We start from the raw sequence: 113,467 nt of genomic DNA on the forward strand, positions 1-113,467 counted from the left end.
CGGCCGCAAGTAAACCCGCACAACATCAGTTACACCGCTCAGTTGACAGTCCCCCTGGTTCCTCTTGCGTCGCAGGCGGTCTCAGGTCGAACTCGGTGAGGGGTCGGTCAAGGCTGGGCGGCGGGGGCGTCGGGGGCGTCGACGAGGTTCAGGGTGGTGTCGACGTGGGTGAGCGTCAGCGGGCGCATGACGACGTGGCCGGAGCGGTCGACCACCACCCGCATCCGGCGCTCGCTGGCCTCGGCGTGGTGGTGCACGCGCAGCAGGGCGCTGATGGCGCGGGAGCCGAGGAAGGTGACCGGGCGCAGGTCTACGACCAGGTCGGCGCCGCCGTCGAGCACGTCGGTGCCGGCGTCGACGAAGGCGGTGGCCTCGGGGCCGTCGACGTCGCCGCACAGCCGCAGCAGCTGCTCGGAGGCCGACAAGGGAGCCCGGGCCAGTGCGCCGGGACGGGAGGCGACGCCGGACACGTCGGTGAACCGCAGGCCGTCGCCGTCGTGGGGCGAGGGATCGGGGGTCGCGGGCGGCACGAAGGTCCTTTCGGGGGTCCGGGACGCCGCTGAGGATCGGGACACCGGACGTGGGGAGAGGTCACGAGGAGGAGCCGGAAGCACGCTGCTCGACCGCCGGACGCCCGGCGATCGTACCGGCGGACGACCCCGTGCGCGCGAGGTGACGGCCGGTCCGCCGGTCGGCGGGTCAGGCCGGCAGCGGGACGGTGAGGCCGCCGTGAGGAGCAGGGTGTCGTCGCGGATCGGCCGGGGCGGGTCGAGGACCTTGTCATAGCGGCCGGCGGCGTCGACCTCGAAACCCCACGTGTAGGAGGTCTGCCGGCGGGGGTCGTACCAGTCCCTCGTGCGGAGCCGGTCGACCGAGGCGCTGAGCCAGCCGTAACGGCAGGCGTCGTCGCGAAGCAGGCAGCCCCGGTCCTCGGTGCCGGGTTCCTCGCAGACGGCGGCGAGGAGCGCCGCCCGGCCGCGGAGCGGTCGACGAGTACGCACGGTCAGTCCCGCAGTGAGCCGAGAATGCGCAGGAGCTCGGTGCGGTCGTGGGCGTCGAGGCCGCGGAAGAACTCCTCGGCCTCTGCGGACCGGGCGGCGCGGATGCCGTCGGCGATCTGGCGGCCTCGGGCGGTGACGCGCACGAGGGTGGCGCGCCGGTCGGCGGGGTCGGGGGCGCGTTCGACGAGGCCGCGGTCCTCGAGGTCGTCGACGACCTCGGTGGCGGAGCGGGGGGCGATCCGCAGGTGCTCGGACAGGGTGCCGGGGCGCATCTCGCCGTTGCGGACGAGGACGCCGAGGGCACGGGACTGGCCGGGGGTGACCTCCCAGGGGGCGAGTGCGTCCTTGGACAGCCTGCGCAGCCGGCGGGCGACGGCCCAGAAGGTCTCGGCGAGGGAGTCGTCGGATGCGGGCTCACCGGTCACAGGAACAAAACTAGCAGCAGGTCGTGTTGTAGCCTCATGTTGAGGTAACCTCAGCAAATTGACGTGCCCGTTGCGTTCCCCGACACGAGAAGGGTCCGGCTTGGAACCCACACTCAGCGGCGCCACCGCCGCCACCGAATCCTCCGACCGCCCGCGACGTGGCGGCCGCACCGTGACCGCCGCCGAGAAGGCACAGGCCCGCGAGGTCTCCCTGCGCCGCATCGGCCGGCTGTTCGCCCCCTACCGCGGCCGTCTCTCGGTCGTCACCGCGATCATCGTCGCGTCGTCGATCGTCGGTCTGGCCTCGCCGTTCCTGCTGCGCGCGGTCATCGACACCGCGCTCCCGCAGCGCGACGTCGCGCTCCTGGTCGCCCTCGCCGCCGGCATGGTGGGCGTCGCGGCCGTGACGTCGGCGTTCGGCGTCGTGCAGACCTGGATCAGCACGCGTATCGGCCAACAGGTGATGCACCGGCTGCGCACCGACGTCTTCAGCCACCTGCAGCGCCAGTCCATCGCCTTCTTCACCCGCACCCGCACCGGTGAGGTGCAGTCGCGGATCACCAACGACATCGGCGGCATGCAGTCCGTCGTCACCTCCACGGCGACCTCGATCGCCGCCAACCTCACCACCGCCGTCGCGACGATCGTCGCCATGGCGGCCCTGTCCTGGCAGCTCCTGCTGGTCTCGCTCGTCGTGATGCCGCCCGCCGTGTTCCTGACCCGTCGCGTCGCCCGGATGCGCCGCGCCATCACCGCGGCCCAGCAGCGTGAGCTCGCCGACCTCAATGTCACCGTCGAGGAGGGCCTTTCCATCAGCGGCGTGCAGCTCACCAAGACCATGGGCTCCGGCCCGGCCGTCGTCGCCCGCTTCACCGCGTCCTCGGAGCGGCTGATCGGCCTGGAGCTGCGCTCACAGCTTGCCGGGCGCTGGCGGATGGCCTCGATGAGCGTCATCTTCGCCGCGGTCCCCGCGGTCATCTACGTCGTCGCGGGCCTGCCCATCGGGGCCGGGGCGATGACCATCGGCACTCTGGTCGCGTTCACCACGCTGCAGGCCACGCTGTTCCGGCCGATCACCGGCCTGCTCAACGTCGGCGTCTCGATCGTCAGCTCGCTCGCGCTGTTCGCGCGCATCTTCGAGTACCTCGACCTGCCCGTCGACGTCGACGACCCGGCCGACCCGGTCGACGTCGACCCGGCCCGCGCCCGCGGTCACCTGCAGTTCTCCGACGTCACCTACGCCTACCCCGGGAGCGGGACCGCGGCGGTCGCCGGCGTGAGCCTGGACGTGCCTGCCGGCTCCACGCTGGCACTGGTCGGCGAGACCGGCTCCGGCAAGAGCACCCTCGCGGGGCTCGTCGCGCGGCTGCAGGACCCCACCGGCGGCCGGATCACGATCGACGGCATCGACCTGCGCGACATGCGCCTGGCCGACCTCACCGCGATCGTCGGCACCGTCAGCCAGGAGACCTACCTGCTGCACACCACGGTCCGCGAGAACCTGCGGCACGCCAAGCCCGGCGCCACCGACGCCGAGATCGAGACGGCCGCGCGCGCCGCGCAGGTCCACGACCTGATCGCGTCGCTGCCCGACGGGTACGACACCGTCGTCGGCTCGCGGGGGCACCGGTTCTCCGGCGGGGAGAAGCAGCGGCTCGCCATCGCGCGGACGCTGCTGCGCGACCCGCGGGTGCTGGTCCTCGACGAGGCCACCAGCGCGCTGGACACCGAGACCGAGCGGGCGGTGCAGCAGGCGTTCGACACCCTCACCGACGGCCGTACGACGATCACCATCGCCCACCGGCTCTCGACGGTCCGCGACGCCGACCGGATCGCGGTCCTCGACCACGGCCGCGTCGTCGAGTCGGGCACCCACGACGAGCTGCTCGCCCGCCACGGCCGCTACGCCGCACTGGCGGCGTGAGCCGCGCAGGCGGTCAGCGGGCCGGGCCGGGGCCTCGGCCCCGGGCCGAGGTGTACTCGGCGAACCGGTCGAGCGCGGCGGCGACGTGGTCGCGGCGGGTGCCCCGTTCGACGCAGATCGTCTGGAAGCGTTCGCGCCGGTCAGCGGGGTCGCCCGCGTCCTGGCGCGTCCACCCCAGGTAGCCCTCGACGATCGCGAGGTGCCGGCGACGGACGTGTTCGTCGGGCTCACGACCGGCCAGCCACACGATGAACGGTGCCAGCGTCGGGGCGAGATCCACGTCCACGTCCTCCACCGGTCACGACCGCCACACCGCGGTACTGGGCCGATTCTCACCCAGCGGCGCCGAGTCCGCCCCCTTCCCCCGGATCGACCCGCGCCACCGGGGGTACGGCTCGCCCGTGCCGACGACGGCGTGACGTCGGAGGGCGGCTCGGTCGACGGCCGCTCCCGGGACATCCTCGACCGGGCGGTCGTGCGGCTGATCAGGAAGGGCTGACCCGGGGAGGTCGCCACTCGCAGGGGTCAGGCGCGGGCAGCGGCGAACTCCTGCACGATGCGCGCGCAGAAGGCGGGCAGGTCGTCGGGGTTGCGACTGGTCGTCAGGGTGCCGTCGGTGACGACCTCCTCGTCGACCGGCTTGCCACCGGCGTTGCGGATGTCGGTGCGCAGGCTGGGGAACGACGTCAGCGTCCGCCCGTCGACGACGCCCGCCTCCACGAGCGTCCACGGGGCGTGGCAGATCGCGGCGACCGGCGTGCCGGCCTCGAACGCGTCCCGCACGAAGCGCAGCACGTCGTCGTCCATCCGCAGGCGGTCGGCGTTCACGGTGCCGCCGGGCATGATCACCGCGTCGTAGTCCGAGGCCGAGACCTCCGACGCGACGCGGTCCACCGGGTGTGTCCCGGCCGGTTCGATGTCGCCGTTCATCGCCTGGATCTCGCCGTCGGCGAGCGACACGAGCTCGGTGCTCGCGCCGGCGTTCTCGACCGCCGACCGGGGCTCGGTGAGCTCGACCTCCTCGACCCCGTCGGTGGCGAGGATGGCGATTCGCAGTCCGTCAAGGGTTCCGCTCATGGCGGGGCGTGCCCGCCGCGGCGACGGGCAAACCCGGGTCAGCCGACCAGTTCGACGATGGTCGCGTTGGCCGTGCCACCGCCCTCGCACATGGTCTGCAGGCCGTAGCGGATGTCGTTGGCGCGCATGTGGTGCACGAGCCGGGTCATGAGGATCGTGCCGGACGCGCCGAGGGGGTGGCCGACGGCGATGGCCCCGCCGAGCGGGTTGAGGTACGTGCCGTCCGGGTCGTCGACGCCCAGGTCGGCCTGCCAGGCGAGGGGGACGGGGGCGAACGCCTCGTTGACCTCGAAGGCGCCGATGTCGGAGATCGACAGGCCGGTGCGCGACAGCACCTTTCGGGTCGCCGGGATCGGCCCGGTGAGCATCATGAGCGGGTCGGCGCCGCTGACCGCGCCTCCGTGGTAGCGCGCGATCGGCGTGAGGCCCAGCTCCCTGGCGCGCTCGGGTGTCGTGATCATGACGGCGGAGGCGCCGTCGGAGATCTGGGAGGCGTTGCCGGCGTGGATCACGCCGTCGGGCCGGAACGACGGCGTCAGCTTCGCGAGGGTGTCGGGGGTGGTGCCGCGGCGCAGGCCCTCGTCGGCGGTGAACTCCGGCTTGCCCGGGATGTCGACGAGCTGGCCCGCGAAGGCGCCGGAGTCGACGGCGGCCGCGGCGAGCGCGTGCGAGCGGGCGGCGTACTCGTCGAGGCGGGCGCGCGACAGGTTCCAGACGGCGGCGATCCGCTCGGCACCCACACCCTGGTTGAAGTCCTCACCGGGGAACTCGCCCGAGGTCAGGTCGTCGGCGTAGCGCTCGCGCACGAGCGGCCCGAACGGTCGGCCGAGGTCGCGTCCCGACCCCAGCGGCACCCGTGACATCGACTCCACCCCACCGGCGACGACGAGGTCGTACTGGCCGGCCATCACCATGCCGGCGGCGAAGTCGAGCGACGACTGGCTCGACCCGCACGCCCGGTTGACCGTCACCCCCGGGACGGTCTCGGGCCAGCCCGCGGCCAGCACGGCGTAGCGGCCGACCTGCGCGGCCTGGTCGCCGACCTGGTTCACGCAGCCCCAGACGACGTCGTCGACGACGGCGGGGTCGATGCCGGTGCGGCCGGCCAGCGCGCGAAGCACAGCGGCGGACAGGTCGACGGGGTGGACGTCGGCGAGCGACCCGTTGCGCTTGCCGATGGGCGTGCGGACGGCGTCGACGATGACGGCTTCCGGCATGGGTGCTCCCGGCGGGTCTCGGAGGGGATCCTCCCTGGACCGTACGTCGTCACACGTCTGCTCCGCCGCGCCGTCCGCCACACGAGGCGGTCCACTGCGGCGCGGTCGACGACGCGCTACGTCTCGTCGACGATGGTGCGCGACTGGCGGGCACGCCTGGCCGCCCGCAGCCGCGAGATGCTCCGCGGCGCCGCTGCCCTCGACGTCTACCTCGGCTCCGGTCCCGGCGCCGACGACCGCTGACACGAGCTACTTCGTGGCGCTGACGTTCCAGGTCTGGGTGCCCGCGGTGCAGCCCGTCGCGGGGATGGTGTGCTCCATGCGTCCGTTCACGCCGGTCGCGGCCCACTCCGTGTTCTGCACCGACGCGCCGGTCGCCGACAGCGTCAGGGTGAAGGTCGCCGCGATGGGGCCGCCGTTGCAGTTGTAGCCGTACTGCTCGGCGATCGTGCCGCCCACGGTCCAGACGCCGCCGCCGCCGACGGTCATGGTGAGGTTTCCGGCCCACTGGCCGTTGGGGGCGCGCACCGTGCAGGTCCTGCGGTTGCAGTCGGAGACGATCACCGAGATCTCGAGGTTCGTCGACTTCGCGCAGTCGGACAGGTTGCAGTTGGCCTGCTGGCCCTTGAGGACGTAGGCGCCCTCGAGCGAGGCGTTGGCGGGCACGGCCTCGAAGTCGTCGCCACCGGTGGAGCCGGCGGGCCGGCGAAGGTTCGCGTTGGCCAGGTCGACCAGCCCGAGCTCGCGGACGGCCTCCCCGGCCCCGACGACGGCGACCGTCGCGTTCCGGTCGAAGCCCGGCCACGGGGCGCCGTCGGCGGTGACGGTGACGTCCGTCGGGCCCGGGGCGGTCAGGGGGTTTCCGCCGGCGCAGCGCACCCGCGGAATGCCGTAGGCGTCGACGAGTACCGCGGTGCCCGCCTGCAGCACGGCGGAGGACTGCTCGACGGCGCCGTCGGTCCAGCCGTGGACGGTGGCGCGGGTGTCGGCGCTGAGCAGCACAGGGGTGAGCTCGCGAAAATAGGGCGTGATGTCGCCGCTGGACAGGACGACGGGGGTGCGGCTCCAGCGCAGGCCGGGGTCGGTGCGCAGCGCGGTCACCCACGCGGTGGCGATGTCGGCGTGGCCGGTGAGGAACGACGACAGGCCGTCGCGGTCGCAGGGCGAGCTGCCCTTCACCCCGCGGTAGAGGCCGTCGGTGCTGCCGGGCACGGCGTCGCGGTTGGTGGCGTCCTTGGGGACCGCGGAGGCGTACACCGACCCGGTCAGCCCGTTGGTGCGGGAGAAGTCCGTGGTGAACGCCCCGAGCACGGATGCGCCCGTGGCGGACTGAAGGACGAGGTCGTTGGTGTCGCGGGCGAGGAACCACCAGGTCCCGCCGCCGGCCAGCAGCGCCACGACCACGACGATCGCGGCGACGACCGGCCACTTCCTCCGCGGCCGCGTGCCCCCTGCGGTGTCGGGTGGGGTGGTGCCCCACGGTGGGACGGTCCCGGGCGCGCCCGGTCCGGTCGCGGCGGCGGCGAAGGCGGGCTGCGGCGTCCAGCTGTCGGGGCCGGGCGGCGGCGAGACCGCGGGTGGGGTGGTGGCGTAGGCGGGCGGCGCCGTGCCGGGGGACGCCGCGTACGCCGGGGGAGTGGTCCCGTACGCCGGGGGGACCGTGCCGCCGAAGCCGTCGGGGGAGCCGATCAGCGTCGGCGCGGGCGGCAGGCCCGGGGTGGCGACGGGACGGCCCGACTGCAGCGCCCGGGCCTCGGCGACGGCGTCGGCCATCGACTGCGGCCGCAGCGCCGGATCGACCGACGCCATCCGCGCCAGCAGCGCCGCGAACTCCGGCGGCACCCCGGCGACGATCGGTTGCGGGAGCGGGCCCCGCAGGATGCGGGCGACCATCGGGCCGGGGCCCGCGTCGCCGTCGTCACGGAACGGGCCACGCCCGCACAGCAGCTCCCACACCGTCGTCGCGAGGGAGTAGACGTCGGACAGGACCGTCGGGCGGGTGTTGTCGAGGACCTCGGGCGCGACGTGGTCGAGGCTGTAGCCGCCCGCGACCGTCTGGGACTGGGCGCTCACGGTGCCGCGGGCGACGCCGAAGTCGGTCAGCGCGGGCGTCCCGTAGTCGGTGATCATGATGTTGGCGGGCTTGACGTCGCAGTGCAGCACACCCTGGGCGTGGGCGGCGACGAGCGCCTCGCCGACGCGGATCAGCACGTCGAGGGCGTCGGCCGGGGGCATCGGGCCGTGCTGGCGCAGCGCGGCGGCGTAGGAGCCGCGCCCGCACAGCTGCAACGCGAGCCACGGGTGGTGGTCGACGACACCGGCGTCGTAGAGCGCGACGATGTGCGGGTGCTGCGACAGCGCGGCCATCGCCTGGCGCTCGCGTTCGAAGCGGCCACGGGCGTCGGCGTCACGCAGGTCGACGTCGAGGAGCTTGAGCGCCACCGACCGGCCCGCCGACACCTGCGTCGCCTCCCACACGACGGCGGAGGCCCCCCGGCCCACGACCCGGATCAGGACGTACCCCGCCGGCACGGAACCGCCTGCCGCCCCGGGACCGAACCCGGCTCCCGTGCTGTTCACGCTCTGCTCCCCCTCGACAGCCCCGATCCACCGTGCGCGCGGACGTGCCGTCGGGGACCGGCACCGGATGCGGCTCCCACGAGTGGGAGCCGCCGCCGTTGGCGTCGCCCGGCCGCGTTCATCCGTCACGGGCAGTATTCCCAGGTGCGTCCGGCCGGGCATCTGCGGCCCTCCCGGACCGCGGCCCGCGGATCTCCCGTGCGGGCCGTCACCGATGACAGACTGCTCCGATGGCGAAGGACGAGGCGTCGGCGGCGAAGGTCAAGGCGGGCGGCAACGACGGGGACAAGCCATCCCGGGTGCCGAAGAAGGCCTACGAGCGGGAGCTGCTGCGGCTGCAGGCCGATCTCGTGCAGATGCAGGAGTGGGTGCGCGACACCGGCGCGCGGATCGTCATCGCCTTCGAGGGTCGTGACGCCGCGGGCAAGGGCGGCGCGATCAAACGCGTCACCGAGCACCTCAACCCCCGCGTCGCGAGGGTCGTGGCGCTGCCCGCGCCGACCGAGCGCCAGCGCACCCAGTGGTACTTCCAGCGCTACATCGAGCACCTGCCCGCCGCCGGTGAGATCGTGCTGCTCGACCGCTCCTGGTACAACCGCGCCGGGGTGGAACGCGTCATGGGCTTCTGCACCCCCGAGGAGTACCAGCGCTTCCTGCGCCAGTGCCCGATCTTCGAGAACCTGCTGGTCGAGGACGGGATCCTGCTGTGCAAGTACTGGTTCTCGGTCAGCGACACCGAGCAGGCTCGGCGGTTCTCCGAGCGGGCCGGTGACCCGCTCAAGCAGTGGAAGCTCTCCCCGATGGACCTCGAGTCGATCACTCGGTGGGACGCCTACTCCCAGGCCAAGGACGACATGCTGATCCACACCGACACCGCGGTCGCGCCGTGGTGGGTCGTCGAGGCCGAGGACAAGCGCGCCGCCCGCATCAACATGATCCACCACTTGCTGACGTCGGTGCCGTGGCAGCCGGTGCAGCGTGCGCCGCTGGCCCTGCCCGACCGTCCCGCCGGCAGCGGCTACGTCCGGCCGCCGCGGGAGATCCAGCGCAGCGTGCCCGACCACGCGGCGACGCTGTCGTGAGCCGCACGCCCGGCTCTCAGCTCCAGATCGTCACGTAGACGGGTGGGCGGAACCGGGCGGGGGTGAGGCCCTCACCCGGGGCGCGCAGCAGCTTCATCGCCTCCGGGGTCGACAGGAAGTGCCGCAGCGACGACGCGGCCGCCGACCGCCGGTCCACCGGCAACGTCGACACGTGCCAGACCACGTCGATCGGGGTTCCTGGCAGCTCCACGACGGCGAGCTCGCGGCGCCGCACGTGGTGCACGGCGAGGTGCGCGATCCCGGGGGCGACGCCCGCGCCCCGCGCGGCGGCGTCCCAGGCCGCGGTCTGCGTCGGGAACACCGACAGGCTCGACTCGGGGATGCGCGCGGCCCGCAGCAGCCGGCCGATGTCGCTGTCCGGGTCGGTCGCCGACGTCTCCACCAGCCACGGCCAGCGTGCGGGTGGCCCGGTGAACCGGGCGTCGGGGGCGGCGAGCACGACGAGCCGCGCCCGGAAGATCGGCTCGCTGACCAGCCCCATCGACCGCTCGCCGCCCAGGTGGGGGCCGAGCGCGACGTCGGCGAGGCGCTGCGAGACGAGCGCGCCCATCTCGGCGGTCGTCGCGACGCCGGAGCTGATCTCGACCGTCCCCGACGACCGCGCCCCGAAGGTCTCGCCCAGCGGGCCGGCCACGAACTCGACCACGGGGCTCGGCGCGACCAGGCGCAGCTGCTCGGGCGCGCCCTTCGCCGACCGCACCGCCGACTCGGCCTCTGCGCCGAGCGCCACCATCTGCGCCGCGATCGCCAGCAGCCGGGTGCCGCCCGCGGTCATCGTCATGCCGTTGCCGCTGCGCACCAGCAGCGGGTCGCCGAGGTACTTGCGCAGAGCCGCCAGCGCCTGGGAGACGGCGGGCTCGCTGACCGACAGCGCGTTGGCGGCCGCCTTGACCGACCCCAGGCGCGCGACGAGCACGAACGCGCTCAGCTGCGTCAGCGTCATGCCGGGCATTCTCGACCATCGGCGCCCATGATCGGAGCCCCGTTAAGCGATCACTTAGGACGGACCCGCACGGGTTCCGTCCTGGACGAGGGTCGGCAGCTCCGCGGCGACGACCGTCCCGCCGCCCGGCCCCGGCCCGACGCGCAGCCGCCCGCCCGCGGCCTCGACGCGGTCGGCGAGGCCGCGCAGCCCGGTGCCCGCCGCCGGGTCCGCGCCGCCCGCGCACGTGGAGCCGGCCGGTGGTGCGCGCCCGCGCCGGGAACCCGCCGCTCGCCCGCACCACCGAGTGCACGCCGTCGAACCCGACGGCCAGGTCCGCGGCGAACCGCCGGCCGTCGGCGGGTCACGACCGTGCCGTCCGCCTCGGTGCCGGTGACGGCCGTGCCCGGGCGCAGCTCGATGCCCGGCTGCGCGAGCACGGCGTCGAGCAGGACCGTGTGCAGGTCGGCGCGGCGGAGGGCCGGCATGTGGTCGAGCCCGGCCCGACGTCGGGTGCGGCGAGCGGCGCGATCACCACACCGCCGACGTCACACAGTGCCGGGCGGTCGGGCCGGCTGCCGCGCCGCCGCAGGTCGTCGGGGACCCCCAGCCCGTCGAGCACTGAGATCCCGTCGAGCACCGAGTTCCCGTTGGGCACTGAGATCCCGTTGGGCTGCACCAGGATCCCGGCGCCGACAGCGCGCACCCGGGGCTGCGCTCGACGAGGGTGGCCGTGGCGCCCGCACGGGCGAACAGCAGCGCGGCGGCCATCCCGCCGATCCCCGCGACGACGAGGTTCGTGCTGGTCAGGTCCATGCCCACGACGGTGCCGCAGCGGCACCGTCGCGGACCACGGTGCTGACCCTGCGAACGTTCCCGACCGTCGCGACTTAAGTGAACGGTTAGCTGCGGCTGTCGTCGCGGTGGTCGCGCGGCGACACTCGGGCGCAGCGGCGGACGGTGCTGCGCGGGCCCGGCGTCCGGGCCACCATGGACCCCACCCGCCGTGGAGGGAGGACGAGGATGTCCGAACGCGAGAGCCGGCTCGACGCCGGAGACGCTGTCGCCGGGACCGACGAGGCGCTCACCGTGCTGCGCGGCATCTGGTCGGCGAGTGGGCAGACCAGCGCCGAGCTGGAGGAACGCTTCGGCGCCGCGCCCGCGAAGGTCTGCAAGAACATGAAGAACATCGGGTTCGGCGGCATGCCGGGCGACCCGGTCGACGGCGACACCAACACCCCTGTCGACGACGACGTCCGCGCCGCCTGGCGCCGACGCCTCGAACGCGACGGGAAGCTGCACCCGCGCGGGCGGAGCGTGGGCGAGTCGTTGGAGCAGCGCCGCCAGTGACCTCGTGAGTGGCAACAGTCGCTACAGCGACTGTTGCCACTCACGGGTCCCCTTCCAGTCGAGGAGACCGTGCATGACCCGCCCCGGCTCGGTCCCCGAGCTCACCGACGCCCTGCGCGCCACCGGCTATCTCGCCGACCGCGGCCTGGCCACCGCCGTCCACGTCGCACTCGCGCTCGACCGGCCCGTGCTCCTGGAGGGTGAGGTCGGCGTCGGCAAGACCGAGCTGGCCAAGGCGCTCGCCCAGGTGCTGGGCCGGCGGCTGATCCGGCTGCAGTGCCACGAGGGCATCGACGCCGCCCAGGCGCTCTACGAGTGGGACCACGCCCGCCAGCTGATGCACATCCGAGCGCTGCAGGAGACGGCCTCGTCCACGGATGCCTCCGTCGACGCCCTGTTCGGGCCGAGGTTCCTGCAGGAGCGGCCGTTGCTCGCCGCGGTGCGGGCAGGCAGCGGCGCGGTGCTGCTCGTCGACGAGATCGACCGCGCCGACGACGAGTTCGAGGCGTTCCTGCTGGAGCTGCTGTCGGACTTCCAGGTGACGATCCCCGAGATCGGGACGGTCGTCGCCGAGGAGCCGCCGCTGGTGTTGTTGACCTCCAACCGCACCCGTGAGCTGCACGACGCCCTCAAGCGGCGCTGCCTCTACCACTGGATCGGCTACCCGTCGGCGGCCCGCGAGGTCGCGATCGTGCGGTCGCGTCGTCCCGAGGTGTCCGAGGCGCTGGCCGAGTCGGTCGTCGCGGCCGTGCACCGGCTGCGCGCCATGGACCTGGCCAAGCCGCCGGGCGTCGCCGAGACGATCGACTGGGCCCGCACCCTGGACTTCCTCGGCGACGACCTCGGCCCCGCGACCGCCGACCTGACGTTGGGGTCCGTGGTCAAGGACCACGACGACGAGGAGCTGGTCCGCACCCGCCTCGACGAGCTGACCCGCGGCTGACGTGACCGATCTCGTCGGGCTGCTCGTCCGATTCGCCCGCACGCTGCGCACCGAGGGCGTCGCGGTCGGACCCGGCGACGTCCTCACCTACTGCGCGTCGGTCGCCGCGCTCGACCCGACCGACCTCACCGACCTCTACTGGGGCGGGCGGATCGCGCTCGTGACCCGGCACTCCGACGTCGAGACCTACGACCGGGTCTTCGAGGAGTTCTTCCTCGCCGTGGGCGTCGACGCCGGTGACCTGCTCGAACTGCTGCTGCGCGCCGAACCCGAGGCCGAGACGACGCTGGAGACCGTCGCGCCCGACCCCGGCGACGACGAGCGCCCCGACGAGGAGACCACGCTCGGACTGATGGCCTCCGACGTCGAGACGCTGTCGGCGCGCGCTTTCGCCGAGTGCACCGACGACGAGCTGCAGGCGTTGCGGCGCATCATGTCCCGCATCCGGCTCCGGCCCCCGCTGCGGCGCACCCGGCGCACCCGCGCGGCACGGCGCGGTCGCCGCCCCGACCTGCGCGCCACGGTCCGCCGTTCACTGCGCACCCACGGCGAGCTCGTCGAGCTGCGCTACCGGCGACGCAAGGTCCGGCCCCGCCCGCTGGTCCTGATCCTCGACGTCTCCGGGTCGATGTCGGACTACTCCCGGGCACTGCTGCAGTTCGCCCACTCCGCGCAGCGCGGCGCCCGGTTCCGCGTCGAGGTGTTCTGCTTCGGCACCCGGCTGACCCACCTGACGCCCTCGCTGCGGACCCGCAGCCCCGACGAGGCGCTGGCCCGCGCCGCGGGTCTGGTCGTCGACTGGGAGGGCGGGACCAGGATCGGGCACGCGGTCGACGAGTTCGTGCGCCGCTGGGGACGCCGGGGGATGGCCCGGGGCGGGATCGTCGTGATCTGTTCCGACGGCCTGGACCGCGGCGACCCCGAGCTGCTGGAGTCCGCCATGCAGAAGCTGTCGCGGCTGTGCCACCGCGTGGTGTGGACGAACCCACACGTCGTCACGGGCGGGCGTGGGATGCCGCGGACCGTCGGCATGCTCGTCGCCGAGCCTTACGTCGACGTGCTGCTGTCGGGGCGCGACCTCGCCAGCCTCGACGAGCTGGCGGCGCTGCTGCCGGAGCTGGGATAGGAACGGAGCTGCGATGGGAGAGACGATGCGCTGGAGCGTCGGCCTGGAGGCCCAGGGGGACCGGCTGGTCACCCACGACGAGATCGTCGGGCTCGCCGACGCGGTCGCCCCACACGGCGGCATCGCGTCGGGCATCGGCACCGACCGCTACGGCGCGCAGATCATCGTCGTCGCCTCGACCCACCACGAGGCCGTCGAACGCGGGACCGCGACGTTCCGCGCCGCCGCCGCGACAGCGGGACTACCGGAGTTCCCGATCGTCCGCGCGGAGGCGGTGAGCGAGGCGGAGGACGACCTGGCCTGGGAGGCGTGATCCGGCTCGGCTCGCTCGCGGGGTTCGCCTTCTCCGGACCGCGGCTGCTCGCGGGCTGGTCCCCGCCGGCCGGGCCGGGCGTGTACGCGATCCTCTACAAGCCCGAGCCGGAACGCGAGCGCTACGCGGTGCTCTATGTCGGGCACAGCGACGACCTCGCCGCGGAGGGCCTGCCACTGCGGCACCCGCGCACGCACTGCTGGACGGAGCGCGCGGGCGGGAAGTGGCGGCTGCACGTCGCGACCCTGTCGATCCCCGGCGGCACCCGCGGGCACCGCGAGATGGTCACCGAGGAGCTGATCTCCCTCTACACCCCGCACTGCAACGCCGAGCGCTTCGACAGCGCCTGGCGGCCCGAATGGACGCTGTGACCACTCATGACCTCGTGTCCACATGCCGGTCCGGTGATCCACAGATCGCCCGGCGGGCCGCTCCGGAGCCGCGGCACAGCTGATCGTCGTCGCACGACGATCATCGACACCCACTCGTGGTCGGCGCTGCTCGACCGGCGGCACGGCACGGCGTGGCTCTCCCAGCTCCGGGAGCTCGGCATCAGCTGGAGCACCGTGGTCGTCCACCGCTCGCGGGCCTTCTGTCACATCGTGGTCGCGTCCGACCCGCCGCGGACGGACCCGGGCGGCACGGTGACCGACCTCGCGGCGGGTGGCGACGGTCCTGCGCCGTCGCGGCCTGCCCGGGAGACCGACGCGCTGCCCCCGCTGCTCGTGGGCGGCAACAGTCGCCATGGCGACTGTTGCCACCCACAGGGTCACCTCGGTGCGTAGCCGACGCCGTCGAACAGGCGGGAGCGGCGGCGGCCGGAGGCCGGGACCGCCACCTCGGGACGGGTCGGGTTGGGCGAGACCTTGCCGACGATCTTCTCCGCGAACCCGTAGAGCAGCGGCAGGGCGCCGGCGACCGTGCCGCCCGACCGGTTGACGTGCTCCACACCCGGCCCGATGAGCGCGGCGTCGCGGTTGACCTGCGCGACGGCCTCGTCGGCCACCTCCAGGTTCGTGGCGATGCCGGTGAGCAGGGTGCCGACCCAGTAAAGGTAGAACGCCAGCCCCGCGATCAGCAGGACGATCACGACGACGGTGAGCACGATCATCGGGATGCCCCGTTCGTGACGGCGGGCGCGGGCGTCGGGATCGACGGCAGCACCCGGCCCAGGAAGAGGTGGTGCTGCAGGCCCTCGGCGAGCACCCGGTCGACGGCGTCGCCGGTCGGGTCGATCAGCGCGGTCGACGCGGTGTTGGCCGTGACCTTCCCCAGGGTGGCGCCGATCTCGGAGACGCGGCGGTCGATCGTCTTCACGAGCTGCACGAGCACCTGAAGCAGCGCCGCGACGACGAGCACGACGACGAACCCGGCGATGATCGCGATCCACCAGGCGGTGGTGTCGGACATGGCTAACCTCCCAGCCTGGCGCGGCCACGGGCGAGGCCCGCGGTGATGGTGTCGGCGTACTCGATCGTCGTCGACAGGGCGGCGAGCGGGCGGGTGTTGACCTCCGCCTGCTGCAGACCCGCGTTGATCGAGGCTGCCTGGCGGCCGATCCGCGCGGCGAGCACCAGGATCGGTACCACCAGCGCGACGACGACCAGCACGACGACGATCCCGATCACGAACCCCACGATCCATCCGGTGCTCATCGCACTCCCTCGCTTCGCGAGCTCGGCGCTTCGCGCAGGCGCTGTGTCGATGATTCGCTCGCAGGCTCGCTCATCGTCTACACCCCCGCACAGAAGTCGCGGACCGGCTTCAGGTTCGCGTTCACCGAGGTGAGACGCGACGGGACGGGCGCGGTCGAGGCGACGATCGCGGCGACCCCGCCGTCGAGGGCCGCCAGGCTCTGCGAGACGTGCCGCAGGTGCAGGATCACCCGCAGCAGGCCGAGTCCGGCGACGGCGATGACGAGTGCGGCGATGATGATGGTCGCCCAGGCAGCAGCGGGCACGTCAGCTCTCCTTCGGGGGCAACAGCACGGCGACGCTGCCGGCGTACCGTACGGCGCCCGCGGACACCTGGGCCACGGTCGCGTCGGTCGTCGCGAGCATCGAGGGCACCGGCTCCAGCGCGCCGGCGAGCTGCACGCCGCCGGCGAGGATGTCGTCGGTGGCCCAGCGGATGCGCTCGACGGCGGCGAGCACCCGGTTGAGCAGGGCGATCACCACCGGGAGCACCACGAACAGCAGGACGGCGTTGCCGATCCACCACAGCACCATGTCTTCTCGCCTCCTATGTCGGTCGTGAGTGGCGACGGTCGCCGTGGCGACCCTCGCCACTCACAGGGGTCGGGTGCTCGGGCCGAAGAACCTGCGGGCCACCCGTTTCAGGGCCATCAGCGCCGCCGACAGCCCGATGCGGAACCCGCTCGCCGGTGCGGCGCGGGTCAGGACGGCAGTGCCGCCGCGGCTGCGGGCCTCGGCGTTGGCGGCGATGCAGTCGGTGAAGGCACCCAGCAGGACGCTGGTGACGTCGGAGATCATGCCGCGGCCGTACTGCGCGGCGGCGCCGGAGATCTGCAGGTCCTGCACCACGTGCATCGCGGTGTTCCCCGACCCTGCCGGCGTGAGGCGCGCCGTCACCGACATCTCCGCGGTGCCCCGGCCGCGGGCTTCGGAGCCCGCGGCGTGCAGCACCATCGTGTGCGTCGCCGGGTCCGACGACTCGATGCGGGCGGTGCCGTTGAACCGCAGCGACACCGGGCCCATGCTCACCTTGACCCCGCCGGTGAACGAGCCGTCGGGCTGCTCGCCGGTGAGCTCCGCGCCGGGCAGGCACGGGGCGAGCGCGGGGACGTCCTGCAGGAACTCCCAGATGTCGTCGAGCGATGCGGCGAGCCGGAAGTCGTTCTCGATCAGCATCGGGTCACTCCGTCCGGAAGGGAGGGGCGCCGGAGACGTCGTCGCCGGTGTGGGCGGCGTGCCAGACGCGGTCGGGCAGCAGCGGCATGTCGATGTTGCGGACCCCGGTGGGGCGCAACGCGTTCAGGACCGCGTTGACGTAGGCCGCAGGCCCGCCGACGGCCGCGCACTCGCCGACGCCCTTGGCGCCGATCGGATGGTGCGGCGAGGGCGTGACGACCTCGTGCAGCTCGAAGCCCGGTGTCTCCCAGGCCGTCGGCAGCAGGTAGTCCATGTAGTTGGCGCCCACCAGGTTGCCGTCGACGTCGTAGGTCTGGAACTGCATGTTCGACATCGCGTAGGCCTCGGTGAGCCCGCCCATGATCTGGCCCTCGACGATCATCGGGTTGATCCGGACCCCGCAGTCGTCGACGGCGACGAACCGCAGCACGTCCCACACCCCGGTCTCGGGGTCGACCTCGACCGTCGCGATGTAGCAGGCGAACGGCCAGGTCAGGTTGGGTGGGTCGTAGTAGGCGTTGTTCTCCAGGCCGGGCTCCATGCCGTCGGGCATGTTGGAGTACGCCGCCATCGCGCACTCCTGGATCGTGACGCCCCGGCTCTCCGCACCGCGCACGTAGAAGCGGCCGAGCTCCCACTCGACGTCCTCCTCCGAGACCTCCAGCAGGTGCGCGGCGAGCTTGCGCGCCTTGGCCCGGATCTTGCGCGCCACCATCGCCGTCGCGGCTCCCGCGACCGGGGTGGAGCGCGAGGCGTAGGTGCCCATCCCGAACGGCGTGTGGTCGGTGTCGCCGTGCTCGACGACGATGTCGAGCGCCGGGATGCCCAGCTCGTGGGTGACGATCTGGGCGAACGTCGTCTCGTGGCCCTGGCCCTGGGTCTGCGCGCCGATCTTGAGGACGGCCTTGCCGGTCGGGTGCACCCGCAGCTCGGCGGAGTCGAACATCTTGATGCCGAGGATGTCGTACTCGCGGCTGTTGCCGGCCCCGAGCGGCTCGGTCATCGTCGAGATCCCGATGCCGAGCAGCCGGCCCTTCTTGCGCGCCTCCGCCTGTTCGACGAGGAAGTCGTCGTAGCCGATTGCGTCGAGGCCGATCTGCAGGCACTTGTGGTACTGCCCGGAGTCGGTGAGGAACCCGAACGGCGTCCGGTACGGGAACTGGTCGTCGTCCACCAGGTTGCGGCGCCGGAACTCCGCCTGGTCCAATCCGAGGTCGTCGGCGGCGGCCTGCATCATCCGTTCCTGGAAGAACATCGCCTCGGTGACCCGGAACGAGCACCGGTAGGCGACGCCGCCGGGCGCCTTGTTCGTGTACATGCCCTGCGCCGTGATGTGCCCGACGGGCACGTCGTAGCAGGCGAACGACGAGTGCACGAGGCCGATCTTGAACTTGGTCGGCTGCGCGTCGGCGTAGAAGGCGCCCTGGTCGGTGGTGGCGTGGTAGCGGACGGCGAGGATCTGCCCGTCGCTGGTCAGCGCCATCTCCGAGTCGAGGTACATGTCGCGGCCGAAGCCGGTCGAGGACAGGTTCCCGGTGTTGTCCTCGATCCACTTCACCGGTTTCGCGGTGAGGATCGAGCACAGGATCGCGCACACGTAGCCCGGGTAGACGGGCACCTTGTTGCCGAACCCGCCGCCGACGTCGGGGGAGATGATCCGGATCAGGTGCTCGGGCAGCTCGGCGATCAGGGCCACCGCGGCCCGCACGATGTGCGGGGCCTGGCTCGTCAGGTAGACGGTGAGCTTGCCGGTGGCACTGTTGAAGTCCGCGACCGCGCCGCAGTTCTCGATCGGCGACGGGTGGCTGCGCGGGTAGTGCAGCCGGAGCTTCGAGACGACGTCGGCACGGGCGAACGCGGCGTCGGTGCCGTCCTTGTCGCCGACCTCCCACTGGTAGGCGATGTTGTCGGCCTGGCCGGCCTTGTCGTCGCGGATCAGCGGCGCGCCGGGAGCGACGGCCTGCTCCGGGCTGACGACCGGGGGCAGCGGCTCGTAGTCGACGACGATCGCGTCGCACGCGTCCTTGGCGATGTAGGGGTCGTCCGCGACGACGCAGGCGACCTCCTGGCCCTGGAAGCGCACCTTGTCGGTGGCGAGTACGGCCTGGGTGTCGTAGGACAGCGTCGGCATCCACGCGAGGTTGCGCTGCGCGGCCATCTCCCCGGTGAGCACCAGCTTCACACCCGGGATGGCCCAGGCGGCGCTGGTGTCGATGCTGCGGATCCGGGCATGGGCGAGCGGGCTGCGCAGGATCTCCATGTGCAGCATGCCCGGCAGTGTCACGTCCTCGACGTAGTTGCCGCGGCCCCGGATGAACCGGGCGTCCTCCACCCGGGTACGGCTCGACCCGAGCCCGCCGATCTTGACCTCGTCGAGAGCCTGCGACGTCGGGGCCGGTGACGCGGCGTGCGGCTCAGCTGTCTGGGTCACCGGTGCGCTCCTTGTCCGCCGCCCACAGGACGGCCTTCACGATGTTCTGGTAGCCGGTGCAGCGGCACAGGTTCCCCGACAGCCCCCACCGGATGTCGTCCTCGGTGGGATCGGGGTTGCGGTCGAGCAGGGCGCGGGCGGCCAGCATCATCCCGGGGGTGCAGAACCCGCACTGCAGGCCGTGTTCGGCGACGAACCCCTCCTGCACGGGGTCGAGCTCGCTCGGCGTGCCCAGCCCCTCGACGGTCGTCACCTCGTGCCCGTCGGCCTGGACGGCCAGCATCGTGCAGGACTTCACCGGCGCCCCGTCGTAGAGCACGGTGCAGGCGCCGCAGTTGGTGGTGTCGCACCCGACGTGGGTGCCGGTCAGGCCGAGTCCCTGGCGCAGCAGGTGCGCGAGCAGCAGCCGTGGCTCCACGTCGGCGGCGCGCTTCTCGCCGTTGACGGTCACGGTGACGCGCCGGGTCGGGATAGCGGTGTCCTTGGTCTCGATCTCGGTCGATGTCACGGGATCCTCCTCAGGCCGCCGCGCCCGCGGGCGCGCGTTCGGCGGTCAGCATGCGGCGCACGAACGTCGCGACGACGTGGCGCTTGTAGTCGGCCGAGCCGCGGTGGTCGGTGCGGGGCCGGGCCGCGGCGGCCGCGAGCTCGGCGGCCCGGTCGATCACGTCAGGGTCCAGCGACGCCCCGACCAGCGCCTCCGCGGCCTCGGTCGCGGCGATCGTCGCCGGGCCGACACCGGTGAGCGCGATCCCGGCGCGCAGGATCTGCCCACCCACCGACTCCAGCGCCATCGCGACACCCGCCGTCGCGAAGTCGCCGACGCGGCGTTCCAGCTTCAGATAGGAACCCGCGCGGGCGCCCTGAGCCGCGGGAACGACCGCCTCGACGACGATCTCGTCGTGTTCGAGCGCGTTCTGGAAGGTGCCGACGACGAACTCGCCGACGGGGATCGTGCGCCGCCCGCGCGGGCTCACCGCGACCACCGAACCGCCGAGGGCCAGCATCACCGACGCCCAGTCACCCTGCGGGTCAGCGTGGCACAGCGAGCCGACGAGCGTCCCGCGGGTGCGGACGATGGGGTCCGCGACCAGCGGCGCCGCCGCGGCCATCGTCGGCTGGGCGCCGGGCAGGACCGTCGAGTGCTCGAGGTCGACGTGGCGGCACAGTGCGCCGACGCGCAGGCCGCCGCCGGCGGTCTCCTCGTGGAAGCCGAGGCCGGCGATGCCGTTGATGTCGACGAGCACGCCCGGCGCCGCGAACCGCAGCTTCATCATCGGGACCAGGCTCTGGCCGCCGGCGAGGATCTTCGCCTCGTCGCCGTGCTCGGCGAGCAGCGCGAGCGCCTCGTCCAACGAGCGCGGTGCCTCGTAGCGGAAACGGGACGGGTACATCAGGGCTCCTCTCCGGGGCGTGGCGGATCCACGATCGCGACCGGCAGCGGCTCGTCGTCGGGATCGGGGCGTGGCTGCTGGTGGGGAGGCCACGGCCCGGCCACGGGCTTCCCGGCGACCTGCAGCCACCCGACCATCCCGGGGAACGACCAGATGGTCGGGCTCGGGCTCTCCTTGGGCGCGTTCTCGAAGAGCTCGAACATCCGCCCGGTACGGCCGCCGGGGGCGTTCGGCGGAGGATCGTTGGTCATCGTCGACTCATTCCTCGGCATGTGTGGTGGCTGCCCTGCCGGCGCGTACACGTGTGGGACGGCACGAGCCGTGTGGTGGCCGGAATGCTCCACCTGCACCAACACCGTCGCACCCCTGCCCTAAGCGAAGCCTTAAGTGGGGTTTGGACTCCGGTCCCCGGGAGCGCCACCATGGTCACGGCGACCACGGCGGTCGCCGAGGGAAGGGGCGGCGGTGCAGGTTCCCGCGTTCTTCGAGTACCAGCGCGCGACGAGCGTCGAGCACGTCGTCGCGCTGCTCGAACGGTTCGGCCCCGAGGCGCGGATCGTGGCGGGTGGGCACAGCCTCATCCCGATGATGAAGCTCCGGCTCGCCCAGCCCGAGCTGCTCGTCGACGTCAACGACCTGCACGAACTGTCAGGCGTGTCCGTCGTGGACGGACAGCTGCGCATCGGCGCGCTCACCCGGCACGCCGAGCTGCTGGCCAGCGCCGTCGCTGGCGAGCACTTCCCGATCCTGCACGACGCCGAGCGCGTCATCGCCGATCCCGTGGTGCGCAACCGGGGGACCGTCGGCGGCTCGGTGTGCCAGGCCGACCCGTCGGAGGACCTGTCGGGGGTGTTCACCGCGCTGCGCACCGTCGCCGTGGTCCGCGGGCCCGACGGGGAGCGGACCGTGCCGATGCGCGAGTTCTTCCGCGGGCCGTACGAGACCGCGGTCGCGCCCGCGGAGATCCTCGTCGAGCTGCGCGTGCCGCTGCGTCCGGGCGCGGGCAGTGCCTACGTGAAGGTCGACCGGCGGGCGGGGGACTGGGCGGTCGCGGCGGCCGGCGCCGTCGTCTCGCTGGGCCCGGGGCGGGTCGTCACCGAGGTCGGGATCGGGCTCACCGCCGTCGGCGACGCCGACTTCACCGCGGTCGAGGCCGAAGACCTGTTGCGCGGCGAGGTCGCCGACGAGGACGCCTTCGCCGCCGCGGGTGCTGCCGCGAGCGCGCACTGCCGGCCGGTGGCCGACCAGCGCGGGCCCGTCGACTACAAGCGCCACCTGGCGGGGGAGCTGACCGTGCGGGCACTGCGCGCCGCAGCGGCCCGGGCCCACGACGGGACGACCTGAGGTGCGGGTGGGGGTGACGGTGAACGGGGTGGAGCACGTGCGGGAGGTCGAGCCGCGGCTGCTGCTCGTGCACCTGCTGCGCGACGAGCTGCGGCTCACGGGCACGCACTGGGGCTGCGACACGTCCAACTGCGGGGCGTGCACGGTGTGGATGGACGGCCTCCCGGTGAAGTCCTGCACGGTGCTCGCGGTGATGGCCGACGGCCGCAGCGTCCGCACCGTCGAGGACCTGGAGGGCCCGTTCGGGCTCGACCAGATCCAGACGTCGTTCATGGACTGTCACGGCCTGCAGTGCGGTTTCTGCACTCCCGGGATGCTCATGACCGCGCGCAAGCTCCTCGACGACAACCCCGATCCCACCGACACCGAGATCCGCGAGGCCATCTCAGGCCAGATCTGCCGGTGCACGGGCTACCGCAACATCGTCGCGGCCGTCCGGCACGCCGCCGTCGCCGAGGCCCTCGGCCGGGGAGACACGTGACCGGCACCGTCGGGGGCTGCGCGGGACCAGGGTTCGGGTCGGTCCCGCGCAAGGAGGACGGGCGCTTCGTCCGCGGCCGTGGACGGTTCGTCGACGACATCGCCCTGCCCGGGATGCTGCACGGCGCCGTGCTGCGCAGCCCGTACGCGCACGCCCGGATCGTCTCCGTCGACACCACGGCGGCCGAGTCCCACCCCAAGGTCCGCGCCGTGATCACGGGCGAGACCCTCGCCGCGCGCGACATGGCGTGGATGCCGACGTTCTCCCACGACGTGGCCGCCGTCCTCGCCACGGACAAGGTCCGCTACCAGGGCCAGGAGGTCGCGTTCGTCGTCGCCGAGGACCGCTACGCCGCCCGCGACGCCCTTGCGCTGATCGAGGTCGAGTACGAGCCGCTGGCGCCCGTCGTCGACGCTCGCCGGTCCCTGGATGCCGACGCGCCGGTGATCCGCGACGACCTCGACGGCCGCACCGGTCCCGACGGGCGCGGCAACCACGTGTTCGACTGGGAGACCGGCGACGAGGCCGCGACCGGGGTCCAGTTCGCCCGGGCCGCACACGTGTCGGCCTGCGACCTCGTGTACCCGCGGGTGCACCCGGCTCCGCTGGAGACGTGCGGGACCGTCGCCGACTACGACCGGATCTCGGGCAAGCTCACCGTGCACGCCACCGCGCAGGCCCCGCACGCGCACCGGATGCTCTACTCCCGGATCGCCGGCATCCCCGAGCACCACATCAGGATCATCGCCCCCGACATCGGCGGCGGTTTCGGCAACAAGGTCGGCATGTACCCCGGCTACCTGTGCGCCGTCGTCGGCTCGATCATGACCGGGGCGCCGGTGAAGTGGGTCGAGGACCGCTCCGAGAACCTGATGAGCACGTCGTTCGCCCGCGACTTCCACATGCACGGCGAGATCGCCGCCGACGCCGACGGGCGCATCCTCGCCATCCGCGTCTCGGTGCTCGCCGACCACGGCGCCTTCAACGCCACCGCCCAGCCGTCGAAGTTCCCGGCCGGCTTCTTCGGGGTGTTCACCGGGTCCTACGACATCGCCGCCGCACACTGCCGGGTCACCGGCGTCTACACCAACAAGGCGCCCGGCGGCGTCGCCTACGCCTGCTCGTTCCGCGTCACCGAAGCCGTCTACCTGGTCGAACGCCTCGTCGACGTGCTCGCCCGCGACACCGGCCGTGATCCCGCCGAGCTGCGGATGGCGAACCTGCTCACCCCGGACCGGTTCCCGTTCCGCAGCGCGACGGGCTGGGAGTACGACTCGGGCGACTACCCCCGCGCGTTGCGCACGGCCCTGGAGATGGCGGACTACCCGGCGCTGCGGGCCGAGCAGAAGGAACGGCGGGCGGCGTACGAACGCACGGGCGCGGGAACGCTCACCGGTATCGGGATGAGCGTGTTCACCGAGGCCGTCGGCGCCGGGCCACGCCGGCTCATGGACATCATGGGTCTCGGGATGGCCGACGGCGCCGAGCTGCGCGTGCATCCCACCGGCACCGCTGTGCTGCGGCTGTCGTGCATGAGCCAGGGCCAGGGTCACGAGACGACGTTCGCCCAGATCGTGTCCCACGAGCTGGGCCTGCCGATCGACGCCGTGCAGGTCGTGCAGGGCGACACCGACAACACCCCGTTCGGGCTGGGCACCTACGGCTCCCGGTCCACCCCGGTGTCCGGGGCGGCCGCGTCGGTCGCGGCGAGCAAGGTCCGCGAGCAGGCCCGCCAGGTCGCCGCCGTGCTCCTGGAGGTCGCGGCCGACGACCTGCGCTGGGACGTCGGCACCGGGACCGCGGACGGCGGGAACTTCGCCGTCGCCGGTGTCCCCGGGATCTCGGTGACGCTGCGCGAGATCGCCTTGGCCGCCCACGGCGGGCTCGACCTGCCCGACGGCGTCGACGGCCAGCTCACCGCCTCCACCGTCTACAACCCGCCCAACCTGACCTTCCCGTTCGGTGCCTACGTCTGTGTCGTCGACGTCGACCCCGGCACCGGGGAGGTCGACGTGCGCCGCTTCGTCGCCGTCGACGACTGCGGCGTCCGGATCAACCCGATGATCGTCGAGGGCCAGATCCACGGCGGCCTCGCCGACGGGGTCGGCATGGCGCTGATGGAGCTCGTGGCGTTCGACGACGACGGCAACCACCTCTCCGCATCCTTCATGGACTACCTGCTGCCCACCGCCATGGAGTGCCCGGCGTGGGAGCTGGCGGCCACGGTCACGCCGTCGCCGCACCATCCCCTGGGTGCCAAGGGCGTCGGCGAGTCCGCGACCGTCGGGTCACCGCCCGCCGTCGTCAACGCCGTGCTCGACGCCATCAACGTGCGGCACGCCGACATGCCGCTGACCCCCGCCCACGTCTGGCGCGCCCTGCAGGGCCGCCCGATCCGGCCCGACATCGCGATCAGGTGAGGCGACCATGACGACCACCGAGCTCCGCGCCCATGCCGAGCGGCTGCACCGCGACCGCGTGCCCTACGTCCTCGCCACCGTGGTCCGCGCCGAGCGGCCCACCAGCGCGAAGCCCGGCGACAGCGCCCTCGTGCTGCCCGACGGGTCGATCGACGGGTTCGTCGGCGGCATGTGCGCCGAGTCGACGGTGCGGCTGGAGGGCCTGCGGCTGCTGGCGTCGGGGGAGTCGGAGCTGCTGCGGGTCACCCCCGCCGCGGCGGAGGCCGCGGCCCAGGAGGGGGTGCGGGTCGTCGAGAACCCGTGCCTGTCCGGCGGCACCCTGGAGATCTTCCTGGAGGCCGTCATCCCGCCCGTGCTGGTCCGGGTGTTCGGCGACTCGCCGATCGCCCGCGCCATCGCCCAGGTCGGGACCGCGCTGGACCTCGACGTGCAGAACGACGTCGAGGCCGCACTCCCGGTCGCCCCCGACACGACCGCCGTCGTCGTCGCCGCCCACGGCCGCGACGAGGTTCCCGTCCTGCGGGCGGCCCTCGACGCGCACGTGCCCTACGTCGCGCTGGTGGCGAGCCCGAAGCGGTCCGCCGCCGTGCTCGCCGAGCTCGCCGCCACCGACGACGAGCGCGCCAGCATCCACGCCCCTGCGGGCCTCGACATCGGGGCGCGCACCCCGCACGAGATCGCCTTGTCGATCTACGCCGAGATCGTCGCCCGCCGCCCGCGTCCGGAGCGGGCGGCCGCGGCCGGGCACGTCGTCGCGGCCGAGGCGCTCGATCCGGTCTGCGGCATGACCGTCGCGGTCAGCCCGGCGAGCCTGTCGTTGTCGCACAACGGGGTCGGCTGGTACTTCTGCGGCTCCGGCTGCCGCGAGGCGTTCCGTGACGCTCCCCAGCGCTACCTGGCGACGGCCCGCACCTGACCGTGTACGACCGGGCGCACCCTCACGGTCGCTGCGCCCGGTCCCACGTCGACGGCCCCACGGCCCTGCACACGGACGAACGAACGGCGCAGTCACGCAACTCGATCGCGTGACCGTGCCGTTCGTTCAGGTAACCGGGGAACTCGGCGCGGAGTCATCCGGCGGGCCGGCCGCAGGCGTGTTCCAGGGACACGAGGTCGAGCGCCGGATGGCCCAGCGGGGTCGGTCCGTCGCGGCGGGTGCACAGGCCGTCGAGCACGATCCGCAGGTAGCGCCGCCAGACCTGGGGGTCGGCGGTCTCGGTGAATGCCGCGACCTGGGTCAGCATCACCTGCAGCGGCGCGAAGTCGCTGAGCGTGATGTCGGGGCGCAGGACACCCGCCTCGACGGCGCGGCGGATGCCCCGCTCGACGAGCGGCACGATCTCGGCCCGCCGCTCGCGGAACGACTCCTGGTCGCCGACCGCACTGAAGATCACGTCCTTGAGGCCGCGGTCCTCGATCTGCATCGCGATCAGCGACTCCAGCGCCGAACACAGTCCCTGCCACGGATCGGGATGGGCCACGGCGTGCTCGACGGCGGCCACGACCTGGTCGAGCCGCTCGTCGAACAGCGCGGTGACGAGCGCGGCCTTGTCGGGGAACCGGCGGTACACGGTGCCGGTGCCGACGCCCGCGTGGCGGGCGATCTCGTCGAGACCTGCCTCAAGGCCGCGACGCGCGAACACCTCTCGTGCCGCGGCCATGATCCGCCGGCGGTTGCGTTCGGCATCGGCCCGCAGGGGCCGCGCGGTGCCGGTGGCCTCGTCGGCCGCCGCACCGGGTCCGTACTCGGTGGTCGTCATCCTCGACTCCCGTTCCGCCCGGTGCCGGGCCCGTCCTGCGTGGACGGGCCCGGCACCTGCCTGCGGTTCTCAGTGCATCGCTCTCAGTGCATCATGACCGGTGCGGCCGTGTCTGCCTCGTCGTCCTCGAGAGGGGCGGGCTTGCGCTTGGGCAGCAGCGCCAGCGCGACGACGAACGACACCCCGACGAACGCGAGCGCCCACCAGAACGTCTGGCCGAAGGCGGTGGCCTGGATGCCCAGGACCTGGGCCTTCACCTCGGGCGGCAGCGCGGCCAGTGCGTTCGGGTCGGCCGTGGCGCCCGCGGCCGGGCCGAACGCGGCGGTGAACTTGTTCGTCATGATGATGTAGAGGATCACCGTCATCAGGGCGGTGCCGATGGAGGCGCCGACCTGCTGGGTGATGTTCAGCGTCGTGCTCCCGTTGGCGATCGAGCGCCGCCGCAGCGTCTGCAGCGCGCCGGTGAACGTCGGCATCATCGTGAAGCCCATGCCGACACCCATGACGAACAGCGCGATGCCCAGGTGCCAGTACGACGTGTCGGCCTGCAGGCCGGTCAGCCACCAGAACGAGGCGGCGATGATCGCGAGACCCACCGGGACGATCCGGCCGACGCCCGTGCGGTCGGCGAGCTGACCGGCGATCGGCATGGCGAGCATCGCGCCGATGCCCTGCGGTGCGAGCAGCAGACCCGTGTCGAGCGCGGTCTCGCCACGGACGACCTGCAGGTAGATCGGCAGCAGGAGCATGCCGCCGAACACCGCGAGGATCATCAGGATCATCGTGACCATCGACGCCGAGAACACCTTGTTGGCGAACAGCCGCAGGTCGACCAGCGGCTCCGGTGTGCGCAGCGCGTGCCACACGAACCCGACGAGCAGCAGCGCGCCGACGGCCATCGGGGCGATGACCTGGGCGTGGCCGAAGCCGTGCTGAGCGCCGTACTCGGCGAAGCCGTAGATCAGCAGGGCGAGGCCGGGGGAGAGCAGGGCCAGGCCGAGGACGTCGAGCTTGCTGGCGACGGCCTTGCCGTCGCGCGGCAGGATCCGGGCGGCGAGGATCAGGCCGAGGATGCCGATCGGCAGGTTGATGAAGAAGATCCAGCGCCACGAGAAGCTGTCGACGAGCCAGCCGCCGAGGATCGGGCCGCAGATCGGGCCGAGCAGCATCGGGACGCCGATGATCGACATGACGCGGCCGACGCGGTGCGGGCCCGCGGCGCGGGTCAGGATCGTCATGCCGACGGGCATCAGCATGCCGCCGCCGAGACCCTGCAGGACGCGGAAGACGAGCAGCGACGTGATGTCCCAGGCGAGCCCGGCGAGCACGGAGCCCGCGACGAACAGGGCGATGGACACCATGTAGAGGCGTTTGGTGCCGAAGCGGTCGCCCGCCCAGGCGGTCAGCGGGATGACCGTGGCGAGAGCGAGGGTGTAGCCGGTGGCGATCCACTGGATCGTGGTGAGCTCGACGTTGAAGTCGCGCTGCAGCGTCGGGATCGCGACGCTCACGACGGTCACGTCGAGGATCGACATGATCGCGCCGATGACGACGACCGAGGCGATGGTCAGGACGCCGCGGTCGAGCTTGTCGGTGCTCTTGCCGGTGCCCGCCTCCGGGGCGGCGGGAGCCGCGGGGGTCGGCTCCTCGGGCAGCGTGCTCTGCCCGGAGTCAGGGGTGGACGACATGATCTCCTCTTAAGCGGAAGGACTCTCTCCGGATAGACCGTAGCGGGATCGGGTGAACAGGAGCCAACCGGTTTTCCGTGGCCTCCGTCACGATCCGGTGGAACAGGCGTCCGAAGTGGGTACGCCTCCGGGCTCGTCACTGCCCTCGGTTGCGGCACCGTCGCGCTGCGTTGCCGGAGCACTGTCGTGCCGCGTCTCCTGAGCACCGTCGCGGAGGGCGACCGCGGCGACGACCGCGATCACGGCGGCGACGACGCGGCAGCCCCGGACGTGAGCTGCAGCCCGGTCACGAACGACTCGCGGGCGGTGGCCAGCAGGGCGTCCGCGGTGGCGCCCGGCAGGCCCGCCGCGACGGAGACGGCGCCGCCCAGCGTGTCGCGTGCCGCGGTCGCGGCGTCGGGCGGCAACCCGGCCGGCAGGCCCGTCGCCACCCCCGCACGGTAGATCGCGGCACCGACGGTTCCGAGCATCGCGATGCCCAGCGCACCGCCCAGCTCGGCGGCGGTCTCGGAGACGCCCGAGGCGGCGCCCGCCTTCTCCTCCGGCGCCGAGCCGACGACCATCTCCGTGGTCAGCCCGAACACCGGGCCCATGCCGACCGACACGACGACCGACGCCACGACCAGCACGGTCAGCCCGTCGTGCACCCCGACGAGGGTGAGGATGCCCAGGCCCAGCGCGGCGCAGCCGAGGCCCGCGGCCACGACCGTCGACGCGCGGAACCGGGCGACGATGCGCGGGCCCAGCTGTGAGCCGAGGACGAACCCCGCCGCCGACGGAACCGACCACAGTCCGGCCTGCAGCGGCGAGAGCCCGAGGACGAGCTGCAGGTACTGGCCGATGAACAGGAAGTAGCCGACCATCACGAAGATCGCGAGGAAGTTGACCAGCAGCGCGCTGCGGAAGGCGCGGATGCGGAAGAGGCCGACGTCGAGCATCGGGTCGGTGAGCCGGCGCTGGCGTCGCCACCACCCGACGCCGACGACCCCACCGCCGAGGACGAGCAGCACCGACAGCACGCTCATGCCGTCCTGGACGAGCTCCTTGAGCCCGCCGACGACGGCCAGCAGGTCCACGATCGACATGACGACGCTGAGCAGGTCGAGCCGTCCGGCGCCCGGGTCGCGGTACTCGGGCAGGATGCGCGGCCCGACGACCAGCAGCACGCCCATCACCGGCAGGGCCAGCAGGAACACCGCGCCCCACCAGAACGCCTCGAGCACGATCCCGCCGAGGACCGGGCCGATCGCGCTCCCGGCGGAGAACGCGCTGATCCACACCCCGACGGCCAGCGACCGCTGCTTCGGGTCGGTGAACATCGCGAAGATCAGCGACAGCGTCGACGGTGCGACGGTCGCGCCGGCGATCCCGAGCAGCGCCCGGCTGACGACGAGCATCTCCGGCGTCGTCGAGAAGGCGGCCAGCACCGACACCGCGCCGAACGCCGCGGCACCGATCAGCAGCAGCCGGCGACGGCCGATGCGGTCGCCGAGCGTGCCCATCGTGACCAGCGCAGCCGCGACCATGAAGCCGTAGACGTCGATGATCCACAGCAGCTGGGTGCTGCTCGGGCGCAGGTCCTCGGTCAGCTGCGGGACCGCGAGGTGCAGCACCGTGAGGTCCATGACGTAGAGCAGGCACGCCAGCGAGAGCACGGCGAGGCCGACCCACTCGCGACGGCCCGCACGGCGCGGCGCGGTCGTCGTGGGCTGTGCGGTCGTGTCCATGGTCGCGTCCCTCCGGGGCCGTCCGAGCCGGTCGAGAACTCTGACGACGGCCACCTCCGGAACTCATCGCCGGCGGCGCCGCGGATGTCACGCGGCGTGCGGTGACGCCCGCCTCAGCCCCGGCGCAGGTCGAGCAGCTGCTCGTGGAACCCGCCGATCTCGCGCTCCCGGTCGACGAGATGGACCTCGAGGATCCAGTGGCAGACCTTGCCCGACCTGTCGGTGCGGCGCATGGGATGCGGGTTCTCCGGCGCGATGTAGCTCTCGATGCGCTCGCCGTCGACCAGGTCGTGCGGGAACTCGCCGACGAGGTGCCCGCTGTGGCTGCCGCCGAACTCCCAGCCCGCGTCCGCGGAGAGCGACACGACGTGGGCGTACAGCTCGGCGCCGGTCACGTCGGGGTGGGCGTCGAAGTACTCGGCGCCCGCCTGCCACACCGTGGCCAGGTCGTCGCGCAGCCGCGCCTTCACCGGGTCGTCGCCCAGGACGTAGGTACGCCCGAAGTCGGCCTCCCACTCGGCGAAGATCGGCCCGAAGTCGAGGAAGACGATGTCGTCGTCACCGATGGCGCGGTCGGGCGGGTTGGCGCGGAAGGGGTGCAGGGTGTTGGGGCCGGAGCGGACGATCCGCTTGTGCCAGTGCCGGTCGACGCCGAACAGGTCGGCGGCGAGGTCGCGGACCCGGTCGCTCACCACCGACTCGGCCACGCCGGGCTCGATCAGGCCGCGGGTGGCCACCTCGTCGAACAGGGCGACGGCCTTCTCCTCGGCCGCCACCAGCTCGGCGGCGCGGCGGTCCTCCGCGATCGGGCCGTCGGTGGTGTCAGTGCGCACGTGCGTCTCCTCGTCGTGGGGTGCCCCACCGGCCTGGCCCCGGCCGGGGGAGCGCTCGACCTCGGAGTGTAGGTCGGCTCCCCGGATGATCAGATCGCCCCGGCGGCCCGCAGCTGCGCGATGCGCTCGTCGGACATCCCGCCGAAGGAGCGCAGCAGCATGTCGGTGTGCTCGCCGACCCGCGGGGCGATCCCGCGGGGGTCGGCGGGGGTGCGGCCGAGCTTGATCGGCGTGCCGAGCATCCGCAGCTCGCCGAGGTCGGGGTACTCGACGTCGACGATCATGTCGCGGGCGGCCGTGTGCGGGTCGGCGACGATCTCGTCGACGGTCTTGATCGCCGACAGCGGCACGTGGTCGGCCGCCATCTCCTCCAGCTCCGCCTTCGTGCGGCCGGCGAACCAGCCCTCCAGCAGCGGGTGTACCCGCTTCGCGTAGACGTCGGCGTCGAAACGCTTGGCCATCGTGTCGATCTCGGGATCGCGGGCCAGCTCCGGCTGCCCGAACATCTCGCAGGTCAGGCGCCAGAACTTGTCGGTGTACCCACCGAAGAACACGAAGCCGTCGGCGCACGGGTAGAGCTCGTAGGGCCGGACGAACGGGTGCGCGTTGCCCAGCGGCGACGCCACCTTCTTCTCGACGGTGTACGACACGACGGTGGACTCGGTCAGCGTCATCACCGAGTCCTGCTGGGAGACGTCGACCATCTGGCCCTCGCCGGTGTGCTCGGCGTGCCGCAGCGCCGCGAGGGTGCCGATGACGGCGTACATCGTCGCCGCCATGTCGCCGATGATCGTGCCGACACGCACCGGCGGCCGGTCCGGGTAGCCGTTCTGCGCCCACAGCCCGCCGGTGGCCTGGGCGCTGTTGTCGTAGGCGGGCCGGCGCCGGTAGGGACCGGTCTGGCCGTAGCCCGAGATCGCGGTGTAGATCAGCCTCGGGTTGACCGCGCGCAGGTTGGCCTCGCCGACGCCGAGCTTGTCCATCACTCCGGCGCGGAAGTTCTCCACCAGGACGTCCGAGCGGGCGACGAGCTCGCGCAGGACCTCCTTGCCCTCCTCGGTCGACAGGTCCAGCGTCAGGCCGAGCTTGTGCCGGTTGTACTGCGCGAAGTAGGCGCTGAACCGGCCGTCGGTGTCCTCGGCGTCACCGAGGAAGGGCGGGAAGTCGCGGGCGTAGTCGGGCTCCCTCGGGTTCTCGATCTTGATGACCGTCGCCCCGAGGTCCGCGAGGATCATCGAGCAGAAGGGTCCGGCGACGACGCGTGTGATGTCCAGGACGACCACTCCGGACAACGGCCTGCGGTTCGCGGCCGGGTCCGGATCGCCTGCGCTCCTGTCCATTCAGCCTCCGCCCAGCTCGGGAGTCCCACTCGACGACCGGGCAACCGTAAGGGCGGGCGGCGGGCCGGGTGTATGGGTGATCCGCCCATAGCTCCACGCTCCTGCGTGGGTCCTCTGTGTCGCGGAGCACAGATGTGTGCCAGATTGAGGGCGGAAATCCCCGACCGCGCGGAGGCGACGTTGCCACTCACCGGGACCGTCCGGACGACCGACCCGCAGCAGCCCCGGCTGCCCGAGCCGATCACCGGTCGTGACACCGCGTCCCGGCAGCGGATGTCGGTCGACGGGGTGCTCGCGCTGCTCCGCTCGATCCGCGCCGACTCCGGCCACGGCCGCGGAGTGGCCGGGCTGCTCGCCCACGAGGACCTGCGTTCGGACGTCCTGGCGCTGCTGGAGGACGAGGTCCTGCGGGTGCAGGGGACCGTCACCCGGCTGGCCCGCCGCGAACACGAGCTGTCGGCGCTGTTCTCCTCGGCCCGCGAGCTCGCCGAGGAACGCGAGCCCGCGCTGCTGCTGCGCCGGCTCGTGCAGCGCGCCTTCGACCTGCTGGGCACCGACGTCGCGTACGTGGCGTCGTTCGATCAGCCCGGCGGCGTGCTCGTCATCCACGAGGCCGTCGGCTCCGTGACCCCGGAGCTGATGGGGGTGCGGGTGCCACCGGGCAAGGGCCTCGCGATGAAGGTCGCGCAGAGCCGGGCGGCGTGCCGCAGCACCCGCTACATGCAGGACGTCGGCATCGAGCACGACGACGTCGTCGACTCGGTCATCGCCGGCGAGGGCATCGTGTCGATGGTCGGGGTGCCCATGCTCGCGGGCGACGACGTCGTGGGCGTGCTCGTCGCGGCCAACCGCTCGCTGCGCACGTTCTCCACCGAGGAGATCGCGCTGCTCTCCGCGTTCGCCGACCATGCCTCGGTGGTGCTGCAGACGGCGCGGCTGCTCGACGAGGCGGTCGCCTCCGCGGCCGCCGCCGAGCAGGCGTGCGCCGAGCTGACCCGCCAGACCTCCGCGATGGAACGCACCGCCGCCGTCCACTCCGAGCTCACCGCGGCGGTGCTGCGCGGTGGGTCCGCCCAGGAGGTCGCCGACATCCTCTGCGGTGTGCTGCGCAGACGGATCTCGATCCTCGACCGTCGCGGTACCCCGCTCGCCGACTCCGGAGGCCGGGCCGCCGCGGCGGCGGAGCCTCCCGAGGACGGCGACCAGCAGGGCTTCCCGACGGCGATCCGGGCGGCGCTGCGCGAGAGCAGGCGCACCGGGCAGTGCGTGCCGTTGCGCGAGGGTGCGTCGGGACTCGCCGTCGCGGTCGTGGCGGGCGAGTCGCTGATGGGCGCGATCCTGGTCGACGACGGCGAGATCGCGCTGACCCCGGCCGACCGGCGGACCGTCGAGAGGGCGAGCCAGATCGTCGCCCTGCTGACACTGCGGCAGGAGGCCGTGGCGGACGCCGAGGAACGTGTCCGCGGCGAGCTGGTGTCCGACCTGCTCGGGGCGCGTTCGGTGTACCGCCACGAGCTGCTGCTGCGGGCCCGCTCCCGGGGCATCCGCATCGACGACCTGCGCACACCCGTCGTCGTCATCGTCGAACCGGAGTACCGCCGCGCCGCGCTGCGCGCCGCCCACGACATCGCCCCCGGCGGGCTGGCCGGTGAGCACGAGGGCACCGTCGTGGTGCTGCTGTCGGAACCGCCGGGGGAGGCCGCCGAGCTGGTGCGTACCCGGCTGTCGGCGACGCTGGGCTGCCCGGTGCTCGTCGTCGCCGGTCCCGCGGGGACGCCCGAGTCGCTGGCCGACCGCTTCGACCTCGCCCGCCGCTGCGCCCGGCTGCTCGGAGCGCTCGGGCGCGCCGACACCGCCGCCACCACCGACGGGTACGCGCCGTACCTGGCCCTGTTCGGCTCCGGCCGCGAGGACCTCGGGGCGTTCATCGAGCAGACCCTCGGGCCGGTCATCGAGTGGGACGCCGAGCGCGGCACCGACCTGATCGTGACGCTGCTCGGGTTCGTCGAGGCCAATGCGAGCCCCACCAGGACCGCCCGCAATCTGGGCCTGCACACCAACACCGTCCTGCAGCGCCTCGAGCGCATCACGACGCTGCTCGGGGACTCCTGGCGCGAGGCCGAACCCCTCTTCAGAATTTCCATCGCGGCCCGCCTGCACCAGCTCGCGGGCGTCGTCTGATCGACGATTCCCCTGGTCGGACACCACCATGGCGAATCTGCCCACCCCTCCCCTCACATCTGTGGTGGATCGGCCCATGGTCGGTTCGGTGAGCGTCGCCATATGGTCCGGCTCACACAGCGTTCTGCCTGGCACGAGACGTTTCCCGCCGGGCGGGGCATTCGACGGTACGAGAGAACGACGACTCACCCGCCGGAAGTCGACCAGGTCGAAACGACAACAGGAGGACGACGTGACAGACGGACCCACCGTGGCGCCCGGGCTCAGCGTCGAACGCGAGGACGTCACGGAGGACGAGCTCCGGGAGCTGGGGATCGACACCTCCGGGGCATCGGCCTCGGACTTCAAGCGCTACCCGGTGCTGTCCGAGGGCGGCTGGTACATCGTGATCAAGAACCAGAAGACGATGGAGACCGTCCACCGGACGAAGTGGACCCTGCTGGGGCCCATCAAGCTGGTGACCGACGGTCTCCACATCGCCTGACGGCCACGACGAGAGGGAGAGACATCTCATGACGATGATCGGAGTGGACGTCGGCGGCACCTTCACCGACGTGGTCGCGATCGAGGACGGGAACATCAGGACGGTCAAGGTCTCGACCGACGTCCGCAACACCCACCTCGCGGTGCTCGAAGGAGCGCGCGAGGCCGGCGTCGAGAACGCCACCGTCTTCAACCATGCAAGTACTCACGGACTCAACGCCGTCATCACCCGACGGCTGCCCAAGATCGCCTTCCTGACGACCATGGGTCACCGCGACATCCTCGACATCGGGTCGAGCTACCGGCCGCTGGACGCCCTGACCGACGCCAGCTGGCGTCGTGGCTTCGGCGACGCGATGCGCCCCCTGGTGGCCCGCTACCTGCGTCGCGGCATCCGCGAGCGGCTCAAGACCGACGGCAGCACGCTCATCCCGCTCGACGAGGCCCAGGCCCGCGAGGAGCTCGCTGTCCTGCGCAAGTGCGGCGTGCAGGGTGTGTCCATCTGCCTGATCAACGCCTACGTCAACGCGAGCCACGAGGAGCGGCTGCGCGAGCTGGTCAAGGAGGAGCTGGGCGACATCCCCGTCTCCATCTCCAGCGAGACCTCGCCGCTGGCCAAGGAGTGGGCGCGCGCGTCGACGACGACGATCGACGTGTTCATGAAGCTCATCTACGGCGACTACACGAAGAAGCTCGGTGACGGCCTGCGCGAGCAGGGCTTCAACGGCGAGTTCAACTACGCGAACTGCGCGGCGCAGCTGGTCAACGCCGACATCGCGATGGAGCAGCCGTTCGAGATCGTGTTCGCCGGCCCCGCGGCCGGCACCATGGCGAGCGCGCACTTCGGCAAGCTGATCGACCGTGGCAACCTGCTGTGCGTCGACCTCGGCGGCACGTCGTGCGACATCTCGATGGTGTCCGACGGTGACCCGTACGTGAACACGACGTTCCTGCTCGAGCACGACCTGATCGTCAACGCCCTCTCCAATGAGGTCGAGTCGATCGGTGCCGGTGGCGGATCGCTGGTCAAGATCGCCGCCAGCGGCGAGGTGCTGGTCGGCCCCGGCTCTGCCGGTGCGGACCCCGGTCCGGCCTGTTACGGCAAGGGCGGCACCGAGCCCGCGACGACCGACACCCTGATCATGATGGGGGTCATCGACCCGAAGACCTTCGCCGGTGGCCGGATGTCGCTCGACCCCTCGTTGTCGGAGCGGGCGTTCAACGACCTCGACACCACGTTGTCCCTGCACCAGAGGGTCAACTACGCCTTCAACATCGGCATCAACAACATCGCCGAGGGCGTCACCAACATCGCGATCAAGCACGGCATCGACCCGCGCGACTACAGCCTCGTCGCGTTCGGTGCCGCCGGTCCGATGCTGCTGCCCGCCTGCCTCGACCTCGTGCACGCCCGCGACGTCATCGTGCCGCCGCACCCGGGCCTGTTCTCGGCGCTCGGACTGGTCTCCTCCGACCAGGTCTACGGCGACAGCCGCAGCTCCTACGTGATGCTGGGCCACGACGCGGCCGAGTCGATCGACAGGATCTACACGCAGATGGAGGAGAAGCTGCGCGAGCGCTTCGACGACTCCAAGTCCAACGTCGAGTTCGTGCGCTCCATGGACGCCCGCCTCGCGGGCCAGACGTGGGAGACGCCGTTCGTCTCGGTGCCGTCGGGCACGATCGACGCCACGAAGGTCGACGAGATGATCGAGACCTTCCACACGGTCTACGAGTCGCGTGCCGGCAACCGTTTCGACGGTCTTCCGGTGCAGGCCGTCACCTACCGGGTGGAGGCCGTCATCAAGGTCGACAAGGTCGACTACCCGCGGCTGGAGAAGGGCGACGGCGCTGTCCTGACGCCCGAGTCCACGTTCGAGCTGCGGTTCCTGACCGACGAGCCGGTCACCGCGGGGCGCTACCAGCGGGAGACGTTCAAGGCCGGCGACCGTATCGAGGGCCCCGCCGTGATCCACGAGGCGCTCTCCACGACGTTCATGCTGCCCGGCCAGGTCGCCGAGGTCGGCGAGTACGGCGAGCTTCGGATCACCAGGGCCTGAGGGAGGACGAGATGACCGATCTTGGAGTGGGCAAGACCCCGATCAAGGAACTGACCGACGCGGAGTTCGAGGCGCGCTACAACTGCGACCGCTACACCGCGACCGTGCTGTCCAACCGCATGCGCTACATCGTCGAGCACATGTGCACGAACCTGCTGCACCACGCGTTCTCGCTGATCCTGCGCGACTGGTACGACTTCGCGGCCACGATCTCGGGCCCGAGCAACATGAACTACCCGATGTCGACGGTCTCGAACTCCCTGGTGCTGTTCTCCGGCGCCATGGAGCACGCCGTGCGCAACGCGGTGGAGGAGTACGGCCCGGACAAGCTCAAGCCCGGCGACGTGCTCATGGTCAACGACCCGTACCGGGCCGGTAACCACGTCAACGACATCTGCTTCATCCGGCCGGTGTTCCACGACGACAAGATCGTCACCTTCGTCGCGCTGCGTGCCCACCAGCTCGACATGGGTGGCATCGTGCCCGCCGGCTTCTCGGCGACCAAGCGCGACGTCTACGAGACCGGCCTGGTCATCCCGCCGATGCTGGCCTACGAGAACGACCAGCCGGTGCAGAGCTCGTTCCACCTGATCTTCAACAACGCCCGGTACTGCGCGCTGCTGCTGCCGGACATGATCACGATCTACCAGAACCTGCTGCTCGGTGAGCGGCTGATGAAGGAGAGCTTCGAGCGCTACGGCGTCGACGCCTGGCTCGGCGCGATCAACTACAGCGTCGACGTCCCGGCCGAGTCGATGGCCGCGGCCATCAAGGCCCTGCCGGACGGCGTGTACCGGGGCAGCGACCTCGTCGACGCCGACGGTATCGACGACACGCTCGAGTACGAGATCAAGGTCGAGATCACCAAGAAGGGCGAGCGTCTCGAGGTCGACTTCTCGGGCACGTCCCAGCAGGCCCGGACGTCGATCAACGCGGGCGTGTTCGACACGCTCACGGCGACCGGCGTGGCGCTGAAGTACCTGCTCGACCCGAAGACGGCGTTCAACTCCGGGGCGTACCGCAACGTCGACGTCGTTCTACCCGCGGGCACGATCTGTTCGGCGACACCTCCGGACGGCCCGGTCTTCCTCTACTGGGAGGCCGCACAACCGGTGCTGCTGGCCATCTTCAAGGCGCTCGAACCCGCCGTGAAGGAGAACGCGGTCGGCGGCGACTACGGTTCGCTGTCGATCCACAACGGCCACGGTGTGACACCGGACGGGACCCCGTGGGTCACGGTCGCGCAGTGCGGCGGCGAGCACGGCCCGTGGGGAGCCACCAAGAGCGGCGACGCCGACTCCTACGGCGGCTTCTACATGGCCAACAACCTCGACCCGGCGACCGAGGCCATCGAGTCCGAGCTGCCGATCGTGGTGCTGCGCAAGGAGTACGTGCCCGACACCGCGGGCACGGGCTACAACCGCGGCGGCGCGTCCGTGCTGCGCGACAGCATGTTCCTCACCGACGCGCACCACACCTCGAGCCCGGTGCACACCAAGCGCTCCTCGGGTGCCGGCGTGTACGGCGGCAAGGACGGCCGCAACGGCGCCACCTGGCTGTTCCCGGCCGAGGGCGGCTTCGACGTCTCCCAGCGCCAGGACCTCATCCCGGTGCTGGACCCGGAGGCCTACCGCCAGTCGACCCCCGTCTCCGGCATGCTCGACCCGGAGACCAAGGCGCTCGACGTCGAGAAGGGCGAGTACTTCTGGTTCGGGGCGAACCCGTTGTGGCACACCAAGCCCAACGACGTGTTCCGTTACGTCACCTGTGGTGGCGGTGGCTGGGGCAACCCGTACACCCGCGAAGCGGACCGGGTGCTGCGCGACGTCCGTGACGAGTACGTCTCGATCGAGGCCGCCGCGCGCGACTTCGGCGTGATCATCACGGGTGACCCGCAGAAGGACCCGGAGGGTCTCGCGATCGACGAGGCCGCGACCGAGGCACGTCGCGCGGAGCTGCGCAACGCGGGCATGGCCTGACGGTCGACCCACAGACGACGCCGGGATGGACGCCAGTGTTGCCGTCCGTCCCGGCGTCTCCACGTCTTGCGATGCCGGGTTGGACGGCAAGGTGGTTGGCGTCTGTCCCGGCGTCTCCACGTCTCGCGTCTGCGTGTGCGGACCCGGGTTGCCGGGATGCTCAGCGCTTGTCGGGGATCCCGTTGTAGGTCCGCCACGTCGGGGCGACGAGCCAGCCCGCGTCGACGGGAAGGTTCACACCGGTGACGGCGGACGCCTCGTCGGAGGCCAGGAAGCAGACGGCCCTGGCGACCTCCTCGGCGTCGACCATCCGCCCCAGCGCCGACTCGCCTGCGAGGTTGGACGGGTCGCGCTCGCCGCTGTCGATCCGTTCGCGCAGCAGCGGGGTCAGCGTGTACCCGGGGGCGACGGAGTTGACCCGCACCCCGGAGCGGCCCCATTCGGTCGCGAGGTCGGCGGTCATCGCGATGACTCCGGCCTTGGCCGGGGTGTAGGCGTGCAGCGGCATCGACCGCATCCCCGCGACCGACGCGATCGTGACGATGCTGCCCTGTCCGCGCACGGCCATCCGGCGGCCGAACTCGACCGCGCACAGCCACGTCCCGCGCAGGTCGACGCGGAGGACCTCGTCCCAGTCGGCGACGTCGTAGTGCTCGGGCGGCAGTGGACGCTGGGTGATGCCGGCGGACGTCACGAGGACGTCGACGGCCCCGACCTCGCGTTCGATGCGCTCGGCCGCGGCCTCGACGTCGGGCGCCGAGCCCACGTCGAGGGTGACGGCGTGCCCGCCGAGCTCGTCGGCGACCGCCGCGGCGCGGGCGGGGTCGAGGTCGGCGATGACGACGGTCGCGCCCCGCGCGACGGCGAGCCGGGCGACTGCCTCGCCGATGCCGCTGGCGCCGCCTGTGACGACGGCGACGAGACCGGACAGGTCGGAGATCATCGGGGCCTCCTTGCCACGCGATGGGGGACGGGCCCGCGGGTCCGCGGGGGTCCTCGACCGGGGCGGGCGCCGCAGGTAGGTTTTCTAGAACGGACGGTACAGGAAACGAACTCGACGAGGAGTGTCCGACCGTGTTCGATCTCGCCCGTGTGCTCGACCACCACGTCGCCCGCCACCCCGACCGCGAGGTGCTGGTCCAGGGCGAGCGCCGGATCCCGGCCGCGGCCCTGCGCGACCGCGTCGACGCCGTCGCCGCCGGGCTCGCCGCGCTCGGCGTGGAGCGCGGCGAGGTCGTCGCGCTGCTGCTCTACAACCACGTCGAGTTCCTGGAGACGGTGCTCGCCGCGGGCCGCCTCGGTGCGGTCGTCCTGCCGCTGAACTACCGGCTCGCCCCCGACGAGTGGCGCTACATCCTCGACAACGCGGGCACCGTCGTCGTCGTCACCGAGGCCGAGTTCGCCGAGCGCATCGACGCGCTGGCGCCGCAGCTGCCGACGATGCGGCACAAGGTGTTGCTCGGCGACACCGCCCCGGACGGCTGGACCGCGTTCGAGGACCTCGCCGCCGAGGGCGCCACCGCGTCACCGGTGCCGCGGGGCGTCGTCGACGACCAGGACACCCTCGCCCGGCTCATGTACACCTCCGGCACCACGTCGCGACCCAAGGGCGTGCGGATCACCCACGGCAACGTCGCGTGGAAGAACCTCGGGCTCATCGTCGAGCTGGGCCTCACCGCCGACGACACCGTCCTGGTGTGCGGGCCGCTCTACCACTGCGGCGGCCTCGACCTGCCCGGCCTCGCCGCCTTCCACATGGGCGCGCGACTCGTGCTCCTGCGTTCCTTCGACGCCGTCGGCGTCCTCGACGCGATCGAGCGGGAGAAGGCCGGCGTCGTCTGGCTGGCGCCCGCGATGATGAACGCCGTCCTGCAGGTCCCGGACCTGGCCGATCGCGACACGTCGTCGGTGCGCTGCATCATCGGCGGCGGCGAGAAGATGCCCGAGCCGGTGGTGCGTCGCATCCTCGAGGCCTTCCCCAACACCTGGTTCGCCGACGCGTACGGGCTCACCGAGACCGTCTCCGGCGACACGTTCCTCGACCGGGAGCACAGTCTGTCGAAGATCGGCTCGGTCGGGCGTCCCGTCCCGCACGTCGAGGTCCGCATCGTCGACGAGGAGGGTTCCGAGGTCGCCGCGGGCGAGGTGGGGGAGATCGCGCTGCGCGGACCGAAGGTGTTCGGCGGCTACTGGCGCGACGATGAGGCCACGGCGCGGGCGATCCGCGACGGCTGGTTCCACACCGGCGACGTCGGGCGCGTCGACGCCGACGGGTTCCTCTACGTCGAGGACCGGCTCAAGGACATGATCATCTCCGGGGGAGAGAACATCGCGACGCCCGAGGTGGAGCGCGTCCTCTACGAGCACCCCGCGGTCCTGGAGGCGGCGGTCGTCGCCATGCCGCACGAACGCTGGGGCGAGGTGCCCCGCGCGGTCGTCGTGCTGCGGCCGGGGGAGCAGGCCGACGCCGACGGGATCCGCGCCTTCTGCCGCGAGCGGCTGGCGAAGTTCAAGGTGCCGGTGGCCGTGGACTTCCTCGACGAGCTGCCCCGGACACCGTCGGGCAAGGTCCTCAAGCGGGAGCTGCGGTGACCGCGCGGAGTGTCGGCAGGTCGTCGTTGGCAGCGCGGTACCGGGCCGTCTCGGCCTCGATCGTCGACGGGTCGAACCCCGCGGCGGCGAAGCCGCGGAACAACGTCGCGCAGTACTGCTCCGACAGGTGCGCGGCGTTCCAGCGTCCCGACGGGCGGACCCATTGGTAGGTGTGGTTGTGCATGTTGAGGAACTGCAGCATACCGAGGCGTACGTCCATCTCGCGGAACTCTCCCGCCTCGACGGCCGCGGCCAGCAGCTCGGCGACGACGTCCTCGAACGAGTGCCGCTGGGCGACGAGCGTCGCCTGGTTCTCGACCGAGAGCTGCCGGTAGTCGTGCTCGTAGACCCAGATGTGGTCGAGTTGCAGCACGATCTGCTCGAGCAGCAGCTCGGAGAGCAGCCGAAGCCGTACGACCGGCCGGACCCGCAGCTCCGCGATCTCACGCGCCGCTGCCAGCAGCGGCACCAGCACCGCCGACTGGATCTCGACGAGCAGCTGTTCCTTGCTGCCGATGTAGTAGTAGAGCGCGCCGCGGGCCAGGCCGACGGCCTCGCAGATCTCGGTGATGCCGGTCGCGGCGTAGCCACGGCGCGCGAACAGCTCGGCGGCGGTGTCGATGATCTCCCGCCGCCGCGGCTCGAAGCCCGAGCCGTGACCTGGTGGTCGGGGCATCTGTCCTCGCTGCCGGTCCCCCCGGACGTACCGCGGGCACGGTGTGCCCGCGTCGGTGATCCTACGCGGCCCGTCCGGCCGCACAGGCGGCGCGCGCGATCGCGCGTCGGTACCCGTACCCCGGCGGACGGGTCCCGGCCCCGCCGGGACCGCTCGGATCCGCCGGTACGAGTTGGTCCGACCGAACGAGCAGGAAGGTGACCACAGGCATGGCACAGAACGGCATCAGCGGAGCTGTCGACCTCACAGGGCAGGTCGCGATCGTCACCGGCGGGGCCCGCGGGATCGGGCAGGCGACGGCGATCGCCCTGGCCCGTGAGGGCGCCGACGTGGTCGTCGGCGACATGCTCGACACCGACGAGACCGTGAAGAAGGTCGAGGCGCTCGGCCGGCGCGCGACGGGGCTGTGCACCGACGTCACCAGCACCGCCGACGTCGCTGCGCTGGTCGCGGCGGCCGTCGAGGGCTTCGGACGCCTCGACGTGCTCGTGACCTGCGCCGGCGTCTACGGCGAGGGTGCGCTGGAGGTCGACGGCGACGAGTTCGACCGCGTCTACGCCGTCAACGCCAAGGGCACCTACCTGTGTGTGCAGGCCGCGTGGCCCGCGCTGGAGGACGGGGGCGGCAAGGTCGTCTGCGTCGGGTCGATCGCAGGCAAGGTCGGCGGGGTGCTCGCCGGGCCGCAGTACGCCGCGAGCAAGGGCGCGGTGCACGCGATGGTGCGCTGGTTCGCCAAGTACGGCGCCTCGCGCGACGTGCTGGTCAACGGCATCGCACCCGGCGCCGTCGCCACCGAGATGATCAAGGGCCGCGGCTACCGCGAGGCCGACTGGCCGCTCGGTCGCTTCGCCGAGCCCGAGGACATGGCCGAGGCCGTCCTCTACCTCGCAGGACAGGGCTCGAACTTCATGACGGGCAAGGTGCTGTCCGTCGACGGCGGCCTGCTGCTGCAGGACTGACGCGATGGCCGTCGCGAACCGGGTCGTGCTCGTCACCGGTGCCGCGGGCGGGCTCGGTGCCGCCGTCGCGCGGCGCCTGGCCGAGCCCGGCACCGCGCTGGTGCTGTGCGACCTCGACGACGCGGGGATGAAGGACGTCGTGGCGTCGCTGCCGGGCACGCCCGTGCTCACCCGGGTCGTCGACGTCGGCGACGCCGAGCAGGTCGACGCGGCCGTGGCGGCGGCGGTCGAGGAGTTCGGCGGGCTGCACGTCATGGTCAACAACGCCGGCGTCATCGCCCCGAACGCCCGCATCCACAACCTGACCGCCGCCGACTGGGACCTCGCGCTGCGGGTCAACCTGATGGGCGTGGTGCACGGCATGACGGCGGCGATCCGCGTGATGCGCGGCGCGGGCGGCGGCTCGATCGTCAACACCGCGTCGGTCGCGGGCCTCACGGCGTGGGCCTACGCGGCGCCCTACGGCGCGACCAAGGCCGCCGTCGTGCACCTGACCAAGATCGCCGCCGTCGAGTACGCGAAGGAACGGATCCGGGTCAACTGCATCTGCCCCGGGACGTTCGAGTCCGGCATGTCGGCGAGGATCCCGCGCGAGGCCATGGCGGCGATGGAGGCCCGGCATCCGCTCGGCTTCGGCGTTCCCGAGGACGTCGCCGGTGCCTTCGCCTACCTCGCAGGCGACGAGTCGCGCTGGACCACCGGGGCTGCGATCGTCGTCGACGGCGGCTACGCGGCTCCCTGACCCCTCCCGGAAGGTGACACATCATGAGCATCGATTTCGACGTCGACGGCGCCGTCGCGACGATCACCATCAACCGCCCCGAGGCGCGTAACAGCCTCGACCCGGAGCACAACGGCCTGCTCGCGGAGGCCTACCAACGCTTCCAGGCCGACGACGCGCTGCGCTGTGCCGTGCTGACCGGCGTCGGCAACTCGTTCAGCGCGGGTGCCGACCTCAAGAAGCTCATTCCGCTCGTGCGCGAGACGGTGCTCGACGACACCGCCGACCCGTGGGTCATGGGCGGCATGACGATGGTCGCCGAGGCGGGCAAGCCGATGATCGCCGCCGTCAACGGGCACGCCCTGGCCGGCGGCCTCGAGCTGGCACTGGCCTGCGACTTCCGGATCTGCGTGCCGCAGGCGATGTTCGGGCTCGCCGAGGTGCGCTGGGCGATCATCCCCGGTGCGGGTGGCACCCAGCGGCTGCCGCGCGCGGTGCCGATCGGCGTCGCCACCGAGATGATCCTCACCGGCGACCCGATCGACGCCGACGCCGCGCTGCGCCACGGCCTGGTCAACCGCATCGTCGAGCCCGCCGAGCTGCTGGGGGAGACGATGCGCGTCGCACAGGTGATCGCCTCTCGCGGGCCCGTCGCGGTGCGGGCGGCGAAGGAGGCCATCCACACCGGGCTGCGCGAGGGGCTGGCGGCGGGGCTGCTCGCCGAGCAGCGGCTGCTGGCCGAGTGCATGCGTACCGAGGACGCCGCGGAGGGCCCGCGCGCGTTCGCGGAGAAACGTGAGCCCGTCTACAAGGGCAGGTGAATCCTGGCGGACGCGCCGCCGAGGCCCTACCCTGTTTTGTAGACCGATCGTTACACGAAACTCGTCCGGCCCGGACGCCGGGAGACGGAGAGCGTGATGGACCCCCGCCAGATCCGGATGACCGCCGACGACGACAGCCTCCTCGAGGCCCTCGGGTCCGCCAACATCCCGACCCTGCTGCTGGTGCTCGCCCACCTCACCGGTGACCGGGCGTGGCTCGCCGATCCCTACCTGCCGAGCCGCTCGATCGCCACCGACGACAACGACACCGCCGGCTTCCCCGAGGAGCGCCAGGCCCACGTCCGCGCCGAGGCGTTCGAGTTCCTCCGCGCGTGGCGCGACGGCCGGGCCACCCTCGCCGACCCGCCGCCCGTCGACGACGTCGCCGCCCGCATCGGCATCTCCTGCGGCGAGGACGTGCCGCCCGAGTACGACGTCTCCATGGCCGAGGAAGCCGGCCTCGCCGACCGCGACGCCCGCTGGACCGGCGAGCCCCCGGCCCGGCGCGACGACCTGCGCGTGGTCGTCGTCGGAGCGGGGGAGGGCGGCATCTGCACCGCCGTCAAGCTCGGCGAGCTCGGCCTCGACTACACCGTCATCGAACGCCACGACGCCGTCGGTGGCATCTGGCTGGAGAACGGCTACCCGGGCGCGGGCGTCGACACCGCCAGCGCCCTCTACTCGTTCTCCTGGGCGCAGAAGCCCGACTGGTCGCGCTACTTCGCCAAGCAGCCCGAGATCCTCGGCTACCTCCAGGACGTCGCCCGCGCCCACGGGATGCTGCCGCACGTCCGGTTCGGCACCGAGCTCGTCGCCGCCCGCTGGGACGACGACGCCCGCGTCTGGCGGGTCGGGGTCCGGCCCGCCGCCGACCCCGACGCGCCCGTCGAGGAGATCGTCGCCGACGTCCTGATCAGTGCCGTCGGCCAGCTCAACCGCCCCGCCTACCCGGCCCTGCCCGGCCTCGACACCTTCGCCGGGCCGATGTTCCACTCCGCCCGCTGGGACGACACCGTCGACCTCGCCGGCAAGCGCGTCGCCGTCATGGGCACCGGGGCCAGCGCCATGCAGATCGTCCCCACCATCGCGGGTGTCCCGTCGCGGCTGACGATCTTCCAGCGTTCCCCGCAGTGGACCATCCCCAACGGCAACTACCACCGCGAGCTCACCCCGCAGACGCGGCTGCTGATGGAGCAGGTGCCCTGGTACGCGGCCTGGTACCGGCTCCGGCTGCTGTGGATCTACCAGGACAAGCTGCACCCCACGCTGCGCCGCGACCCCGGCTGGGAGCACCCGGAACGCGCCGTCAACGCCGTCAACGACCGCCACCGCCGGTTCTTCACCCAGCACCTCATGTCGGAGATCGAGGGACACGAGGACGAGCTGCTCGACAAGGTCATGCCGACCTACCCGCCCTACGGCAAGCGGATGCTCATCGACAACGGCTGGTTCGCCGCCCTGCGCCGCGACGACGTCGACCTCGTCACCGACACCGTCGCCGCCGTCGACGAGAAGGGCGTGGTCCTCGCCGACGGCTCCCGCGTCGACCTCGACGTGCTGATCATGGCCACCGGGTTCCAGAGCCGGCGCATGCTCTCGCCCATGGACATCCGCGGCCGCTCGGGACGCTCGCTGCGCGAGATCTGGGGTGACGACGACGCCCGCGCCCATCTGGGCATCACCGTGCCCGACTTCCCGAACCTGTTCCTGGTCTACGGCCCGAACACCAACCTCGGGCACGGCGGCAGCGTCATCTTCCACACCGAGTGCCAGGTCTCCTACATCACGAAGATGCTGGTCGCGATGCTGGAGGGCGGGGTCGGGACCGTCGAGGTGCGGCCCGAGGTGTGCGACGCCTACAACGAGCGCGTGGACGCCGCGCACGCCGAGCTGGTCTGGACCCACCCGGGCATGACGAACTGGTACCGCAACGCCAAGGGCCGCGTGGTCACCAACAGCCCGTGGCGCCTGGTCGACTACTGGGCGATGACCCGCGAGCCCGACCTGTCGGAGTTCGACACGACCCCGGTGGACCAGCCGGCGACAACGTAACCCTGTGAGCGAGGGTTCAGCAGGCCTTCCAGGCGCCGAGGTCGGTCCGTCGACGTCCCCGTCTCGGCGAGGAGTCCCGGTCCCGTTACCCGCGTCGGATCGTCCGCTCACCGCCCGCACCCCGTCGTGACATCACCGCGCGCGGTCGGGTGGTCATGGAAAGCGTTCGTCTCCTCGTGTGGACGGTGATCCGGAGGGGACCTGGGAGCTGCCCGGGAGCGCTATCCGTTCGTGAGCTGGTGCGGGCGGTCGAGGGGCCGCGGTTGCCTGAACCGGCCCGCATCGGCGCCTGATCCCCGCCTGCTGGGGCACACTGGCCGGAGTCTCGCGCGACACCGCGTCGGAGCCCGCGTCTGTGGGTACCCGGTGTCTCCGAGGCGGTGACGGGGAGGCGAGCGTGCCGGAGATGACAGTCGTGGCGGTGGGCATGGACCCGGCAGGCACCCAGCCGGTGCTGTTGCTGCGCGAGGTGCCGGAGCCGCGCAGACAGCTTCCGGTGCTGATCGGGCTGCCCGAGGCGGCGGCGATCGAGCTGCAGCGACAGGGCGTCGACCCGCCACGGCCGCAGACCCACGACCTGATCCGCAACGTCGTCGCCGCGTTCGGGCGGCGCCTGCAGCGTGTCCGGATCACGGCACTGCGTGACGGCATTTACCACGCGGAGCTGCAGTTCGACGACGGCACGGCGGTGTCCTCGCGGCTCACCGACGCCGTCGCGCTGGCGGTGCGTGACAGCATCCCGATCGAGGCGGAGGAGGACGTCCTGGAGGCGGGCGCGGCACCCGTGCAGCTCCTGGACCTGACCGGCTCCGACGACCTCGACGAGCCCGGCGCCGAGGAGCCGGGCGCGGCCGACCCCGACGCGCCACCTGCGGCGAGCGGGCCGATCGACGAGGCGGCGGAGCTGGAGGAGCTGCGCCGGTTCCTCGACATCGCCACCCCGGAGGACTTCGGTACGGGCGAGGACCCCGGCAAGGGTCCCGACGCGCCCTAGGTCCGGCTGCCGGCGGAGCCCGCGGTCGTGTCGTTCTCCGCAACTGCGTCCCGGTCGCCGACGGTGTGCCCGTCGGCGGGGCGGGTCCCCAACGGCACGGCGTTCCCGCGCACGAGCCCGAGCTGGGCTGCGGGCCGGCGCAGGACGGCGTCGAGCAGCCAGTCGACGACGACCCGGATCCTGTTGCCCGGCATCGCGACCAGGTGGTAGCCACGGGTGACGGCGGTGGCGGCGAGCCCGGACAGCGGCACGCCCAGCGGGTTCGCCGCAGCGTCCCTGCCGCCGAGCTCGACGACGAAGCCGAGATCGTGGTGGGAGTAGGGGCGCGCATCGCCGACGCCCAGCGATGCGGCAACGTTGCGCCCGGCGAGCGTGCCCTGGCGCTGGGCGTGCTGCGCGGTCATCGCGGTCAGCTGCCCGGGCCGGGTGCGGTCGGGAACGGCGGCGATGTCACCGCAGGCCAGGACGTCGGGGCGGCCGGGGACGCGCAGATGGTCGTCGACCACCAGGCGGCCCTTGTCGGTGGCCAGGCCGAGGCCCTCGACGATCGGGTCGGGCCGGACCCCGACGCACCAGACGACGGTGCGGGTCGGGACCTCCTCGCCCGTGGTGAGGCGGACGCCGCGGGCATGGGCCTGTTCGATCGAGATGCCGGTGCGCACCTCGACGCCGCGCCCGCGCAGCACCTCGTCGGCCGTCCTCGACAGCCGTGGTGACAGCTCCGGTAGCACCCGGGGCGCGAGGTCGACCAGCAGCCAGCGGACCCGCTGGTCGCGCAGCGAGCGGTGCGCCGCGCGGAGCTGGTCGGTGAACAGCACCCCCTGGGCCGCGATCTCGGTCCCGGTGTAGCCGGCGCCGACGACGACGAAGGTGCAGCGCGCGTCGCGCTCGGCGGGGTAGTGTTCCGAGGCGGCGATGTCGAGCTGGCGAACGATGTGGTCGCGCAGGTAGACGGCCTCGGCGACGCCGCGGAAGCCGTGAGCGTGCTCGGCGATCCCCGGGATCGGCAGCAGCCGGTTGGTGCTGCCCGCGGCGATGACGAGCCGGTCCCAGGTCGTCTCGCCGCGCCCGCCCTCGGGGTCGGTCCAGCCGACGGTGTGGCCGTCGAGGTCGATGGCGTCGACGGTGCCGACCACGATCGTCGCACCGGGCAGCGCGGTCGCGAGTGGCACGGCGACCCGCCGCGGGTCGAGCACGCCCGTCGCGACCTCGGGGAGCAGCGGCAGGTAGAGGAAGTAGTCGGTCGCGGAGACGACGACGACCTCCGCGTGCGGCACGAGCTTCGTCAGCCGTCCGGCAGTGGCGAGCCCGGCGAACCCGCCGCCGATCACGACGACCCGCGGCCGTCCGCCCTCCCCCCGGCCCCCGGTGCCGTCCGTCCCGGCCGTCCCGTCCGCCATGCGTGCCTCCGCCTCACCGCTCGGATCCGCCCGAGGACGATCGTGCTCCGCCCGCGGCGGCACGTCGACCCGTCGACGGTCCCGGTCGGCGGGCGCCACCGACGCGGGAGTCCGTCACTCCAGAGCGGACGGACCGGCGTCCCGCGCCGCCCGCATCAGCGTGAACCGGGCCGCTGCCTCGGTGAACAGGCCGAACCGGGTGGCCTCGTCGAGCAGGTTGCAGTGCCCGCAGTAGTGGCGCTCCTGTTCCTGGTTGAGCGAGGTGCGGAAGGCCAGACAGCACACGTTCCGCCGCACATACATCCAGTCCTGCCCACCGTGCTCGGCGGCGAGGACGTCGACGAGCCCGTCGAGCCGGGGTTCGAGGTCGAGGATCTCGCGGGCGGCGCCGACGTACGCGGCGTGGTCGTCGCACGGCCAGGACAGGTACAGGAAGGCGGTGCCGACGTCGGTCGCGACGTTCGACCACAGCGTCCGCCGCGACGCCCGGGTCGCGAGGTGCACGGCGTCGACGGCGTGGGCGAGGTTGCCGGCGAACAGCTCGGCGGCGACCCGCGCCGCCGCCCCGTCCGCCGCGGGGACGGGGCCGGCGGCGAACCGGACGCCCGCGACCCGGGCGTCCTCGCGACGGACGCGCACCGCGTCGAGGGTGCACCCCAGCTCGGAGCGGTCGCGGTAGAGACCGCGCAGGACCGGCCCGGTGAGCGCGAACCCGTAGGACATGAGCAGCAACGACCCGGCGACGGCGTCGTTGGGGGCGCCGCGGTGCTCCCGGACCGCGGCCAGCGCCGCGGGCAGCCCCTCGCCCCACAGGTACGCCGCGCCGGTCCAGCCGTCCTCGCCGGTGTCGCCGACGTGAAGGTCGAACCGGCTGGGCCGGCGCGTGGGTGCGGTGCCGGTGCGCGCGGACGCCGCGCGGTCGCCGGCGCCGGTGGTGGAGGGCATGATCACGACTTCAGCACGCCGCCGACCGACCGGGCAAGACCGCGCGGCCCCGACCGGCGCGTCGGGAGGACCCCGGCGTGCACCCTCACGGCTGCCCCGGGGCGGCGGGTACGACCGTGAGGTCGCGCCGGGGTTCGGGACCGGGCGCACGGAGAGCGAGGCTCAGTGGCCGCAGCCGCTGTGGCCCGCGCCGCCGGCCGGGCCGCCGAAGCCGAGCGGGTCGAGGTCGCGAGGGTCCTCGACCGGCACCCAGCGCCCGTCGACGACCTCGTAGTCCCAGCGCGGACCGTCCGCGACGAGCTCGTGCAGGGCGGCGACGAGCCGGTCCACGTCGGACTCCGTGGTACCGAGACCCAGGCTCGCGCGGACCGCGCCCTCGGCCCAGCCGGTGAGCCGGTCGACGAGCGGGTGCGCGCAGAACTTCCCGTCGCGCACCGAGATGCCGTGCTCGGCCGAGAGGTAGGCGGCGACGAGACCGGCCGGGTGACCGTCGACAACGAAGCTGTGGACACCGACCCGGTCGGGCGCGTCGTGCCAGATGCGCAGCGGGCGCACGCCGGGGCAGCCCTCGAGCCCGGCGGCGAGCCGCTCGGAGAGGGCATGTTCGTGGGCGACGGCGTCGTCGAACACCGCGTCGAGGGCATCGCAGGCCGCCGCGAGCGCGACCGCTCCGGGCACGTTGGGCGTGCCGGCCTCGTGCCGGTGCGGCGCGGGGGCCCAGCTGACCTCGGCGGCGGTGCCGTCGCCCGCCACCTCGACGTGCTGGACCGCGCCGCCGCCCGCGAGGTACGGGGTGGCGACGTCGAGCCAGTCGCGGCGACCGATCAGCGCACCGGACCCGAAGGGGGCGTAGAGCTTGTGGCCCGACAGCGCGACGTAGTCGATGCCCGCGGCCTCGATGTCGACGCGGCGGTGCGGGGCGAGCTGGGCGGCGTCGACGACGATCCGGGCGCCGGCCTCGTGGGCGATCCGCGCGATCTCGGCCAGCGGCAGCACCTCGCCGGTGACGTTGGACGCGCCGGTGACCGCGACCAGCGCGGTCGGGGTGGCGGCGAGGGAGTCGCGCAGGTCGTCGAGGGTGGAGTCGACCGTGGCGGCGGCGCGCAGCACGCGGTGCGACCCGCCGCGCCAGGCGAGGAGGGTGGCGTGGTGCTCCACGTCGAGGCACAGGACCGAGCCGGGGACGGCCCCGGCCAGCAGGTTCAGCGCGTCGGTGGTGTTGCGGGTGAAGACGACGACGTCGTCGGTGCGGGCCCCGACGAAACGGCCGACCGTGCGGCGTGCGGCCTCGAGGGCGGCAGTGCAGACGGTGGAGGCGTAGCCGGCGCCGCGGTGCACGCTGGCGTGGTAGGGCAGCAGGGCGTTCACGCGGTCGGCGACGCAGGTCAGCGCAGGTGCGCTGGCGGCGAGGTCGAGGTTGGCGTGGGGGACGGTCGTCCCGTCGACGAGTGGCACCGGGAGACCCGCGCCGAGGACGGCGGGCAGGGCTGCGCCCGTCGTGGTGGCGGTGGCGGTGGCGGCACAGGCGTCGGCGATGAGAGTGGGCACAGCGGACCTCCGGGTCCGGACAAGGACCCGTGCGTCGTCGGCGGGTCCGCGCTTGCCGTCGCGCTGTCCACGACGGCCTGGTCGTCACCCGGAGCACCCAACCGCGGAGGAGGGTTGCCGACCAGCGAGCCGGGGCTTGTCACTGGCACTCTTGACCTGGACGGGACTGTAAATGAGCATCGGCGGGTCGCGCAACCGTGGCCGCCGTCACACCGCAACCAGGTCGCCGTCACCCCGGCCGGGCGTCAGAGTGTGGAGGCGGGGGCGAGCCGGGACTCGGGATCGGAGTCCCCGGCGAGGTCGGACACGATGCGCCCCAACGCCGTCGCGAACTTGAAGCCGTGCCCGGAGAACCCTGCCGCCACGACGAGCGGGCCGGTGCGCTCCACCAGGAACTCGGCGTCCGGTGTCGAGACGAATGCGCAGCGGAACGGGGTGGGCGCGGCGGCGTCGAGGCCGGGGAGGAACTGGCCCGCGTACTCCTGCAGTCTGCTCAGCTGGACCGGTTCGGGGGCCGGGTCGGCGCGCTCGGGGTCCCACTGCGGTCCGGCGCCGCCGAACCCGACCTTGACGCCCTCGCAGGGAACACCGAGCCCGTAGACGCCGCCGGGCCAGCCGTCGGCCGGGTCGGTGTGGTGGATGAAGGTCGGCCACCGCAGGTCGCTGGGCACGCTGGGGGTGCCACCCACCAGCGGGAAGACGGCGGGCTGTTCCTCGGTGACCTGCAGCGGCGGCAACGTGACGAGGTCGCCGACGAGCCCCGCGGTCCACGCCCCGGCGGCGAGGACGACGCGGCGTGCCCGGATCGAGCCGCCCGGCGTGTAGACCTCGGCGAGTTCCGGGGTGAGGATCTCGATGTGCTCGACTGGCGTCGAGTAGCGGACGGTGGCGCCGCGCCCGATCGCGGCGGCGGTGAGGGCGGCGACGGCCTGGTCGGCGCGCAGCCGACCGGCCGAGTCGGGCTGGTGCAGGACCGGCCCGTCGAACCGCATGCCCGGCCACCGGGTCGCGGCCTCGTCGGGGTCGAGCCACTCGTGCCGGATGCCCTGGGAGGCAAGGGTGTCGGCGATCGCGGTGGTGCGGGTCAGGTCGCCGTGGTCGAGCCCGCCGGTCAGGTTGAGCAGCGACGCCCCGGTCTCGTGCTCGAGCTCGCGCCAGCGCTGGGCCGACTCGACAGCGAGGCGCACGTGCAACGGGGAGGAGTAGCTCTGGCGGTAGACGCGTGCCGCGCCGTGGGGCGACACCCGGGGATGGCCGAGCTCGGTCTTCTCCAGGACGAGGACGTCGTGGCCACGGCGGGCCAGCTGCCAGGCCGCGGCGGCGCCGATGACGCCGCCGCCGACCACGACCACCTCCACCGACGCGGATCGCCGACCTGGGCGCACCAACGCATCGGGGAGAAGGGTCATGGAGGCCTCCGACTGTCGACGGAACGTGGTGGAGCGGACAGTCGTCGGCCGCAGGGTTCCAGGTGCACGCGCACCGCGGACCGTCGAGGGGCATGGCGCGGAATGACCGCGGTGGTCCGACCAGTGACCCCGCAACGATCGGATTCGACTCAACAGGGAATGTCCGGCCAAGTCAAGCGTCGTTCCGGACCGTTACGGCCGGTGTTCAGCGACGGTCCGGTGTCCCGCCTGACCCGCCCCTCCGACCCCGCTGCCGGGGTGCCGCCCATCGGCGACACCCCGGCGGCGTCACGCCGTCGGCGGGCACGGGCATGTCGTACGGTCGGCGCAACCCGCCGAAGGAGTCCTCCGCCGTGTCCGCAGCCGCCGCATCCGCCACCTCGACCTCGATCGGGCCCCCGCCGGCGTGGTTCACCGACGCCCTCGCGACCGAGGCCGAACCCGGCGAGGTCGACGTCGACGGCATCACCATCCGCTACCGCAGCTGGGGCCCGCCCGGCGACGGTCTCGTCCTGATCCACGGCGGTGCCGCGCACGCCCGCTGGTGGGACCACATCGCGCCGCTGCTGGCCAGCCCCGACGGGCGCCGGGTCGTCGCCGTCGACCTGTCCGGGCACGGCGACTCCGGACGCCGCTCCGGCGGCTACTCGCTGACGAGCTGGGCCGACGAGGTCGTGGCCGTCGCCGAGACAGCCGGCACCGGCCCTATGCCGACGGTCATCGGGCACAGCATGGGCGGCATGGTCGCGCTCACCGCGGCGCAGCGCCACGGCGAGCGCCTGGCAGGCGCGGTCGTCGTCGACACCCCGGTACGCGAACAGACCCCCGAGGAGACGGCCGCACGCGAGCAGCGGGCGTTCGGGCCGCTGCGGGTGTACCCGACGCGCGCGGAGGCGACCGCGCGGTTCCGGCTGGTGCCCGACCAGGAGGACGGGTACCCCTGGGTCGTCGCGCACATCGCCGAGCACTCGCTCCGGGAGGTCGAGGGCGGCTGGAGCTGGAAGTTCGACCCGGCCGTGTTCGCCCGCAGCGCGATGGTGCCCGCGGACCTGGCCGTGCCCGGCTGCCGGGTGGCGCTGTTCCGTGCCGAGCACGGGCTCGTACCGGCGGACATGGGGGAGATGATCGTCGACCGGCTCGGCAACGGCGTCCCGCTGATCGAGATCCCCACCGCGGCCCACCACGTGATGGTCGACCACCCGTTGTCGCTGGTGACGGGCCTGCGCGCGCTGCTGGCTGACTGGCGCCACTCCCGCGCCCACCGCCGCGCCTGACCTCCCCGCACGGATCCGCACGCCTTCCCGCGCGGCCGCACCTGCCGGGTGCGCGGCGACGGCACAGGCTCGCGGTGACGCCGCACGCGAGGGAGCCGCCCGTGGACACGCTGGACTACGAGGTCGCGACGACCGGCCTCGAGTTCCCGGAGGGCCCGATCGCGATGGCCGACGGATCGGTGGTCGTCGTCGAGATCAAGGGCGGGCGGCTCACCCGCGTCGCCGCCGACGGCACCCGCACGAGCCTCGCCGAGTGCGGCGGCGGCCCCAACGGCGCCGCGGTCGGCCCCGACGGGGCGTTCTACGTCTGTAACAACGGCGGCTCCGAGTGGGTCGTCCGCGAGGGCCGCACCGTCCCCGGCGTGCAGGGGGACGGCTACCTCGGCGGGTCGATCCAGCGCGTCACCGCCGACGGCGATGTCACCGACCTCTACACCCACGTCGACGGCCACGGCCTGCGCGGACCCAACGACATCGTCTTCGACGACGAGGGCGGCTTCTGGTTCACCGACATGGGCAAGATCCGGCCCCGCGAGCTCGACCAGGGCGGTCTCTACTACGCGACGGCGGACGGCTCGTCGATCACCGAGGTCGTGTACCCGATGCTGCAGCCCAACGGGGTCGGGCTCTCCCCGGACGGACGGACCGTCCACGTCGCCGAGACGACCCCGGGCCGGTTGTGGGCGTTCGACCTCGACGGACCGGGGCGCATCCGGCGTGACCCGGCGACGCGCAACGGCGGCAGGCTGCAGTACGGGTTCCCCGGCCTGCGGTGGCTGGACTCGCTCGGCGTCGACGCCGACGGCAACGTCTGCGTCGCCACGTTGCAGGCCGGGGAGATCAACGTCGTGTCCCCGGGCGGTGAGCTGCTGGCGACGCACGTCCCACCCGGCGGCGACACCGCGATCACCAACATCTGCTTCGGCGGCCCCGACATGCGCACGGCGTGGATCACCGCCTCCGGCACCGGGGTGCTGTGGCGCACCACGTGGGACCGCCCCGGTCTGAGGCTGGCGTACAACGCCTGAGGACCGGCTCGCGCTGACGGCCACGAAATCCGGCACGCATCGCGAAGCCCGGTCCTCCCGGGCCGCCCACGCTGGACCGATGGGGTCGATGGAGGGCAAGGCAGGACTGGTCACGGGTGCGGCGAGCGGGATCGGGCGGGCCACCGCCGTTCGCGCGGCCGCCGAGGGCGCGTCGGTGCTGGTGTCGGACCTGGAGTCGGCCCGCGCCGGCGGTGAGGAGACCGTCGCGATCATCCGGGCCGCGGGCGGGACCGCCGAGTTCCAGGTCTGCGACGTCGCGCAGCCCGCCGACCACGACGCGCTCGTCGCCGGGGTGCTCGACCGCTGGGGGTCGCTCGGCTTCGCGCACAACAACGCCGGCGTCGGCGGCGGCGGGAAACGGCTCGCCGACATCGCCGACGAGGAGTTCGACCGGGTCATCGCGATCAACCTGCGCGGCGTCTTCCTCGGCATGAAGCGCCAGATCACGGCCATGCTGGCCGGCGGCGGCGGGTCCATCGTCAACACCGCCTCCAACGCCGGACTGCGCGGGGTGAGGCGGCTCTCGCCCTACACCGCGGCCAAGCACGGCCTCGTCGGGCTGACCAAGAACGCCGCCGTCGAGTACGCCGAGGACCTGATCCGGGTCAACGCCGTCGCCCCGGGGACGATCATGACCGGCTTCGCCCGCGGCGCGACCCCGGAGCGGCTCGCCGAGATCATGAAACCCCAGGCGCTGCAGCGCATCGGCGAACCCGAGGAGGTCGCCGCCGCCGTCGTCTGGCTGCTCTCCGACGACGCCTCCTTCGTCACCGGGGTGACCCTGCCCGTCGACGCGGGGTCGGTCGCAGGCTGGTGACGCCCCGCGGGCGGTCGACCCGAGAGCTCCGAGATGCGGGCAGGGTCGCAACCCGCGCCGGGGCGGTTCGCACGGATCGTCAGGTCATTGCGCGTGCGTCCCGTTGTCGGGCGGCCCCGCACGACCGCACGCTGTGGGACGCAGGCACATCCTGCACGCGGACGGAACGACGGCCGCCCGCGCCGGACCGACGCTCGACGTGGAGTGGCGATGCGCGTGCGATCCCGGACGTCCCGAACCCCAGCGGCCCTCGCCGTCGCGCTGGCCGCCGTGCTGGTCGCAGCGGCGTGCGGCTCGGCGAGCCCGCAAGGACCTGTCTCCCAACGGATCCACATCGTCGACCCGTACGGGGGTGACCCGGCCGCCGAGGGCACCCCGCAACGCGGCGGCACACTCGTCATCGGCAACGACCGCGAGATCATCAGCTTCGACCCCACCCGGCAGAACTCGAACCTCGGCGCGCTGGCCGTCTACGACTCGCTGCTCAAGCTCATGCCCGACGGCTCCGCCCAGCCCTACCTGGCGAAGACGCTGACCACGGCGGACAACGGCGCGACCTGGACGCTGGGGCTGCGCGAGGGCGTCACCTTCTCCGACGGCACCCCGCTCGACGCGAACGCCGTCGTCGTCAACACCCAGCGCCACATCGACAAGGTCGCCTCGCCCGCCCACGTCTACGCCACCCTGATCGCATCGATGGCCGCGGTCGACCCGCTCACTGTGCGGTTCACGCTGAAGGCACCGATGGGGGACTTCCCGGCGCTGTTCGCGCAGCCGCTGAACTCCGGCACCCTCGGCATGATCGTCTCGCCGGTCGCGCTGGCGCAGTACGGCGACGACATCGGCAACCACCCCGTCGGCGCCGGCCCGTTCGTGCTCCAGAACTGGGTCCGCGACAACAAGATGACCCTGGTCCGCAACCCGAACTACTGGCAGCAGGGCAAGCCCTACCTCGACGGCGTGGAGATCCGCCCGCTGCCCGACACCGACAGCCGCTACACGACGATGACCAACGGCGACGTCGACATGGTCAACGGCGGGTTCAACCAGGAGCTGGTCCGCGCCTTCGCCAACCCGGACCTGCGCGTCTACTACGGCCCCGGCAGCGGCGGCGTCCTCAACCACTTCAACTTCCGGAAGGCCCCGTTCGACGACCGCCGGATGCGCGAGGCCGCGATCGCCGCGATGGACCCGCAGGCGTTGGGTGCGAGCTTCTTCTCCAACCAGCTCGTCGCGGCCGACAGCATGTTCGACGCCTCCACGAAGTGGCACACCCGGGCCGCCTCCGACGCCTACCCGACGTTCGACCAGGCCCGCGCCAAGGATCTCGTCGCCCAGTACGTCGCCTCCGGCGGCGACCCGACGTTCAGCTACTTCACCGACCGCTCCTCGGTGCCACTCGGAGAGTTCGTGCAGGCCTCGATGGCCGCGATCGGGGTGAGGGTGAACGTGCAGTACTTCGACCTCGCGCAGTTCGCCGGCAACGTCCTGCAGGCCGGGGAGTTCCAGATGGCCAGCGGGCTGTCCGCGTTCGACCACCCCTTCCCTGGGGCGGGGCGTCTCGTGCAGACCGGCGGCTCGGTCAACTACGGCAAGTACTCCAACCCGCAGGTCGACCAGCTCCTCGCCGACGCCTCCGCCACCACCGACGCCGGCAAGCGCGCCACCGACTACCAGCAGGTCGAGCTCGCCGTGAACAAGGACCTCGGCATCCAGTGGCTCTCGCGCAGCTACCTGTCGACGATCGCGAAACCCTCGGTCGAGGGCGTCGACCGCTACGTCACCCGTGACCTCTACTTCGCCGGGATGTGGAAGGCGCAGGCGTGAGCTTCGAGGAGTTCGCGACGGGCCTGCAGTTCCCCGAGGGCCCGATCGCGATGCCGGACGGCTCGGTCGTGCTCGTCGAGATCAAGCGCGGCACCCTCACCCGGGTGGCGCCCGACGGGACGCTGTCGGTCGTCGCGGAATGCGGCGGCGGCCCCAATGGTGCGGCGCTCGGCCCGGACGGGGCGTTCTACGTCTGCAACAACGGCGGGTTCTCCTGGAGTGAGCGTGACGGGCTCACCGCGCCCGGTCCGCAGCCCGACGGCTACATCGGCGGACGCATCCAGCGTGTCACCCCTGACGGCGAGGTCAGCGACCTCTACACCCACGTCGACGGGGTGGGGCTGCGTGGACCCAACGACATCGTCTTCGACCACGACGGCGGCTTCTGGTTCACCGACATGGGCAAGCAGCGCCCGCGTGACATCGACCACGGCGGTCTCTACTACGGCCGCGCCGACGGCTCGTGGGTCACCGAGGTGGTGTACCCGCTGGTGTCGGCCAACGGCGTCGGGCTCTCCCCGGACGGCCGCCACGTCCACGTCTCGGAGACGGTGTCGGGGCGACTGTGGTCCTGGGAGGTCGAGGGCCCGGGCAGGGTGGGGCGCGACCCGGCGTCGCGGGCGCGCCACGGCGGCCGGCTGCTCCACGGCTCCGCGGACTTCCAGTGGTTCGACTCGCTGGCCGTCGAGGCGGGCGGCAACGTCTGCGTCGCGACGCTCTACACCGGCCTGATCAGCGTCGTCGCGCCCGAGGGCGGGCTGGTGGAGGAGGTCGTGATCCCGGGGGAGGACACCTTCGTCACCAACATCTGCTTCGGTGGCGACGACCTGCGCACGGCCTACGTGACGTCGTCGGGGCGGGGCGTGCTGTTCCGGACGACGTGGGAGCGCCCCGGCCTGGCCCTGCCGAACCTCTGACCCCCGGCGCGCAACCCGGTCCTTCGCGCGCAACGTCACGGTCGTGGATCCGCCCGCGGGCAGCCGTGGGGTCGCGCGCGGATTCGCACGTCTTCGCGCGCGCTGCCCATTCCCCGCCCGGCCCCGCGCGATCGACGATGGGAGCGTGCCGACAACCCCACCCGAACCCGTAGAGCTCTACCGGCAGATGGTGCGCATCCGCGAGTTCGAGGAGCGCGTCAAGAGCAGCTTCGCCGCCCATCCCGGGGTGATCCGCGGGCACACACACCTCGCCGACGGCGCGGAGGCGTCGATCGTCGGGTCGATCGCGGCGATCCGGCCCGGCGACCAGGTGATGGCGACGTACCGCTGCCACGGCTACCCGATCGCGCTCGGCACGGACACGACGGCGATGCTCGCCGAGATCTACGGCCGCACGACGGGCTGTGCGGCGGGTACGGCGGATCGATGCACCTGGCCGACCCGCAGCACGGCTTCCTGGGCACCTCCGGGATCGTCGGGCAGGCCATCCCGCAGGCGACCGGTGCCGCCTACGCCGCGCAGATCCGGGGTGAGGGCGACGTGGTCCTCTGCTTCTTCGGCGACGGCGCCAGCAAGCAGGGCGCGTTCCACGAGTCGCTGAACATCGCGTCGCTGTGGAAGCTGCCGATCGTGTTCGTCATGGAGAACAACAGCTTCTCGGGCTCGACGCGCACCGAGCAGGAGGACGCCAACGCCGCCGCGGGCGAGCCGCTGGCCACCAAGGCGAAGGCGTACAGCATGCCGGGCGTGACGATCGACGGCGGCGATCCGCTGCTCGTCCAGGAACACGTCGCGACGGCGGTCGCCAGGGCACGAGCGGGGGAGGGCCCGACCCTGGTGGAGACGCTGGTCTACCGGCTGTCGGCGCACGGCAACACGATCGCCCCGCCCGGGGTGGCGCTGACGTACCCGGAGCACGAGGCGGTCCGGGTGTTCGGCGCGGTCGAGGAGTACGAGGCGGCGCTGCGCGGTGACCCGATCCCGCGGGCCCGCGCGCGGTTCGTCGCCGACGGCCTGCTCACCGCCGAGTACGCCACCACGATCGCCACCGAGGCGACAGCGGAGATGGACCGCGCCGAGGCCGACGCCCTCGCCGCGCCGGAGCCCGCCCCCCGGGACGCGCTGCGGTTCGTGGAGGCCTGACCCCACGCTTCGTGGCCTGCGCTGCGGTTCGTGGAGAACTGATCCGGCGCGGGCGGTCCCGAGCTGCGCCGCCCCCAGCGACGTCTCAGTAGATGGGAATCACGTCTCAGTTGATGGATTAGCGGTGCTAACCTCCCGGCGGGACGGATGTCGAGGAGGACCGGGGTGACCGTGACGACGGCCGAGCACACACGATCGCGGCGCCGCTGGCTCGTGCTCACGATCGGGGTGTTCTCGCAGTCGTCGGCCTGCGCGTTCGTCTACGGCATCCCGTTCCTCGTGCCCCAGCTGCGTGACACGTTCGGCCTGTCGCTCGCCGCCGTCGGGGTCTACGTCGCCGCACCCACCGCCGGCCTGCTGCTCACCCTCGTGGCCTGGGGAGCGGCCGCCGACCGATTCGGCGAACGCCGTGTCATGGCACTCGGCCTCGGCACCGGCTGCCTCGCGATGGGCTGGGTCGCGCTCGGCCCGCACGACGACGGCGCCGGCGTCGTCGTCCTGCTGGCGCTGGCCGGGGCACTGTCGTCGTCGGTGTGGGCCGCCAGCGGACGCATGGTGATGGGCTGGTTCCCGCGCACCGAACGTGGCGTCGCGATGGGGATCCGGCAGACCGCGCAACCCCTCGGCGTCGGCATCGCCGGCCTCGTGCTGCCGACGCTGGGACAGCACCTCGGCCCCTTCACCGCGCTCGCCGTCCCTGCCGGGCTGTGCCTGGTCGCCGCCGTCCTGATCGCGACGCTGGCGCCCGACCCGCCCCGCGAACCCCGCCGGGCGGGCGCCCCCGCCGCGCGCTCGCCCTACGCCGGCACCCCGCTGTGGCGCATCCACCTGAGCAGCGCGCTGCTCGTCGTGCCGCAGTTCGCGATCGCCGTGTTCTCCACCGAGTACCTCGTCCGTGAGCAGCACTGGGCCGCGGCGTCGGCGGGGGCGTTCGTCGCGGTCATGCAGGTCGTCGGCGCCGCCGGGCGGATCGGGGCCGGATGGTGGTCCGACCGCGTCGGCTCCCGGATGCGACCCATGCGTCAGCTCGCCGCAGCGGCGGCGTTCGTCCTGCTCGCCTTCGCGCTCGGCGACCTCGTCGCGCCCTGGCTCGCCGTCGCCGCGCTCGCGGTGGGGGCCGTGGTGTCGGTGGCCGACAACGGACTGGCCTACACCGCGGTCGCCGAGATGGCCGGGTCGTCGTGGTCGGGCCGGGCCCTGGGCATCCAGAACACCGGCCAGAACCTCGTCTCCGCCGCCGCACCCGTCGCGCTCGGCGCGATCATCGGGGTCGCGGGGTACGCCGTCGGGTTCGCGGTGGCAGCGCTCGCCCCGCTCGCCGCGATCACGACGACCCCCGTCCGTCGGGAGCGCCCGCCGTCGTGGTGACGGGTCAGCTCTTGTCCCGCAGCGCCTTCGCCGTGGCCAGGACCAGCTCGGGGTCCGCCTCGTACGGGGTGTTGAGCGACAGCCGCGTCGCCAGCCCACCGAAGCGCTCCCGCAGCCCCGCGGCGACCTCGTCGGGCGTGCCGCCGACCGCGAACGCGGCGACGACGTCGTCGTCGACCAGCCCGGCCATCTCGTCCCACGCGTGCCGGCGCGACAACCCGTTGAGCTTCCCGTGCAGGTCCCCCCAGCCGTGCGCGTCCAGCACGGGCTTGTAGGCGGGCGTCGAGGCGTAGAACGCGATCTGCTTGCGGGTGCCCGCCAACGCACGGGACCGGGCGTCCTCGTCCGCGCCCAGCACGACGAAGGCGGGCATGCTCACGGTGAACCCCGTGAGGTCACCGCCACGGGCGTCGCGCAGCGTCGGCAGGATGGCGTCGGACAGATAGCTCTTCGACGTCATCGGATGGCACATGATGCCGTCGGTGACCCGGCCGGCGACCTCGACCATCCGCGGGCCGACGGCGGCCAGCAGCACAGGTGGCGTGCCGTACGGGTTGGGGCCGGGGGAGAAGATCTCGGTCAGCAGGGTGTGGGAGTAGTACTCGCCCTTGAAGGACAGCCGCTCACCCGACTCGAACGCGCTCCAGATCGCACGCATCGCGGAGATGAACTCCTCCATCCGCGCGGCCGGGGCGCTCCACGGCATCCCGAAGCGACGCTCGATGTGCGCCTTGACCTGCGAGCCGATGCCCAGCTCGAAGCGGCCCTTCGAGATCAGCGTGATGTCGTTGGCCGACATGGCGAGCGTCATCGGGGTGCGGGAGAACGCGACGGCGATCGCCGACTGCAGCGTCACGCTCTCCGTCGCCCGCGCCGCGAGCGCGAGGGTGACGAACACGTCGTGCTGGGTCTCGGGGATGCCGACGCCGGAGTACCCCTCGGCCTCGGCGCGCACCGCGGCGGCCTCGATGGCCTCCGGGTCGTTGCGGACATCCACCACGGCTTCGACCAGCACCGGCAACCACGCTCCCTCGCATCGGCTGCGTCGATCCACTCACACCTGCCGGACCCGGGTCCACCCGGGTCCGGCAACGTCACTCGGCGGTCGTTCTCAGGTGCGGGGATGGTCGCCGAGCGGCGGGAAGGTGCCGGGCTGCTCACCGTGCTCGAACAGCTCCGCGGCCGGCCCGACGATGAGCCGGTCCGGTGCGCCGACGACGCCGTCGTCGCGACCCGGGTAGTCGAACAGGTGCAGCACATGGCGCATCGCCTCGACCCGCGCCCGCTTCTTGTCGTTGCTCTTCACGACCGTCCAGGGCGCGTCGGCGGTGTCGGTGTAGAAGAACATCGCCTCCTTCGCCTCGGTGTAGGCGTCCCAGCGGTCGAGGGAGGCGAGGTCCATCGGGCTGAGCTTCCACTGCCGCACCGGGTCGACCTGGCGGATCGTGAAGCGGGTGCGCTGCTCGTCGCGTGACACCGAGAACCACAGCTTGACCAGATGGGTGCCGCTGCGCACCAGCATCCGCTCGAACTCCGGCGCCGCGCGCAGGAACTCCATGTACTCGCGGGGATCGGCGAAGCCCATGACCCGCTCGACGCCGGCACGGTTGTACCAGCTGCGGTCGAACAGCACGATCTCCCCACCCGCGGGCAGGTGCGCGACGTAGCGCTGGAAGTACCACTGCGTCTTCTCGCGGTCGGTCGGCTTCTCCAGCGCGACGACGCGGGCCCCGCGCGGGTTGAGGTGCTCGGTGAACCGCTTGATCGTGCCGCCCTTGCCGGCGGCGTCACGGCCCTCGAACAGCACGACGATCCGCTGCCCGGTGTCCTTCACCCAGTTCTGCAGCTTGAGCAGCTCGATCTGCAGGAGCCGCTTCGCGGCCTCGTACTCGTCGCGGTCGAACCGGCTGTCGTACGGGTAGCCCTCACGCCAGGTGTCGACGTGTGCGCCGTCGGGGCCGACCAGGCGGGGGTCGTCGTCGTCGGAGTCGTCGACGAGGAAGTCCCGACCGGCCCCGACGGCCGCAGTGGTCGGGGCCACGCTCGTGGTCCGCGGCGCCGCGGCGCCGGCGGGCCAGATCCGGCCCGGCCGGGAGCGGCCGGCCCCCTCGGCGGCACTGCCGGCCGCTGCGCCACGGGCGGGGTCGGTCGTCGTGATGCCGGCGCCGGCCGGTCCGGGTCCGGGGTCCCTGGTGTCCGCTCCCGTCCCGGTGCCGGGGGTCGGGTCGAGCTCCGAGCTGTCGTCCATGGCGCACACCATGACCCGTCCGGGTGACACGTCATCGTCGGCGACATGGCCACGGGGTGTCCCACGGGCGTCGCCGGGAGGTCGACGCGAGGTGTGCCGGGGTGCTGCCCGGTGTCACATCCGGCTCATACGACGGTGTGGAAGGATCGATCTCGGGGTGGCCGTGACCAGGCCACCGCGGTCGACGGAGGTCAGAGCAGGTGAGCGCACGCCCGAAGCGCACCCCCGGCGGGGCGCGGGTGTCCGCGGCCCGGCCGCGGGGCGGGGCCGGGACCATCGCGGGGGTCGCGGTGGTGCTGGTCGTCGCGGCCGCCGTCGTCATCGGGCTCCTGCTCCACGCCCACCGCACCGAGTCGGCGGCGGAAGCCACGATCCCGGTCGTGCACGCTTCCGACGCGGGCGCCCCGGTGTCGGTCGACCCGCAGGCCGGGGTGATCACCGTCGGCACGCCCGGTGCACCCGTCACGCTCGACGTCTACGAGGACTTCCTCTGCCCTGTCTGCGGGCAGTTCGAGCAGGTCTACGGCGACCAGGTCCGCCAGGCGGTGACGGCGGGCGACCTCGACGTCCGCTACCACGTCGTCGACCTGCTCGACGACCGCTCCGACCCGCCGGGCTACTCGCTGGCCGCGGCGTCGGCGGCCCTCGCGGTCGCGCAGACCACCCCGGGCGCGTTCACCTCGTTCCACGACTCGCTCTACGGCGCCCAGCCGGCGGAGGGTGGCCGCGGATACGACGCAGGCCAGCTCGATACGCTCGCCACCGCGCTCGGGGTCCCGCCGGGCAGCGTGACCGCCGCGCTGTCGTCACACCAGTACGACGCCGCGGTGCAGGCGTCGCTGCAGAAGGCGGCGGCCGACCCGGCGCTGCAGCAGAACACGTCGTCCGGCACCGGCTTCGGCACGCCGACCGTCGTGCACGACGGGAAGCTCCTCGACATCACGAACCCGGACTGGCTGTCGGCGCTCCTGCCCCGGCACTGACGCCGCGGGGCCACCACACCCCGGCCGACCCGGTCCCACGTATCACCACGACCAGGGGGAACAGACCGCCATGAGCGAGCGCGAGCGAGAGCGAGCGAGTCATGGGCACAGCGCTGTGGCGCAGCACCGGCCGAGCGTCGGCGAGGACGAGCGTTGAACATCGTGGAAGGTGTCAGACGGCGGGTGCTCGGCTTCGTCGTGCCGCTCTACCTGCGCTGGCGCAACCGCCGCGGCGGCGGCGAGATCGACATGACCGAGCTGCTCCCCGAGGCCGCGCTGATGCCGCTGCGGCGCGTCGGCGTCGACCCGGTACCGGAACTGGGGGAGCTGCGCGACCGTGAGCCCGTCTCCGAGATGGAGGCGCCCTACGGCATCCGGGCATGGCTGGTCACCGGGTACGAGGAGTCGAAGGCGGTCCTCACCGCGACCGACGCCTTCAGCAACGACTTCACCCACCTCGTCGGCAGGCTCGGCATCACCGCCGAGCAGGATCCGGGTGGCCTCGGGTTCGCGGACCCGCCCGACCACACCCGGCTGCGCCGGTTCCTGACCCCGGAGTTCACGGTCCGGCGGCTGCGCCGGCTCGCGCCGCGGATTCAGGCGATCGTCGACGGCCAGCTCGACGTCATGGCCGAGACGGTCGCGAACGGGGGGAAGGCCGATCTCGTCCGCGACTTCGCGCTGCCCATCCCGTCGCTGGCGATCTGTGAGCTGCTCGGCATCCGCTACGAGGACCGTGGAGACTTCGAGCGGCTGTCGACGGCCCGGTTCGACCTGCTGGGCGGGTTCTCCGGCTCGTTCGGGGCGATGTCGGAGTCGGTCGGCTACCTGCTCGAGGTCGTCGCCAAGGAGCGCAAGGACCCCGGCGAGGGTCTGCTCGGCATGATTCTGCGTGAGCACGGTGACGAGGTCGACGACCGGGAGATGGCCGGGATCGCCGACGGCCTGCTCACCGGCGGGCTCGAGACGACCACCTCCATGCTCGCACTCGGCGGGCTCGTCGTGATGCGCGACGAGGCGCTGCGCGCATCCCTGCTGGCCGACGACGCCGCACCCGACAAGCTCGTCGAGGAGCTGTTGCGGATCATCACCCCGGTGCAGGTGGCGTTCCCCCGGTTCGCCCGGACCGAGACGACCGTGGGCGGGAAGACGATCCTGCCCGGCGACGTCGTGCTGTGCTCGTTGTCCGCCGCCGACCGCGACCCGCGCATCGGTGAGGACATGGAGGGTGTCGACGCCGGCCGCAAGGTTCCGCCGCACCTGGCGTTCGGCTACGGCATCCACCGCTGCGTGGGTGCGGAGCTGGCGCGGATGGAGCTGCGCACGGCCTACCCGGCGTTGCTGCGGCGGTTCCCCGAGATCCGTCCCGCGGCCACGGACGCGGAGCTGCCCTACCGGCCGTTGTCGTTCGTCTACGGGGTCGACGCGCTGCCGGTCGAGCTCGGCTGACCGGTCGGCAGCACGAGCCGCACCAGCACAGCGCGGTGGTCGCTGCCGGGCAGGTCGAGGAACCGCACCGACTCGGCCTCGATCCCGCTCGTCGCGAGCACGTGGTCGATCTGCGGGCCGACGGTGCGTCCACCCGGGCCCCACGTCGGGGTGAGGCCCTGGCCGCGCTGTGTCGCGGCGTCGTCACAGCCACGGGCGGCGTCGCGCAGCACCGACTGGTCGAAGGTCGAGTTGAGGTCGCCCGCGACGACCGTCGGCGTGTTCGCGGAGCACCACGTCGAGATCGTGCCGACGTCGGTCCGCCACTCGTCGGCCTGGCGGGGCCGCGGCGATCGGGGCCGCGGCTGTCCGCCGGCCCCGGTCGGGAGTTCGGCGCCGCCGGCGGGGGGCGTGAGCGCGGTACGCCTCCGACGTGACATCAGCGCTGCCAGGTCCCCGCCCACGACACGCTCGGCGCAGAGTCGCCCGACGAGAGTGTCGTCAGCGCCCGGACGGCGCGCTGACGACACGTCGGTTCGCCAGGTCCGGTTCATGAGGCCCGGCCTCACCGGGTCACTGGGTGCTGAACTCCGCCGGGCGCTCGGGGGTCGCCTGCGCCAGTGCCGCGCGGACACCGTCGGCGTCGAAGTCCTTGCCGTACACCGGGGTTCCGGGCTGCTGACGCCAGGACTCGGCGATCGACCCGGCGTCGACGGGCTCGAAACCCAGCTGGTCGACGAGGTCGAGCACGACCTGCTTGCCGGGGCCGTCGTCACCCGCGACCGGCAGTGCGATGCGGCCCTCGGCGCCGGCCGGGACGCCGCGCTCGAGCAGGTGCTTCCAGAAGATGCCGTTGAACACCTTCACCACCGGTGAGCCGATCTGCTCTGCCACCCAGCCGCTCTCGGTGAGGCCGTCCTCGATCGCGTCGATCCGGCCGTCGCGTTGCTGCGGGTAGTAGTTGTTCGTCTCGACGACGGGGGCGCCGTCCTTGGCCTTCGCGACGATGCCGGGCGCGAGTGCGGGCACGTTCTTCTGCGGGATGCTGACGATGACGAGATCGGCGTCGGTCGCGGCGTCGGCGGCCCACACGGGCGTCGCGCCGGTCTCGGCGGCCAGGTCGGCCAACGTCTCGGGCGCCCGCGAGTTCGCCACCCGGACCTCGTGGCCGAGCGCGGCCAGCTTCCGGGTGAGAGTGCCGCCGATGTGTCCCGCTCCGATGATTCCGATCCTCATGTCGGCGCCAACCCCGTGCGCTGCGGGCCCATTCCCCGACGTGGCGCTCCGGCCGCACGCTCACATGACGTGCGCGGTACGGACGGCCCGACGGACGAGAGCCCGGCCGGGGTTCCGGCCGGGCTCTCCGCGTGTGTTCAGCGCGCGTTCCCACCACTCGTGACCCGGGCCACTCACCGGGGTTCGTGAGCTCAGTAGATGTCGAAGGTCTTGCCGTGCTCGGACTCCGGGCGCGGGCCGAAGATGCGGCGCTCGGACTCGTCGATCGGGCGGTCGTTGATGCTCGCCTCGCGGCGCGCCATCAGACCGTCGGGGGTGAACTCCCACAGCTCGTTGCCGTAGCTGCGGAACCACTGGCCCTCGGCGTTGTGGCTCTCGTACTGGAAGCGCACGCCGATGCGGTTGTCGGTGTAGGACCACAGCTCCTTGCGCAGCGCGTAGTCGAGCTCGCGCTCCCACTTCTGGGTCAGGAACCTCACGATGTCCTCGCGGCCGACGACGTGGGTGTCGCGGTTACGCCACACCGAGTCCTCGGTGTAGGCGAGCGCGACCTTCTCGGCGTTGCGGGTGTTCCACCCGTCCTCGGCGGCCTGGACCTTCTTGGCGGCGCTCTCGGCGTCGAACGGGGGGAACGGCGGGCGGCTCATGCTGCGGAGACCTCCTCGGTGCGGCAACGGAGAACGATCGTTCTCCGATGTGGGGGTAGTGTAGAGAACGATCGTTACCAGTCAAGTCCGGAGGGACGGCGTGGAACTCGCGGAAGCATCCGATCGGCTGTTGGTCGCAGCAGAACGGCTGTACTACACGCGCGGCATCGCAGCGGTCGGGATCGACGACGTCCGCGCCGAGGCCGGCGTGTCGATGCGGCGGCTCTACCAGCTGTACCCGTCGAAGGAACACCTGGTCGCGGCCTATCTCGACGCCCGTGACGTGCGGTGGCGCGGGCGCGTGGCAGCCCACGTCGACGCGGCGGGGGACGACCCGGGCGAGCGGCTGCTGGCCGTCTTCGACTGGCTCGGGCTCTGGTTCGCCGAGGACGACTTCCGGGGCTGCGCGTTCATCAACGCGTTCGGGGAGATCGGCGGCGACTCGCCGCTGATCCTCGCCGCGGTGCGCCGGCACAAGGACCTGTTCCGCGACTACCTGGTCGACCTCGCGCGGGCGTTCCCCACCGACGCGCCCGAGGTGCTGGCCGCCGGCATCACGCTGCTCGCCGAGGGTGCGATGACGGTCGCGGCGATCGGTACCGATCCCGACGCCGCGGCCCACGCGAAGGCGACGGCGCACGTCCTGCTGGACGCCGCGCGGCGCTAGCTAGCCCCTCTCCCGGCGGTCGACGAGGCGCTGCAGCTTGCCGACGGAGCGCTCGAGGGTGTCCGGGTCGACGACCTCGCACGACACGCTCACCCCGACGGTGTCCTTCACCGCCTTGACCAGCTCGGCGGCCGCGCCGACCCGCCGGTCTACGGGCGTCGACGGCCGGGCCTCGACGCGCACCGCGAGGGTGTCCATCCGGCCCTTCGTGCCCAGCACCAGCTGGAAGTGCGGTGCGAGCCCCGCGGTGCGCAGGACGATCTCCTCGATCTGGGTCGGGAAGACGTTGACCCCGCGCAGGATGATCATGTCGTCGCTGCGGCCGGTGATCTTGTCCATCCGCCGCATCCCGGGACGCGCGGTGCCGGGGCGCAGCGTCGTCAGGTCGCGGGTGCGGTAGCGGATGATCGGCAGCGCCTCCTTGGTCAGCGAGGTGAACAGCAGCTCGCCCTGCTCGCCGTCGGGAAGCGGGGTGGCGTCGAGCGGGTCGACGACCTCGGGCAGGAAATGGTCCTCCCAGACGTGCAGGCCGTCCTTGGTCTCCACGCACTCCTGCGAGACGCCAGGGCCCATGACCTCCGAGAGCCCGTAGATGTCGACGGCGTGCATGTCCATGCGGTCCTCGATCTCGAGGCGCATCTGCTCGGTCCACGGCTCGGCACCGAAGATGCCGACCTGCAGCGACGACGAGCGCGGGTCGATGCCCTGCTTCTCGAACTCGTCGACGACGGTGAGCATGTAGCTGGGCGTCACCATGATCAGGTCGGGTCGGAAGTCCTGGATGAGCTGGACCTGGCGCGGGGTCATGCCGCCCGAGACGGGGATCGCCGTCGCGCCGAGCTTCTCGATGCCGTAGTGCGCGCCGAGCCCACCGGTGAACAGGCCGTAGCCGTAGGCGTTGTGCACCCTGTGCCCCGGGCGCCCGCCGGCGGCGCGGATGCTGCGCGCCATCACCGTCGCCCAGGTGCCGATGTCGCGTTCGGTGTAGCCGACGACGGTCGGGCGCCCCGTCGTCCCCGACGACGCGTGCACCCGGCGGACCTGCTCCTGCGCAACGGCGAACATGCCGAAGGGGTAGTTGTCGCGCAGGTCGGCCTTGGTCGTCGTGGGGAACTTCGCGAGGTCGGCGAGCTCGCGGCAGTCGTCGGGGTGCACGCCCGCGGCGTCGAACGCCTCCTTGTAGAAGGCCACGTTGTCGTAGGCGTGGTGCAGCGTCCACCGCAGCCGGCTCAGCTGCAGGGCACGCAGCTCGTCGACGGACATGCGCTCGGCGTCGTCGAGGCTCGCGGGGTCCGGCGCGTCGCCCAGCCGCCGCGTCGCGGCGGTCATGCCGACTTCTTCGCGACGAGGGTCAGCACGTCGTAGCGGGCCACCGACTCGCCGTCCTGGCGGGTGACGTCGGCGTCCCAGCGGACCTCGCCGTAGCCCGCGGAGTCGCGCGGGGTCAGCTGCTTGCAGGTCAGCGTCACGGTCAGCTCGTCGTCGAACCGGACCGGGGTGAGGAAGCGCAGGTCGTCGACGCCGAAGTTGGCGAGCACCGGGCCGGGATCCGGGTCGACGAACAGTCCCGCGGCGAGCGACACCACGAGGTAGCCGTGCGCGACGCGTCCGCCGAACAGCGGGTTCGCCGCGGCGGCCTCGGCGTCCATGTGCGCGTAGAAGGTGTCGCCGGTGAACTCGGCGAAGTGCTCGACGTCGGACTGGGTCACCCGCCGCGGGCCCGCGACGATCGTGTCGCCGGGGGAGAGCTCCTCGAGGTGCTTGCGGAAGGGGTGGACGTCGGTCTCGTGACGCTGCGAGCCCCGCACCCAGCGGCCGGTGATCGCGGTCAAGGTGTCGGGGTCGGCCTGGATCGCGGTGCGCTGCATGTGGTGCAGGACGCCGCGGATGCCACCCATCTCCTCGCCGCCGCCCGCGCGGCCGGGGCCGCCGTGCACCAGCGCCGGCAGCGGTGAGCCGTGGCCGGTGGACTCCTTCGCGTCCCGGGAGTTGAGGACGAGCACGCGCCCGTGCCACGGCGCGACGCCCAGCACGATCTCCCGGGCGACGGCCGGGTCGGCGGTGACGACCGAGCCGGCGAGGCTGCCGTTGCCGCGGGCGGCCAGCTCGATCACGTGCGGGACCGAGGAGTAGCCCATGATCGTCGACACCGGGCCGAAGGCCTCGACCTCGTGCGGCGCAGCGTGATCGGGGTCGGCGGTCAGCAGCACGGGGGAGAGGAACGCGCCGCGCTCGGCGTCGGCACCGACGACGTCGACCTTGTCGGGGTCGCCGTGCACGATCCGGCCCGCGTCGGCCAGCGCTGCGATGGAGCGCCGCACCTCGTCGCGCTGCTCCAGGCTCGCAAGTGCGCCCATCCCCACACCCTCGGCGTCCGGCGCGCCGACGACGGTCGTCGCCAGCCGCGCCGACACCGCCTCGACGACCACGTCGACGTGCTGTTCCGGCACGAACGCCCGGCGGATCGCCGTGCACTTCTGCCCGGCCTTGACGGTCATCTCGGCGACGAGGCCCTTGACGTAGAGGTCGAACTCCGGGGTGCCGGGCGCGGCGTCGGGACCGAGGATCGACATGTTCAGGGAGTCGGCCTCGGCGCTGAACCGGACGGACTCGGCCACGATGACCGGGTGCGTCCGCAGGGTCGCGGCCGTCTCGGCGGACCCGGTGAACGCCACCAGGTCCTGGCCGGTCAGATGGTCGAACAGATCACCGACACCGCCCGCGACGAACTGCAGCGTGCCCTCGGGCAGCAGGCCCGAGCCGATGATCAGCTCGACCAGCGCCGAGGTGAGGAACGCCGTCGGGCTCGCGGGCTTGACCAGGCTCGGCACCCCGGCGAGGAACGCGGGGGCGAGCTTCTCCAGTGGGCCCCATACCGGGAAGTTGAACGCGTTGACCTGCACCGCGACCCCGTGCAGCGGGGTGGCGACGTGCTGGCCGACGAACGTGCCGCCACGGCCCAGCGGCTCGACCGCGCCGTCGACGTAGACGGTGTCGTTGGGCAGCTCGCGACGGCCCTTGGACGCGTAGGCGAGCAGGACCCCGATGCCGCCGTCGACGTCGAACTTGGAGTCGCCCAGCGTGGCGCCGGTGCGCGCGGAGACCGCGTAGAGCTCCTCGCGGTGCTCGCGCAGGTGCCCGGCCAGCGCCTTGAGCAGTCCGGCGCGCTGGTGGAAGGTGAGCTCGCGCAGCGCTGGGCCGCCGACACGGCGGCCGTGGTCCAGCGCCGCCGCCATGTCGATGCCCGCCGACGAGAGCCGCGCCACCTCCTCGCCGGTCACGGCGTCGACGAGGGGGCGGGCCTCACCATCGGGCGAGTGCCAGGAGCCCCCCACGTAGCTGCGCAGCGTCTGGGTCATCGGTGGTCCTCCCGGTGACGGCCGGCCGGTCGAGGTGCGCGGCCGCCGAACGATCGTTCGGTCAGTCGTCGCAAGCTAGCACCTCCACCCGGTGAGCGGAACGTCGCGGCGACCGCCACTGACCGAACGATCGGTTGGAGAGCCGTTAGCATGACCCGATGGCCGCCGACCCTCCCGCCGTCCTCGTCGAGCGCGACAGCGCCGATCCCGCCGTCGCCCTCGTCACGATGAACCGTCCCGAGCGGCACAACGCCCTGACCGTCGAGCTCAAGGTCGCCCTGCGCGACGCGCTCGTCTCCGTCGCCGGTGACGACAGCGTCCGCGCCGTCGTGCTCACCGGGTCCGGGCGGTCGTTCTGTGTCGGCCAGGACCTCGGCGAACACGCCGTCGGCCTCGCCGAGGGTGCCGAGTTCACGACCGTCGAGGAGCACTACAACCCCATTGTGCTCGCCATTGCCGAGGCGCCCAAGCCGGTGATCGCGGCCGTCAACGGCACCTGCGTCGGCGCCGGCCTGGGCTTCGCGCTCGCCGCCGACCTGCGCGTCGCCGCGGCCGGAGCCACCTTTGCGACGGCCTTCACCGGCATCGGGCTGACCGCGGACTCCGGTCTGTCGGCGACGCTCGCGCACATGGTCGGTGTCGCCCGCGCGACCGAGCTGCTCCTGCTCGGTGAACGCTTCACCGCCGAGGACGCGGCCGCCTGGGGGCTCGCCCGGATCGCGCAGGGCGAGGCCGTCGACGACGCGCTGCAGCTCGCCCGCACCCTCGCCGCCGGTCCGACGACGGCCTATGCCGAGGTGAAGTCCGCGGTGCGGTTCGGTGCGGTCAACGAGCTGTCCGCCGTCCTCGCCAACGAGGGTCGCGGGCAGGCACGGCTGGCCACCACCGCCGACCACGCCGGCGCGGTCGCCGCGTTCCTGGACAAGCGCAAGCCGACCTTCGAGGGGCGATGAGCACGGCGAGCACCCGGCCCGTCGCGGGGGAACCCGAGCCGGCCCGCCGGCCGCGCCGGCCCAGCGGGGGGCCGGAGTCGTTGCTGGACAAGGCCGTCCTCGAGTTCAACGCCCGGGGGTATGACGCCACCAGCATGGAGGACCTCTCTCGCGCGGTGGGGATCACGAAGTCGTCCTTCTACCACCACTTCGCGGGCAAGGAGGCGCTGCTGCGCGCCGCGCTCGAACGCGCGCTCGACGGGCTGTTCTCCGCCCTCGACGAGCCCCCCGGCGCCGAGCCGCCCACCGGTCCGTCGGAGCGGCTGCGGCGGATCGTGACCCGCCAGGTCCGGGTGCTCATGGACGACCTGCCCTACGTCACCCTGCTGCTGCGGGTGCGTGGCAACACCGAGACCGAGCGGTGGGCGCTGGAGCGCCGTCGCGACTACGACGGCGAGATCGCGGCCCTCGTGAAGGCGGCCGCCGACGCGGGGGAGATCCGCGAGGGTGTCGACCCGGTGCTCGCCGCCCGGCTGCTGTCCGGCCTGGTCAACTCCGTGGCCGAGTGGTACCGGCCGGGGCGCCGGGGCATGTCGCGGCTGCCCGAGGACGTCGCCCTCGCTGCCGTCGAGGGGATCCTTCCGGTGAGTCGGTAGTCCCTCCGGCCCGCCGGCCTCCCGCGAGTCCGGACGGGCTCGCCCACCGGCGGGTGGGCGGACCGCCGGCGCGGGCCGGGGATGCGCGGGCTGCCGAGCCGGGTTGCGGGCAGGGCAGGGTGCGCGGGTTGCGGTCCGGGCCCGGCTGCGTCATCCTTGGCCGAACGAACATTCGGTAGAGGAGGACGTCGTGGCCGACACCGGCACACCTGCCACCGGGACACCCGACACAGCGCCGCACACCGGGCCCGGCACGGGGGCCCTCGAGGCCGGGTTCGACGCGACCGTCGCCGCCGACCGCCGCATCGAGCCCCGCGACTGGATGCCCGAGGGCTACCGCCGCACGCTCATCCGCCAGATCGCCCAGCACGCGCACTCCGAGATCATCGGGATGCAGCCGGAGGGCAACTGGATCCTGCGGGCGCCGTCGTTGCGCCGCAAGGCGATCCTGCTGGCCAAGGTGCAGGACGAGGCCGGGCACGGCATGTACCTCTACGCCGCGGCCGAGACCCTGGGCGTCGACCGGGAGGACCTCACCGAACGGCTGATCGACTCGCGGCAGAAGTACTCGTCGATCTTCAACTACCCGGCCCTGTCCTACGCCGACATCGGGGTCATCGGCTGGCTGGTCGACGGCGCCGCGATCTGCAACCAGGTGCCGCTGTGCCGCTGTTCCTACGGCCCCTACGCGCGGGCGATGATCCGCATCTGCAAGGAGGAGTCGTTCCACCAGCGGCAGGGCTACGAGCTGCTGCTGGCCATGGTCAAGGGCACCGACGCGCAGCGCACGATGGTGCAGGAGTCCGTCGACCGCTGGTGGTGGCCGTCGCTGATGATGTTCGGCCCGCCCGACGGCGACTCGCCGAACACCCGGCAGTCGATGGCGTGGGGCATCAAGCGCCACACCAACGACGAGCTGCGGCAGCGGTTCGTCGACATGTCGGTGCCGCAGGCCGCGGCGCTGGGCGTCACGCTGCCCGATGCGGACCTGCGCTGGAACGCCGAACGCGGCGCGCACGACTACGGCGAGCCCGACTGGGCGGAGTTCAAGGCCGTCGTCTCCGGCTCGGGCCCGGCGAACGCGCAGCGCGTCGCCCACCGTCGTCGCGCCCACGAGAACGGTGCCTGGGTCCGCGAGGCCGCGCAGGCCTGGGCCGACAAGCAGGCCGCCCGCGCGGCCCGGAAGGACGCGGCGTGAACGAGCCCACGCCGCGGCGCACCTGGCCGCTCTACGAGGTCTTCGTCCGTGGCAAGCGCGGCCTCAACCACGTCCACGTCGGGTCCCTGCACGCCGCCGACGACGAGATGGCACTGCACAACGCGCGCGACGTCTACACCCGGCGCAACGAGGGCGTCAGCATCTGGGTGGTGCGGGCCGACCTGATCACCGCGTCGAGCCCCGACGAGAAGGACCCGTTCTTCGCCCCGTCGGCCGACAAGGTCTACCGGCACCCGACGTTCTACGCGATCCCGGACGAGGTGCCGCACCTCTGATGAGCCCACACGCAGAAGAGGAAGACGCGACCAACGCCTACCAGTCGTTGTCGGAGACGACCGGGCACGACGACCCGCGCTGGGCGTTCGGCTCCGGGTTCGAGGACGTGCAGGCCGAGATCGAGGCGCCCGTCCCCGACGGCGTCGACGCCGCCGACCTCGCCGAGTACTGCCTGATGCTGGGCGACGACGCGCTGGTCTGCAGCCACCGCATCTCCGAGTGGGTGTCCAACGCCCCGGAGCTGGAGGAGGAGGTCGCCCTCGCCAACACGGCGCTGGACCTGCTCGGCCAGGCCCGGGTGCTGCTGTCGCGGGCCGGGCACGTCGAGGGCGCGGGCCGTGACGAGGACGCGCTGGCCTACCTGCGCAGCGACGCGGAGTTCCGCAACGTCGGGCTGGCCGAGACCGGCGACGACCTCGACTTCGGGGTCGCCGTCGCACGCCTGCTCGTGTTCTCGACGTGGCGGCTCGCGCTGCTGTCGCGGCTCGTCGGCTCCCGGGACCCGGTGGTGGCGGCCGTCGCGGCGAAGGGCGTGAAGGAGCTGACCTACCACCGCGACTGGGCGGCGCGCTGGACGCTGCGCCTCGGCGACGGCACCGACGAGTCGCACCGCCGGATGCAGGCGGGTCTCGAGGAGGTGTGGCCGCACGTCGAGGAGCTGTTCCGGACCTCCGAGGTGGAACACCGGCTCGTCACGGCGGGCGTCGCGACCGACCCGGCCGAGACCCGCGGGGAGGTCGACGCCGTGCTCGACCAGGTGTTCGCGGCCGCGACGCTGACCCGCCCGGACCGGCCCGGTCGCGGCACCCTGGGCGGGCGCGGAGGCCGTCAGGGCTCGCACACGGAGGCGCTGGGGCTGGTCCTCGACCGGATGCAGAGCCTGGCCCGCGCGCACCCGGGGGCGTCGTGGTGAGCGCGCGGGAGGTCGTCGCGCGCGTCGTCGATCCCGAGATGCCCATGCTCACCCTCGACGACCTGGGCGTCGTCCGCGGCGTCGACACCGACGGCGACGCCGTGACCGTCACGATCACCCCCACCTACTCCGGCTGCCCCGCGGTGGCGGAGATGCGTGCCGACCTGGCCGAGGCCCTGCGCGCCGCCGGGTTCGGGCCCGTCCGCGTGCGGACGGTGTTCGCACCGGCGTGGAGCACCGACTGGATCAGCGAGGACGGGCGGCGCAAGCTCGCCGAGGCGGGCGTCGCCCCGCCCGGCACGGCGCCCCGGCCCGCGCCCGGCCCGGTGCCGCTGACGCTGACCGCCCCGGCGACGACCGTGACCTGCCCCAACTGCGGGTCGCGGGCCACCGAGGAGCTCTCGCGCTTCGGCCCGACCGCCTGCACCGCGCTGCGCCGCTGCACCGACTGCCGCGAACCCTTCGAGCACATGAAGGAGATCTGAGGCGTGCCCACCGCCACGACCGCGCCCACCACCGGTTCCGCGCCGACCGGCACCTTCCACGCGCTGCGCGTCGCCGCCGTCGACCGGCTCTGCGACGACGCCGTCGCCGTCACCTTCGACGTGCCCGACGCGCTCGCCGAGCACTACGCCTTCCGCCCGGGCCAGTACCTGACGCTGCGGCTGCGGACCGCCGACGGCGAGGAGCGCCGCTCCTACTCGATCTGCGCGCCTGCCGGCGCACCGCCGCGGGTCGGGGTGCGCCGTGTCGACGGCGGCCGGTTCTCCGAGTGGATCGTCGACCGGCTCGTCGCGGGGGAGGAGATCGAGGTCGGCCCGCCGTCGGGCGGCTTCACCCCCGACCTCACCGCGGGTACCCACCACGGCCTGGTCGCCGCCGGCTCGGGTATCACCCCGGTGCTGTCGATCGCGGCGTCGCTGCTGGGCGCACACCCCGACACCCGGGTCACGCTGCTCTACGGCAACCGGCGTACCGACACGGTGATGTTCACCGAGGAGATCGCCGACCTCAAGAACGCCTACGGCCCCCGGCTGCACCTGTTGCACGTGCTGTCGCGGGAGCCGATGGAGGCCGACGTGGTCAGCGGCCGCCTCGACGCCGCGAAGCTGCGGCAGCTGCTGACGCTGCTCGTCGATGTCGAGGGCATCGACGACTGGTGGCTCTGCGGGCCGCTCGGGATGACCGAGGACGCCGTCGCCGTGCTGGGGGAGCTGGGGGTGGAGCGGCGCCGCGTGCACCGCGAGCTGTTCTATGTCGACGCGCCGCCGCCCGAGCTGCACCGCGCCGACGACGTCGTCGACGGGGAGACCAGCGAGGTCACCGTCGTGCTCAACGGCCGGTCGACGACGCTGACCCTGCCCCGCGCCGAGTTCGTGCTCGACGCCGCCCAGCGCGTCCGCGGCGACCTGCCGTTCGCCTGCAAGGGCGGCGTCTGCGGGACGTGCCGGGCGAAGGTCTGCGACGGCGACGTCAGGATGGTGCGCAACTACGCCCTGGAGGACGACGAGGTCGAGGCCGGCTTCGTCCTCACCTGCCAGACCCGCCCGCTCTCGGAGGCGGTGACCGTCGACTACGACGCCTGACCGACGGCCGTCCGAGGGAGCCCTTCCGTGCGCAACCCCTTCCGCTCTCGAACTGCTCGCCGGCCACGGGGGCTCCGGCGGCGTCGAGGGTGCGGCTGTGCCCTCGGCCGCACCCTCACGACTGCCCGGACGCGCCTCGACGGCCCCGAGGTTGTGCGCCGGGGTCGGGACCGGGTCGTCACGGGACGGGACCGTCGTCACCGTGTCCCCGCCTGACATCCACCGCCCGGGGGCGCAGGATGGGGAGGTCAGGCCCCCCGGAGAAAGGTTCGATCGTGACGCAGCGCTGGGCCGTGCTGATCGCGACGCTCGCCCTGCTGGGCTGGGCCGTCGCCCAGGCCTGGGTGATCCTCCGGACGAAACCGGCGCGCGTGCGGCTCGCCGCATACTCGGGCCTGGCTGCGGTCGGCATCGCAGCTCTCGGTGTCGGGTTGGCGTTCACCCAGGGTGCCACCGACGACGACGCGAACCCGGCGCCGCGGGTGTCGAGCTTCGCGCAGTCGGTCGGGCCCACGCGGGTCGGAGCGCCCGCGTCGGTCGCTCCGACCGTCGGCGCCCCGCTGCCTGCCGAGGTGCCGCCGGCCGCCGACGTGCCGCCTGCCGACGCGGGCGCACCCGTCGTGCCCGGCCGTGCCCTGGCCGTCGCCCCGCTCGCTCCCGCGGTGCGGGTACCGGTCGCGCAAGCGCCCGCGGTGCCCCCGCCCGGCCCGCCGGCGGTGGTGCCACCTGCTGTCGTGCCTCCAGCGGGTCCACCGGTGGTCCCGCCCGTCGTGCCCCCGCCCGTGGTCCCGCCGGGTGGCGCCGAGGGCGGCACCGTGCCGCCGACCACCGTGCCGCCGACCACCGTGCCGCCGACCACCGTGCCGCCGACCACTGCGCCACCCACGGCCCCGCCGACGACGCAGCCGACCGTCCCGCCGACGCGGCCCACCCGTCCCGGGCACGGCCACCCGCCGACGAGCGTGTCGACGCCGCCGCCGACGACCACCACGACGACAGCGGCCGCGATCTCCTGAGCGGCCCGAAACGGTGTCGCGGCGTGCGGGCCGCTGGCTCTACGATCACGCCCATGCCTCCCGATTGATGCGCTGAACAGCCCTCTCGTCCCGATCCGCGGCGGCTGACCCGGCTCGCGATCGGGGTCGCCTTCCTCGCGGACCTCGTCCCCATCTACTCGCTGTACGCGGTCTGGTTCGTCGCCACCGGCCTGTCCGAGGCGCAGGTGTCGGCGCTGTTCGCGATCTGGTCCGTCGTCGGGCTGGTCGCCGAGGTCCCGTCGGGTGCGCTGGCCGACCGCTTCGGCAGACGCCGGGCCGTCGTCACCGCCTACGTCGGCCAGGGCGCGGGCTATGCGGTGTGGGCGGTCTGGCCCACGTTCACCGGCTTCGCGGCGGGGTTCGCGCTGTGGTCGCTCGGCGGCTCGCTGGAGTCCGGCGCGCGGGAGGCGCTGCTGTTCGACGCGCTCGCGCCGGAACAGCGGTGGCGCTATGCGCGGATCGCGAGCGGGGCCAGTGCCGCGGGGCTGCTGGCCCAGGTGCCCGGCGCCGGGCTGGCGACCCTTCTGTTCGCGACCGGTGGCGGGTTCGCGCCGGTGGCGTGGCTCAGCGTCGGTACGTGCCTGCTGACGGCGGCGCTGGCCACGAGACTGCCCGACGTCCGGCCCACCGACGACGTCCCGACCCCCGAACAGGAGCCCGGCCCGCCCGGGCCCGGATGGGTCGCCGACCTGCGCGACGGCGTCGTCGAGGCCGCCTCGCACCCGCCGGTGCGCGCGGTCCTGCTCGCGGTCGCCGTCCTCGGGGGCGTCGACGCCGTCGAGGAGTACTTCCCGCTGCTCGCGGCCGGATGGTCCGTCCCGTCGGCGCTGCTCCCGCCCGCAGTGGTCGCGACGGCCGTCGCGGGAGCCGCAGGTGCCGCGCTCGGTGGCAGGGCCGCGGCCTGGGGCCGGTGGCGGCTCACCGCGACGATCGCGGCGGCCGTTGCCGCGCTGGCCGTCGCGGCGGCCCTCGCGGTGCCCGCGGGCATGCTCCTCGTGGCCCTCTTCCACGGCGGGTACCGGCTGGTCCTGGTGGTGCTGGCGGTGCGGCTGCAGGAACGCATCACCGGCTCGGCACGAGCGACGGTGACGTCGGTGTCCGGGTTCGCCACCGAGGTCGTGGGCCTCGCGGTGTTCGGCGCGTGGGCCGTCGGCGGGGTGTGGCCGGTCGTCGCCGCCTCGGCACTGGTGACGATGCTGCTGCCCCGGATCCTGCGGGACCGGAACCCGCCCCCGTGAGAGTCGCACGGATCGCCCCACCCGGAGGGCCGATCCGGCGGTCACCCCCTAGGCTTGCGGTGTGGACGGCTCGCCGGAGGTCCGCCCTGGACTGATGCCAGACGACGATCCCGGGGTCCGTGTCGCGCCCGCCCCGGGTGGCGTCGCGGTCGTCGCCGTCTCGGGCGACCTCGACCTCGCCGGCGCGGGCAGGCTCGCGGGTGCGGTCGAGCAGGCGCTCGGGTCGCGGCCGGTGGCGCTCGTGGTGGACATGAGCACGGTGACGTTCCTCGACTCCTCGGGACTCGACCAGCTCGTCGAGGCCCGCCGCGCGTGTGCGGTGGCCGCGGTACCGCTGCACGTCGTCGTCGGCGGGAACCGCGCTGTGCGCCGCCCGCTGGAGGTCACCGGGCTCACGGCCGTGTTCACACTCGCCGACTCCGTGGAGTCGGTCGCCGCGACGCTCGGCGAGGCCCTGGCGGCGGGGTCCGCGACCGACGAGGATCACCGCCATGATCGTTGACGCGGCGCAGACGACCGGGATGATGCCCCCGACCGGGCGGCAGCTCACGGTGACCGACGGCGCGGGCACCACCGCCGTCGTCACCGAGGTCGGTGCCGGGCTGCGCGCCTTCGAGTCCGGGGGCCGCGCCTACGTCGAGACCTACCCCGAGGACGTCCGCCCCCCGCGCGGCTGCGGTGCCCTGCTCGCGCCGTGGCCCAACCGGGTCCGCGGCGGCCGGTGGACCTGGCAGGGCTGTGAACAGCAGCTCGCGCTCACCGAGCCGGCCGCGGGCAACGCCATCCACGGGCTGCTGCGTCACGTCTGCTGGACCGTCGCCGAGCAGACCGCCGACGCCGTCACCCTCGCCGCGGTGGCCGTGCCGCAGCCCGGCTGGCCGCAGCCGGTGCGGGTCACCGTCGGCTACTCCGTGGCCGCCGACGGGCTGACCGTGACGATCGGTGCACAGAACCTCGGCACCGGCGACGTCCCGTTCGGTGTCGGCTCGCACCCCTACCTGCGGGTGGGGTCCGTCCCTGTCCGCGACTGCACGCTGCACCTGGCCGCGACGACCGCGGTCCCGCTGCGCGACCAGCTGCCGGCCGGCGAGCCGCGACTCCTCGCCGACGGCGAGCGCACCATCGCGTTGCACGACGCCCGCCTCGACGACTGCTTCGGCGGCGCCCGCCCCGAGACCGGCGACGACCTGGTCCGTCACCGGCTGACCGCACCCGACGGCGACGGCGGGGTGGAGCTCTGGGCCGACCCGGCGTTCGGCTGGGTGCAGGTGTTCACCCCCGACGACCTCGGCGGCAACGGTCCCGCCGTCGCGGTCGAGCCGATGACGTGCCCGCCCGACGCGCTGAACTCCGGCGACGGGCTGGTCGTCCTCGCGCCCGGCGAGCGCTGGAGCGCGCGCTGGGGCCTGCGGCCGCTGGCCTGACCCGCCCGGGCCGACCCGGCCGGCAGAGCGACTCGTCACGTCACAGATCCGCACGTCACAGAACCGAGGTGGCCCGGCGGGCATCGACTACGGTCGGCGGGATGCGGACGGTGCTCGTGATCGGGATCGGCGCGGGCGACCCCGACCATCTGACGTTTCAGGCCGTCGCCGCGATGCGGCGGGCCGACGTGTTCTTCGGCATCGACAAGGGTGCGGTGAAGGACGACCTCGCCGCGCTGCGCGGTGAGTTGCTCGACCGTCACGTCGAGGGGGGCTATCGCGTCGTCGACGCTCCCGATCCCGAACGCGACCGGGACGCGAGCGGGACCGCCTACCGCGACGCCGTCCTCGACTGGCAGGACCGCCGCGCCGGCCTCTACGCCGCGATGATCGCCGACGAGCTCGGCCCCGACGGCGTCGGCGCCTTCCTCGTCTGGGGCGACCCCTCGCTCTACGACGGCACGCTGCGCCTGCTCGCCGGCATCCGCGAGGCCGACGTCGCGACCGGCGGCGAGGGCTTCGACATCGAGTCGGTCCCCGGCGTGAGCAGCGTCGCCGCCCTCGCCGCCGCGCACCGGCTCATCCTCAACCGGGTCGGCGGCTCCGTGCTGGTGACGACGGGCAGGCGGCTGGCCGCGGGCATGCCCCGCGACGTCGACGACGTCGTCGTGATGCTCGACGGCGCGACCACCTTCGCCTCGCTGCCCGACGACGACGTCGCGATCTACTGGGGTGCCTACCTCGGCACGCCCGACGAGATCCTCGTCAGCGGCGACCTGCAGAAGGTGAAGGACGAGATCGTCCGCGTCCGGGCACGGGCGCGCGAGCGCAAGGGCTGGATCATGGACACCTACCTGCTGCGCCGCGATCCGGGCAGACGATGACGTGGTGGTGTGTGAACGTCTCCGATTGAGACGGCGATCACCCAGGACCTCACGCAGACTGGCCGATCATGACGGTGGACGACTCGACCTTCCCGGAGGGCTGAGCGGGTGAACGCGATGACCACGGCGGTGAAGGCGCGCGTCGTGCGCGCCCGATCCGGCGCGTTGCTGCTCGGCCCGGCGCTGGTGGCCGCAGCCGCGTACGTCGACCCCGGCAATGTCGCGACCAACACCGCCGCGGGCGCCGGGTTCGGCTACCTGCTGGTCTGGGTCGTGCTGGTGGCCAACGCGATGGCGGGGCTGGTGCAGTACCTGTCCGCGAAGCTGGGCCTGGTCACGGGAAGGTCGTTGCCGGAGTCGCTGCGTGAGCACCTGCCGAGGCGCACCCGGTTCGCCTACTGGGCGCAGGCCGAGCTCGTCACGATGGCCACCGACCTCGCCGAGGTCCTCGGCGGCGCGATCGCCCTGGCCCTGCTGTTCGACCTGCCGCTCATCTGGGGCGGGGTGATCACGGCGATCGTGTCGATGGTCATCCTCAAGGTCGGCGACCGCTTCGGGCAGAAGCCCTTCGAGCGGGTGATCACGACGATGCTGCTGGTGGTGGGCGTCGGGTTCGTCGCGAGCCTGTTCGTGACGGCGCCGTCGGCCGCGGGCATCGTGGGCGGGATCGTCCCCGGCTTCGACGGCACCAGCAGCATCCTGCTGGCCGCGGGCATGCTCGGCGCGACCGTCATGCCGCACGCGATCTACGTGCATTCGTCGCTGTCGCGCGACCGGCACGGCTCGCCCGCCCCCGGGCCGGAGCGGCGCCGGCTGCTGTCGGCGACGAAGGCGGACGTCGCGGTGGCGCTCACCGTCGCGGGCGCGGTGAACCTGGGACTGCTGCTCGTCGGTGCCGCCGTGCTCAGCGGCGACGACCGCACCGAGACACTCGAGGGCGTGCACGCCGCCATCGGCGACAAGGTCGGCCCGATCTTCGCGCTGGGCTTCGCGATCGCGCTGCTGTTCTCCGGCCTGGCGTCGACGGCCGTCGGCTGCTACTCGGGGTCGGTCGTGATGGCCGGGCTGCTCAAGATCAAGGTTCCGATCCTGGCGCGTCGCGTCGTCACCGCGATCCCGGCGCTGATCGTGCTCGGCATGGGCATCGACCCGACATGGGCGCTGATCGTCTCCCAGGTCGTACTGTCGTTCGGCATCCCGTTCGCGCTCGTCCCGCTCGTGGTCCTCACGTCGCGGCGTTCGATCATGGGTGACGACGTCAACAACAGGACGACGATCGTCGCCGGGGTGATCGTCTGCACGGCGATCGTCGCGCTCAACATCGTCCTGCTGTACCTGACGGTGACGGGACAGGGCTGACGGGACAGGGCTGACGGGACAGGGCTGACGGGACAGGGCTGACGGGACAGGGCTGACCGGGCGCACACACGGGCTGCCGTCCTCGGGTCGTTCGGCCCGCGCGATCCCTCCGGAGGGCGGGCCGGAGGCTGCGCCGGGCGGACGAACGTCGGCCTCACTGCGACCAGCGGTGTTTGTGTGAAGGCCCGAAGGTGCAATCCCTCTTCGTACGACCTCCCCTCGACCAACCGCGTCGAACCCAGTTCACGGAGCGTGCCGATGACCCAGCCCGCCCGCCCGTCCGCCCCGATCCATGCCGTCCCGGACCCGACCGTCAGCAGTGCCGCCAGTACCGAGGTCTCCCTAGCCGGCACCTCCCCGGCAGGCTCCGATGCCGTCGAGTTCGTCCACCGCGCCTGGCGTGCCGAGGCAGGCGAGCTCGGGAACATCCGCCGTGAGCTCATCGCCTGGATCGCCCCTCTCGGGCTGTCCTCGGAAGAGGTCGACGACGTCGTCCTCGCCGTCGACGAGGCCACCGCCAACGTCGTCGAGCACGCCTACGGTCCGGACGACCCCGGGAGCGTCGAGCTGACACTGTGGACCGAGCCCGACGCGCTGTGCATCGAGATCACCGACCACGGGAGCTGGAACCCCACCGAGTCGGCCGGTCGCGGCATCGGTCTCATGCAGCGCATGGTCGGCGCCGTCCTGATCCACGTCGACGACCGGGGGAGCAAGGTCCTGCTGCGCCACCCGCTGCCGGGCGCCGGGGGCGACGGCGCCGGCAGGCACCGCGTCGAGGGTCCGTGACCCGGCGGCTCGGCCCCGCCCGCCGGAGGCATCGGGTCATCGTCCGGGCGTCAGCCCCGGGCTGCCTGCTCCTCGCCCCCAGCGGTCGCGTCCGCGACGCCGGGGGCGCCGCCGAGAACCGCGCGCACACCGCGCAGGACGTGTCCGGTGATGGCGTCCGGGTCGGCGGCGGCGATCGGCCGGGTCGCGATGACGGTGCGCAGCAGGCCGATCCCGAGCAGCCACGCCAGCACGAGCTCGGCGCGCAGGGCGGCGTCGTCGGCGTCGTCGGTGGTGGCGAGGCTCGCGAACGCTCCCGCCCACCGCGACTCCAGCTCCGCGCGCATGAGCGCACCGGCCTCGCTGCTGCCGGTGGAGCGCAGCACCGCGAAGAACAGCTCCGTGCCGGCCGGGTCGTCGGCCATGATGGCGCCGAGGGTGCGGCGCAGCAGGTCCTCGGGTGGGCCGTCCTCCAGCACCGCCATCGCGTCGCCGGAGATCGCCTCGGCGAACAGGCCTTCCTTGTTGCCGAAGTGCCGGAACAGCAGCGCCTGGTTCACCCCGGCCCGGTCGGCGACGGCGCGGACCGTCGTGGCGTCGTAGCCGACGGCGGCGAACAGCTCGCGGGCCGCCTCGAGCAGGGCGCGCCGCGTGGCGGCGGCGTCACGCGTCCGGGGCGTCCTGCCGCCGCGCCCGTCGGGCTCGCCCCTGGCCGCCATCTGGTCTCCTCGCGTAGGCCCGACCGGCCCGCGCACGGCGAGCTCGGCCGTACGTTTCGCCCGGATCGTCCCTGCCGGTCGCTGATGTGGTCATCACAACACATCACCACGTCGGCGACGTGGCCGGACACCCCGGCCGGGACGGGATGGTCCGGATGGTGTGGCGGCCGGGGTGTGGTGTCGGGGCCGGTCGGGTATCCGCTGCGACCAGCCGGCGGGCCACCCCGTCCGGCACCCCGACGAGAGGATCGCCGGCGATGTCGCGCCGAGACGACCCGCAACCACAGCGGTCGTCGACGACAGCCCGATGGAGGACCCCGAGGTGGCCGAACAGCTGGATGACGATCCCCGCGCGGACCAGGCCGAACGTGACGCCCGGCGGGACGCCGAGGGCGATCCTGCCGCGGGCCGCGATCCTGGGCACCGCGACCCCCTCGACACCGGGGACGGGCAGCCGCGTCGGCGGGACCCGATGCACGATCACGCCGCCGGGATCGACGATCTCCCCGAGGCCGGTGGAGCGGCCGCGCCCGCGTCGGGCCGGACGGATGCGGGGCCGGCCGGGCGCCTGCCCTGAGCTTCGGTCGTGGTCGGGCCGGCCGCCTTCCCCGGGCGGCCGGCCCGGAGCGTCAGGGGCAGCCCTGCGTGAGCTTCGCGATCTCCGTGTCCAGGTCCATGCGGTCGGACTCGTCGCCGAGTGCGACGAGAGCGGTGGTCGACTCGACGAAGCTGCGCAGCAGGTCGCGGTCGACCTCGAGGATCGCCCGGCCGTCGTGCGAGGAGATCTCGATCTCCACGATGTCGTAGCCCTGGACGATCTGCGGGCTCATCCGGACGTGGCCGTAGCCTGCGGGGCCCTCGAGCGACTCGACGACCAGGTCACGCGCGATCAGCCACTCGACCCAGCGGTCGTTGCGGGTCCGGACCGCGAGGACGACGGCGAAGGGGTCGTCGGCGGAGTAGGACCAGCGGGTCACGACCGGGGCGGGCTGGCCGTGCAGCACGGTGAACATGTCCTGCTGGACCGTGTCGGTGGTCATCGTCGTGCTCCCTGTGCCTGAGTACCGGTCCCCGATGTTCCGGCCTTGCACAGGGAATCGTCCCGGCCCGCCGGAACGCTGCATTTTCCCGAGGTCTTCACTCGAACAGATGACGTAATTCGATCATCTGGTTGCACTCTGTCAGTTACGCCGTTCGGCCGACACGACCCAGACACCTGCTGACCCGGTCGTGGCAGGCTGCACCAACGTCAGCGTGACTGCGCCGGCGTCCGGGTCGGTCACGACGACGGTGCCGCCGTCGGGGGCGCCCGCGCTCGGTGCGCGCCAGCCCAGCACCGTCGTCGCGTAGTCGGTCGCGACCTCCGACGGGTCCAGCAGCCAGGCCTGCGAGCCCTGGTCGACCTGAGCCTGCAGGGCCTTCGCCTGGGTCACGTCGGTCACCGGCCACAGCAGGACACCCGCCGCCGTGCCCGGCGTGTTGCCCGGTGTCGATCCTGCGGGCGGGGGCGTGGCCGTCGGCGCCGGCGGCGTCGCCGACACCGCTGCCTGACCTCCCGGCCCGGACCCGCACCCGGCGACGGCCACGACCGCCACCAGCGCCAGTGTGGCGAGCAGCCGGGGCGGTGCGGCGGCCCGGCCGCGCGCGGTGGCGGGCGCGGTGTCGTCGGGACGGTGGGCAGGCTGCTGCGTCGTCACGGGCGCGACGCTAGCGCCGTGACGCATCCGTCGAGGCCGTGAGCGCCCGGCACGTCAGGCTGACGTGCACCGCGGCCGGGCATGGGGGTGGCGACCCCGCCGGACGGTCAGTCGGGTCCGCGGCCACACCCGCCGCGACGGTGTCCGCGTGGTTAGGGTGGCGGCCGGAATGATCGGTGAGCGGACGACGGAGTGCGACATGACCGATGCGGAAGCCTTCTACGCGGCGCGCGACTTCCTGCTCGCCCACCGCACCGACTACGACACGGCGGTGCGCGACTTCAGCTGGCCTGCGCTGACCGAGTTCAACTGGGCGCTCGACCACTTCGACGCCGTCGCCGCCGATCCCGGGCGCGGCGCCCGCAAGGCACTGTGGATCGTCGAGAGCGACGGCTCCGAGGCGTCCTGGACCTTCGCGGAGCTGGCGTCGCGCTCCAACCGGGTGGCGAACTGGCTGCGCGCCAACGGTGTCGGCCGTGGTGACCGGGTCATCCTGATGCTCGGCAACCAGCTGGAGCTGTGGGAGACGCTGCTGGCGGCGATGAAGCTCGGTGCGGTCGTCATCCCCGCGACGACGCTGCTCACCGCCGAGGACCTGCGCGACCGGGTCGAGCGCGGCAACGCCCGCCATGTCGTCGTGGGCGGTGCGGACGCCGGGAAGTTCGACGACGTCGCGGGCGACTACACCCGCATCGCGGTGCGCGGCGCCCCGAAAGGCTGGCTCGACTACACCGAGGCCTACGACGCCGCCGACACCTTCACTCCCGACGGCGTCACCCGCGCCGACGACACCCTGCTGCTCTACTTCACCTCCGGCACGACGGCCAAGCCGAAGCTCGTCGAGCACACCCACCAGTCCTACCCGGTGGGCCACCTGTCGACGATGTACTGGATCGGGCTCGAGCCCGGCGACGTCCACCTCAACATCTCCTCGCCCGGCTGGGCCAAGCACGCCTGGTCCAACGTCTTCGCGCCGTGGATCGCCGAGTCGACCGTGCTCGTCATGAACTACGCGCGGTTCGACGCCGAGAGCGTCCTCGGGGTCCTGGAGCGCTGCGGCGTCGACAGCTTCTGCGCGCCGCCGACGGTGTGGCGCATGCTGATCCAGGCCGACCTCTCGACGCTGCACACCCCGCCGCGCAAGGTCGTCGGCGCGGGGGAGCCGCTCAACCCGGAGGTCATCGAGCAGGTCGAGAAGGCCTGGGGTGTCCGGATCCGCGACGGCTTCGGGCAGACCGAGTCGAGCGTGCAGATCGGCAACCCGCCCGGGCAGGCCGTCAAGCCCGGCTCGATGGGCCGGCCGATCCCGGGGTTCCCGATCGAGCTGATCGACCCGGCGACCGGGGAGAAGGCCACCGAGGGCGAGATCTGCATCGACCTGTCGCGCCGTCCCACCGGCCTCATGGTCGGCTACTACGGCGACGACGAGCGCAACGCCGAGGCCATGGCAGGCGGCTACTACCACACGGGCGACGTCGGGTCCCGCGACGACGACGGCTACATCACCTACGTGGGCCGCTCCGACGACGTGTTCAAGGCCAGCGACTACCGGATCAGCCCGTTCGAGCTGGAGAGCGTGCTCATCGAACACCCGGCCGTCGCCGAGGCCGCCGTCGTGCCGTCGCCCGACCCGGTACGGCTCGCGGTGCCCAAGGCCTACGTCGTGCTGGCCGCGGGGCATGCCGCCGACGAGGCGACGGCCCGCTCGATCCTCGAGTTCGCCCGCGACAACCTCGCCCCCTACAAGCGGATCAGGCGCCTGGAGTTCGCCGACCTGCCCAAGACGATCTCCGGCAAGATCCGCCGCGTCGAGCTGCGGGGACGTGAGCAGGAGATCCACGGCGACGCCGAGGCGACCCCGCAGGGCGAGTTCACCCTGTGACGCCGGGGCCGCGCGAGCGCCTCAGGGGCTCGTGCGGCCCGCCGAGCAGGGCGAGCCGCGGCCGGTGAGGGTGGCGAGCAGGAGCATTCCGCCCCACGGGCCGATCACCCAGACCGGCCAGAACGGCTGCGCGCTGCCCGTCCCGACCGACGTCGCCAGCCACACGACCAGGCTGATCGCGCCGACGAGCGCCCAGGGCGCCCACATCGCGACGAGGGTGGGCGGCGGCAGCCGGCGTGCGACCGTGGCAGGGCGTGGGGGCATCGGCACCGGAGGTGCGGGCAGGTCACGGACGACCGCGTCGAGGTCGGCGCGCGTCCGGGCGGACCAGACGGCGTCGAGACGGGACTCGAACTCGGCCAGGTCGAGGCGCCCGGCCCCGACGTGGGTGCGCAGCAGGCCCTGCGTGCGCTCGCGCTCGGCGTCGCCGATGCGCAGCTCGTGGCGGTCTCCGGACATCGGTGCGGACATCGGGTCCCCCGTCCTCTCGGCGTGGGCCCATCCTCGACCTCGTTGCAGTGACGTGTCAAGTCTGACATGTCAATGATGGCAGAAACCAATCCTTTCTCAGGGTGCGTCGGTGAAGTGCCCGGGCCAGTTCCCGTAGGCGATCCGCGAGATCGTCACGATCTCGCCGAGGCCGCACCACTCGTCGCGGCCCAGCCGGGCCATCGGCCGCAGCCGCTCCGCCGACGGCAGGGTCCTGCCGCGCTCGTCGGTCACCAGGACGTCCGGGTCGACCGCGGCGTGCACGACCCGGCCGATCACCACCGTCGAGTCGCCCAGTTCCAGGTCGCGCTCCAGCCGGCACTCGAACGCGATCGGCGACTCCGCCGGTCGCGGTGGCGCCACCACCGTGCTCGGTTCCGGGGTGAGGCCCACCGCCGTGAACTCGCTGACCTCGGGCGGGAAGTCCGTCGCCGTCGCGTTGATCCGCTCGAACATCGACTCCGTGGCCACCGAGATCACGAACTCACCGGTCTCGCGGACGTTGCGCAGCGAGTCCTTCGTCCCCACCGACGTGAACTGCAGCATCGGTGGGTCCACACACGCGACCGTGAAGAACGAGTGCGGCGCCAGGTTGTCGACACCGGCCGCCGACCGCGTCGACACCCAGGCGATCGGACGCGGCAGCACGGACGCGGTCAGCAGCTTGTAGAAACCGGTGGCGCCCACCTCGGCGGGGTCGATGTCGGTGCGCATGCGTCGATCATCTCCCCGCACCCGTCTGCCCGCGCCGCCGCGCCCCCCGTAGCGTCGTGGCGTGCGTTCCTCCCGCGCCGCCGGCCTGCTGCTGGGTGTCCTCGCCGACGCCGTGCTCGGCGACCCCCGCCGCTTCCACCCCGTCGCCGGGTTCGGCAGGATCGCCGCCGCCCTCGAGGCCCGGACGTGGACCGACGACCGCCGCCGCGGCACCCTGCACACCGGTGCCCTGGTCGGAGCCGTCGTCGGGGCGGGTGTCGTCGTGCAGCGCCGCGCGCGGGGACCCGTCGCCGCGACCGTCGTCACCGCCGCGGCGACCTGGGCGGTCCTCGGTGCCCGGTCGCTGGTGGGGGAGGGTGGCGCGCTCGGCCGCGAGCTCGCCGCCGACGACCTCGCCGCCGCCCGTCGCCGCCTGCCGTCGCTCTGCGGGCGCGACTCGTCGACGCTCGACGCCGCCGGGATGGCCCGCGCCGGGGTGGAGTCGTTGGCGGAGAACACCTCCGACGCCGTCGTCGCCCCCCTGTTCTGGGGCGCCGTCGCCGGGGTGCCGGGGCTGCTGGGCTACCGCGCCGTCAACACCCTCGACGCGATGATCGGCCACCGGTCACCGCGCTACGAGCGGTTCGGGTGGGCGGCGGCGAGGCTCGACGACGTCGCCAACCTCGTGCCCGCCCGCCTCGCCGCCGCGCTGTTCGCGGGACTCGCTCCGGTCGTCGGAGGGTCGCCGGGGGATGCGGTGCGGGCCTGGCGTCGCGACGCCCGCGCGCACCCGAGCCCCAACGCCGGCCCCGTCGAGGCCGCCGCGGCCGGGGCACTGGGGCTGCGGCTGGGTGGGACGACGGTCTACCCGTACGGGGTGCAGGAGCGGCCGGTGCTGGGTGACGGCCGCTCGCCCGCCGTCACCGACCTGCTCCGCGCGGCCCGGCTCTCCCGCGCCGTCGGCGCCGCCGCGGCCGTCCTGGCGGCGGCCGGGGTCCTCGTCGTCGCGACCCACCGCCGCTGACACGCGCCCGCGCTGCTCGCCGGTATCCGGTGCGGTCCGCACCCCTCGCGCCGACGTCGCCATCAGCCTGGTTCCGGCGCCCTCGAGACCGGAGTGGTGTCGACCTCGGCGGCAGGGGGCGTGCGGTCCGGGCCGAGCCCGGTCGGCCTGTGTCCGGTCGGGCTGTGCGGTCGGGCTGTGTGCGGTCGGGCCGGCTATGTGTGGTCGGGGGTGTCGTCGCGGCCGGAGAGGGCGTCGCGCAGCGCCGTGCGCTCGGAGGCGCGGTCCCGGCGGCCGCGGCGCTGCAGGATCTCCAGGCGCACGAAGTAGCCGAGCGCGATGATCGCGATCGCGCCGAACGTCAGCCACTGCAGCGCATAGGAGAAGTTCGAGAACGGTGCCGCACCCTCGCCGGCCTCGATGGCCAGTGGGTCGAGCACGCCGGGCCCCGACTGCTGGGCCACGTACCCGACGACCATCGGCGTCCCGGCCGCAGCGGCGACGGTCCTCGAGTCGGCGGCGTACATCTGCCGGTGGCCCGCGGCCTCGAACGCGGGCCGGGCCTGCGGGTCGGTCTCGTCGACGCGCAGCCGCCCGTCGACGGTGACCTCGCCCTGCGGAGCGGGCGGGAAGTCCGGCACGGTCTGGCCGTCCAGGGCCCGCACCGTGCCCCGGTCGACGACGACGACCCGCCCGTCGGCGGTACGCATGGGTGTCATGACCTCGACGGCGGGCTTGCCGTCGACGACGCGCAGCCGCACCACGGTCTCGTCCTGCGGCAGGAACGTGCCGGTGACGCTGACCCGGCGCCACTCGGCCCCGGCGTCGACCGCGTCGCCCGGCACCAGCGTGCCGAAGGGGACCGCGGCCGTCGTCGCGGCGTTGTCGATCTGCTTCTGCTGCTCGTCGCGCTGGGACTCGCGGCCGAACTGCCACGGCGCGAGATAGACGTAGCAGGCCACCGCGAACCCGACGACCGCCACGACGAGGGCGATCCACTGGGGTCGCAGCAGGAAACGCATGAGGACACGGTATGCGCTCGGGACCCGTGCGCGTCATCGCGGTCGGGGTCGGGGTCGGGGTCGGGGTTGGGGTCGGGGTCGGTCCCGCGGTCCTGAGTGGCGGTCGTGAGTGGCAATGGTCGCTATAGCGACCGTTGCCGCTCACAGGGGCTCGATACTGGGGCGGTGTCGGACGGTCCCCGGGGTGCGCTGCTCGTCGCGGGGACGACGTCGGACGCGGGCAAGAGCGCCGTCGTCGCCGGGCTGTGCCGGTGGCTGCGCCGGCGTGGGGTGTCGGTCGCGCCGTTCAAGGCGCAGAACATGAGCAACAACTCCGTCGTCACCCCCGACGGCGGCGAGATCGGCCGCGCCCAGGCGATGCAGGCCCACGCCTGCGGCCTGGCGCCGAGCGTCGACTTCAACCCGGTGCTGCTCAAGCCGGGCAGCGACCGGACGTCGCAGGTCGTGGTGCGCGGCCGGGCCGAGGGTCAGGTCACGGCGATGTCCTACCGGACGCGGACGGCCGCGCTGCGCGAGGTCGTCGCCGACTCGCTCGCGAGCCTGCGGGCCCGCTACGACGTCGTCGTCTGCGAGGGGGCGGGCTCGCCCGCGGAGATCAACCTGCGCGCCACCGACATCACCAACATGGGACTCGCGCAGGCCGCGGACCTGCCGGTCGTCGTGGTCGGCGACATCGACCGCGGGGGAGTGCTCGCGCACCTGTTCGGCACGGTCGCGGTGCTCGACCCGGCGGACCAGGCGCGGATCGCGGGGTTCGTCGTCAACAAGTTCCGTGGTGACCCCGCGCTGCTCGCTCCCGGGCTCGACCAGCTCCGCGCGCTCACCGGCCGGCCGACGTTGGGGGTGCTGCCCTGGTCGGACCGGCTGTGGCTCGACGCCGAGGACTCGCTGTCCGCGGTCGCCGACGGGGTACTGGGCCGCCCGGCGCCGCCGCACGGGTCGGCGTGGCTGCGGGTCGCGGTCGTGCGGCTGCCGCGGATCTCCAACGCCACCGACGCCGAGGCGCTGGCCTGCGAACCGGGTGTCGCGGTCCGGTACGCGACCGAACCGTCGCGGCTGCTGGATGCCGACGTCGTCGTGCTCCCGGGGTCGAAGGCCACGGTCTCGGACCTGGAGTGGTTGCGGCGCACCGGTCTTGCCGACGCGGTGTGTGCACACGCCGCGGCGGGGAAGCCCGTCGTCGGCATCTGCGGCGGTTACCAGATGCTCGGGCGGCGGATCGCCGATCCGGACGGCGTCGAGGTCCCGGGCGGCGCGGCGGTGGACGGCCTCGGCCTGCTCGACCTGGAGGTGCGCTTCGACGCCGCCAAGCACCTGGCGACGCCGTCGGGGGTCGCGCTCGGCGAGCCGGTGCGCGGCTACGAGATCCACCACGGACGCGTCGTCTCCTGTGGCGACCCGGTGCTGCTCACGGACCCGGGGGAGGGCTCGGACACCGGGGTCGTGCTCGGCACGCACTGGCACGGCCTGCTGGAGAACGACGCGTTCCGCCGGGCGCTGCTCACCCGCCTCGCCGTCCAGGCCGGGCGGGCGGGGTTCGTCGTCGCCCCCGGCACGGAATTCGCGGCCGAACGCGCCGCCCAGCTCGACGTGCTCGGCGACCTCGTCGCCGACCACCTCGACACCGCCGCACTTGACCATGTGATCAATCACGGTGCGTCCCCGGCACTGCCGGTACTGACGACGGGTCTGGCAGGCTCGACGCGATGAACGCCCCCGCTGTCGCCCGCTTCCCGTTCTCCGCGGTCGTGGGCCACGACGACCTGCGGCTCGCGCTGCTCCTCAACGCGGTCCACCCCGGCGTCGGCGGCGTGCTGGTGCGGGGGGAGAAGGGCACCGCGAAGTCGACGGCCGTGCGCGCCCTCGCGGCACTGCTGCCCGCGCTGGCCGTGGTGGAGGGCTGCCGCTTCGGCTGCGACCCCACCGCACCCGACCCCGGCTGTCCCGACGGACCGCACGGGTCCGGCACCGGCGAGACGACCCGCGTGGCGCGACTCGTGGAGCTGCCCGTCGGGGCGACCGAGGACCGGCTCGTCGGAGCGCTGGACCTCGAACGGGCCCTCGCCGAAGGGGTCCGCGCCTACCAGCCGGGGCTGCTGGCCGAGGCGCATCGCGGCGTCCTCTACGTCGACGAGGTCAACCTCCTGCACGACCATCTCGTCGACCTCCTGCTCGACGCCGCCGCGATGGGCCGCGCCCACGTCGAACGCGACGGGGTGTCGGTGTCGCACGCGGCCCGGTTCCTGCTGGTGGGGACGATGAACCCGGAGGAGGGCGAGCTGCGCCCGCAGCTGCTCGACCGGTTCGGGTTGACCGTCGAGGTGGCGGCGTCCCGCGACGTCGGCACCAGGGCCGAGGTGGTCCGCCGGGGGCTGGCGTTCGAGGCCGACCCGGCGGGGTTCGTCGACGCCTGGGCCGGCGCCGACCGCGAGGTCGCAGCCCGCATCGCCGACGCCCGCGCCCGGCTCGCCGGAGTGATGCTCGGCGACCGTGAGCTGCGCCGGATCGCCGGGGTGTGCGCGGCCGTCGAGGTCGACGGGATGCGCGCCGACCTCGTCATCGCCCGCGCCGCCCTCGCGCACGCCGCGTGGCGTGGTGCGGGGGCCGTCGAGGAGGACGACGTCCGCGTCGCCGCCCGGCTCGCGCTGCCGCACCGCCGTCGCCGGGACCCCTTCGACGAGCCGGGGATCGACGACAAGACCCTCGACGACGCCATGCGCTCCGCGGCCGAGAACCTCGACGACGACCCGGAGCCCGATCCGTCCTCTCCGGGCTCCGACGGTTCGGGCCCGGAGGGTTCACGCCCGGACGGTTCGGGCTCGGAGGGTTCGGGTGCTGATCGTTCGCCGGCCGACGCCTCGGGTGCTGACGGTCCGCGGACGTGCGGTCCGGGGCCCGACGGTCCGCGGGCGGATGTCGCGGAGGGGGACGGTCCGGGACCGGATGGTCCGCGTCCCTCCGATCCCGCCGATGCCGGGGAGGCCGACGATCCCGGCGGAGTCCCCGTCCCGGCGCCCCGGCCGCTGCGGCTCGCGTCGTCGGCCGTGCGGCGCTTCCGCGTCCCCGGCGTCGGCGACGGCACGCCGGGGCGGCGCTCGCGGGCCCGCACCGACACCGGGCGGGTCGTTCGCGCGACGACGACACCCCCACGCCGGGCCGCCGACCTGCACGTCCCCGCCACCCTCGCCGCCGCGGCCCCGCACCAGGGCGCCCGTGGGCGCAGCGGCGCCGGGATCGTGGTCCGCGCCGCCGACCTGCGCTCCGCCGAACGGGAGGGCCGCGAGGGTAACCTCGTGCTGTTCGTCGTCGACGCGTCGGGGTCGATGGCGGCCCGCAAGCGGATGAGCGCCGTCTCCGGGGCGGTACTCGCCCTGCTGCGCGACGCCTACCGCCGCCGCGACAAGGTCGGCCTCGTCAGCTTTCGCGGCGCCACGGCCGAGGTGGCGCTGCCGCCGACGTCGAGCGTCCCCACCGCGCAGGCCCGGCTCGCGACGTTGCGGACCGGGGGCCGCACCCCGCTCGCCGAGGGCCTGCTGCGCGCCCGCCGCGTCCTCGACGCCGAACGCCGCCGCGACCCGCGCCGCCGTGCCCTGCTCGTCCTGCTGACCGACGGTCGCGCCACCGTCGCGGCCCGTCCCGGCGGCGACCCGGTGGCCGACGCCTGCCGGGCCGCCGGGCTGCTCGCGGCCGACGGCGTCCACACCGTCGTCGTCGACTGCGAGCACGGACCCGTGCGCCTCGGCCTCGCCGGTACCGTCGCGGGCCACGCGGGCGGCGAGATCGTCCGGCTCGACGAGCTGACCGCGGAGTCGGTCGCCGGCGTCGTGTCCCGGGCCGCCTGACCGTTTCGTCTCACCGACCAGGAGGAACGCCGTGCCGCAGGGCAAGGTCGCCAGCGTCCCCGACGACGGGCTCTCGACCCGCCAGCGCCGCAACCGGCCGCTGCTCGTCGTCCACACCGGCGAGATGAAGGGCAAGTCGACCGCGGCGTTCGGGCTGGCCCTGCGCGGCTGGAACCAGGGCTGGTCGATCGGGGTGTTCCAGTTCGTGAAGTCGGCGAAGTGGAAGGTCGGCGAGGAGGAGGCGTTCCGCGCTCTGGGCCGGGTGCACGAGCAGACCGGCGAGGGCGGGCCGGTCGAGTGGCACAAGATGGGGTCCGGCTGGAGCTGGAGCCGGCGCGCGGGCACGGAGTCCGACCACGCGGCCGACGCGGTCGAGGGGTGGCGGGAGATCCGGCGCCGCATCGAGAACCAGGTCCACGACGTCTACGTCCTCGACGAGTTCACCTATCCGATGAAGTGGGGCTGGGTCGACGTCGACGAGGTCGTCGAGGTCCTCACCGCGCGGGAGGGCCGCCAGCACGTGATCATCACCGGTCGCGACGCCGCCCCGGCGCTGGTCGAGGCCGCCGACCTCGTCATGCAGACCACCAAGATCAAGCACCCGATGGACGCCGGGCAGAAGGGCCAGCGGGGCATCGAATGGTGAACGCCACATGGTGAACGCCCTGGTCGTCGCCGCTCCCGCCTCGGGCAGCGGCAAGACCACCGTCGCGACCGGCATCATGGCCGCGCTGTCCCGGCGGGGGACCGCGGTCGCGCCGTTCAAGATCGGCCCCGACTACATCGACCCCGGCTACCACACGCTCGCCGCGGGCCGGCCCGGTCGCAACCTCGACCCGGTGCTGGTCGGCGAGGACCGCATCGCGCCGCTGCTCCGGCACGGATCCGTGGGTGCGGAGATCGCCGTCGTCGAGGGCGTGATGGGGCTGTTCGACGGCCGGGCCGACGACGGGCTCGGCTCCACCGCTCACGTCGCAAGGCTGCTGGGGGCGCCGGTGGTGCTGGTCGTCGACGCGAAGGGGCAGTCGCGGAGCCTGGCTGCCCTGCTGCACGGGTTCCGCTCGTTCGACCCCGGCGACGGGCCGGTCGACATCGCGGGCGTGATGCTCAACCGGGTCGGCAGCCCGCGGCACGAGGCGATCCTGCGCGCAGCCGCCGCCGAGGTCGGGCTCCCGGTCCTCGGAGCGCTCCCGCGCCACGACGGGCTGGCCGTCCCCTCACGGCACCTCGGCCTCGTGACGGCGGCCGAGCACGGCGCCGCGGCGCACACGGCCGTCGACGCGATGGCCTCGCTCGTGGCCTCGCACGTGGACCTCGACGCCGTCGCGGCGCTCGCCCGGCCGGTCACGTCCGGACCGGTGTGGGACCCGCAGGTCGCCCCGCCGGTCACCGCTGGCCCCGTCGCCCGTCCCGTCGTCGGCGTCGCCGGCGGGGACGCGTTCACCTTCGGCTACGCCGAGCACACCGAGCTGTTGACCGCCGCCGGTGCGGAGGTGGTGGTCGTGGACCCGTTGCGGGACAAGAAGCTTCCCGACGACTGCGCCGCGCTTGTCCTGGGCGGCGGCTTCCCGGAGGAGCATGTCGCGGCGCTGGCCGACAATGCCCCACTCCGTGCCGCCGTCGCCGGGCTCGCAGCGTCCGGTGCACCGGTGCTCGCCGAGTGCGGCGGGCTGCTCTACCTCTGTGCCGATCTCGACGGGGCCCCGATGTGCGAGGTGCTGCCGGCGTCGGCGTCGATGACCGGGCGGCTCACCCTCGGCTACCGCGCCGCGGTCTCGCTGTCGGCGACGCCCTGGCGTGCGGCGGGCACACGGGTCACCGGCCACGAGTTCCACCACTGCGCCGTCACGCCCCGGGCCGGGGTCGAGCCCGCGTGGGGGTGGCGGGGCGCCGGCCCCGAGGGGTTCGTCGCGGGTTCGGTGCACGCGTCGTTCCTGCACACCCACCCCGCGGGCGACCCGGACGCCGTCGCCGCGTTCGTCGCCGCGGCGGCCGCTCGCTGATGCCGGCGGTGGGGATGCCGGCGGTGGGGATGCCGGCCGTCGGGCTGCTCGTCGTGGGGCTGGGGGCGTCGCGCGGCGTCACGGCCGCGGCTGTCGCGGACCTGGTCGCGCGGGTGCTCGGCGGGGCCGGTGACGTCGCTGCCCATGCGAGCATCGACCGCCGCGCCGACGAGCCCGGCCTGCTCGCCGCCATCGCCCCGGCGCCCCTGCGCACCTACCCCGCGGCCGCGCTGGACGCGGTCGCGGTCCCGAGCCCGAGTGACCGCACCCGGGAGTCGGTCGGCGCGGGCAGCGTCGCCGAGGCCGCAGCCCTGCTCGCCGCGACCGAGCTGGCGGGGCCGGGCGACGAGGTGGTGCTGCGCGTGGCCAAGACGAGGGGGGAGCGGTGCACCGCCGCGGTCGCGGAAGTCCGGCCCCGCCGCCCCACGCCCGGCTGACCCGACCTGCGCGAACGGCCGTTCGTGAAATCGGCCTCGGGCGGCAGCAGCGTCGGATCACCGCGCGCGGATCGCGCGTCCTCTACCCGGGATGCCTGACCGAGGTCCCCGCACAACTGCAGGAACGGCACTCTCCCACAACCGAGTGGCAGGAAAGGGCCGTTCCTGCAATCGGGCCCGGGCGGCGTCCGCGCCGGTGTGCGGCGGGGCGCCGGTGTCATGCGTGGCGGGGCGGCCGTGTCATGCGTGGCGGGGCGGCGGTGTGATGCCCGGCGGAGGCGGCCGGGAGGGGCAGCACCGGCGGTTATGCTCGGCCGTCGACCGGACGGCAGCGGCGTACCCCGGCGACGGGGCGCCGCAGGCGCCGCGCATCCCGCGGCGGTCCCGGCGACCACCATCGACAGCACGGCGGAGGAACACGCGTGGGTGAGGAGCACTACCTGGTCGGCCTCGACCTCGTCGGGCGGCGGGTCGTGGTGGTCGGGGGCGGGCAGGTCGCACAGCGCAGGCTGCCGCGGCTGATCGCCTCGGGCGCGGTGATCGAGGTGGTGTCCCCGCAGGTCACCCCGGCGGTCGAGGGCATGGCGTCGGCGGGCGAGATCACCTGGACCGTGCGGGCCTGGGCTGACGGCGACCTCGACGGCGCCTGGTACGCCGTCGCCTGCACCGACGACACCGCGGTGAACGTCGCCGTCGGCGACGAGGCCCGGCGCCGCCGGGTCTTCTGCGTCCGCGCCGACGACGGCGCCGCCGGGTCCGCGGTCACCCCGGCGTCCGGCGACCACGACGGCATGACGATCGGCGTCCTCGCGGGCGGGCGGCACCGCCGGTCCGCGGCGGTACGGACGGCGCTGGTCGAGGCGTTGCAGGCCGGTGTCGTCGACGACTCGGCCGAGCCCGTGCTGGCCGGTGTCGCGCTGGTCGGCGGAGGCCCGGGCGACCCGGAGCTGATCACGGTCCGCGGGCGGCGGCTGCTGGCCCGCGCCGACGTCGTGGTCGCCGACCGGCTCGGCCCCCGCGACCTGATCGACGACCTGGCACCGCACGTCGAGGTCATCGACGCCTCGAAGATCCCCTACGGCCGCGCGATGGCCCAGCAGAAGATCAACGAGCTGCTGGTCGAGCACGCGAAGGCGGGCCGCTTCGTGGTGCGGCTCAAGGGCGGCGACCCGTTCGTCTACGGCCGCGGGTACGAGGAGGTCCAAGCCTGCACGGCGGCCGGGGTCCCGGTCACGGTCGTCCCGGGGATCACGAGCGCGTTCGCCGCGCCCGCGGCGGCCGGGGTGCCGGTGAGCCACCGCGGGGTCGCGCACGAGATCGTCGTCGTCTCGGGGCACGTCGCCCCCGGCGACCCGCGCAGCCTCACCGACTGGGAGGCGCTCGGCCGGATGCGCGGCACGATCGTGCTGATGATGGCCGTCGAGAGGATCGGTCTGTTCGCCGATGCGCTGGTCACCCACGGCCGGCCCGCCGACACCCCCGTCGCGGTGATCCAGGACGGCACGACGCGCATCCAGCGGTCGCTGCGCAGCACGTTGCGCGACGTCGCCGCCGACATCCGCGAGCAGGAGATCAGCCCGCCGGCGATCGTCGTGGTCGGCCCGGTCGCGGGACTCTCTCCCGACGGCTCCTGACCGGCTCCCGTGGACGGCCCGGTCCCCGTCGACGGCGGGATGCTCCACCTGGTGCGGCACGGCGAGAGCACCTGGAACGTCGCCGGGCTGCTGCAGGGCTGCACCCCGCACGTGCCACTGACCACCCGTGGCGCGGCCCAGGCACGGGCGGCGGCCGATGCGCTGGCCGACCGCCCCGTCGCCGCGGTCGTGTCGAGCGACCAGCGCCGGGCTGCCGACACCGCCGCCGTCGTCGCCGCCCGCCTGGGCCTGCCCGTCGTCACGACGCCGGCGCTGCGCGAGCAGTGCCACGGCGCGTGGGAGGGTCGTCCCGCGGTGGGCCGGGCGGCAGCCCTCGCGTGCGCCGGTCCCGGCTGGGCGCCGGCCGGCGGTGAGTCGGGGGAGGCGCTGGCACGGCGCGTCGCGACGTTCCTCGCAGGCCTCGGGGCCGGGGAGACGGTCGTCGTCTCGCACGGCGAGACGTTGCGCACCGCGCTCGTGCTGCTCACCGGCGCCGCCGCGGGCGTCCCGGCCAACGGGTCCGTGACCAGCCTCGTCGCCGGTCCGGGCGGGCGCTGGCAGGTCGTCGGTCCCGTGTCCGCGGGACGGTTCGCTTGACCGTGGTCGGTCCGCTGTGGTGCAGTCGTCGCCGACGGCAGTGGAGGAAGTCCGGTGCGAATCCGGCGCGGTCCCGCCACTGTCACCGGGGAGCACGTCCTCACCTTCAGGGCCATGTCCAGCGTCGGGCGATCAGGCCGGGAGAACGTGCGGTGATCCGGGAGCCAGGAGACTTCCTGCCGTCGTCGACACCCCGACTTCGGAGGGCGAGGACCCTCGAGGAGGCGATCATGGCCGGCGACGGTCAGGGCAGCACCGAGCACCCGCGGCGACGCCCGCACCCGCGTACCCCCTGCTCGCGATCGTTCAGCCGGGCGGTGTCCGCCGCCGGGCGGCTGCTCGTCGTCGGCTGCGCTGCGGCCACCGCCGATCCCGGCACCGACGGTCCGCCGCCGGTGCCGTCCGAGGTCGTCGACCGGATCGACCGGGCCGACGTCGTCTTCACCGTCGGTGAGGCCGAGCCGACCGTGTTGTTCTACGCCGAGGCGTGGCGCGTCGAGCTCCTCGACGGCGTCGCCGAGGCGGACGGCAGCCACCTCGCCGCCTGGTTCGCCGCACACCCGGGCGCGACCGCGGTACTCGTCGCCCCCGGCGACCCCGGACCGGTGACGACGGCCGCGAGGGCGCTGCTGCCCGAGCTGCGCATCGAACGCCTCGACGGCCCCGGCCTGTCCCCGCCGTGGCGCTACCCGCTGGGCTGGGCGTCGGAGTGAGCGGGCACCCCACCGACGATCCCGAGGCCTTCCACCGGCTCGCCCGCGCCCGCCGTGACGTGCGCACCGGGTTCCGGGCCGACCTCGACATCGACGACGACGTCCTGCACCGCGTTCTCGCCTCCGCCCACACCGCGCCCAGCGTGGGGCACTCGCAGCCGTGGGACTTCGTCGTGCTGCGCGACCGTGGCGTCCGTGAGCGGGTCCGTGCCCTCGTGGACCGCCACCGCGCCGCCTACGCCGCGTCGCTGCCCCGGGCCCGCGCCGCGGCGTTCACCGGGCTGCGGGTCGAGGCGATCCTGGAGACGCCGGTCAACCTCGTCGTCACCAGCGACCCGACGCGCGGCGGCCGGCACACCCTCGGCCGCTGGGCCCAGCCCCGGATGGGGACGTTCTCCGCGGTCACCGCGGTGCAGAACCTGTGGCTGGCCGCTCGCGCCGAGGGCCTGGGCGTCGGCTGGGTGAGCTTCTTCGACGACGACGGCGAACGCGAGCTCGCCACGCTGCTGGGGCTGCCCGCACACGTCGAGGTCGTCGCCTACCTGTGCGTCGGGCACGTCGACGCCTTCGCCGACGCGCCCGAGCTGGAGACGGCGGGGTGGTCGCGCCGGCGGCCGCTGCGCTGGGCCGTGCACCACGACGTCTACGGCCGCCGCGGGCTGCCCGGGGAGGAACCGATGGACCTGATCGACGAGACCGTCGCCGCGATCGCACCCGTGTCGGAGGCCGCGCGCGCGGCGGCGCGGGAGCGGCTCGACCGGATGACCAAGCCGCGGGGGTCGCTGGGGCGCGTCGAGGACGTCGCGGTCGCGCTGGCCGGTGTCGCCGACGCTTGCCCTCCGCCGCTGCCCGAGCCCGCCGTCGTCGCGGTCTTCGCGGGCGACCACGGCGTCCACGCCCGAGGGGTGACGCCGTGGCCGCAGGAGGTCACGGCGCAGATGGTGGCCAACTTCCTGGCCGGCGGCGCGGTCGTCAACGCGTTCGCCCGCCAGCTCGGCGCGGAGGTGTGCGTCGTCGACATCGGTGTCGCCGCCGACCTCGACCCGGTCCCGGGACTGTTGCCGCGCAAGGTGTCCCGCGGCACCGCCGACATGACGGCAGGGCCCGCGCTGACCCGGGAGCAGGCCCGTGCCGCGGTCGAGGTGGGCATCGAGACCGCCCGCGACCTCGTCGCCGCAGGCAACCGCTGCCTGCTCACCGGTGACATGGGGATCGCCAACACGACAGCTGCCGCCGCGCTGATCTGCGCGTTCACCGGTGCCGGCCCGGACCTGGCCACGGGCCGCGGCACCGGCGTCGACGACGACACCCTCGCCCGCAAGACCGCTGTCGTCCGGGCGGCCCTCGACCGCCACCGCCCCGACCCCGCCGACCCGCTCGGGGTGCTCGCGGCGTTCGGCGGCCTGGAGCACGCCGGGCTGGCCGGGCTCGTCATGGGCGCCGCGGCACTGCGTGTGCCGGTGCTGCTCGACGGGGTGTCCGGGGGTGCGGCCGCGCTGGCCGCCGCCGCGTTCGCGCCTGCGGCCGTCGGGTACTGCCTGGCCGGGCACCGCTCGGCCGAGCCCGGGCACACCCTCGCCCTCGACCATCTCGGGCTCGACCCGCTCCTCGACATGGGTATGCGGCTGGGCGAGGGCACCGGCGCGTTGCTGGCCCTGCCGGTCGCGCAGAGCGCCGCCCGGGCGCTGCACGACGTCGCGACCTTCGACTCGGCCGGGGTCGTCGACAAGGACGCCTAGAACCTGCGACCCGGTCGTGAGAGGCGATCGTCGCCACAGCGACCATCGTCATTCACCGGGGCTGCCAGCTGGCCATCGGGTCGGCGCGGGTGAGGTCCGGGTCGTCGGCGGCGAAGGTGCGGGCGGCGCCCGGGCCGGTCGCTCGCGTCTCGAACCGGACGGTGACCCGTCCGTGCCCGGCACCCTGCACCCAGCCGTGTCCGTGCTCGGGGTGGGCGACGTCGTCGCCCGCCCGCCACGGTGCCTCCGGCCCCGGTGGACGCAGCGGGCCCACCGGTTCCTCCGTCGCGACTGCCGGCGGCGGGGGTTCGGAGCCGGCGGCGACCGCGGTCCACCCGTCGGCCGAGGCGACCGCCTCGAACAGCGCGGGCGGCGGACTCTCGTCGAGACCCGACAGCGACACCCCGATGAGCCGCACCCCGCCCTCGCCGACGGCGGTGCGCGCCAGCCGCTGCGCCACCGCGGTGAGCGTGGCGAGGTCGGTGCTCGGGTAGGCCGTGGTCTCCGAGCGGCTGGTGGTGGAGAACTCGGCGTTGCGGGCCTTCACCGTGATGGTGCGGGCGGCGCGGCCCGAGGTGAGCAGCCGCCGGTGCGCGGCCTCGGCCATGCGCGCGACCGCGGCGTGCACGTCGACCATCGAGGTCAGGTCGACGTCGAACGTCGTCTCCGCGCTGACCTGCTTCGCCGCGCCCCGCGGCGCGACCGGGCGCTCGTCGATGCCGCGGGCCAGCCGGTGCAGCTCCGCGCCGACCGCCGAACCCAGCACCCCGCCCACCTCGCGGGCGTCCATCTGCGCGAGCTGGCCGATCGTGGTCACCCCGAGCCGGCGCAGCGACTCCGCCGAGACCGGCCCGATGCCCCACAGCGCCCGCACCGGCAACGGGTCGAGCACCGCGTGCTCCTCGCCGGGATCGACGACGCGCAGCCCGTCGGGCTTGGCCAGCTCAGAGGCGATCTTGGCCAGCTGCTTGCCCGACCCGGCCCCCACCGACGCGGGCAGCCCCGTCCGCTCCCGCACCGCGGCCCGCAGCGCCACCCCGAACGCCGTGACCTCCGCGGCGGACGCGCCCGCGAGCTGCGGCGGCTCGAGGAACGCCTCGTCGAGCGAGACCGGCTCCAGCACCGGCGCCGCCTCGCCCAGCACCGTCATCACCACGGCGCTCACCGCCTGGTAGAGCGCGAACCTGGGCGGCAGCACCGTGGCGTGCGGGCAGGCGCGGCGGGCCTGGGCCATCGGCATCGCCGACCTCGCCCCGAAGACCCGGGCCTGGTAGCTGGCGCCCGCGACGACCCCGCGCGGGCCCGCGCCGCCGACCAGCACCGGCCGGTCGGCCAGCGTGGGCCGGGTGAGCTGCTCGACCGACGCGTAGAAGGCGTCCATGTCCAGGTGCAGCACCCAGCGCCGTTGCGGACCCGTCACCCGGTCATTCTGGCCCGGCGCACCGACGGTTCCCGACCGGTGGTGCTCAGCTGTCGGCGGGGACCGGTTCGCGCCGCAACGCGTCGAGGAACCCGCGGACCGTCACCGGCCCGTCGTGCAGCACCCCGTTGACGAAGAACGAGGGTGTCCCGAGGACCCCGCTGCGCACACCCGAGTTGAAGTCGGCCTCCACCCGGTCCTCCACGAACCGGGTGTTCGGCCACAGCACCTTCTCCACCGGCTGCACGCCGATCTCCTCGGCGTAGCCGCGCAGGTCGTCCTGGGCGAGACGGGGCTCGTCGCCGGAGAACATGCGCTCGTGCATGGGCCAGAACAGCCCCTTCAACGATGCTCCCTCCGCCGCCGTGGCCGCCGCGAGGGAGTACGGGTGCAGCTCGTAGAGGGGGAAGTGCCGGAACGCGAAGACCAGCTGGTCACCGAGGATGCGGATGACCTCCTCGACCACCGGCTGGGCCGCGCGGCAGTACGGGCACTCGTAGTCGCCGTACTCGACGAGCGAGTACGGCGCGCCCAGGACGCCGCGCAGATGGTCGTACGACCCGATGGCCGGGTCGAGCCGGGATGTGCTGATCGTCGCCCTCCTCGTCACGGACCACGGGCCGCGGGGCAGGATTCCGGGGTGGCCGTCACGACATTAGCCGAGCGCGGGGACCTCAGCCGCGCTGCGCGCCAGTTCCTGCGCACCGAGTCGGGCTCGGCAGTCATGCTGATCGGCGCGGCACTGGTCGCCCTGGTCTGGGCCAACGTCTCGGGCAGCTACGACACGTTCTGGCACACCGAGTTCTCCCTGCGTTTCGGGGGGATGGCGCTGACCGAGGACCTCAAGCACTGGGTCAACGACGGCCTGATGGTGATCTTCTTCTTCAGCATCGGCCTGGAGATCTCGCGGGAGATGACGCTCGGCGAGCTGCGCGGTGCCCGCGCGATCGCCGCGCCGGCCCTCGCCGCCCTCGGCGGCCTCACGGTCCCGGCGGCGCTCTACCTGGCGTTCAACCTGGGTGGCCCCGGCGCCGGGGCGTGGGGCATCGCGATCTCCACCGACACCGCCGTCCTGCTCGGCGTCCTCGCCCTCGTCGGTCCCCGCTGCCCCGACCAGCTGCGCATCTTCCTGCTCGCTCTCGCCGTCGTCGACGACGTGGGCGCGATCGCCGCGATCGCGATCTTCTACACCGACCACGTGAACGTCACGGCGCTGCTCATCGCGATCGGGCTGTTCGTCGCCATCGTCGCGCTGCGGTTCGTCAACTTCTGGCGAACGCCGATCTACGTGGCGATCGGCGTCGTCATGTGGGTGTTCGTGCTGGAGTCCGGGGTGCACCCGAGCGTCGTGGGCGTCACGATGGGCCTGCTCGTCAACGCCTACGCACCGCAACGGGTCGACCTGATGCGGCTGCAGCTCGCCGGCCGGAGCCTGCTGGTCGATCCCACCCCGGAGCGGGCGCTCGCTGCGCAGGCCGCCGCCGTGGGCACTGTGTCGCCCAACGAGCGGCTGCAGCTGCGCATCCAGCCGTGGTCGAGCTATGTGATCGTCCCGTTGTTCGTGCTGGCCAACGCCGGCCTGGTGCTCGACGGCGAGACCCTGCGCGCCGCGGCGTCCTCGCCGATCACGTGGGGCATCGTGGTCGGGCTGGTCGCCGGCAAGCTGATCGGCGTCTCCGCGGGGACCTGGTTCGCGCTGCGCACCGGCCTGGGGCGGGTCCCCGACACCTTGCGCTGGGGCCAGCTCATCGGTGGTGCCGCGTTGTCGGGGATCGGCTTCACCGTCGCCCTGTTCGTCACCGACCTCGCCTTCGAGGACGAGGCCCTCAAGAGCCAGGCGACGATCGGGATCCTCGCGGGGTCGATCCTCGCGGCGCTGCTCGGCTGGCTGATCTTCCGGCTGCTGGGGGAGCGCGGCGGGCAGTGCTCGCCCTCCGGACTCCCGGTACTGCCCCCGCGGCCGTGGCGGCCGCCGTCCTGATCCGAGGGCAGGTCTCCCGCCGGACGCGGCTCGGGACCGGTGGGGTCGGGGGTCAGGAACGGGCGGCGCGGACGCGCAGGACCGCGTCCCCGTCGTGTTCGGCCATCGGCGGCGCGAGGGCACCGACCCCGGCGACCGCGGCCGGGTGGCGCCGCCGCGGCGTGAGGTCGACCAGCCAGAACGGACCGACCGGTGCGTCGGCACCCGCCCAGTCCAGGACGGCGGCGGGCACACCGGGGGGGCTGAGCGTGATCGAGTCCATGGCCCGCGACAGCCCTTCGCCGGTGACCTTGAGCAGCGCCTCCTTGCGGGTCCAGATCCGCAGGAACTCCTCGGTGCTCGACGGTGCCGGCCGTTGCTTCTCCACCGGCGAGCTGACGTGCTCGGCCATCGACGCGACGTCCGACAGCGTCCGGTGGTGCTCGGCGTCGAGCCCGACGGCGACGTCGGCGACCGCGAGGCCGACGAGGTCGCCGGAGTGGGTGAAGGAGAACTCGGGGGCGCCGGGCTCGTCGAGACGCGGTTTGCCGTGCTGGGCGCCGCAGCGGCAGGTGCGGTCGAACCGCACGCCCGCGGGGTGGGTGGCGGTGCGCTCGCCGAGGACGATGCGGGTCAGCGCGTGCGCGGCGAGGTAGCGGCCGGCGTCGTCGGGCCTGCGGAAGGCGCGCAGCCGGGTGCGTTCGTGCTCGTCGAGAAGGGTGACGAGGTCGGGCCGGGTGGCCGGGTCGATCGGGCGCGCCCACCAGATCGCGCACTCGGTCGGGTCGGGGACGGACACGTGGTCAGGGTCGCACGGCGTGGCGCCGTCATCGAGCGGGCGTGACGGGCGCGACGCGGGGACCGCGTGCGCGGGACGCGGCAGCAACACCGCGTCCCGCGCACGGCCCCCCGATGCGGCCCGCCGTCACCAGCGACGGGCCGCGGTGTCAGCCGCTGCGGCGGGCGGCGAAGTCGCTGCGCGGGTGCAGCGGCTTCGTCGACACCGAACCCTGGCGCGTGGACGGCGCTCCCGGGTTCGTGCGCTGGGGCTGGTTCCCACCCTTGCGGCGCGCGCGGCGTTCGGCGCGGTTGAGGACGGGCTGGTCCGCGTCACCCGCTGTGGTTGCGGCGGGAACGTCGGTGGTCGATCGAGGCGACGGGACAGGGGCAGTCATGCGGACCTCCGGGTGAGCTGGGCCGGCGCTCAGCGACGGACGGCGAGGGCCGGCCGGTGGGCTGGGACGGGGCAACCCCGCACGAACGGCGGGGGCGACTGCGGGCGGGCGCCCGCGGTCGACTCAGAGGAAGAAACGCATGGGCGAGAAGGTAGCGGGGTGTGTCATGTTGCCGCCACTGAATTAACGTCGACACCGTGACCAGCGCGAACGTGGCCCCGGACGTGGTCGTCGTCGGCGGTGGGATCGCCGGGGCGTCGGCGGCGACGTACATCCCCGGGCACGGTACCGGCCCGGTCCGGGCTCTCGTTGCGGCCTGCCTGCCCCGGTTCGCCGCACTCGCCGAGGAGTTCGGCGCGGCCCCGCCGCTGACCCCGGTGCTGCGGCGCGGCGACGATCGGGCTGACGCCGTTGCGGCGCACGGCGGCGGTGCTGTCGGTGGCGGAGCCGGAGCGGCTCGTGGGCGTCGACGCCCGCCCCGACGAGGTCGAGGTCGCGCCGGCGCTGGAGCGGGTCGCCGCGGTGCCGACCCGGCGGAGCTGAGCCCGTCCCAACTCATGTAAGCGGGCGCTCACCGTCGATGGCACGATGGTGTGCATGACGGAGACCGCCAGCACCGGTACCCCGGCCTCGCCCACGCTGTTCGACGGCGAGTTCTGGAACGATCCCTACCCGGCCTACGCGGCGCTGCGCGAGGCGTCGCCGGTGCGGCGCATCGACATGCCCGGTGGCCCGGCATGGATCGTCACCCGCTACGACGACGTGCGCGCCGCCTTCACCGACCCCCGGCTGGCCAAGGACTGGCGCTGGACGCTGCCGCCCGAGCAGCGCGCCGACGCCCCGGCCACGCCGATGATGATCCTGATGGACCCACCGGACCACACGCGGCTGCGCAAGCTCGTCAGCCGGCCCTTCACCGCCCGGCGGATGGCCGAGCTGCGCCCGCGGGTCGAGGAGATCGCCGCCGACCTGCTGGCCGACCTGCCTGCCGACGGCACCGTCGACCTCATGGCGCACTACGCGTTCCTGCTCCCGGTGCGGGTGATCTGCGAGCTGCTCGGTGTCCCGGCCGAGGACCGTGACGACTTCAGCGCCTGGTCGGCCACGATGGTCGACGAGGCGCCCCAGGACGCCAAGGCCGCCGCCTCCCAGAAGATGGGCGCCTACCTGGGCGCGCTCGTCGGGCGCAAGGCCGCCGAGCCGGGCGACGACCTGCTGTCTGCGCTCGTCGCCGTCTCCGAGGACGACGGCGACCGGCTCTCCGGCGAGGAGCTCGTCGCCATGGGGATGCTGCTGCTCATCGCCGGGCACGAGACCACCGTCAACCTCATCGGCAACGCGCTGCTCGGCCTGCTCACCCACCCCGACCAGCTCGACCTGCTGCGCCGCGACCCCGCGCTGGGCAAGGGTGCGGTCGAGGAGTTCCTGCGCTGGGAGTCGCCCGTCGGCAACGCGCCCGTGCGGTTCACCACCTCCGACGTCGAGATCGCGGGGACGACGATCCCCGGCGGGTCCGTCGTGGTGCTGGGGCTGGGCGCCGCGAACCGCGACCCCGCCCGCTTCCCCGACGCCGACCGGCTCGACCTCACCCGTGACGCGAGCGGGCACGTCGCGTTCGGTCATGGCCTGCACTTCTGCCTGGGCGCGCAGCTCGCCCGGATCGAGGGTGACGTCGCGCTGCGGGCGCTGCTCGACCGCTACCCGACGCTCACCCTCGCCGCCGACCCCGGCGACCTGGTGTACCGGCACAGCACGCTGATCCGCGGGCTGACCGAGCTGCCGGTCACGGTGGGGTCGTCGGGGTGACGTGGCCGGGCACCAGCGTCGGCATCCCGATGCCCAGGTCGACGTAGGCGCCGCCGGGCAGCTCCCGCGCCACCCTGGCCGCGAGCTCGTCCCTGGTGGGAGCCAGCAGGAGCCACCTCCGTCGCGCAGGGTCCGGAACTCGATCTGCTTCTCCGCACCGGAGGCGTCGACGACGCGCTGCACGTGGATGCCGGGGGTGCGCACGGCATCGGGGTCGATCTCCCCTGGTGCTCGACGAGGTGCTCGACCTCGGCGATCGTGATCCGCCCGGCGGCCGCGCAGCCGGGGTTGACGCTGCGCGACGACCGCCGGTACACGAGGTTGCCGTGCCGGTCGCCCTTCCAGGCGTGGAGCAGCGCGAAGCCGGCGACGATCGCCTGTTCCAGCACGTGGCGCGGCCGCCGAACTCGCGGGTCTCCTTCGGCGGCGACGCGACGGCGACCGTGCCGTCCGGGGCGTGGCGCCAAGGGGAGGTCAGCGTCGGCGACCGTCGTCCCGACGCCGGCGGGTGCAGAACGCGCGACCCGCGACCTGTCCGTCAGCGCAGCGCCGCGGCCAGGTCCTCGACCGTCGCCAGCACCGTGACCGCGCCCGCCTCCTCCAGCTCACCCGGGTCGGCGTAGCCCCAGCCCGCCCCGAGGCAGGCGATGCCGTGTGCGGCGGACCCGGCGACGTCGTTGCGCCGGTCGCCCACCATCACCGCACCATCGGTGGCACCGGGTCCGATGCGCCGCAACGCCTCTGCGACGACGTCGGCCTTCGTGGGGCGGCCGGCGTCGAGGGTGTCGCCGGTGATCGTCGTGAACAGGTCCGTCCAGCCGTGGTGGTCGAGGATGCGTTCGGCGTAGACCTCGGCCTTGCTCGTCGCGAGCGCCAGCCGGACCCCGGCGCCGGACAGCTCGCGCAGCAGCGCGTCGATCCCGGGATAAGGGGTGCAGTCGTAAAGGCCCCGCGCGGCGTAGTGCCTGCGGTAGACGACGAGCGCCTCGTCGGCCGCCGCGTCGCCGACGATGCCCGGCAGCGTCGTGTAGAGCGGCGGGCCGAGGACGTGGCGGCCGACCGCGCCGGGCGCCACCTCGACACCCATCTCCGCGAACGCGGCGTGCAGCGAGCCGAGGATGCCGGGGGCCGAGTCGACGAGGGTGCCGTCGAGGTCGAGCAGGACCGGGTCGTGGAGGGAACGCACCGGGACATCCTCGCCGGGACCGCAGGCAACGCGCTCTCCCGGGGTGGTCGGCCCCGCGGATACGTGTTCGACGGGCCCTGAGGACATCCGTCTCTGCGGATCCGGACTGTGTGCCGGCCTGCACGGACCACGGCCCGGGACGGAGTCGGTGATCATCGATGCCCGGATCCACGCCGGCGGCGGGCGCAACGCCGTCACCGTCCCGGGCAACGGCGTCGACGGCGCCGAGGTCACCCAGTGCACGGAGCTGCTGCCCCGTTCGGCCACGCCCCCCGATGACTACGCTGCAGCGCATGTCCGACGTCCCGGGCGGCATGCTCGGCCCGCTGCTGGGTTCCGATCGGGTCGCCGCGACCCTCGACGGGCAGGCCTGGCTGGCCGCGTTGCTCGACGTCGAGGTCGCGCTCACCCACGCCGCCGCAGGTCAGGGGCTCGTCGACGCCGCCGACGTCGTGGGGGTGGTCGCCGCCGCCGCGACGCTGCGCAGCGGGCTGGATCCGGCTGTGCTCGCCGCCGAGGCGGTCGAGGGCGGTAACCCGGTGATCCCGTTGGCGCGCAGGCTGCGCGCCGCCGCGGGCACAGCCGGTGGCGCCGTGCACCCGGGTGCCACCAGCCAGGACGTCATGGACACCGCGCTGGTGCTGCTCGTCCGCGCCGCCGCTGCGGTGATCGGTGACGACCTGGCCGCGGCCGCCGCCGCCGCGGCCCGGCTCGGCGCCGGGCACCGCGATACCCCGATGGCCGCCCGGACCCTGGGGCAGCAGGCGTTGCCGACGACGTTCGGGCTGGTCGCGGCGGGATGGTGCGCCGGACTGGACCGCGCCCGGCACGGCCTCGCCGAGGTCGTCGCGGCGCTGCCCGTCCAGTTCGGGGGTGCGGCGGGGACGCTCGCCGCGTCGCACCCGGACGGCCCCGCTGTTGCCGACGCGCTCGCCGACCGGCTCGGTCTGCCTCGTCAGGACGTCCCGTGGCACACCGAGCGGTCCCGGATCGGGGAGCTCGCCGGTGCGCTCGGCGTCGCCGCGGGGGCGTGCGCGAAGCCGGCCACCGATGTCGTGCTGCTCGCTGCCACCGAGGTCGGCGAGGTCTCCGAGGCGGAGCCGGGCGGCTCGTCGTCCATGCCGCACAAGCGCAACCCGGTCGCGGCGGTGACGGCGCGCGCGTCGGCACACCGCGCCCCCGGCCTGGTCGCGACCCTGCTCGCCGCCGCCGACCACGAGCACCAGCGCGCCGCCGGCGCCTGGCACTGCGAGTGGCCTGCGCTGACCGACCTGCTGCTCGCCACCGGTGGCGCCGCGGCCCGGCTGCGCACCTGCCTCGACGGCCTCGTCGTGCACCCGGATGCCATGGCACGCAACCTGTCGCTGATCGACGCGGGCGGAATTCCGCACCACGCGGGCGAGCTCGTCGACCGCATCCTGGCCCACCGCAGGTAGCGGGTCGTGAGCGGCGGTGGTCGCCCTGGCGACCATGGCCACTCACAGGGAGACTGCGCTGGTGGCGGAGCGGGTGCTGACACGGGAGGCGCTCAACCGTGCCCTGCTCGCCCGGCAGGGGTTGCTGGAGCGGGTCCGGCTCACCCCGGAGCGGGCCGTCGAGCGTTTCGGCGGGCTGCAGACGCAGTACGCGCCGTCCGGCTACGTCGGGCTGTGGTCACGGCTGGACGGGTTCGCCAGGGACGACCTGACCGCGGCGCTGACGTCGGGACGCGTCGTGCAGGCCTGGGCGATGCGCTGCACGATCCACATGGTCTCCCGAGCCGACCACGCCCCGCTCACCGCGGCGGTCCGGCTGCCGCGGCGCGGGTACTGGATGCGGTTGCACAAGGGCCACGACGAGGAGCGGTTCGTCGAGGCGTCGGCGCTGGTCCGGGCCCGGTTGGCCGACGGTCCGGCGACGCAGGCCGCGCTCGTCGCGACACTGACCGACGCCGGTCTCGACCGGGCGCTGTTCCCCGGCACCCAGCTGTGGACGGACATGGTCCGCGTCCCACCGGCAGGCACCTGGGAGCGGCCCCGCGCCCACGTCTACGGCCTGGCCACCGACCACCTGGGTGCGGCCGCACCTGCCGGGTCCCCGGAGCCCGCCGACGTCGTCGCCGCGGGGGAGGAGCTGCTGGTCCGGCGCTACCTGCGCGGGTTCGGCCCGGCCTCGGCGCCCGACGTCGCCCGCTGGGCGGGGGTGACCGTCGGCACCGTCCGCGCCGCCGTCGAGCGCCTCGACCTGCGCCGGTTTCGCGCCGAGGACGGCGCCGAGCTCGTCGACCTGCCCCGCGCCCCGCTGCCCGATCCGGGGGTCCCGGCGCCGGTGCGGTTCCTCTCGACCTTCGACGCGGCGCTGCTGCTCGGGCACGCGAGCCGGGCCGGCGTGGTCCCCGCCGGGTGCCGGGACCGGGTGTTCCACCGGTCCATCCCGCAGTCCGTGCCGACGGTCCTCGTCGACGGCCGGGTCGCGGGTAGCTGGCGGGTCACCGAGGGGCGGGTCGTCGTGACGCCGTTCGCGGAGCTGACGACGCGGCAGGCTCGCGAGGTCGGCGACGAGGCGGAGCGGCTCGCCGCCTTCTGGACAGGGTGACGGCCCGGACGCCGCGAAGGCGTCCGGGCCGGGGGACGGGATCGGTCTGCCGGCACCGCGAGCAGGTCAGCGCAGGAGCTTGTGCAGGTCGGCCGGCGCGTCTTGCTGCGCCCGCAGGTCGGCGAAGAGCCGCTGCACATCGCGGTCGGCATGGCTGACGTCGTCGCGGGTGAGCAGGCCGGTGAAGGGTGCGGAGGGACGGAACTGGGAGAGCCGGAAGGGGCGGCGACCGTTGCGGTGCGCCCGCACCGAGACGGCGACGACGACGAGGACCAGGGCGAGAACCAGCAGTGAGAGGACCATGGCAGGAACTATCCGCTCGATGAGTTCCTGCCAACAGGCGGCAGGAAGTCAACCTCCGCAAAGATTCCGCCATACACTGTCCTCATGCTGCGCAGCGTTGCCGCGCTCGTCCTCGACGAGCTGGCCGTCTTCGAGTTCGGCGTGATCTGCGAGGTCTTCGGCCTCGACCGCTCCGAGGACGGCCTGCCCGTCCTCGACTTCCGGGTCT

The 113,467-nt window shown here is 73.3% G+C and carries 110 protein-coding genes, 3 pseudogenes and 2 riboswitches (1 of these 115 cut by a window edge); of the genes and pseudogenes, 63 read left to right on the forward strand and 50 right to left on the reverse strand.

All coding sequences use genetic code 11. The features are described 5' to 3' along the window. Nucleotides 1-107: 107 nt before the first annotated feature. Together TOK_RS32745 and TOK_RS20520 are read right to left on the reverse strand one after the other, a co-directional pair. Entirely contained in the window at nt 108-530 is a 423-nt protein-coding gene (locus TOK_RS32745) for an STAS domain-containing protein (RefSeq protein ID WP_172457678.1), read from the reverse strand. 473 nt (nt 531-1,003) lie between these two features. After that, entirely contained in the window at nt 1,004-1,426 is a 423-nt protein-coding gene (locus TOK_RS20520) for a MarR family winged helix-turn-helix transcriptional regulator (RefSeq protein ID WP_098959629.1), read from the reverse strand. A gap of 100 nt (nt 1,427-1,526) precedes the next feature. Here TOK_RS20520 and TOK_RS20525 point away from each other — a divergent pair, with 100 nt between their 5' ends. Further along, nucleotides 1,527-3,350, forward strand: coding sequence for an ABC transporter ATP-binding protein (locus TOK_RS20525; protein WP_098959630.1), 1,824 nt, complete (start codon nt 1,527-1,529; stop codon nt 3,348-3,350). Nucleotides 3,351-3,363: 13 nt separating this feature from the next. Here the strand turns inward: TOK_RS20525 and TOK_RS20530 are convergent, their stop codons facing one another. From TOK_RS20530 to TOK_RS20545, 4 genes are all read right to left on the reverse strand, one after another. Next, entirely contained in the window at nt 3,364-3,630 is a 267-nt protein-coding gene (locus TOK_RS20530) for a hypothetical protein (RefSeq protein ID WP_098959755.1), read from the reverse strand. A 245-nt stretch (nt 3,631-3,875) separates the two neighbouring features. Further along, on the reverse strand, nt 3,876-4,427 hold the full coding sequence (locus TOK_RS20535) for a type 1 glutamine amidotransferase domain-containing protein (protein ID WP_098959631.1): 552 nt from the start codon (nt 4,425-4,427) through the stop codon (nt 3,876-3,878). 38 nt (nt 4,428-4,465) lie between these two features. Then, on the reverse strand, nt 4,466-5,644 hold the full coding sequence (locus tag TOK_RS20540; protein ID WP_098959632.1) for a thiolase family protein: 1,179 nt from the start codon (nt 5,642-5,644) through the stop codon (nt 4,466-4,468). A 249-nt stretch (nt 5,645-5,893) separates the two neighbouring features. Next, nucleotides 5,894-8,224, reverse strand: a complete 2,331-nt coding sequence (locus tag TOK_RS20545; RefSeq protein WP_172457679.1) for a serine/threonine-protein kinase — start codon at nt 8,222-8,224, stop codon at nt 5,894-5,896. 230 nt (nt 8,225-8,454) lie between these two features. Here TOK_RS20545 and ppk2 (TOK_RS20550) point away from each other — a divergent pair, with 230 nt between their 5' ends. Then, nucleotides 8,455-9,306, forward strand: coding sequence for a polyphosphate kinase 2 (gene ppk2, locus TOK_RS20550; protein WP_098959634.1), 852 nt, complete (start codon nt 8,455-8,457; stop codon nt 9,304-9,306). A 16-nt stretch (nt 9,307-9,322) separates the two neighbouring features. Here ppk2 (TOK_RS20550) and TOK_RS20555 read toward each other — a convergent pair whose 3' ends face one another. Then, nucleotides 9,323-10,270: a LysR family transcriptional regulator gene (locus TOK_RS20555; protein WP_098959756.1), complete on the reverse strand. Its 948-nt coding sequence runs from the start codon at nt 10,268-10,270 to the stop codon at nt 9,323-9,325. A gap of 1,002 nt (nt 10,271-11,272) precedes the next feature. On the opposite strand from TOK_RS20555, the gene TOK_RS32750 reads away from it, so the two are divergent. The 6 genes from TOK_RS32750 to TOK_RS20595 all read left to right on the forward strand — a co-directional run bounded on the left by TOK_RS32750 (nt 11,273) and on the right by TOK_RS20595 (nt 14,766). Next, nucleotides 11,273-11,599 (forward strand): hypothetical protein, encoded by a 327-nt coding sequence (locus tag TOK_RS32750; protein ID WP_098959636.1) that lies wholly within the window; start codon nt 11,273-11,275, stop codon nt 11,597-11,599. Nucleotides 11,600-11,672: 73 nt separating this feature from the next. Further along, nucleotides 11,673-12,542, forward strand: coding sequence for a MoxR family ATPase (locus TOK_RS20575; RefSeq protein WP_098959637.1), 870 nt, complete (start codon nt 11,673-11,675; stop codon nt 12,540-12,542). Nucleotide 12,543: 1 nt separating this feature from the next. Then, a complete protein-coding gene (locus TOK_RS20580; protein WP_098959638.1) occupies nt 12,544-13,668 on the forward strand; it encodes a VWA domain-containing protein in 1,125 nt (374 codons plus the stop codon). A 13-nt stretch (nt 13,669-13,681) separates the two neighbouring features. After that, nucleotides 13,682-13,981, forward strand: a complete 300-nt coding sequence (locus TOK_RS20585) for a hypothetical protein (protein WP_098959639.1) — start codon at nt 13,682-13,684, stop codon at nt 13,979-13,981. Continuing rightward, nucleotides 13,978-14,352, forward strand: a complete 375-nt coding sequence (locus TOK_RS20590) for a hypothetical protein (protein WP_098959640.1) — start codon at nt 13,978-13,980, stop codon at nt 14,350-14,352. Before TOK_RS20585 ends, TOK_RS20590 begins: the two co-directional genes overlap by 4 nt. Nucleotides 14,353-14,385: 33 nt before the next feature. Next, nucleotides 14,386-14,766 carry a hypothetical protein gene (locus TOK_RS20595; RefSeq protein WP_216362035.1) on the forward strand — a complete coding sequence of 127 codons (381 nt, stop codon included), beginning with the start codon at nt 14,386-14,388 and terminating at the stop codon, nt 14,764-14,766. Here TOK_RS20595 and TOK_RS20600 read toward each other — a convergent pair. From TOK_RS20600 to TOK_RS20645, 10 genes are all read right to left on the reverse strand, one after another. Next, nucleotides 14,751-15,092, reverse strand: a complete 342-nt coding sequence (locus TOK_RS20600; protein ID WP_098959641.1) for a hypothetical protein — start codon at nt 15,090-15,092, stop codon at nt 14,751-14,753. The genes TOK_RS20595 and TOK_RS20600 overlap by 16 nt on opposite strands. Beyond that, on the reverse strand, nt 15,089-15,391 hold the full coding sequence (locus TOK_RS20605; RefSeq protein WP_098959642.1) for a hypothetical protein: 303 nt from the start codon (nt 15,389-15,391) through the stop codon (nt 15,089-15,091). Before TOK_RS20605 ends, TOK_RS20600 begins: the two co-directional genes overlap by 4 nt. 2 nt (nt 15,392-15,393) lie before the next feature. Continuing rightward, a complete protein-coding gene (locus TOK_RS20610) occupies nt 15,394-15,636 on the reverse strand; it encodes a hypothetical protein (RefSeq protein ID WP_253258522.1) in 243 nt (80 codons plus the stop codon). A 77-nt stretch (nt 15,637-15,713) separates the two neighbouring features. Continuing rightward, nucleotides 15,714-15,941 carry a hypothetical protein gene (locus tag TOK_RS20615; protein WP_098959643.1) on the reverse strand — a complete coding sequence of 76 codons (228 nt, stop codon included), beginning with the start codon at nt 15,939-15,941 and terminating at the stop codon, nt 15,714-15,716. 1 nt (nt 15,942) lies between these two features. Beyond that, nucleotides 15,943-16,209, reverse strand: coding sequence for a hypothetical protein (locus TOK_RS20620; protein ID WP_098959644.1), 267 nt, complete (start codon nt 16,207-16,209; stop codon nt 15,943-15,945). A gap of 60 nt (nt 16,210-16,269) precedes the next feature. Continuing rightward, on the reverse strand, nt 16,270-16,851 hold the full coding sequence (locus tag TOK_RS20625) for an SRPBCC family protein (protein WP_098959645.1): 582 nt from the start codon (nt 16,849-16,851) through the stop codon (nt 16,270-16,272). Nucleotides 16,852-16,855: 4 nt separating this feature from the next. Continuing rightward, a complete protein-coding gene (locus TOK_RS20630) occupies nt 16,856-19,282 on the reverse strand; it encodes an aerobic carbon-monoxide dehydrogenase large subunit (RefSeq protein WP_374754916.1) in 2,427 nt (808 codons plus the stop codon). Beyond that, on the reverse strand, nt 19,266-19,790 hold the full coding sequence (locus TOK_RS20635; protein ID WP_098959646.1) for a (2Fe-2S)-binding protein: 525 nt from the start codon (nt 19,788-19,790) through the stop codon (nt 19,266-19,268). Before TOK_RS20635 ends, TOK_RS20630 begins: the two co-directional genes overlap by 17 nt. Nucleotides 19,791-19,800: 10 nt before the next feature. Further along, nucleotides 19,801-20,676: a xanthine dehydrogenase family protein subunit M gene (locus TOK_RS20640; RefSeq protein WP_098959647.1), complete on the reverse strand. Its 876-nt coding sequence runs from the start codon at nt 20,674-20,676 to the stop codon at nt 19,801-19,803. Then, nucleotides 20,676-20,927, reverse strand: coding sequence for a hypothetical protein (locus tag TOK_RS20645; RefSeq protein WP_098959648.1), 252 nt, complete (start codon nt 20,925-20,927; stop codon nt 20,676-20,678). Before TOK_RS20645 ends, TOK_RS20640 begins: the two co-directional genes overlap by 1 nt. Nucleotides 20,928-21,141: 214 nt before the next feature. On the opposite strand from TOK_RS20645, the gene TOK_RS20650 reads away from it, so the two are divergent. The 4 genes from TOK_RS20650 to TOK_RS20665 are packed head-to-tail and all read left to right on the forward strand — an operon-like array spanning nt 21,142 to nt 25,837. Further along, entirely contained in the window at nt 21,142-22,020 is an 879-nt protein-coding gene (locus tag TOK_RS20650; RefSeq protein WP_098959649.1) for a xanthine dehydrogenase family protein subunit M, read from the forward strand. A 1-nt stretch (nt 22,021) separates the two neighbouring features. Beyond that, nucleotides 22,022-22,501, forward strand: a complete 480-nt coding sequence (locus tag TOK_RS20655; protein ID WP_098959650.1) for a (2Fe-2S)-binding protein — start codon at nt 22,022-22,024, stop codon at nt 22,499-22,501. Further along, on the forward strand, nt 22,498-24,921 hold the full coding sequence (locus TOK_RS20660; RefSeq protein WP_098959651.1) for an aerobic carbon-monoxide dehydrogenase large subunit: 2,424 nt from the start codon (nt 22,498-22,500) through the stop codon (nt 24,919-24,921). Before TOK_RS20655 ends, TOK_RS20660 begins: the two co-directional genes overlap by 4 nt. Nucleotides 24,922-24,928: 7 nt before the next feature. Further along, nucleotides 24,929-25,837, forward strand: a complete 909-nt coding sequence (locus TOK_RS20665; protein ID WP_098959652.1) for an XdhC family protein — start codon at nt 24,929-24,931, stop codon at nt 25,835-25,837. 154 nt (nt 25,838-25,991) lie between these two features. Here the strand turns inward: TOK_RS20665 and TOK_RS20670 are convergent, their stop codons facing one another. The 5 genes from TOK_RS20670 to TOK_RS20690 form a co-directional block, all read right to left on the reverse strand. Then, entirely contained in the window at nt 25,992-26,681 is a 690-nt protein-coding gene (locus TOK_RS20670; RefSeq protein WP_098959653.1) for a TetR/AcrR family transcriptional regulator, read from the reverse strand. 83 nt (nt 26,682-26,764) lie between these two features. Next, a complete protein-coding gene (locus TOK_RS20675) occupies nt 26,765-28,369 on the reverse strand; it encodes a DHA2 family efflux MFS transporter permease subunit (RefSeq protein WP_098959654.1) in 1,605 nt (534 codons plus the stop codon). Nucleotides 28,370-28,608: 239 nt separating this feature from the next. Continuing rightward, nucleotides 28,609-30,096, reverse strand: coding sequence for an MFS transporter (locus TOK_RS20680; RefSeq protein ID WP_253258523.1), 1,488 nt, complete (start codon nt 30,094-30,096; stop codon nt 28,609-28,611). Nucleotides 30,097-30,209: 113 nt separating this feature from the next. Continuing rightward, nucleotides 30,210-30,929 carry a M24 family metallopeptidase gene (locus TOK_RS20685; RefSeq protein ID WP_253258524.1) on the reverse strand — a complete coding sequence of 240 codons (720 nt, stop codon included), beginning with the start codon at nt 30,927-30,929 and terminating at the stop codon, nt 30,210-30,212. A gap of 89 nt (nt 30,930-31,018) precedes the next feature. Then, the gene (locus TOK_RS20690) at nt 31,019-32,269 is read right to left on the reverse strand and encodes a CaiB/BaiF CoA-transferase family protein (protein WP_098959655.1); all 1,251 of its coding nucleotides are present in this window, start codon (nt 32,267-32,269) and stop codon (nt 31,019-31,021) included. A gap of 132 nt (nt 32,270-32,401) precedes the next feature. Here TOK_RS20690 and TOK_RS20695 point away from each other — a divergent pair, with 132 nt between their 5' ends. The 4 genes from TOK_RS20695 to TOK_RS20710 all read left to right on the forward strand — a co-directional run bounded on the left by TOK_RS20695 (nt 32,402) and on the right by TOK_RS20710 (nt 38,972). Continuing rightward, nucleotides 32,402-34,450: a GAF domain-containing protein gene (locus TOK_RS20695; protein ID WP_141566471.1), complete on the forward strand. Its 2,049-nt coding sequence runs from the start codon at nt 32,402-32,404 to the stop codon at nt 34,448-34,450. 232 nt (nt 34,451-34,682) lie between these two features. Beyond that, nucleotides 34,683-34,934: a hypothetical protein gene (locus TOK_RS20700; protein ID WP_098959657.1), complete on the forward strand. Its 252-nt coding sequence runs from the start codon at nt 34,683-34,685 to the stop codon at nt 34,932-34,934. 28 nt (nt 34,935-34,962) lie between these two features. Beyond that, nucleotides 34,963-36,993, forward strand: coding sequence for a hydantoinase/oxoprolinase family protein (locus TOK_RS20705; protein ID WP_253258525.1), 2,031 nt, complete (start codon nt 34,963-34,965; stop codon nt 36,991-36,993). Between the two features lie 11 nt (nt 36,994-37,004). Then, nucleotides 37,005-38,972 (forward strand): hydantoinase B/oxoprolinase family protein, encoded by a 1,968-nt coding sequence (locus tag TOK_RS20710; RefSeq protein WP_098959658.1) that lies wholly within the window; start codon nt 37,005-37,007, stop codon nt 38,970-38,972. A 160-nt stretch (nt 38,973-39,132) separates the two neighbouring features. Here the strand turns inward: TOK_RS20710 and TOK_RS20715 are convergent, their stop codons facing one another. After that, on the reverse strand, nt 39,133-39,915 hold the full coding sequence (locus tag TOK_RS20715) for an SDR family NAD(P)-dependent oxidoreductase (RefSeq protein WP_098959659.1): 783 nt from the start codon (nt 39,913-39,915) through the stop codon (nt 39,133-39,135). 131 nt (nt 39,916-40,046) lie between these two features. Here TOK_RS20715 and TOK_RS20720 point away from each other — a divergent pair, with 131 nt between their 5' ends. Continuing rightward, on the forward strand, nt 40,047-41,564 hold the full coding sequence (locus TOK_RS20720) for a long-chain fatty acid--CoA ligase (RefSeq protein WP_098959660.1): 1,518 nt from the start codon (nt 40,047-40,049) through the stop codon (nt 41,562-41,564). On the opposite strand, the gene TOK_RS20725 is transcribed toward TOK_RS20720, so the two are convergent. After that, nucleotides 41,545-42,240 (reverse strand): TetR/AcrR family transcriptional regulator, encoded by a 696-nt coding sequence (locus tag TOK_RS20725; RefSeq protein ID WP_098959661.1) that lies wholly within the window; start codon nt 42,238-42,240, stop codon nt 41,545-41,547. The genes TOK_RS20720 and TOK_RS20725 overlap by 20 nt on opposite strands. Nucleotides 42,241-42,449: 209 nt before the next feature. Here TOK_RS20725 and TOK_RS20730 point away from each other — a divergent pair, with 209 nt between their 5' ends. From TOK_RS20730 to TOK_RS20750, 5 genes are all read left to right on the forward strand, one after another. Next, complete coding sequence (locus TOK_RS20730; RefSeq protein ID WP_098959662.1) at nt 42,450-43,199, forward strand: SDR family NAD(P)-dependent oxidoreductase; 750 nt, start codon at nt 42,450-42,452, stop codon at nt 43,197-43,199. A 4-nt stretch (nt 43,200-43,203) separates the two neighbouring features. After that, nucleotides 43,204-43,941, forward strand: coding sequence for an SDR family NAD(P)-dependent oxidoreductase (locus TOK_RS20735; protein ID WP_098959663.1), 738 nt, complete (start codon nt 43,204-43,206; stop codon nt 43,939-43,941). 23 nt (nt 43,942-43,964) lie between these two features. After that, on the forward strand, nt 43,965-44,741 hold the full coding sequence (locus TOK_RS20740; RefSeq protein ID WP_098959664.1) for an enoyl-CoA hydratase/isomerase family protein: 777 nt from the start codon (nt 43,965-43,967) through the stop codon (nt 44,739-44,741). Between the two features lie 96 nt (nt 44,742-44,837). Then, a complete protein-coding gene (locus TOK_RS20745) occupies nt 44,838-46,793 on the forward strand; it encodes an NAD(P)/FAD-dependent oxidoreductase (protein WP_098959665.1) in 1,956 nt (651 codons plus the stop codon). A gap of 406 nt (nt 46,794-47,199) precedes the next feature. Then, entirely contained in the window at nt 47,200-47,787 is a 588-nt protein-coding gene (locus TOK_RS20750) for a bifunctional nuclease family protein (protein ID WP_253258536.1), read from the forward strand. Here TOK_RS20750 and TOK_RS20755 read toward each other — a convergent pair. The 4 genes from TOK_RS20755 to TOK_RS20770 all read right to left on the reverse strand — a co-directional run bounded on the left by TOK_RS20755 (nt 47,784) and on the right by TOK_RS20770 (nt 53,089). Continuing rightward, on the reverse strand, nt 47,784-49,187 hold the full coding sequence (locus TOK_RS20755; RefSeq protein ID WP_098959667.1) for an NAD(P)/FAD-dependent oxidoreductase: 1,404 nt from the start codon (nt 49,185-49,187) through the stop codon (nt 47,784-47,786). The genes TOK_RS20750 and TOK_RS20755 overlap by 4 nt on opposite strands. Before the next feature lie 114 nt (nt 49,188-49,301). Then, a complete protein-coding gene (locus tag TOK_RS20760; RefSeq protein WP_141566472.1) occupies nt 49,302-50,132 on the reverse strand; it encodes a hypothetical protein in 831 nt (276 codons plus the stop codon). 162 nt (nt 50,133-50,294) lie between these two features. After that, complete coding sequence (locus TOK_RS20765; protein ID WP_253258526.1) at nt 50,295-51,680, reverse strand: aminotransferase class V-fold PLP-dependent enzyme; 1,386 nt, start codon at nt 51,678-51,680, stop codon at nt 50,295-50,297. A 43-nt stretch (nt 51,681-51,723) separates the two neighbouring features. Continuing rightward, nucleotides 51,724-51,837, reverse strand: a riboswitch (SAM riboswitch). An 88-nt stretch (nt 51,838-51,925) separates the two neighbouring features. Beyond that, on the reverse strand, nt 51,926-53,089 hold the full coding sequence (locus TOK_RS20770) for an FAD-dependent oxidoreductase (protein WP_098959669.1): 1,164 nt from the start codon (nt 53,087-53,089) through the stop codon (nt 51,926-51,928). A gap of 353 nt (nt 53,090-53,442) precedes the next feature. Between TOK_RS20770 and TOK_RS20775 the strand changes: the two genes are divergently transcribed. The 8 genes and pseudogenes from TOK_RS20775 to TOK_RS20810 all read left to right on the forward strand — a co-directional run bounded on the left by TOK_RS20775 (nt 53,443) and on the right by TOK_RS20810 (nt 61,505). Then, nucleotides 53,443-54,363 carry an alpha/beta fold hydrolase gene (locus TOK_RS20775; RefSeq protein WP_253258527.1) on the forward strand — a complete coding sequence of 307 codons (921 nt, stop codon included), beginning with the start codon at nt 53,443-53,445 and terminating at the stop codon, nt 54,361-54,363. A 101-nt stretch (nt 54,364-54,464) separates the two neighbouring features. Continuing rightward, nucleotides 54,465-55,391, forward strand: coding sequence for an SMP-30/gluconolactonase/LRE family protein (locus TOK_RS20780; protein ID WP_098959671.1), 927 nt, complete (start codon nt 54,465-54,467; stop codon nt 55,389-55,391). Nucleotides 55,392-55,470: 79 nt separating this feature from the next. Then, a complete protein-coding gene (locus TOK_RS20785) occupies nt 55,471-56,229 on the forward strand; it encodes an SDR family oxidoreductase (protein WP_098959672.1) in 759 nt (252 codons plus the stop codon). Between the two features lie 210 nt (nt 56,230-56,439). Continuing rightward, nucleotides 56,440-58,056, forward strand: a complete 1,617-nt coding sequence (locus tag TOK_RS20790; protein WP_098959762.1) for an ABC transporter substrate-binding protein — start codon at nt 56,440-56,442, stop codon at nt 58,054-58,056. Further along, complete coding sequence (locus tag TOK_RS20795; protein ID WP_098959673.1) at nt 58,053-58,973, forward strand: SMP-30/gluconolactonase/LRE family protein; 921 nt, start codon at nt 58,053-58,055, stop codon at nt 58,971-58,973. Before TOK_RS20790 ends, TOK_RS20795 begins: the two co-directional genes overlap by 4 nt. A gap of 187 nt (nt 58,974-59,160) precedes the next feature. After that, nucleotides 59,161-59,382 (forward strand): annotated as a pseudogene (locus TOK_RS35430) (thiamine pyrophosphate-dependent enzyme); the annotation flags it as partial. 14 nt (nt 59,383-59,396) lie between these two features. Continuing rightward, nucleotides 59,397-60,137: a thiamine pyrophosphate-dependent dehydrogenase E1 component subunit alpha gene (locus TOK_RS20805; RefSeq protein ID WP_256387994.1), complete on the forward strand. Its 741-nt coding sequence runs from the start codon at nt 59,397-59,399 to the stop codon at nt 60,135-60,137. A gap of 165 nt (nt 60,138-60,302) precedes the next feature. Continuing rightward, nucleotides 60,303-61,505, forward strand: a complete 1,203-nt coding sequence (locus tag TOK_RS20810; protein WP_098959675.1) for an MFS transporter — start codon at nt 60,303-60,305, stop codon at nt 61,503-61,505. 4 nt (nt 61,506-61,509) lie between these two features. Here TOK_RS20810 and TOK_RS20815 read toward each other — a convergent pair whose 3' ends face one another. Both TOK_RS20815 and ppk2 (TOK_RS20820) read right to left on the reverse strand, forming a co-directional pair. Continuing rightward, nucleotides 61,510-62,520, reverse strand: coding sequence for a TIGR03617 family F420-dependent LLM class oxidoreductase (locus tag TOK_RS20815; RefSeq protein ID WP_098959676.1), 1,011 nt, complete (start codon nt 62,518-62,520; stop codon nt 61,510-61,512). Between the two features lie 96 nt (nt 62,521-62,616). Next, nucleotides 62,617-63,546 carry a polyphosphate kinase 2 gene (gene ppk2, locus TOK_RS20820; protein ID WP_216362037.1) on the reverse strand — a complete coding sequence of 310 codons (930 nt, stop codon included), beginning with the start codon at nt 63,544-63,546 and terminating at the stop codon, nt 62,617-62,619. A gap of 407 nt (nt 63,547-63,953) precedes the next feature. On the opposite strand from ppk2 (TOK_RS20820), the gene TOK_RS20825 reads away from it, so the two are divergent. Further along, nucleotides 63,954-64,736 (forward strand): thioredoxin domain-containing protein, encoded by a 783-nt coding sequence (locus TOK_RS20825; protein ID WP_098959677.1) that lies wholly within the window; start codon nt 63,954-63,956, stop codon nt 64,734-64,736. Between the two features lie 249 nt (nt 64,737-64,985). Further along, nucleotides 64,986-66,185 (forward strand): cytochrome P450, encoded by a 1,200-nt coding sequence (locus TOK_RS20830; protein WP_216362038.1) that lies wholly within the window; start codon nt 64,986-64,988, stop codon nt 66,183-66,185. Here TOK_RS20830 and TOK_RS20835 read toward each other — a convergent pair. The 3 genes from TOK_RS20835 to TOK_RS20845 form a co-directional block, all read right to left on the reverse strand. Then, a complete protein-coding gene (locus TOK_RS20835) occupies nt 66,149-66,604 on the reverse strand; it encodes an endonuclease/exonuclease/phosphatase family protein (RefSeq protein WP_141566474.1) in 456 nt (151 codons plus the stop codon). The two genes, TOK_RS20830 and TOK_RS20835, sit on opposite strands and share 37 nt — an antisense overlap. A 133-nt stretch (nt 66,605-66,737) precedes the next feature. After that, nucleotides 66,738-67,400, reverse strand: a complete 663-nt coding sequence (locus TOK_RS20840) for an NADPH-dependent F420 reductase (protein ID WP_098959680.1) — start codon at nt 67,398-67,400, stop codon at nt 66,738-66,740. Nucleotides 67,401-67,591: 191 nt separating this feature from the next. Then, a complete protein-coding gene (locus tag TOK_RS20845; RefSeq protein WP_098959681.1) occupies nt 67,592-68,047 on the reverse strand; it encodes a nuclear transport factor 2 family protein in 456 nt (151 codons plus the stop codon). 130 nt (nt 68,048-68,177) lie between these two features. Here TOK_RS20845 and TOK_RS20850 point away from each other — a divergent pair, with 130 nt between their 5' ends. Further along, entirely contained in the window at nt 68,178-68,714 is a 537-nt protein-coding gene (locus TOK_RS20850) for a TetR/AcrR family transcriptional regulator (RefSeq protein WP_306305158.1), read from the forward strand. Here the strand turns inward: TOK_RS20850 and paaK are convergent, their stop codons facing one another. Beyond that, nucleotides 68,715-70,043, reverse strand: a complete 1,329-nt coding sequence (paaK, locus tag TOK_RS20855; RefSeq protein ID WP_098959683.1) for a phenylacetate--CoA ligase PaaK — start codon at nt 70,041-70,043, stop codon at nt 68,715-68,717. Further along, nucleotides 70,040-72,073 carry a phenylacetic acid degradation bifunctional protein PaaZ gene (gene paaZ / locus TOK_RS20860; protein WP_098959684.1) on the reverse strand — a complete coding sequence of 678 codons (2,034 nt, stop codon included), beginning with the start codon at nt 72,071-72,073 and terminating at the stop codon, nt 70,040-70,042. Before paaZ ends, paaK begins: the two co-directional genes overlap by 4 nt. 158 nt (nt 72,074-72,231) lie before the next feature. On the opposite strand from paaZ, the gene TOK_RS20865 reads away from it, so the two are divergent. The 14 genes from TOK_RS20865 to TOK_RS20930 all read left to right on the forward strand — a co-directional run bounded on the left by TOK_RS20865 (nt 72,232) and on the right by TOK_RS20930 (nt 84,386). Beyond that, entirely contained in the window at nt 72,232-73,026 is a 795-nt protein-coding gene (locus TOK_RS20865; RefSeq protein ID WP_098959685.1) for an enoyl-CoA hydratase/isomerase family protein, read from the forward strand. Next, the gene (locus TOK_RS20870; RefSeq protein ID WP_098959686.1) at nt 73,023-73,661 is read left to right on the forward strand and encodes a TetR/AcrR family transcriptional regulator; all 639 of its coding nucleotides are present in this window, start codon (nt 73,023-73,025) and stop codon (nt 73,659-73,661) included. Before TOK_RS20865 ends, TOK_RS20870 begins: the two co-directional genes overlap by 4 nt. A 190-nt stretch (nt 73,662-73,851) precedes the next feature. Beyond that, a complete protein-coding gene (gene paaA / locus TOK_RS20875; RefSeq protein WP_098959687.1) occupies nt 73,852-74,859 on the forward strand; it encodes a 1,2-phenylacetyl-CoA epoxidase subunit PaaA in 1,008 nt (335 codons plus the stop codon). Further along, nucleotides 74,856-75,155, forward strand: a complete 300-nt coding sequence (gene paaB / locus TOK_RS20880; protein WP_098959688.1) for a 1,2-phenylacetyl-CoA epoxidase subunit PaaB — start codon at nt 74,856-74,858, stop codon at nt 75,153-75,155. Before paaA ends, paaB begins: the two co-directional genes overlap by 4 nt. Continuing rightward, nucleotides 75,155-76,069: a 1,2-phenylacetyl-CoA epoxidase subunit PaaC gene (gene paaC / locus TOK_RS20885; protein WP_098959689.1), complete on the forward strand. Its 915-nt coding sequence runs from the start codon at nt 75,155-75,157 to the stop codon at nt 76,067-76,069. Before paaB ends, paaC begins: the two co-directional genes overlap by 1 nt. Next, entirely contained in the window at nt 76,063-76,554 is a 492-nt protein-coding gene (gene paaD, locus TOK_RS20890) for a 1,2-phenylacetyl-CoA epoxidase subunit PaaD (RefSeq protein ID WP_098959690.1), read from the forward strand. Before paaC ends, paaD begins: the two co-directional genes overlap by 7 nt. Before the next feature lie 3 nt (nt 76,555-76,557). Further along, on the forward strand, nt 76,558-77,655 hold the full coding sequence (gene paaE, locus TOK_RS20895) for a 1,2-phenylacetyl-CoA epoxidase subunit PaaE (RefSeq protein ID WP_098959691.1): 1,098 nt from the start codon (nt 76,558-76,560) through the stop codon (nt 77,653-77,655). Nucleotides 77,656-77,930: 275 nt separating this feature from the next. Continuing rightward, the gene (locus tag TOK_RS32755) at nt 77,931-78,671 is read left to right on the forward strand and encodes a hypothetical protein (RefSeq protein ID WP_172457682.1); all 741 of its coding nucleotides are present in this window, start codon (nt 77,931-77,933) and stop codon (nt 78,669-78,671) included. Between the two features lie 161 nt (nt 78,672-78,832). Next, nucleotides 78,833-79,930 carry an MFS transporter gene (locus tag TOK_RS20905; protein WP_374754918.1) on the forward strand — a complete coding sequence of 366 codons (1,098 nt, stop codon included), beginning with the start codon at nt 78,833-78,835 and terminating at the stop codon, nt 79,928-79,930. A gap of 94 nt (nt 79,931-80,024) precedes the next feature. Further along, the gene (locus TOK_RS20910) at nt 80,025-80,432 is read left to right on the forward strand and encodes an STAS domain-containing protein (protein WP_141566476.1); all 408 of its coding nucleotides are present in this window, start codon (nt 80,025-80,027) and stop codon (nt 80,430-80,432) included. Continuing rightward, nucleotides 80,422-81,354: an aldose 1-epimerase family protein gene (locus tag TOK_RS20915; RefSeq protein WP_253258529.1), complete on the forward strand. Its 933-nt coding sequence runs from the start codon at nt 80,422-80,424 to the stop codon at nt 81,352-81,354. The genes TOK_RS20910 and TOK_RS20915 overlap by 11 nt, the downstream gene beginning before the upstream one ends. A gap of 101 nt (nt 81,355-81,455) precedes the next feature. Continuing rightward, nucleotides 81,456-82,238, forward strand: coding sequence for a precorrin-6A synthase (deacetylating) (gene cobF / locus TOK_RS20920; RefSeq protein ID WP_098959694.1), 783 nt, complete (start codon nt 81,456-81,458; stop codon nt 82,236-82,238). Nucleotides 82,239-82,355: 117 nt separating this feature from the next. Next, nucleotides 82,356-83,597, forward strand: a complete 1,242-nt coding sequence (locus TOK_RS20925) for an Nramp family divalent metal transporter (protein ID WP_098959765.1) — start codon at nt 82,356-82,358, stop codon at nt 83,595-83,597. A gap of 258 nt (nt 83,598-83,855) precedes the next feature. After that, nucleotides 83,856-84,386 (forward strand): ATP-binding protein, encoded by a 531-nt coding sequence (locus tag TOK_RS20930; protein WP_098959695.1) that lies wholly within the window; start codon nt 83,856-83,858, stop codon nt 84,384-84,386. 50 nt (nt 84,387-84,436) lie between these two features. Here TOK_RS20930 and TOK_RS20935 read toward each other — a convergent pair whose 3' ends face one another. The 4 genes from TOK_RS20935 to TOK_RS20950 form a co-directional block, all read right to left on the reverse strand. Then, nucleotides 84,437-85,084, reverse strand: coding sequence for a TetR/AcrR family transcriptional regulator (locus tag TOK_RS20935; RefSeq protein ID WP_098959696.1), 648 nt, complete (start codon nt 85,082-85,084; stop codon nt 84,437-84,439). A 103-nt stretch (nt 85,085-85,187) separates the two neighbouring features. Then, a complete protein-coding gene (locus TOK_RS31865) occupies nt 85,188-85,568 on the reverse strand; it encodes a hypothetical protein (RefSeq protein ID WP_141566477.1) in 381 nt (126 codons plus the stop codon). Nucleotides 85,569-85,713: 145 nt separating this feature from the next. After that, nucleotides 85,714-86,124, reverse strand: a complete 411-nt coding sequence (locus TOK_RS20945) for an SsgA family sporulation/cell division regulator (RefSeq protein ID WP_098959698.1) — start codon at nt 86,122-86,124, stop codon at nt 85,714-85,716. 141 nt (nt 86,125-86,265) lie between these two features. Further along, the gene (locus TOK_RS20950; RefSeq protein ID WP_098959699.1) at nt 86,266-86,781 is read right to left on the reverse strand and encodes an acyl transferase; all 516 of its coding nucleotides are present in this window, start codon (nt 86,779-86,781) and stop codon (nt 86,266-86,268) included. Nucleotides 86,782-86,980: 199 nt separating this feature from the next. Here TOK_RS20950 and TOK_RS20955 point away from each other — a divergent pair, with 199 nt between their 5' ends. Then, nucleotides 86,981-88,663 (forward strand): AMP-binding protein, encoded by a 1,683-nt coding sequence (locus TOK_RS20955; RefSeq protein ID WP_098959766.1) that lies wholly within the window; start codon nt 86,981-86,983, stop codon nt 88,661-88,663. Between the two features lie 21 nt (nt 88,664-88,684). On the opposite strand, the gene TOK_RS20960 is transcribed toward TOK_RS20955, so the two are convergent. Both TOK_RS20960 and TOK_RS20965 read right to left on the reverse strand, forming a co-directional pair. Beyond that, nucleotides 88,685-89,134, reverse strand: coding sequence for a DUF1707 domain-containing protein (locus TOK_RS20960; RefSeq protein WP_098959700.1), 450 nt, complete (start codon nt 89,132-89,134; stop codon nt 88,685-88,687). 96 nt (nt 89,135-89,230) lie between these two features. Beyond that, nucleotides 89,231-89,866, reverse strand: coding sequence for a flavin reductase family protein (locus tag TOK_RS20965; protein WP_098959701.1), 636 nt, complete (start codon nt 89,864-89,866; stop codon nt 89,231-89,233). Between the two features lie 61 nt (nt 89,867-89,927). Between TOK_RS20965 and TOK_RS20970 the strand changes: the two genes are divergently transcribed. Continuing rightward, nucleotides 89,928-90,869: a cobalamin biosynthesis protein gene (locus tag TOK_RS20970; RefSeq protein ID WP_098959702.1), complete on the forward strand. Its 942-nt coding sequence runs from the start codon at nt 89,928-89,930 to the stop codon at nt 90,867-90,869. 194 nt (nt 90,870-91,063) lie between these two features. On the opposite strand, the gene TOK_RS20975 is transcribed toward TOK_RS20970, so the two are convergent. Continuing rightward, nucleotides 91,064-91,870 carry an SURF1 family protein gene (locus TOK_RS20975; RefSeq protein ID WP_098959703.1) on the reverse strand — a complete coding sequence of 269 codons (807 nt, stop codon included), beginning with the start codon at nt 91,868-91,870 and terminating at the stop codon, nt 91,064-91,066. Between the two features lie 165 nt (nt 91,871-92,035). On the opposite strand from TOK_RS20975, the gene TOK_RS20980 reads away from it, so the two are divergent. From TOK_RS20980 to cobT, 9 genes are all read left to right on the forward strand, one after another. Further along, on the forward strand, nt 92,036-93,580 hold the full coding sequence (locus TOK_RS20980) for a cobyric acid synthase (RefSeq protein WP_098959704.1): 1,545 nt from the start codon (nt 92,036-92,038) through the stop codon (nt 93,578-93,580). Next, complete coding sequence (locus TOK_RS20985; RefSeq protein ID WP_098959705.1) at nt 93,577-95,712, forward strand: putative cobaltochelatase; 2,136 nt, start codon at nt 93,577-93,579, stop codon at nt 95,710-95,712. Before TOK_RS20980 ends, TOK_RS20985 begins: the two co-directional genes overlap by 4 nt. Nucleotides 95,713-95,743: 31 nt before the next feature. Next, nucleotides 95,744-96,358: a cob(I)yrinic acid a,c-diamide adenosyltransferase gene (gene cobO / locus TOK_RS20990; protein ID WP_098959706.1), complete on the forward strand. Its 615-nt coding sequence runs from the start codon at nt 95,744-95,746 to the stop codon at nt 96,356-96,358. A 7-nt stretch (nt 96,359-96,365) separates the two neighbouring features. After that, the gene (locus TOK_RS20995; protein WP_098959707.1) at nt 96,366-97,715 is read left to right on the forward strand and encodes a cobyrinate a,c-diamide synthase; all 1,350 of its coding nucleotides are present in this window, start codon (nt 96,366-96,368) and stop codon (nt 97,713-97,715) included. Between the two features lie 29 nt (nt 97,716-97,744). Further along, nucleotides 97,745-98,152 carry a cobalamin biosynthesis protein gene (locus tag TOK_RS21000; RefSeq protein ID WP_253258538.1) on the forward strand — a complete coding sequence of 136 codons (408 nt, stop codon included), beginning with the start codon at nt 97,745-97,747 and terminating at the stop codon, nt 98,150-98,152. A gap of 422 nt (nt 98,153-98,574) precedes the next feature. Then, nucleotides 98,575-99,786, forward strand: coding sequence for a uroporphyrinogen-III C-methyltransferase (gene cobA, locus TOK_RS21005; RefSeq protein WP_098959709.1), 1,212 nt, complete (start codon nt 98,575-98,577; stop codon nt 99,784-99,786). 9 nt (nt 99,787-99,795) lie between these two features. Next, nucleotides 99,796-100,383: a histidine phosphatase family protein gene (locus TOK_RS21010; protein ID WP_098959710.1), complete on the forward strand. Its 588-nt coding sequence runs from the start codon at nt 99,796-99,798 to the stop codon at nt 100,381-100,383. 45 nt (nt 100,384-100,428) lie between these two features. After that, nucleotides 100,429-100,556: riboswitch (cobalamin riboswitch) on the forward strand. A gap of 57 nt (nt 100,557-100,613) precedes the next feature. Further along, entirely contained in the window at nt 100,614-101,096 is a 483-nt protein-coding gene (locus TOK_RS21015; protein ID WP_098959711.1) for a hypothetical protein, read from the forward strand. Then, nucleotides 101,093-102,835: a nicotinate-nucleotide--dimethylbenzimidazole phosphoribosyltransferase gene (gene cobT, locus TOK_RS21020; RefSeq protein WP_098959712.1), complete on the forward strand. Its 1,743-nt coding sequence runs from the start codon at nt 101,093-101,095 to the stop codon at nt 102,833-102,835. The genes TOK_RS21015 and cobT overlap by 4 nt, the downstream gene beginning before the upstream one ends. A 52-nt stretch (nt 102,836-102,887) precedes the next feature. Here the strand turns inward: cobT and TOK_RS21025 are convergent, their stop codons facing one another. Both TOK_RS21025 and TOK_RS21030 read right to left on the reverse strand, forming a co-directional pair. Beyond that, entirely contained in the window at nt 102,888-104,255 is a 1,368-nt protein-coding gene (locus TOK_RS21025; RefSeq protein ID WP_256387993.1) for a DNA polymerase IV, read from the reverse strand. Between the two features lie 46 nt (nt 104,256-104,301). Then, nucleotides 104,302-104,865, reverse strand: a complete 564-nt coding sequence (locus TOK_RS21030) for a DsbA family protein (RefSeq protein WP_098959713.1) — start codon at nt 104,863-104,865, stop codon at nt 104,302-104,304. Between the two features lie 30 nt (nt 104,866-104,895). Here TOK_RS21030 and nhaA point away from each other — a divergent pair, with 30 nt between their 5' ends. Further along, nucleotides 104,896-106,236, forward strand: coding sequence for a Na+/H+ antiporter NhaA (gene nhaA / locus TOK_RS21035; protein WP_098959714.1), 1,341 nt, complete (start codon nt 104,896-104,898; stop codon nt 106,234-106,236). Between the two features lie 52 nt (nt 106,237-106,288). Here the strand turns inward: nhaA and TOK_RS21040 are convergent, their stop codons facing one another. Together TOK_RS21040 and TOK_RS31870 are read right to left on the reverse strand one after the other, a co-directional pair. Continuing rightward, nucleotides 106,289-107,014, reverse strand: a complete 726-nt coding sequence (locus tag TOK_RS21040) for a 4'-phosphopantetheinyl transferase superfamily protein (RefSeq protein WP_098959768.1) — start codon at nt 107,012-107,014, stop codon at nt 106,289-106,291. 148 nt (nt 107,015-107,162) lie between these two features. Next, nucleotides 107,163-107,390 (reverse strand): hypothetical protein, encoded by a 228-nt coding sequence (locus TOK_RS31870; RefSeq protein WP_141566478.1) that lies wholly within the window; start codon nt 107,388-107,390, stop codon nt 107,163-107,165. A gap of 588 nt (nt 107,391-107,978) precedes the next feature. Between TOK_RS31870 and TOK_RS33455 the strand changes: the two genes are divergently transcribed. After that, nucleotides 107,979-109,196, forward strand: coding sequence for a cytochrome P450 (locus tag TOK_RS33455; protein ID WP_374754917.1), 1,218 nt, complete (start codon nt 107,979-107,981; stop codon nt 109,194-109,196). On the opposite strand, the pseudogene TOK_RS33460 reads toward TOK_RS33455, so the two are convergent. The 3 genes and pseudogenes from TOK_RS33460 to TOK_RS21050 form a co-directional block, all read right to left on the reverse strand. Beyond that, nucleotides 109,195-109,302: pseudogene (locus tag TOK_RS33460) on the reverse strand (succinyl-CoA--3-ketoacid-CoA transferase); the annotation flags it as partial. The gene TOK_RS33455 and the pseudogene TOK_RS33460 sit on opposite strands and share 2 nt — an antisense overlap. Nucleotides 109,303-109,474: 172 nt before the next feature. After that, a pseudogene (locus TOK_RS34280) lies at nt 109,475-109,585 on the reverse strand (CoA-transferase); the annotation flags it as partial. 149 nt (nt 109,586-109,734) lie between these two features. Beyond that, on the reverse strand, nt 109,735-110,382 hold the full coding sequence (locus tag TOK_RS21050; protein ID WP_253258530.1) for an HAD hydrolase-like protein: 648 nt from the start codon (nt 110,380-110,382) through the stop codon (nt 109,735-109,737). A gap of 293 nt (nt 110,383-110,675) precedes the next feature. On the opposite strand from TOK_RS21050, the gene TOK_RS21055 reads away from it, so the two are divergent. Together TOK_RS21055 and TOK_RS21060 are read left to right on the forward strand one after the other, a co-directional pair. Then, on the forward strand, nt 110,676-111,818 hold the full coding sequence (locus tag TOK_RS21055; RefSeq protein ID WP_172457684.1) for a lyase family protein: 1,143 nt from the start codon (nt 110,676-110,678) through the stop codon (nt 111,816-111,818). Between the two features lie 34 nt (nt 111,819-111,852). Next, the gene (locus tag TOK_RS21060; protein WP_253258531.1) at nt 111,853-112,956 is read left to right on the forward strand and encodes a winged helix DNA-binding domain-containing protein; all 1,104 of its coding nucleotides are present in this window, start codon (nt 111,853-111,855) and stop codon (nt 112,954-112,956) included. Nucleotides 112,957-113,022: 66 nt separating this feature from the next. On the opposite strand, the gene TOK_RS21065 is transcribed toward TOK_RS21060, so the two are convergent. Beyond that, the gene (locus TOK_RS21065; protein ID WP_098959716.1) at nt 113,023-113,259 is read right to left on the reverse strand and encodes a hypothetical protein; all 237 of its coding nucleotides are present in this window, start codon (nt 113,257-113,259) and stop codon (nt 113,023-113,025) included. An 84-nt stretch (nt 113,260-113,343) separates the two neighbouring features. Here TOK_RS21065 and TOK_RS21070 point away from each other — a divergent pair, with 84 nt between their 5' ends. Beyond that, on the forward strand, nt 113,344-113,467 hold the beginning of the coding sequence (locus TOK_RS21070) for a helix-turn-helix domain-containing protein (protein ID WP_098959717.1). It continues 866 nt past the right edge of the window; only the first 124 of its 990 coding nucleotides appear in the window; its start codon is at nt 113,344-113,346; its stop codon lies off the right edge, out of view.

Source organism: Pseudonocardia sp. N23, from assembly GCF_002583555.1.
Taxonomy (GTDB): Bacteria; Actinomycetota; Actinomycetes; order Mycobacteriales; family Pseudonocardiaceae; genus Pseudonocardia.

Bases quoted from the DNA above. Each gene is read 5' to 3' on its own strand.
- TOK_RS20695 (WP_141566471.1), top strand. From the start codon at position 32,402: ATGTGTGCCAGATTGAGGGCGGAAATCCCCGACCGCGCGGAGGCGACG.
- TOK_RS20535 (WP_098959631.1), bottom strand. From the start codon at position 4,427: ATGAGCGGAACCCTTGACGGACTGCGAATCGCCATCCTCGCCACCGAC.
- TOK_RS20925 (WP_098959765.1), top strand. From the start codon at position 82,356: ATGACCACGGCGGTGAAGGCGCGCGTCGTGCGCGCCCGATCCGGCGCG.
- TOK_RS20840 (WP_098959680.1), bottom strand. From the start codon at position 67,400: ATGAGGATCGGAATCATCGGAGCGGGACACATCGGCGGCACTCTCACC.
- TOK_RS20975 (WP_098959703.1), bottom strand. From the start codon at position 91,870: ATGCGTTTCCTGCTGCGACCCCAGTGGATCGCCCTCGTCGTGGCGGTC.
- ppk2 (WP_098959634.1), top strand. From the start codon at position 8,455: ATGGCGAAGGACGAGGCGTCGGCGGCGAAGGTCAAGGCGGGCGGCAAC.
- TOK_RS20750 (WP_253258536.1), top strand. From the start codon at position 47,200: ATGACAGTCGTGGCGGTGGGCATGGACCCGGCAGGCACCCAGCCGGTG.
- TOK_RS20955 (WP_098959766.1), top strand. From the start codon at position 86,981: ATGACCGATGCGGAAGCCTTCTACGCGGCGCGCGACTTCCTGCTCGCC.
- TOK_RS20605 (WP_098959642.1), bottom strand. From the start codon at position 15,391: ATGTCCGACACCACCGCCTGGTGGATCGCGATCATCGCCGGGTTCGTC.
- TOK_RS20710 (WP_098959658.1), top strand. From the start codon at position 37,005: ATGACCGATCTTGGAGTGGGCAAGACCCCGATCAAGGAACTGACCGAC.
- TOK_RS20960 (WP_098959700.1), bottom strand. From the start codon at position 89,134: ATGTCCGCACCGATGTCCGGAGACCGCCACGAGCTGCGCATCGGCGAC.
- TOK_RS21065 (WP_098959716.1), bottom strand. From the start codon at position 113,259: ATGGTCCTCTCACTGCTGGTTCTCGCCCTGGTCCTCGTCGTCGTCGCC.
- TOK_RS20735 (WP_098959663.1), top strand. From the start codon at position 43,204: ATGGCCGTCGCGAACCGGGTCGTGCTCGTCACCGGTGCCGCGGGCGGG.
- TOK_RS20835 (WP_141566474.1), bottom strand. From the start codon at position 66,604: ATGTCACGTCGGAGGCGTACCGCGCTCACGCCCCCCGCCGGCGGCGCC.
- TOK_RS20790 (WP_098959762.1), top strand. From the start codon at position 56,440: ATGCGCGTGCGATCCCGGACGTCCCGAACCCCAGCGGCCCTCGCCGTC.
- TOK_RS20740 (WP_098959664.1), top strand. From the start codon at position 43,965: ATGAGCATCGATTTCGACGTCGACGGCGCCGTCGCGACGATCACCATC.
- TOK_RS20945 (WP_098959698.1), bottom strand. From the start codon at position 86,124: ATGACCACCGACACGGTCCAGCAGGACATGTTCACCGTGCTGCACGGC.
- TOK_RS20670 (WP_098959653.1), bottom strand. From the start codon at position 26,681: ATGACGACCACCGAGTACGGACCCGGTGCGGCGGCCGACGAGGCCACC.
- paaZ (WP_098959684.1), bottom strand. From the start codon at position 72,073: ATGACCCAGACGCTGCGCAGCTACGTGGGGGGCTCCTGGCACTCGCCC.
- TOK_RS20995 (WP_098959707.1), top strand. From the start codon at position 96,366: ATGGTGAACGCCCTGGTCGTCGCCGCTCCCGCCTCGGGCAGCGGCAAG.
- TOK_RS20705 (WP_253258525.1), top strand. From the start codon at position 34,963: ATGACGATGATCGGAGTGGACGTCGGCGGCACCTTCACCGACGTGGTC.
- TOK_RS20620 (WP_098959644.1), bottom strand. From the start codon at position 16,209: ATGGTGCTGTGGTGGATCGGCAACGCCGTCCTGCTGTTCGTGGTGCTC.
- TOK_RS32750 (WP_098959636.1), top strand. From the start codon at position 11,273: ATGTCCGAACGCGAGAGCCGGCTCGACGCCGGAGACGCTGTCGCCGGG.
- paaC (WP_098959689.1), top strand. From the start codon at position 75,155: ATGAGCCCACACGCAGAAGAGGAAGACGCGACCAACGCCTACCAGTCG.
- TOK_RS20730 (WP_098959662.1), top strand. From the start codon at position 42,450: ATGGCACAGAACGGCATCAGCGGAGCTGTCGACCTCACAGGGCAGGTC.
- TOK_RS20640 (WP_098959647.1), bottom strand. From the start codon at position 20,676: ATGTACCCGTCCCGTTTCCGCTACGAGGCACCGCGCTCGTTGGACGAG.
- TOK_RS20865 (WP_098959685.1), top strand. From the start codon at position 72,232: ATGGCCGCCGACCCTCCCGCCGTCCTCGTCGAGCGCGACAGCGCCGAT.
- TOK_RS20585 (WP_098959639.1), top strand. From the start codon at position 13,682: ATGGGAGAGACGATGCGCTGGAGCGTCGGCCTGGAGGCCCAGGGGGAC.
- paaK (WP_098959683.1), bottom strand. From the start codon at position 70,043: ATGACCGCCGCGACGCGGCGGCTGGGCGACGCGCCGGACCCCGCGAGC.
- TOK_RS31870 (WP_141566478.1), bottom strand. From the start codon at position 107,390: ATGACTGCCCCTGTCCCGTCGCCTCGATCGACCACCGACGTTCCCGCC.
- TOK_RS20725 (WP_098959661.1), bottom strand. From the start codon at position 42,240: ATGCCCCGACCACCAGGTCACGGCTCGGGCTTCGAGCCGCGGCGGCGG.
- TOK_RS20930 (WP_098959695.1), top strand. From the start codon at position 83,856: ATGACCCAGCCCGCCCGCCCGTCCGCCCCGATCCATGCCGTCCCGGAC.
- TOK_RS20785 (WP_098959672.1), top strand. From the start codon at position 55,471: ATGGGGTCGATGGAGGGCAAGGCAGGACTGGTCACGGGTGCGGCGAGC.
- TOK_RS21055 (WP_172457684.1), top strand. From the start codon at position 110,676: ATGTCCGACGTCCCGGGCGGCATGCTCGGCCCGCTGCTGGGTTCCGAT.
- TOK_RS20845 (WP_098959681.1), bottom strand. From the start codon at position 68,047: ATGAGCCGCCCGCCGTTCCCCCCGTTCGACGCCGAGAGCGCCGCCAAG.
- cobF (WP_098959694.1), top strand. From the start codon at position 81,456: ATGCGGACGGTGCTCGTGATCGGGATCGGCGCGGGCGACCCCGACCAT.
- TOK_RS20575 (WP_098959637.1), top strand. From the start codon at position 11,673: ATGACCCGCCCCGGCTCGGTCCCCGAGCTCACCGACGCCCTGCGCGCC.
- TOK_RS20935 (WP_098959696.1), bottom strand. From the start codon at position 85,084: ATGGCGGCCAGGGGCGAGCCCGACGGGCGCGGCGGCAGGACGCCCCGG.
- TOK_RS20665 (WP_098959652.1), top strand. From the start codon at position 24,929: ATGACGACCACCGAGCTCCGCGCCCATGCCGAGCGGCTGCACCGCGAC.
- TOK_RS20625 (WP_098959645.1), bottom strand. From the start codon at position 16,851: ATGCTGATCGAGAACGACTTCCGGCTCGCCGCATCGCTCGACGACATC.
- TOK_RS20675 (WP_098959654.1), bottom strand. From the start codon at position 28,369: ATGTCGTCCACCCCTGACTCCGGGCAGAGCACGCTGCCCGAGGAGCCG.
- TOK_RS20760 (WP_141566472.1), bottom strand. From the start codon at position 50,132: ATGCCCTCCACCACCGGCGCCGGCGACCGCGCGGCGTCCGCGCGCACC.
- TOK_RS20985 (WP_098959705.1), top strand. From the start codon at position 93,577: ATGAACGCCCCCGCTGTCGCCCGCTTCCCGTTCTCCGCGGTCGTGGGC.
- TOK_RS21060 (WP_253258531.1), top strand. From the start codon at position 111,853: ATGGCCACTCACAGGGAGACTGCGCTGGTGGCGGAGCGGGTGCTGACA.
- TOK_RS21000 (WP_253258538.1), top strand. From the start codon at position 97,745: ATGCCGGCCGTCGGGCTGCTCGTCGTGGGGCTGGGGGCGTCGCGCGGC.
- TOK_RS20610 (WP_253258522.1), bottom strand. From the start codon at position 15,636: ATGAGCACCGGATGGATCGTGGGGTTCGTGATCGGGATCGTCGTCGTG.
- TOK_RS21015 (WP_098959711.1), top strand. From the start codon at position 100,614: ATGGCCGGCGACGGTCAGGGCAGCACCGAGCACCCGCGGCGACGCCCG.
- TOK_RS20555 (WP_098959756.1), bottom strand. From the start codon at position 10,270: ATGACGCTGACGCAGCTGAGCGCGTTCGTGCTCGTCGCGCGCCTGGGG.
- TOK_RS20870 (WP_098959686.1), top strand. From the start codon at position 73,023: ATGAGCACGGCGAGCACCCGGCCCGTCGCGGGGGAACCCGAGCCGGCC.
- TOK_RS20715 (WP_098959659.1), bottom strand. From the start codon at position 39,915: ATGATCTCCGACCTGTCCGGTCTCGTCGCCGTCGTCACAGGCGGCGCC.
- TOK_RS20910 (WP_141566476.1), top strand. From the start codon at position 80,025: ATGCCAGACGACGATCCCGGGGTCCGTGTCGCGCCCGCCCCGGGTGGC.
- TOK_RS33455 (WP_374754917.1), top strand. From the start codon at position 107,979: ATGGTGTGCATGACGGAGACCGCCAGCACCGGTACCCCGGCCTCGCCC.
- TOK_RS20770 (WP_098959669.1), bottom strand. From the start codon at position 53,089: ATGACCCTTCTCCCCGATGCGTTGGTGCGCCCAGGTCGGCGATCCGCG.
- TOK_RS20755 (WP_098959667.1), bottom strand. From the start codon at position 49,187: ATGGCGGACGGGACGGCCGGGACGGACGGCACCGGGGGCCGGGGGGAG.
- TOK_RS20645 (WP_098959648.1), bottom strand. From the start codon at position 20,927: ATGACCAACGATCCTCCGCCGAACGCCCCCGGCGGCCGTACCGGGCGG.
- TOK_RS20540 (WP_098959632.1), bottom strand. From the start codon at position 5,644: ATGCCGGAAGCCGTCATCGTCGACGCCGTCCGCACGCCCATCGGCAAG.
- TOK_RS20745 (WP_098959665.1), top strand. From the start codon at position 44,838: ATGGACCCCCGCCAGATCCGGATGACCGCCGACGACGACAGCCTCCTC.
- TOK_RS20965 (WP_098959701.1), bottom strand. From the start codon at position 89,866: ATGCGCACCGACATCGACCCCGCCGAGGTGGGCGCCACCGGTTTCTAC.
- TOK_RS20690 (WP_098959655.1), bottom strand. From the start codon at position 32,269: ATGGACAGGAGCGCAGGCGATCCGGACCCGGCCGCGAACCGCAGGCCG.
- TOK_RS20600 (WP_098959641.1), bottom strand. From the start codon at position 15,092: ATGATCGTGCTCACCGTCGTCGTGATCGTCCTGCTGATCGCGGGGCTG.
- TOK_RS20680 (WP_253258523.1), bottom strand. From the start codon at position 30,096: ATGGACACGACCGCACAGCCCACGACGACCGCGCCGCGCCGTGCGGGC.
- TOK_RS20830 (WP_216362038.1), top strand. From the start codon at position 64,986: ATGACCGAGCTGCTCCCCGAGGCCGCGCTGATGCCGCTGCGGCGCGTC.
- TOK_RS20915 (WP_253258529.1), top strand. From the start codon at position 80,422: ATGATCGTTGACGCGGCGCAGACGACCGGGATGATGCCCCCGACCGGG.